The 115343-nt window shown below is 71.9% G+C and carries 89 protein-coding genes, 1 tRNA gene, 2 rRNA genes, 2 pseudogenes and 1 riboswitch (2 of these 95 cut by a window edge); of the genes and pseudogenes, 65 read left to right on the forward strand and 29 right to left on the reverse strand.

The genetic code is table 11. The annotated features are described in order from the left end of the window. From ACP7TJ_RS24460 to ACP7TJ_RS24475, 4 genes are all read left to right on the forward strand, one after another. Positions 1-975, forward strand: a 23S ribosomal RNA gene (locus ACP7TJ_RS24460); it begins 2149 nt to the left of the window's first position. Between the two features lie 90 nt (positions 976-1065). Next, positions 1066-1182, forward strand: a 5S ribosomal RNA gene (gene rrf / locus ACP7TJ_RS24465). Between the two features lie 99 nt (positions 1183-1281). After that, the gene (locus ACP7TJ_RS24470) at positions 1282-1959 is read left to right on the forward strand and encodes a DegT/DnrJ/EryC1/StrS family aminotransferase (RefSeq protein WP_093765171.1); all 678 of its coding nucleotides are present in this window, start codon (positions 1282-1284) and stop codon (positions 1957-1959) included. 74 nt (positions 1960-2033) lie between these two features. After that, a tRNA-Thr gene (locus ACP7TJ_RS24475) sits at positions 2034-2106 on the forward strand. Positions 2107-2167: 61 nt separating this feature from the next. On the opposite strand, the gene ACP7TJ_RS24480 is transcribed toward ACP7TJ_RS24475, so the two are convergent. After that, positions 2168-4921: a SpoIIE family protein phosphatase gene (locus ACP7TJ_RS24480; protein ID WP_093765172.1), complete on the reverse strand. Its 2754-nt coding sequence runs from the start codon at positions 4919-4921 to the stop codon at positions 2168-2170. Positions 4922-5336: 415 nt separating this feature from the next. Between ACP7TJ_RS24480 and ACP7TJ_RS24485 the strand changes: the two genes are divergently transcribed. From ACP7TJ_RS24485 to ACP7TJ_RS24530, 10 genes are all read left to right on the forward strand, one after another. Continuing rightward, on the forward strand, positions 5337-10814 hold the full coding sequence (locus ACP7TJ_RS24485; RefSeq protein ID WP_093765173.1) for a HAMP domain-containing protein: 5478 nt from the start codon (positions 5337-5339) through the stop codon (positions 10812-10814). Positions 10815-11121: 307 nt separating this feature from the next. Continuing rightward, complete coding sequence (locus ACP7TJ_RS24490; protein WP_167743596.1) at positions 11122-11799, forward strand: response regulator; 678 nt, start codon at positions 11122-11124, stop codon at positions 11797-11799. 173 nt (positions 11800-11972) lie between these two features. Then, a complete protein-coding gene (locus ACP7TJ_RS24495) occupies positions 11973-14741 on the forward strand; it encodes a DNA translocase FtsK (RefSeq protein ID WP_266549284.1) in 2769 nt (922 codons plus the stop codon). Positions 14742-14993: 252 nt separating this feature from the next. Next, on the forward strand, positions 14994-15836 hold the full coding sequence (locus ACP7TJ_RS24500) for a helix-turn-helix domain-containing protein (RefSeq protein ID WP_228917971.1): 843 nt from the start codon (positions 14994-14996) through the stop codon (positions 15834-15836). A gap of 93 nt (positions 15837-15929) precedes the next feature. Then, entirely contained in the window at positions 15930-17405 is a 1476-nt protein-coding gene (gene rimO, locus ACP7TJ_RS24505; protein WP_427765350.1) for a 30S ribosomal protein S12 methylthiotransferase RimO, read from the forward strand. Beyond that, the gene (pgsA, locus tag ACP7TJ_RS24510) at positions 17402-18301 is read left to right on the forward strand and encodes a CDP-diacylglycerol--glycerol-3-phosphate 3-phosphatidyltransferase (RefSeq protein ID WP_167743599.1); all 900 of its coding nucleotides are present in this window, start codon (positions 17402-17404) and stop codon (positions 18299-18301) included. The genes rimO and pgsA overlap by 4 nt, the downstream gene beginning before the upstream one ends. After that, the gene (locus tag ACP7TJ_RS24515) at positions 18298-18843 is read left to right on the forward strand and encodes a CinA family protein (protein ID WP_427765354.1); all 546 of its coding nucleotides are present in this window, start codon (positions 18298-18300) and stop codon (positions 18841-18843) included. Before pgsA ends, ACP7TJ_RS24515 begins: the two co-directional genes overlap by 4 nt. Positions 18844-18952: 109 nt before the next feature. Next, the gene (locus tag ACP7TJ_RS24520; protein WP_003993396.1) at positions 18953-19333 is read left to right on the forward strand and encodes a helix-turn-helix domain-containing protein; all 381 of its coding nucleotides are present in this window, start codon (positions 18953-18955) and stop codon (positions 19331-19333) included. Between the two features lie 200 nt (positions 19334-19533). Beyond that, on the forward strand, positions 19534-20004 hold the full coding sequence (locus ACP7TJ_RS24525) for a Dps family protein (RefSeq protein WP_093765178.1): 471 nt from the start codon (positions 19534-19536) through the stop codon (positions 20002-20004). A gap of 50 nt (positions 20005-20054) precedes the next feature. Beyond that, positions 20055-20285, forward strand: coding sequence for a hypothetical protein (locus ACP7TJ_RS24530; RefSeq protein ID WP_370165167.1), 231 nt, complete (start codon positions 20055-20057; stop codon positions 20283-20285). Between the two features lie 12 nt (positions 20286-20297). On the opposite strand, the gene ACP7TJ_RS24535 is transcribed toward ACP7TJ_RS24530, so the two are convergent. After that, a complete protein-coding gene (locus ACP7TJ_RS24535) occupies positions 20298-21125 on the reverse strand; it encodes an Fpg/Nei family DNA glycosylase (protein WP_367490983.1) in 828 nt (275 codons plus the stop codon). 33 nt (positions 21126-21158) lie between these two features. Next, a complete protein-coding gene (locus ACP7TJ_RS24540) occupies positions 21159-26012 on the reverse strand; it encodes an ATP-dependent helicase (RefSeq protein ID WP_427765359.1) in 4854 nt (1617 codons plus the stop codon). Positions 26013-26086: 74 nt separating this feature from the next. Here ACP7TJ_RS24540 and ACP7TJ_RS24545 point away from each other — a divergent pair, with 74 nt between their 5' ends. The 3 genes from ACP7TJ_RS24545 to ACP7TJ_RS24555 are packed head-to-tail and all read left to right on the forward strand — an operon-like array spanning position 26087 to position 28034. After that, positions 26087-27031, forward strand: coding sequence for an AraC family transcriptional regulator (locus ACP7TJ_RS24545; protein ID WP_167743604.1), 945 nt, complete (start codon positions 26087-26089; stop codon positions 27029-27031). Further along, a complete protein-coding gene (locus tag ACP7TJ_RS24550) occupies positions 26992-27729 on the forward strand; it encodes an AzlC family ABC transporter permease (RefSeq protein WP_427767458.1) in 738 nt (245 codons plus the stop codon). The genes ACP7TJ_RS24545 and ACP7TJ_RS24550 overlap by 40 nt, the downstream gene beginning before the upstream one ends. After that, positions 27726-28034, forward strand: a complete 309-nt coding sequence (locus ACP7TJ_RS24555) for an AzlD domain-containing protein (RefSeq protein WP_093765183.1) — start codon at positions 27726-27728, stop codon at positions 28032-28034. The genes ACP7TJ_RS24550 and ACP7TJ_RS24555 overlap by 4 nt, the downstream gene beginning before the upstream one ends. A gap of 132 nt (positions 28035-28166) precedes the next feature. Here ACP7TJ_RS24555 and ACP7TJ_RS24560 read toward each other — a convergent pair whose 3' ends face one another. After that, positions 28167-29156 carry a hypothetical protein gene (locus ACP7TJ_RS24560; protein ID WP_427765364.1) on the reverse strand — a complete coding sequence of 330 codons (990 nt, stop codon included), beginning with the start codon at positions 29154-29156 and terminating at the stop codon, positions 28167-28169. Between the two features lie 79 nt (positions 29157-29235). Here ACP7TJ_RS24560 and ACP7TJ_RS24565 point away from each other — a divergent pair, with 79 nt between their 5' ends. The 4 genes from ACP7TJ_RS24565 (at position 29236) to recX (ending at position 32958) form a co-directional block, all read left to right on the forward strand. After that, a complete protein-coding gene (locus ACP7TJ_RS24565) occupies positions 29236-29430 on the forward strand; it encodes a DUF3046 domain-containing protein (RefSeq protein ID WP_093765185.1) in 195 nt (64 codons plus the stop codon). 59 nt (positions 29431-29489) lie between these two features. Continuing rightward, positions 29490-30788 (forward strand): AI-2E family transporter, encoded by a 1299-nt coding sequence (locus ACP7TJ_RS24570; RefSeq protein WP_427765367.1) that lies wholly within the window; start codon positions 29490-29492, stop codon positions 30786-30788. Between the two features lie 241 nt (positions 30789-31029). After that, complete coding sequence (gene recA / locus ACP7TJ_RS24575; RefSeq protein ID WP_093765186.1) at positions 31030-32145, forward strand: recombinase RecA; 1116 nt, start codon at positions 31030-31032, stop codon at positions 32143-32145. Positions 32146-32148: 3 nt separating this feature from the next. Next, positions 32149-32958, forward strand: a complete 810-nt coding sequence (recX, locus tag ACP7TJ_RS24580; RefSeq protein ID WP_266401285.1) for a recombination regulator RecX — start codon at positions 32149-32151, stop codon at positions 32956-32958. Between the two features lie 41 nt (positions 32959-32999). On the opposite strand, the gene ACP7TJ_RS24585 is transcribed toward recX, so the two are convergent. From ACP7TJ_RS24585 to ACP7TJ_RS24595, 3 genes are all read right to left on the reverse strand, one after another. Beyond that, positions 33000-33680, reverse strand: a complete 681-nt coding sequence (locus ACP7TJ_RS24585) for a class F sortase (protein WP_266401288.1) — start codon at positions 33678-33680, stop codon at positions 33000-33002. A gap of 5 nt (positions 33681-33685) precedes the next feature. Beyond that, entirely contained in the window at positions 33686-34525 is an 840-nt protein-coding gene (locus ACP7TJ_RS24590; RefSeq protein ID WP_266401290.1) for a DUF4397 domain-containing protein, read from the reverse strand. A gap of 154 nt (positions 34526-34679) precedes the next feature. Then, positions 34680-35018, reverse strand: a complete 339-nt coding sequence (locus tag ACP7TJ_RS24595; protein ID WP_093765229.1) for a helix-turn-helix transcriptional regulator — start codon at positions 35016-35018, stop codon at positions 34680-34682. Between the two features lie 275 nt (positions 35019-35293). Here ACP7TJ_RS24595 and ACP7TJ_RS24600 point away from each other — a divergent pair. Next, a pseudogene (locus tag ACP7TJ_RS24600) lies at positions 35294-36359 on the forward strand (TerC family protein). 160 nt (positions 36360-36519) lie between these two features. Here ACP7TJ_RS24600 and ACP7TJ_RS24605 read toward each other — a convergent pair. The 5 genes from ACP7TJ_RS24605 to ACP7TJ_RS24625 all read right to left on the reverse strand — a co-directional run bounded on the left by ACP7TJ_RS24605 (position 36520) and on the right by ACP7TJ_RS24625 (position 41781). After that, a complete protein-coding gene (locus ACP7TJ_RS24605; protein WP_367450389.1) occupies positions 36520-38139 on the reverse strand; it encodes an FAD-dependent monooxygenase in 1620 nt (539 codons plus the stop codon). 291 nt (positions 38140-38430) lie between these two features. Then, positions 38431-39336: an amino acid ABC transporter permease gene (locus ACP7TJ_RS24610; protein WP_193459576.1), complete on the reverse strand. Its 906-nt coding sequence runs from the start codon at positions 39334-39336 to the stop codon at positions 38431-38433. Then, a complete protein-coding gene (locus tag ACP7TJ_RS24615; RefSeq protein ID WP_167743614.1) occupies positions 39333-39998 on the reverse strand; it encodes an amino acid ABC transporter permease in 666 nt (221 codons plus the stop codon). Before ACP7TJ_RS24615 ends, ACP7TJ_RS24610 begins: the two co-directional genes overlap by 4 nt. An 84-nt stretch (positions 39999-40082) precedes the next feature. Next, the gene (locus ACP7TJ_RS24620) at positions 40083-40922 is read right to left on the reverse strand and encodes a glutamate ABC transporter substrate-binding protein (protein ID WP_380800424.1); all 840 of its coding nucleotides are present in this window, start codon (positions 40920-40922) and stop codon (positions 40083-40085) included. Between the two features lie 82 nt (positions 40923-41004). Continuing rightward, entirely contained in the window at positions 41005-41781 is a 777-nt protein-coding gene (locus ACP7TJ_RS24625) for an amino acid ABC transporter ATP-binding protein (protein ID WP_093765195.1), read from the reverse strand. A gap of 285 nt (positions 41782-42066) precedes the next feature. Here ACP7TJ_RS24625 and ACP7TJ_RS24630 point away from each other — a divergent pair, with 285 nt between their 5' ends. Further along, a complete protein-coding gene (locus ACP7TJ_RS24630; RefSeq protein ID WP_093765196.1) occupies positions 42067-42753 on the forward strand; it encodes a response regulator transcription factor in 687 nt (228 codons plus the stop codon). A gap of 9 nt (positions 42754-42762) precedes the next feature. Then, complete coding sequence (locus ACP7TJ_RS24635; RefSeq protein ID WP_167743616.1) at positions 42763-44196, forward strand: sensor histidine kinase; 1434 nt, start codon at positions 42763-42765, stop codon at positions 44194-44196. Here the strand turns inward: ACP7TJ_RS24635 and ACP7TJ_RS24640 are convergent. Continuing rightward, entirely contained in the window at positions 44175-45170 is a 996-nt protein-coding gene (locus ACP7TJ_RS24640; RefSeq protein ID WP_367474058.1) for a TAXI family TRAP transporter solute-binding subunit, read from the reverse strand. The two genes, ACP7TJ_RS24635 and ACP7TJ_RS24640, sit on opposite strands and share 22 nt — an antisense overlap. Positions 45171-45262: 92 nt before the next feature. Between ACP7TJ_RS24640 and ACP7TJ_RS24645 the strand changes: the two genes are divergently transcribed. The 3 genes from ACP7TJ_RS24645 to ACP7TJ_RS24655 all read left to right on the forward strand — a co-directional run bounded on the left by ACP7TJ_RS24645 (position 45263) and on the right by ACP7TJ_RS24655 (position 48024). Next, positions 45263-45664 carry a MazG nucleotide pyrophosphohydrolase domain-containing protein gene (locus ACP7TJ_RS24645; protein ID WP_189910619.1) on the forward strand — a complete coding sequence of 134 codons (402 nt, stop codon included), beginning with the start codon at positions 45263-45265 and terminating at the stop codon, positions 45662-45664. 57 nt (positions 45665-45721) lie between these two features. Next, on the forward strand, positions 45722-47248 hold the full coding sequence (miaB, locus tag ACP7TJ_RS24650; RefSeq protein ID WP_189910620.1) for a tRNA (N6-isopentenyl adenosine(37)-C2)-methylthiotransferase MiaB: 1527 nt from the start codon (positions 45722-45724) through the stop codon (positions 47246-47248). A gap of 62 nt (positions 47249-47310) precedes the next feature. Beyond that, complete coding sequence (locus tag ACP7TJ_RS24655) at positions 47311-48024, forward strand: class III extradiol dioxygenase subunit B-like domain-containing protein (RefSeq protein ID WP_093765201.1); 714 nt, start codon at positions 47311-47313, stop codon at positions 48022-48024. Between the two features lie 68 nt (positions 48025-48092). Here ACP7TJ_RS24655 and ACP7TJ_RS24660 read toward each other — a convergent pair whose 3' ends face one another. Both ACP7TJ_RS24660 and ACP7TJ_RS24665 read right to left on the reverse strand, forming a co-directional pair. Then, positions 48093-48362, reverse strand: coding sequence for an antitoxin (locus ACP7TJ_RS24660; protein WP_367474054.1), 270 nt, complete (start codon positions 48360-48362; stop codon positions 48093-48095). 23 nt (positions 48363-48385) lie between these two features. Continuing rightward, positions 48386-48655, reverse strand: a complete 270-nt coding sequence (locus ACP7TJ_RS24665) for a hypothetical protein (RefSeq protein ID WP_367534332.1) — start codon at positions 48653-48655, stop codon at positions 48386-48388. A 181-nt stretch (positions 48656-48836) separates the two neighbouring features. Here ACP7TJ_RS24665 and miaA point away from each other — a divergent pair, with 181 nt between their 5' ends. From miaA to hflX, 6 genes are all read left to right on the forward strand, one after another. Continuing rightward, positions 48837-49775: a tRNA (adenosine(37)-N6)-dimethylallyltransferase MiaA gene (gene miaA / locus ACP7TJ_RS24670; protein WP_228917949.1), complete on the forward strand. Its 939-nt coding sequence runs from the start codon at positions 48837-48839 to the stop codon at positions 49773-49775. A 108-nt stretch (positions 49776-49883) separates the two neighbouring features. Further along, positions 49884-50387 carry a hypothetical protein gene (locus ACP7TJ_RS24675; RefSeq protein WP_093765205.1) on the forward strand — a complete coding sequence of 168 codons (504 nt, stop codon included), beginning with the start codon at positions 49884-49886 and terminating at the stop codon, positions 50385-50387. Positions 50388-50630: 243 nt separating this feature from the next. Then, on the forward strand, positions 50631-51500 hold the full coding sequence (dapF, locus tag ACP7TJ_RS24680) for a diaminopimelate epimerase (RefSeq protein ID WP_367461122.1): 870 nt from the start codon (positions 50631-50633) through the stop codon (positions 51498-51500). 296 nt (positions 51501-51796) lie between these two features. Next, complete coding sequence (locus ACP7TJ_RS24685; protein WP_367495833.1) at positions 51797-53971, forward strand: RelA/SpoT family protein; 2175 nt, start codon at positions 51797-51799, stop codon at positions 53969-53971. 125 nt (positions 53972-54096) lie between these two features. Continuing rightward, complete coding sequence (locus ACP7TJ_RS24690) at positions 54097-55704, forward strand: M1 family metallopeptidase (RefSeq protein ID WP_370165191.1); 1608 nt, start codon at positions 54097-54099, stop codon at positions 55702-55704. Between the two features lie 158 nt (positions 55705-55862). Next, positions 55863-57356 (forward strand): GTPase HflX, encoded by a 1494-nt coding sequence (gene hflX / locus ACP7TJ_RS24695; protein WP_093765209.1) that lies wholly within the window; start codon positions 55863-55865, stop codon positions 57354-57356. 72 nt (positions 57357-57428) lie between these two features. Here hflX and ACP7TJ_RS24700 read toward each other — a convergent pair whose 3' ends face one another. Continuing rightward, entirely contained in the window at positions 57429-58637 is a 1209-nt protein-coding gene (locus ACP7TJ_RS24700) for a trypsin-like serine peptidase (RefSeq protein ID WP_427765387.1), read from the reverse strand. A gap of 101 nt (positions 58638-58738) precedes the next feature. After that, complete coding sequence (locus ACP7TJ_RS24705) at positions 58739-59962, reverse strand: trypsin-like serine peptidase (protein ID WP_427765390.1); 1224 nt, start codon at positions 59960-59962, stop codon at positions 58739-58741. Positions 59963-60324: 362 nt separating this feature from the next. Here ACP7TJ_RS24705 and ACP7TJ_RS24710 point away from each other — a divergent pair, with 362 nt between their 5' ends. After that, positions 60325-62334 carry an ATP-dependent DNA helicase gene (locus ACP7TJ_RS24710; RefSeq protein ID WP_367461128.1) on the forward strand — a complete coding sequence of 670 codons (2010 nt, stop codon included), beginning with the start codon at positions 60325-60327 and terminating at the stop codon, positions 62332-62334. Positions 62335-62648: 314 nt separating this feature from the next. On the opposite strand, the gene lexA is transcribed toward ACP7TJ_RS24710, so the two are convergent. Further along, positions 62649-63428, reverse strand: a complete 780-nt coding sequence (lexA, locus tag ACP7TJ_RS24715) for a transcriptional repressor LexA (RefSeq protein ID WP_024885652.1) — start codon at positions 63426-63428, stop codon at positions 62649-62651. A gap of 584 nt (positions 63429-64012) precedes the next feature. Between lexA and nrdR the strand changes: the two genes are divergently transcribed. Continuing rightward, positions 64013-64570 carry a transcriptional regulator NrdR gene (nrdR, locus tag ACP7TJ_RS24720; RefSeq protein WP_093765213.1) on the forward strand — a complete coding sequence of 186 codons (558 nt, stop codon included), beginning with the start codon at positions 64013-64015 and terminating at the stop codon, positions 64568-64570. 165 nt (positions 64571-64735) lie between these two features. After that, complete coding sequence (locus ACP7TJ_RS24725; RefSeq protein ID WP_427765395.1) at positions 64736-67630, forward strand: vitamin B12-dependent ribonucleotide reductase; 2895 nt, start codon at positions 64736-64738, stop codon at positions 67628-67630. 114 nt (positions 67631-67744) lie between these two features. Here the strand turns inward: ACP7TJ_RS24725 and ACP7TJ_RS24730 are convergent, their stop codons facing one another. Then, positions 67745-68278, reverse strand: coding sequence for a TerD family protein (locus ACP7TJ_RS24730; protein ID WP_093765215.1), 534 nt, complete (start codon positions 68276-68278; stop codon positions 67745-67747). A gap of 157 nt (positions 68279-68435) precedes the next feature. Between ACP7TJ_RS24730 and ACP7TJ_RS24735 the strand changes: the two genes are divergently transcribed. The 3 genes from ACP7TJ_RS24735 to ACP7TJ_RS24745 all read left to right on the forward strand — a co-directional run bounded on the left by ACP7TJ_RS24735 (position 68436) and on the right by ACP7TJ_RS24745 (position 70798). After that, positions 68436-69041, forward strand: a complete 606-nt coding sequence (locus ACP7TJ_RS24735) for a YdbC family protein (protein WP_093765216.1) — start codon at positions 68436-68438, stop codon at positions 69039-69041. Between the two features lie 99 nt (positions 69042-69140). Next, on the forward strand, positions 69141-69800 hold the full coding sequence (locus ACP7TJ_RS24740) for a histidine phosphatase family protein (protein ID WP_093765217.1): 660 nt from the start codon (positions 69141-69143) through the stop codon (positions 69798-69800). Between the two features lie 83 nt (positions 69801-69883). Further along, entirely contained in the window at positions 69884-70798 is a 915-nt protein-coding gene (locus ACP7TJ_RS24745) for an ADP-ribosylglycohydrolase family protein (protein ID WP_427765400.1), read from the forward strand. Positions 70799-71123: 325 nt separating this feature from the next. Here ACP7TJ_RS24745 and ACP7TJ_RS24750 read toward each other — a convergent pair whose 3' ends face one another. Beyond that, positions 71124-72671 carry an MFS transporter gene (locus tag ACP7TJ_RS24750; RefSeq protein ID WP_093765219.1) on the reverse strand — a complete coding sequence of 516 codons (1548 nt, stop codon included), beginning with the start codon at positions 72669-72671 and terminating at the stop codon, positions 71124-71126. A 185-nt stretch (positions 72672-72856) separates the two neighbouring features. Here ACP7TJ_RS24750 and ACP7TJ_RS24755 point away from each other — a divergent pair, with 185 nt between their 5' ends. From ACP7TJ_RS24755 to ACP7TJ_RS24765, 3 genes are all read left to right on the forward strand, one after another. Beyond that, positions 72857-73480, forward strand: coding sequence for a TetR/AcrR family transcriptional regulator (locus ACP7TJ_RS24755; RefSeq protein ID WP_189910630.1), 624 nt, complete (start codon positions 72857-72859; stop codon positions 73478-73480). An 82-nt stretch (positions 73481-73562) separates the two neighbouring features. Continuing rightward, a complete protein-coding gene (locus ACP7TJ_RS24760; RefSeq protein ID WP_093765221.1) occupies positions 73563-74264 on the forward strand; it encodes a ribonuclease HII in 702 nt (233 codons plus the stop codon). Between the two features lie 67 nt (positions 74265-74331). Then, positions 74332-74958, forward strand: a complete 627-nt coding sequence (locus ACP7TJ_RS24765; protein WP_189910631.1) for a hypothetical protein — start codon at positions 74332-74334, stop codon at positions 74956-74958. A gap of 318 nt (positions 74959-75276) precedes the next feature. Here the strand turns inward: ACP7TJ_RS24765 and ACP7TJ_RS24770 are convergent, their stop codons facing one another. Together ACP7TJ_RS24770 and ACP7TJ_RS24775 are read right to left on the reverse strand one after the other, a co-directional pair. After that, complete coding sequence (locus ACP7TJ_RS24770) at positions 75277-75891, reverse strand: hypothetical protein (protein WP_093765223.1); 615 nt, start codon at positions 75889-75891, stop codon at positions 75277-75279. A 213-nt stretch (positions 75892-76104) separates the two neighbouring features. Beyond that, on the reverse strand, positions 76105-78270 hold the full coding sequence (locus ACP7TJ_RS24775; RefSeq protein WP_427765406.1) for a RecQ family ATP-dependent DNA helicase: 2166 nt from the start codon (positions 78268-78270) through the stop codon (positions 76105-76107). A gap of 141 nt (positions 78271-78411) precedes the next feature. Here ACP7TJ_RS24775 and ACP7TJ_RS24780 point away from each other — a divergent pair, with 141 nt between their 5' ends. From ACP7TJ_RS24780 to ACP7TJ_RS24805, 6 genes are all read left to right on the forward strand, one after another. Beyond that, the gene (locus ACP7TJ_RS24780; RefSeq protein ID WP_427765409.1) at positions 78412-80046 is read left to right on the forward strand and encodes a DUF4192 domain-containing protein; all 1635 of its coding nucleotides are present in this window, start codon (positions 78412-78414) and stop codon (positions 80044-80046) included. Between the two features lie 87 nt (positions 80047-80133). Further along, the gene (locus ACP7TJ_RS24785; RefSeq protein ID WP_167743633.1) at positions 80134-80892 is read left to right on the forward strand and encodes an NUDIX hydrolase; all 759 of its coding nucleotides are present in this window, start codon (positions 80134-80136) and stop codon (positions 80890-80892) included. Between the two features lie 106 nt (positions 80893-80998). Next, positions 80999-83065 carry an ATP-binding cassette domain-containing protein gene (locus ACP7TJ_RS24790; RefSeq protein ID WP_427765413.1) on the forward strand — a complete coding sequence of 689 codons (2067 nt, stop codon included), beginning with the start codon at positions 80999-81001 and terminating at the stop codon, positions 83063-83065. 163 nt (positions 83066-83228) lie between these two features. Continuing rightward, on the forward strand, positions 83229-84110 hold the full coding sequence (locus ACP7TJ_RS24795; protein WP_367542186.1) for a FadR/GntR family transcriptional regulator: 882 nt from the start codon (positions 83229-83231) through the stop codon (positions 84108-84110). 449 nt (positions 84111-84559) lie between these two features. Then, positions 84560-86083: an RNA polymerase sigma factor gene (locus ACP7TJ_RS24800; RefSeq protein WP_427765417.1), complete on the forward strand. Its 1524-nt coding sequence runs from the start codon at positions 84560-84562 to the stop codon at positions 86081-86083. Positions 86084-86240: 157 nt separating this feature from the next. Then, complete coding sequence (locus tag ACP7TJ_RS24805; protein WP_093766490.1) at positions 86241-87083, forward strand: S1 family peptidase; 843 nt, start codon at positions 86241-86243, stop codon at positions 87081-87083. 505 nt (positions 87084-87588) lie between these two features. Here the strand turns inward: ACP7TJ_RS24805 and ACP7TJ_RS24810 are convergent. Further along, positions 87589-87816, reverse strand: coding sequence for a DUF7455 domain-containing protein (locus ACP7TJ_RS24810; RefSeq protein WP_093766489.1), 228 nt, complete (start codon positions 87814-87816; stop codon positions 87589-87591). 438 nt (positions 87817-88254) lie between these two features. Between ACP7TJ_RS24810 and ACP7TJ_RS24815 the strand changes: the two genes are divergently transcribed. The 4 genes from ACP7TJ_RS24815 to ACP7TJ_RS24830 all read left to right on the forward strand — a co-directional run bounded on the left by ACP7TJ_RS24815 (position 88255) and on the right by ACP7TJ_RS24830 (position 93543). Beyond that, positions 88255-90381 carry a DNA gyrase/topoisomerase IV subunit B gene (locus ACP7TJ_RS24815; RefSeq protein WP_427765422.1) on the forward strand — a complete coding sequence of 709 codons (2127 nt, stop codon included), beginning with the start codon at positions 88255-88257 and terminating at the stop codon, positions 90379-90381. A 44-nt stretch (positions 90382-90425) separates the two neighbouring features. After that, positions 90426-91300, forward strand: a protein-coding gene (locus ACP7TJ_RS24820) for an IS5 family transposase (RefSeq protein ID WP_427762645.1) whose coding sequence is annotated in 2 segments (ribosomal slippage) — positions 90426-90819 and positions 90819-91300 — 876 coding nt in all. Because the reading frame shifts where the segments join, the coding sequence is not laid out codon by codon here. Between the two features lie 189 nt (positions 91301-91489). After that, positions 91490-91954, forward strand: a complete 465-nt coding sequence (locus ACP7TJ_RS24825; protein WP_427765424.1) for a DUF485 domain-containing protein — start codon at positions 91490-91492, stop codon at positions 91952-91954. Beyond that, positions 91951-93543, forward strand: coding sequence for a solute symporter family protein (locus ACP7TJ_RS24830; RefSeq protein WP_093766486.1), 1593 nt, complete (start codon positions 91951-91953; stop codon positions 93541-93543). The genes ACP7TJ_RS24825 and ACP7TJ_RS24830 overlap by 4 nt, the downstream gene beginning before the upstream one ends. 133 nt (positions 93544-93676) lie before the next feature. Here the strand turns inward: ACP7TJ_RS24830 and ACP7TJ_RS24835 are convergent, their stop codons facing one another. The 3 genes from ACP7TJ_RS24835 to ACP7TJ_RS24845 all read right to left on the reverse strand — a co-directional run bounded on the left by ACP7TJ_RS24835 (position 93677) and on the right by ACP7TJ_RS24845 (position 97036). After that, positions 93677-94357, reverse strand: a complete 681-nt coding sequence (locus ACP7TJ_RS24835) for a DUF7342 family protein (RefSeq protein ID WP_093766485.1) — start codon at positions 94355-94357, stop codon at positions 93677-93679. Then, positions 94354-96027: an ATP-binding protein gene (locus ACP7TJ_RS24840; RefSeq protein ID WP_401539784.1), complete on the reverse strand. Its 1674-nt coding sequence runs from the start codon at positions 96025-96027 to the stop codon at positions 94354-94356. Before ACP7TJ_RS24840 ends, ACP7TJ_RS24835 begins: the two co-directional genes overlap by 4 nt. 67 nt (positions 96028-96094) lie before the next feature. Next, the gene (locus ACP7TJ_RS24845; RefSeq protein ID WP_427765429.1) at positions 96095-97036 is read right to left on the reverse strand and encodes a sucrase ferredoxin; all 942 of its coding nucleotides are present in this window, start codon (positions 97034-97036) and stop codon (positions 96095-96097) included. Between the two features lie 343 nt (positions 97037-97379). On the opposite strand from ACP7TJ_RS24845, the gene ACP7TJ_RS24850 reads away from it, so the two are divergent. Continuing rightward, on the forward strand, positions 97380-97619 hold the full coding sequence (locus tag ACP7TJ_RS24850) for a hypothetical protein (RefSeq protein ID WP_367461146.1): 240 nt from the start codon (positions 97380-97382) through the stop codon (positions 97617-97619). Position 97620: 1 nt separating this feature from the next. On the opposite strand, the gene ACP7TJ_RS24855 is transcribed toward ACP7TJ_RS24850, so the two are convergent. Further along, positions 97621-98178 carry a DUF6082 family protein gene (locus tag ACP7TJ_RS24855; RefSeq protein ID WP_370165227.1) on the reverse strand — a complete coding sequence of 186 codons (558 nt, stop codon included), beginning with the start codon at positions 98176-98178 and terminating at the stop codon, positions 97621-97623. A 319-nt stretch (positions 98179-98497) separates the two neighbouring features. Here ACP7TJ_RS24855 and ACP7TJ_RS24860 point away from each other — a divergent pair, with 319 nt between their 5' ends. Further along, positions 98498-99553, forward strand: a complete 1056-nt coding sequence (locus ACP7TJ_RS24860) for a CobW family GTP-binding protein (protein WP_427765433.1) — start codon at positions 98498-98500, stop codon at positions 99551-99553. On the opposite strand, the gene ACP7TJ_RS24865 is transcribed toward ACP7TJ_RS24860, so the two are convergent. After that, positions 99550-102003 carry a DNA gyrase/topoisomerase IV subunit A gene (locus tag ACP7TJ_RS24865; RefSeq protein WP_427765436.1) on the reverse strand — a complete coding sequence of 818 codons (2454 nt, stop codon included), beginning with the start codon at positions 102001-102003 and terminating at the stop codon, positions 99550-99552. The two genes, ACP7TJ_RS24860 and ACP7TJ_RS24865, sit on opposite strands and share 4 nt — an antisense overlap. Before the next feature lie 528 nt (positions 102004-102531). Between ACP7TJ_RS24865 and ACP7TJ_RS24870 the strand changes: the two genes are divergently transcribed. From ACP7TJ_RS24870 to ACP7TJ_RS24885, 4 genes are all read left to right on the forward strand, one after another. Then, a complete protein-coding gene (locus ACP7TJ_RS24870; protein ID WP_093766478.1) occupies positions 102532-103914 on the forward strand; it encodes a M16 family metallopeptidase in 1383 nt (460 codons plus the stop codon). Continuing rightward, positions 103911-105299, forward strand: a complete 1389-nt coding sequence (locus ACP7TJ_RS24875; protein WP_093766477.1) for a M16 family metallopeptidase — start codon at positions 103911-103913, stop codon at positions 105297-105299. The genes ACP7TJ_RS24870 and ACP7TJ_RS24875 overlap by 4 nt, the downstream gene beginning before the upstream one ends. A gap of 199 nt (positions 105300-105498) precedes the next feature. Further along, positions 105499-105663, forward strand: a riboswitch (cyclic di-AMP (ydaO/yuaA leader). Positions 105664-105675: 12 nt separating this feature from the next. Beyond that, positions 105676-106449: a M23 family metallopeptidase gene (locus ACP7TJ_RS24880; protein ID WP_167743644.1), complete on the forward strand. Its 774-nt coding sequence runs from the start codon at positions 105676-105678 to the stop codon at positions 106447-106449. A 199-nt stretch (positions 106450-106648) separates the two neighbouring features. Beyond that, the gene (locus ACP7TJ_RS24885; RefSeq protein WP_093766475.1) at positions 106649-107353 is read left to right on the forward strand and encodes a GntR family transcriptional regulator; all 705 of its coding nucleotides are present in this window, start codon (positions 106649-106651) and stop codon (positions 107351-107353) included. A gap of 136 nt (positions 107354-107489) precedes the next feature. On the opposite strand, the gene ACP7TJ_RS24890 is transcribed toward ACP7TJ_RS24885, so the two are convergent. Further along, positions 107490-107771, reverse strand: a complete 282-nt coding sequence (locus ACP7TJ_RS24890) for an HPr family phosphocarrier protein (RefSeq protein WP_006136411.1) — start codon at positions 107769-107771, stop codon at positions 107490-107492. A 176-nt stretch (positions 107772-107947) separates the two neighbouring features. On the opposite strand from ACP7TJ_RS24890, the gene ACP7TJ_RS24895 reads away from it, so the two are divergent. The 7 genes and pseudogenes from ACP7TJ_RS24895 to ACP7TJ_RS24925 form a co-directional block, all read left to right on the forward strand. Continuing rightward, complete coding sequence (locus ACP7TJ_RS24895) at positions 107948-110827, forward strand: GNAT family N-acetyltransferase (protein ID WP_427765443.1); 2880 nt, start codon at positions 107948-107950, stop codon at positions 110825-110827. Between the two features lie 51 nt (positions 110828-110878). Beyond that, entirely contained in the window at positions 110879-111463 is a 585-nt protein-coding gene (locus ACP7TJ_RS24900) for a DUF5998 family protein (RefSeq protein WP_093766554.1), read from the forward strand. Beyond that, positions 111463-112692: an alkaline phosphatase family protein gene (locus ACP7TJ_RS24905; protein WP_093766473.1), complete on the forward strand. Its 1230-nt coding sequence runs from the start codon at positions 111463-111465 to the stop codon at positions 112690-112692. The genes ACP7TJ_RS24900 and ACP7TJ_RS24905 overlap by 1 nt, the downstream gene beginning before the upstream one ends. Before the next feature lie 46 nt (positions 112693-112738). Continuing rightward, a complete protein-coding gene (locus tag ACP7TJ_RS24910) occupies positions 112739-113389 on the forward strand; it encodes a thymidine kinase (RefSeq protein ID WP_093766472.1) in 651 nt (216 codons plus the stop codon). 87 nt (positions 113390-113476) lie between these two features. Then, a pseudogene (locus ACP7TJ_RS24915) lies at positions 113477-113549 on the forward strand. A 108-nt stretch (positions 113550-113657) separates the two neighbouring features. Next, positions 113658-114812: a gala protein gene (locus ACP7TJ_RS24920; protein WP_387581518.1), complete on the forward strand. Its 1155-nt coding sequence runs from the start codon at positions 113658-113660 to the stop codon at positions 114810-114812. Next, positions 114809-115343: the 5' end (the start) of an ankyrin repeat domain-containing protein gene (locus ACP7TJ_RS24925; protein WP_427765449.1), read on the forward strand. The gene runs 1223 nt beyond the window's last position; only the first 535 of its 1758 coding nucleotides appear in the window; its start codon is at positions 114809-114811; its stop codon lies beyond the right edge, outside the window. The genes ACP7TJ_RS24920 and ACP7TJ_RS24925 overlap by 4 nt, the downstream gene beginning before the upstream one ends.

Genomic DNA, 115343 nt, shown 5'->3' on the forward strand with positions numbered 1-115343 from the left:
CTAAGGTAGCGAAATTCCTTGTCGGGTAAGTTCCGACCTGCACGAATGGCGTAACGACTTCTCGACTGTCTCAACCATAGGCCCGGTGAAATTGCACTACGAGTAAAGATGCTCGTTTCGCGCAGCAGGACGGAAAGACCCCGGGACCTTTACTACAGTTTGATATTGGTGTTCGGTTCGGCTTGTGTAGGATAGCTGGGAGACTGTGAAGCTCGGACGCCAGTTCGGGTGGAGTCGTCGTTGAAATACCAGTCTGGTCGTGCTGGATGTCTAACCTGGGTCCGTGATCCGGATCAGGGACAGTGTCTGATGGGTAGTTTAACTGGGGCGGTTGCCTCCTAAAGGGTAACGGAGGCGCCCAAAGGTTCCCTCAGCCTGGTTGGCAATCAGGTGTTGAGTGTAAGTGCACAAGGGAGCTTGACTGTGAGACCGACGGGTCGAGCAGGGACGAAAGTCGGGACTAGTGATCCGGCGGTGGCTTGTGGAAGCGCCGTCGCTCAACGGATAAAAGGTACCCCGGGGATAACAGGCTGATCTTCCCCAAGAGTCCATATCGACGGGATGGTTTGGCACCTCGATGTCGGCTCGTCGCATCCTGGGGCTGGAGTCGGTCCCAAGGGTTGGGCTGTTCGCCCATTAAAGCGGTACGCGAGCTGGGTTTAGAACGTCGTGAGACAGTTCGGTCCCTATCCGCTGTGCGCGTAGGAGTCTTGAGAAGGGCTGTCCCTAGTACGAGAGGACCGGGACGGACGAACCTCTGGTGTGCCAGTTGTTCTGCCAAGGGCATGGCTGGTTGGCTACGTTCGGGAGGGATAACCGCTGAAAGCATCTAAGCGGGAAGCCTGCTTCGAGATGAGGACTCCCACCTCCTAGAGAGGGTAAGGCTCCCAGTAGACGACTGGGTTGATAGGCCGGATATGGAAGCACGGTAACGTGTGGAGTTGACCGGTACTAATAGGCCGAGGGCTTGTCCTCAGTTGCTCGCGTCCACTGTGTTGGTTCTGAAACCACGAACAACCCCATGCCATGGTCACGGCATGCCGGTGGTTGAGTGTTTCATAGTGTTTCGGTGGTCATAGCGTAGGGGAAACGCCCGGTTACATTCCGAACCCGGAAGCTAAGCCTTACAGCGCCGATGGTACTGCAGGGGGGACCCTGTGGGAGAGTAGGACGCCGCCGAACAATTCTTACAAGGGTTGGTCCCTGAACTTCGGTTCAGGGACCAACCCTTTTTTGTTGTCCGTCACTTGACGTTCACGTTGCCTGCCGAGCATCCCGAGTATGGGAACTGCTGCACTGCTCAGGGCGGCCGGCGTAGGAGCCGGTGACGAGGTCGTTGTGCCGGCCTTCGGCAACGTGGAGGTCGCGCGGGCCGTGACGCTCGCGGGCGCGCTGCCCGTGTTCGCCGACATAGACCCGGCGACGTACTGCCTGGACCCCGCCGCGGTCGGCGCGGCGCTGACTCCCCGCACCGCGGCGGTCGTTGCCGTTCACCGCTTCGGACACCCCGCCGACCTGGGACAGTTGCGCGCGCTCGGGCAGCGGCGCGGTCTTCTGGTGCTGGAGCACGCCGAGTTGGACGCCTCCCGTGAGGAGACGGCGCGGCGGCGGGAGCGGGCCGCCTATCTCGACGCCCGGCTGCGTGGGGTGCTGACGCCCGAGGGGGGCGCCGACCACAGCTATCAGCAGTACGTCGTGCGGGTGCCGGGGAACGGGCGGCCCGACCGGGACGCCTTCGCACGTGCCGTACGGGCCAAGGGAGTCGCGTGCCGGATACCCGTGCCGACGCCCGTGCACCGGCTGCCGGAGTTCCGGCGTTGCGTGTCGCTGCCGGAGACCGAGCGGGCCGCCGACGAGACGCTCGCTCTGCCCGTCGACGCCTCTCTGACGAAGCGGGACATGCAGCGGACGGCGTCCGTGTGCAATGCGCTGGGAGGACTGCTCGCACCGGCCCGCTGAGCGTGGTTGGGAGCACGGCTCCGTTCAGGGTATGATCTATTCCGTTGCCACGAGGGAAACCGAAGCGACGACAGGCCCCTATAGCTCAGTCGGCAGAGCGTCTCCATGGTAAGGAGAAGGTCAACGGTTCGATTCCGTTTGGGGGCTCAGCCAGAAAGGCCCCGCCCATTCGGGCGGGGCCTTTCTCATGCCCTGTGGCGGTGGGGGATCAGTCCTGCTGGAGACCCGGCACGCGCATCGCGAGAATCGCCATGTCGTCGGACGGCGCGTCCGAGGCGAAGCGTTCCACCGCGCGCATGATGCGGGCCGCGACCGCGCCGGCCGTCAGCCCCGTACACGTCGTCAGAACCTCGGCGAGGCCGTCGTCGCCCAGCATCCTGGAGCCCTCGCGGCGCTCGGTGACGCCGTCCGTGACGCAGAGCAGGACGTCGCCAGGGTCGAGGGTGACCGTCTCCTCGTACAACTCCAGATTCTCCAGGACGCCGAGCAGCGGCTGCGGTTCGGCGGCCGGTTCGACCGTGCCGTCCTGGCGGAGTCGGAGCGGCAGGGGATGGCCCGCGCAGACCACCTTGAGCTCGGCGCTGCCGTCCTCCTGCGGGCGCATCTCCCCGTACAGGAGGGTGAGGAAGCGGCTCCGCTCGCCCTCGTCGAGGATCGCGGAGTTCAGGCGCTCCAGGACCGACGGGCCGCTCAGGCCCTCCCGGGCCAGCAGGCGCAGCGCGTGCCGGGCGAGGCCGGTGACCGCTGCCGCGTTCGGGCCCGTGCCGCAGACGTCGCCGATGGCGAAGCCGTAGGCGCCGTCGCTGATCGGGAAGAGGTCGTAGAAGTCGCCGCCGACCTCGTTGCCCTCGCCGGCCGCGCGGTAGATGACCTCGACCTCGACGCCCTCGATCGTGGGCAGCTCCGGCGGCAGGAGGCTGCGCTGGAGGGACTGGCTGATGGCCGTGCGCTCCGAGTAGAGACGCGCGTTGTCCAGAGCCAGGGCGGCGCGGCGGGACAGGTCCTCGGCCAGCTCCAGGATCTCCTGGCGGAAGTGCTCGTCGGTCGGCTTGCCGAGCGTCAGCATGCCGATGACGCGGTTGCGGGCCACCAGGGGGAGGACCACCGTCTCGCCGCCGACCGCGGAGGCCGTCGCGAGGGTCGGGCCGATGCCGGTGGTGACGTGCCGGGTGGGGCCACCGCTCAGGCCGAGGCTGCGCATGGACGTGCGCAGGGCCGCCTGATGGGCGACCTCCGCGGGCGCCGACCAGACGCGGGCGCCGGGAGTGGGTACCGGGTCCGGCGGGGGGATCTTCGACAGCAGGGACTTGATGCCGTCGATGAGCTCCTCGTCCTCGTGCAGCACGTAGGACAGATCGGGATCGGAGGACTGGTCGGCGATCGTGTACACCGCGCACCAGGTGGCGAGGGTCGGGACGGTCATCTGCGCCATGAGGGCCAGGGTCTGGTCCCGGTCGAGGGTGCCGGCCAGCAGGTCGGACGCCTCGACGAGGAAGCTGAGGGAGCCGCGGCGCAGCCGCTCCAGCTCGCCCAGGCGGGCGGACTCGACGGCCAGGGCGATGCGGTCCGCGGCGAACTGGAGGCGCAGCGCCTCCTCGTTGGAGTAGCGGCCGGGCGCCTCGGCGGCGACGCCGAGGGAGCCGGTGAGGCGGCCCTCGACCTTCAGAGGCACGGTGACGACCGAGCGCATGCCGGTGCCGTTGAGGAGCGGGACAGCGCCCGGGACGGCCGTGAGGTCCTCATGGACGGCCGGCATGCGGGCGGAGCCGTAGCGGCCGGGGCCGCCCTCCACGGGGACGCGTGCGAAGCGCTGGCGGGCCGAGGGCAGGCCGGTGGAGGCGCGGACCTCCAGCTCGGTCTCGTCGTCGGTGGCGAGCAGCAGGAAGGCGGAGTCGCCGTCGAGCATGTCGCGGGCGCGCTCCACGGTGCGCTGCAGCAGGCCGTCGAGGTCGTCGGGGGCGGGGGAGCCGATGAAGACCTCGAACGGGTCGGCGCTCTGGCCGTCGGAGCCGCCCGAGGAGTCGGGGGCGGGGCCCCGGAGGGGGGTCTGCAGAACCGCCCGTTCGTGGTCGCGTACCAGGAGACACACGGTTGACGGCTCGCCGTCGGTGTCCCGGACGCGCAGGTGGGAGGCGTACACCGGGATGACGCGGCCGTGGGCGCCGCGGATGCCGTAGGAGCCCTCCCAGCGCGAGAGCTGGAGGGCGTCGGCGATGCCGGTGCCGGTGCCGGGGGTGTGCGGCCAGGCGGCGAGGTCGGTGAGGGGCTTGCCGGTGACCTGTTCCGCGCTGTAGCCGAACAGCTCCTCCGCGTCCTCGTTCCAGGCGGTGATGGAGCCGGAGCGGTCGATCTGGACGACGGCGACGCGGACCCGGGTGTCGGCCAGCGGCAGCAGATGGGCGGGTAGGGCGGGACCCGCGGTGCGGGTGCCGACCGGGCGCTCGGGGAGGTCGAGCCGGAACCAGACGGTCTTGTGGGTGGGCGTGTAGTCGACGCCCCAGTGGCCGGCCAGGGCGGCGCAGAGCTGGAGGCCGCGTCCGCCCTCGCGGTCGGGGCTGCCCATGTCGATGGGGGAGCCCTGGAGGGGGATCTCACGCTCGGGATACCGGTCGGCCACCTCGATCCGGACGCCGTCCTCGCTGCGCAGGCAGAGCAGGTCGGCGGAGGTGCCCGCGTGCACGACGGCGTTGGTCACCAGCTCGCTGGTCAGCACCACGGCGTCGTCCACGATGTCGGCGAAGCCCCAGCCCTGGAGGGTGTCACGGACGAAGGAACGGGCGCTCGCGACGGATCGTCCGACGGGCTCGAAGCTGGCGGCCGCGCGCGCGGTGATCACAGAACTCCTCGACCGGTTCTCGACGGGCATGGCTCCCTGGCCGGCCGGCTCGTGCCGCTGGTGCGGCAGACCTTCCGTCGGCCGTGGGTCCGGGGGCTGTTCCCCCGGGATCAGTCCGGTGGTCATGTTGTGCGGCCGCCCCTCCGATGCCCGCTCGTTCCCGTGCCACCGCCCAGGCCGGACGCGCCGGCGTGGCTGGACAGCCGCATGCAAGGTTACTTACCTTCGCGGTCCGAGAGGATGCCGGTCTGCAGTGTTTCCGTCCGAGGTGTTCGCCGTCCGGCGGGTGTGCGGACGATGTGCGAAGCTGCCGAACTGTTATGGCCTGGTTCCGCGGGGGTGAAACACTGGGCAGGCTTGTAGGGAAGGTCCGGGCAGGCAGTGTGGCGCCGGGGCCGGGTGGGCAGCAGCCCCCTGGCGGTGCCTCGGAACGTCGGGCAGGGCATCTCAGTCAAACAGGTAGAGCACGGCGGCAACGGGAGCACCCTGGAGGGTGTCACCGGGCACAGCGGTAATGGTCAACCCCTGCGGGAGGGACACAGTGGAGTCTGGCGCAGCGACGCGGAGCACGAAGACGACGCGCGCGAAAGGCGGACAGTCCCTGAGCAAGGCGGGGAAGGCGCGGGGCGGCACCGTGACGGTGGAGGCGGCGGCGATGAACCGCCTGCTGGGCGCCCTGGTGGCGATGCGGGACGGAAACTTCCGCAAGCGCCTCACGGTGACCGGCGACGGCGTGATGGCCGAGATCGCCGCCGTCTTCAACGAGGTCGCCGACCGCAACCTGCACCTCACGGGTGAGCTGGCGCGGGTGCGCCGCATGGTGGGGCGCGAGGGAAAGCTCACGGAGCGGCTGGAGACGGGGCCCTCGGAGGGCTCCTGGGCGGCCGCGATCGACCACTCCAACGCCCTGGTGGACGACCTCGTACGGCCGGTGTCCGAGGTGAGCCGGGTGCTGTCGGCGGTGGCGGAGGGTGATTTGTCGCCGCGGATGGAGCTGCGGACCCAGGCGCCGGACGGGACCGGGCATCCGCTGCGGGGCGAGTTCCTGAAGGTCGCGCGGACCGTGAACAACCTGGTCGACCAGCTGTCGACGTTCACCGACGAGGTCACGCGGGTGGCCAGCGAGGTGGGCACCGAGGGCAAGCTGGGCGGTCAGGCGCAGGTGCGGGGCATGTCCGGGTCCTGGAAGGACCTGACGGACTCCGTGAACACCATGGCGGAGCGGCTGACGGCACAGGTGCGCGACATCGCGCTGGTGACGACGGCGGTGGCGCGCGGCGACCTGTCCCGCAAGGTCACCGTGCACGTCGAGGGGGAGATGCTGGAGCTGAAGAACACCGTCAACACGATGGTGGACCAGCTCTCCGCGTTCTCCTCCGAGGTGACACGCGTCGCGCGTGAGGTGGGCACCGAGGGCGCCCTGGGCGGTCAGGCGCAGGTGCCGGGTGTGGACGGTGTGTGGAAGGAGCTCACCGACTCCGTCAACACCATGGCCGGGAATCTCACCGCGCAGGTGCGCGGGATCGCCGAGGTGACGACGGCGGTCGCCAACGGTGACCTGTCGCGCAAGGTGACGGTGCCGGCGCGCGGCGAGGTGGCGCAGCTCGCCGAGACGATCAACCAGATGACCGAGACGCTGCGGATCTTCGCGGACGAGGTCACGCGGGTCGCCAACGAGGTCGGCGCCGAGGGGCGTCTGGGCGGTCAGGCGAACGTGCCGGGCGCCGCGGGCACGTGGAAGGACCTCACGGACTCCGTCAACACGGTGTTCCGGAACCTCACCACCCAGGTGAGGGACATCGCGGCGGTCACCACGGCCGTGGCCAACGGTGACCTGTCGCAGAAGGTCACCGTGGACGTGGCCGGCGAGATGCTGGAGCTGAAGAACACCGTCAACACGATGGTCGACCAGCTCTCCGCGTTCGGCGCCGAGGTGACGCGGGTGGCGCGGGAGATCGGCGTCGAGGGCGAGCTGGGCGGCCAGGCGCAGGTGCCGGGCGCCGCGGGCACGTGGAAGGACCTGACGGACTCCGTCAACACCGCGTTCCGCAACCTCACCGGGCAGGTGCGGAACATCGCCCAGGTGACGACGGCGGTGGCCAACGGCGACCTGTCGCAGAAGGTCACCGTGGACGTGTCCGGCGAGATGCTCCAGCTGAAGAACACCGTGAACACGATGGTGGACCAGCTGTCGAGCTTCGCCGACCAGGTCACCCGGATGGCCCGGGACGTGGGCACCGAGGGCCGGCTGGGCGGTCAGGCGCAGGTGCCCGGGGTGTCCGGCACCTGGAAGGAGCTGACCGACTCCGTCAACTCGATGGCCGGCAACCTCACCTCCCAGGTGCGGAACATCGCCCAGGTGACCACGGCCGTGGCGCGCGGTGACCTGTCGCAGAAGATCGACGTGGACGCGCGCGGGGAGATCCTCGAGCTGAAGAACACCATCAACACGATGGTGGACCAGCTGTCGTCGTTCGCCGATCAGGTGACGCGGGTGGCCCGTGAGGTGGGTACCGAGGGCCGCCTCGGCGGTCAGGCGCAGGTGCCCGGTGTGGCCGGTGTGTGGCGGGACCTGACGGACTCCGTGAACGGCATGGCGTCCAACCTGACGGGCCAGGTGCGCAACATCGCGCAGGTGGCGACGGCGGTGGCGCGCGGTGACCTGTCGCAGAAGATCACCGTCGACGCGCGCGGGGAGATCCTCGAGCTGAAGAACACCCTGAACACGATGGTGGACCAGCTGTCGTCGTTCGCGGAGGAGGTCACCCGGGTGGCCCGCGAGGTGGGCACCGAGGGCATCCTGGGCGGTCAGGCGGAGGTGCAGGGGGTCTCCGGCACCTGGAAGGACCTCACGCAGTCCGTGAACGGCATGGCGAACAACCTGACCCTCCAGGTGCGCAACATCGCCGAGGTCACCACGGCGGTCGCCAAGGGCGACCTGTCGAAGAAGATCACCGTCGACGCCAAGGGCGAGATCCTGGAGCTGGTGACCACCGTCAACACGATGGTGGACCAGCTGTCGTCGTTCGCGGAGCAGGTGACCCGTGTGGCCCGCGAGGTGGGCACCGAGGGCATCCTGGGCGGTCAGGCGCACGTGCCGGGCGTCACGGGCATCTGGAAGGACCTGAGCGACAACGTCAACCTGATGGCGAAGAACCTCACCACCCAGGTGCGGAACATCTCCCAGGTGTCCGCCGCGGTCGCCAACGGCGACCTGACGCGGCAGGTCAGCATCGAGGCGCGCGGCGAGGTGGCGCAGCTCGCGGACACCATCAACACGATGGTGAAGACGCTGAGCGCGTTCGCCGAGCAGGTCACCAAGGTGGCCCGTGAGGTGGGCACGGACGGCATCCTGGGCGGTCAGGCGCACGTGCCGGGGGTGGCGGGCACGTGGAAGGACCTCACCGAGTCGGTGAACCAGATGGCGTCCAACCTGACCGGTCAGGTGCGGAACATCGCCATGGTGACCACCGCCATCGCCAAGGGCGACCTGACGAAGAAGATCGACATCGACGCGCGCGGGGAGATCCTCGAGCTGAAGACGACCATCAACACGATGGTCGACCAGCTGTCGTCGTTCGCCGAGGAGGTCACGCGAGTGGCCCGTGAGGTGGGCACCGAGGGCCAGCTGGGCGGCCAGGCGCGGGTGCGGGACGTGGACGGCACCTGGCGGGATCTGACCGAGTCGGTGAACGAGATGGCCGGGAACCTCACCCGGCAGGTGCGCGCCATCGCGCGCGTGGCGACCGCGGTGACCCGCGGCGACCTGAACTTGAAGATCGACGTGGACGCGTCCGGGGAGATCCAGGAGCTCCAGGACTACATCAACAAGATGATCGCCAACCTGCGCGACACCACGATCGCCAACAAGGAGCAGGACTGGCTGAAGGGCAACCTGGCCCGCATCTCCGCGCTGATGCAGGGCCGGCGCGACCTGGAGGACGTCGCCTCGCTGATCATGAGCGAGCTGACGCCGGTGGTGTCCGCGCAGCACGGCGCGTTCTTCCTCGCCATGCCGCTGGTCGACGGCGAGGACCTGAACGCGGCCGACGAGGAGCAGTTCGAGCTGCGGATGCTCGGCTCGTACGGCTACTCCATGGGGTCGATGCCGACGTCGTTCCAGCCCGGTGAGGGGCTGATCGGGACGGCCGCCATGGAGAAGCGCACGATCCTGGTGGACAACGCGCCCAGCGGCTATCTGAAGATCTCCTCGGGGCTCGGGGAGGCGCCGCCGGCCCAGGTGATCGTGCTGCCGGTGGTGTTCGAGGGGAAGGTGCTCGGCGTCATCGAGCTGGCGTCGTTCACGCCGTTCACGGCGATCCAGAAGGACTTCCTCAACCAGATCGCCGAGATGATCGCGACCAGCGTCAACACCATCTCGGTCAACACCAAGACCGAGCGGCTGCTGGCGCAGTCGCAGGAGCTGACGGAGCAACTGCGGGAGCGGTCGGCCGAGTTGGAGCAGCGGCAGAAGGCGCTCCAGGCGTCCAACGCCGAGCTGGAGGAGAAGGCCGAGCTGCTGGCCCGTCAGAACCGCGACATCGAGGTGAAGAACACCGAGATCGAGGAGGCCCGGCAGGTCCTGGAGGAGCGCGCCGAGCAGCTCGCGGTGTCCATGCGCTACAAGAGCGAGTTCCTCGCGAACATGTCGCACGAGCTGCGGACGCCGCTCAACTCGCTGCTGATCCTCGCCAAGCTGCTCGCCGACAACGCCGACGCGAACCTGTCCCCCAAGCAGGTCGAGTTCGCCGAGACCATCCACGGTGCGGGATCCGACCTGCTCCAGCTCATCAACGACATCCTCGACCTGTCGAAGGTCGAGGCGGGCAAGATGGACGTCTCCCCGACGCGCATCGCGCTGGTGCAGCTCGTGGACTACGTGGAGGCCACGTTCCGTCCGCTGACCGCGGAGAAGGGCCTGGACCTGTCGGTGCGGGTGTCGCCGGAGCTGCCGGCCACGCTGCACACCGACGAGCAGCGGCTGCTGCAGGTGCTGCGGAACCTGCTGTCCAACGCGGTGAAGTTCACCGACTCCGGTTCGGTGGAGCTGGTCATCCGGCCGGCCCGGGACGACGTGCCGCAGGCCATCCGGGAGCAGCTGCTGGAGGCCGGTTCGCTGACCGACCCGGACGCGGACCTGATCGCGTTCTCGGTGAGCGACACGGGCATCGGCATCGCGGCCAGCAAGATGCGGGTGATCTTCGAGGCGTTCAAGCAGGCCGACGGCACCACCAGCCGCAAGTACGGCGGCACGGGGCTCGGACTGTCCATCTCGCGGGAGATCGCGCAGCTCCTCGGCGGTGAGATCCACGCGCAGAGCGAGCCGGGCCGCGGCTCGACGTTCACCCTGTACCTGCCGCTGCACCCGAGCGAGCTGCCGCCCAACGGCTACCAGCAGCCGCCCATGCCGGCGCTGGAGGCCGGGGACCTGGTGGCGTCGGCCGAGCTGGCCGCGCCGGAGGCCGAGACCCCGGCGGAGGTGACCTCGTACCGGGAGGCGCGGAACGGTCCGGCGGCGCTGTTCCGGCGCCGGCGCCGGGTCTCCCTCCAGCAGGACCAGCGGCCCTCCGCGGAGCTGGAGGAGTGGCCGGCCGTGGAGCAGGAGCCGCAGACGGCGCGCACGCCGCGCAAGGGCATCCGCTTCGGCGGGCAGAAGGTGCTGATCGTCGACGACGACATCCGGAACGTCTTCGCGCTGACCAGCGTCCTGGAGCAGCACGGCCTGTCCGTGCTGTACGCGGAGAACGGCCGCGAGGGCATCGAGGTCCTGGAGCAGCACGACGACGTGGCGGTCGTGCTGATGGACATCATGATGCCCGAGATGGACGGGTACGCGACGACCACGGCGATCCGGCGGATGCCGCAGTTCGCCGGGCTCCCGATCATCGCGCTCACCGCGAAGGCGATGAAGGGCGACCGGGAGAAGGCCATCGAGTCGGGCGCCTCCGACTACGTGACCAAGCCGGTCGACCCGGATCACCTGCTGACGGTGATGGAGCAGTGGATGAGGGGGGAGTGAGACCGGCGGCGGCAGGGCGTGGGAAAGTGGCGGGAAGCGTCCGAGGACGCGCGGAGTGGTCCACGCGTCCTGCGCGATGTCGTGTAGAAGTGCGGTATACGGGGAACCTTCTGGTCTCCCGCAGCGTTTCCGCTACGTGCACAGTGACATCACGGTGACAGGGTGTGGCGACAGGCGGGGTGCGGCTACGATGACCGGCACAAGGACGGGCGGCGCAAGGGAGTCGTCCCCTGGGGCGGCACCCACCGGTGCTGTGTCAGGTCCTGCTGACAGGGAGGGCCCCAAGCCGGGGCGAGGAGGGCGGGCCATGGTGCAGAAGGCCAAGATCCTCCTGGTCGATGACCGGCCGGAGAATCTGCTGGCGCTGGAGGCGATCCTCTCGGCGCTCGATCAGACGCTGGTGCGGGCATCGTCCGGGGAGGAAGCGCTCAAAGCACTGCTCACGGACGATTTCGCGGTCATTCTGCTGGACGTCCAGATGCCGGGGATGGACGGTTTCGAGACCGCCGCCCACATCAAGCGGCGGGAGCGGACCCGGGACATCCCGATCATCTTCCTCACCGCGATCAACCACGGCCCGCACCACACCTTCCGGGGGTACGCGGCGGGCGCGGTGGACTACATCTCCAAGCCGTTCGACCCGTGGGTGCTGCGCGCGAAGGTCTCGGTCTTCGTCGAGCTGTACATGAAGAACTGCCAGCTGCGGGAGCAGGCGTCGCTGCTGCGGCTCCAGCTCGAGGGCAGCGAGAAGGACACGGGGGAGTCCAAGGAGTCCGCGGGGCTGCTCGCCGAGCTGTCGGCGCGGCTCGCCGCCGTCGAGGAGCAGGCCGAGGCGCTCACCAAGCAGCTGAACGACGAGTCGACCGACGCGGCCGCGGTCGCCACGGCGGCCCATCTGGAGCGCAAGCTCACGGGATTGCGGCGGGCGCTGGACGCCCTGGACCCCGGGACCGGGAGCGCGTCGTCGGTGTCCTCGCAGAACTGACCCCGCCCGCGCGGGCCTTGCCCGCCCCCGGAAGCGGCCCTCGCCCTGAGGGGGCGTCAACTCCGCGCGTTCGGAGCACCACGCGTCAGCTTCGCGCCTCGAAGCGGGCGACACGAACGGGTGAAGCATCCGCCACGCGTGTTATGTGCCGTCTCCCCCGGTAACCTCACACCATGGCCTCACGTCCCTCCGCTGCCAAGAAGCCGCCCGCGAAGAAGGCGGTCGCTTCCGCGAAGGCTCCGGCGAAGAAGGCCGCCGCCAGGAAAACCCCGGCGAAGAAGGCGCCCGCCAAGAAGGCTCCGGCGAAAAGGCCGGTCCCCGCGCCGGCCCCGAATCCGACCGGCGCCGTCTACCGGCTCGTCCGCGCCCTGTGGCTGGGCCTGGCGCACGCCGTCGGCGCCGTGTTCCGCGGTATAGGGCAGGGCGCCAAGAACCTCGACCCGGCCCACCGCAAGGACGGTCTGGCGCTGCTGCTGCTCGGCATCGCGCTGATCGTGGCCGCCGGCACCTGGGCCGACCTCGAGGGGCCCGTCGGCGACCTGGTGGAGATCCTGGTCACCGGCGCGTTCGGACGGCTCGACCTGCTGGTGCCGATCCTCGTCGCGGTCGTCGCCGTACGGTTCATCCGGCACCCGGAGAAGCCCGAGGCCAACGGGCGGATCGTCATCGGCCTGTCCGCTCTCGTCATCGGCGTCCTGGGCCAGATCCACATCGCCTGCGGCTCGCCCGCCCGTGCCGACGGCATGCAGGCCATAAGGGACGCCGGCGGCCTCATCGGCTGGGGCGCGGCCGCCCCGCTGTCGTCCACCATGACCGACGTCCTGGCCGTGCCCCTGCTGGTGCTGCTCACGGTCTTCGGCCTGCTGGTGGTCACGGCCACCCCGGTCAACGCCATCCCGCAGCGGCTGCGCCAGGTCGGCGTGCGGCTGGGGCTGGTGCACGAGCCGGAGCCGTACGAGTTCGGCGAGGACGACGAGCGCTACGAGGAGCAGTGGCGCGAGACGCTGCCCGAGAGCCGCCGCAGGCGCCGTCCGGCGCCCCAGGAGTACGACCCGGAGCGCGCGGAGGACGAGGCGCTGTCCCGGCGCCGGCGCCGCCCGCGCCGGTCCGCCGTGCCGCAGCCCGACGCCAACCGGCCGATGGACGCCGTGGACGTGGCCGCCGCCGCGGCCGCCGCGCTCGACGGCGCCGTGCTGCACGGCATGCCGCCCTCCCCGGTCGTCGCCGACCTCACCCAGGGCGTCAGCACCGGCGACCACGAGCCGACCACCCCGACGCCGGTCCCGGCCGCCCGCCCGCAGCAGGACACGCCCAAGCAGGGCAGGTCCAAGCGGGACGCGCCCGCGAAGGACGAGGGGACCGAGCAGCGGGAGCGGCCGCCCGCGGGTGTGCTCGACATGACCAAGGCACCGCCGCGCGAACCCCGCGATCTGCCGCCGCGCGCGGAGCAGTTGCAGCTCTCCGGCGACATCACGTACTCCCTGCCCTCGCTCGACCTGCTGCACCGCGGCGGACCGGGCAAGGCGCGCAGCGCCGCCAACGACGCCATAGTGGAGGCGCTGCGGAAGGTCTTCACCGAGTTCAAGGTGGACGCCGACGTCACCGGCTTCACCCGCGGCCCGACGGTCACCCGGTACGTCGTCGAACTCGGCCCGGCCGTGAAGGTCGAGCGGGTCACCGCGCTCACCAAGAACATCGCGTACGCCGTCGCCAGCCCGGACGTGCGGATCATCAGCCCGATCCCCGGCAAGTCCGCGGTCGGCATCGAGATCCCCAACACCGACCGGGAAATGGTGAACCTCGGCGACGTGCTGCGGCTCGCGGAGTCCGCCGAGGACGACGACCCGATGCTGGTCGCCTTCGGCAAGGACGTCGAGGGCGGCTACGTGATGGACTCGCTGGCGAAGATGCCGCACATGCTGGTCGCGGGCGCCACCGGCTCCGGCAAGTCGTCCTGCATCAACTGCCTGATCACCTCGGTCATGATGCGGGCGACCCCGGAGGACGTCCGGATGATCCTGGTCGACCCCAAGCGCGTCGAGCTGACCGCGTACGAGGGCATCCCGCACCTGATCACGCCGATCATCACCAACCCCAAGCGGGCCGCCGAGGCGCTCCAGTGGGTCGTGCGCGAGATGGACCTGCGCTACGACGACCTGGCCGCCTACGGCTACCGGCACATCGACGACTTCAACCGCGCGGTGCGCGAGGGCAAGGTCAAGCCGCCCGAGGGCAGCGAGCGCGAGCTCCAGCCGTACCCGTATCTGCTGGTGATCGTGGACGAGCTGGCCGACCTGATGATGGTCGCCCCGCGCGACGTCGAGGACGCCATCGTGCGCATCACCCAGCTCGCGCGCGCGGCCGGCATCCACCTGGTGCTGGCCACCCAGCGGCCCTCGGTCGACGTCGTCACCGGTCTGATCAAGGCGAACGTGCCGTCCCGGCTGGCGTTCGCCACGTCCTCGCTCGCCGACTCGCGGGTCATCCTCGACCAGCCCGGCGCCGAGAAGCTGATCGGCAAGGGCGACGGGCTGTTCCTGCCGATGGGCGCGAACAAACCCACGCGTATGCAGGGCGCGTTCGTGACCGAGGAGGAGGTCGCGGCGGTCGTCCAGCACTGCAAGGACCAGATGGCGCCGGTCTTCCGGGACGACGTGGTCGTCGGCACCAAGCAGAAGAAGGAGATCGACGAGGACATCGGCGACGACCTCGACCTGCTGTGCCAGGCGGCCGAGCTGGTCGTCTCCACCCAGTTCGGGTCCACGTCGATGCTCCAGCGCAAGCTGCGCGTCGGCTTCGCCAAGGCGGGCCGGCTGATGGACCTCATGGAGTCCCGTAACATCGTCGGACCGAGCGAAGGTTCGAAGGCTCGTGACGTTCTTGTGAAGCCTGATGAGCTGGACGGCGTGCTCGCGCTGATCCGCGGGGAGTCTGAAGGGTAGGCGGCGGGGACACGGTCGTCGCGCCGGGACGTCCGGCCGGGTGACCGTGACCCTTCCGTAAGCGATCGACGAGCAACCGTTCCCCGTCGGCATACGTCAAGTTGAACGAAGTGTCAGACAGCAGGACGACCATCGGAATGTCGGGCCATTCCGATGGCGTACAAAGGACGAACGCCCGGTTGCCCCACCCCTTCGTACCCCACCTAGACTGAACCTCCAGCACAGGCGGCTACACGCTCGAAAGGCGCCCCCGTGTCCATCGGCAACTCCCCTGAAGACGAGCGTCCGTTCGAAGACGTTTCCGAGGAAGACCGCCCTTCCGTCTCGGTCGGCCGTGCGCTGCAGCAGGCGCGCATCGCCGCCGGGCTCACCGTCGACGACATCAGTACCGCCACCCGCGTCCGTACCGCCATCGTCCACGCCATCGAGCGGGACGACTTCGCGCCCTGCGGCGGCGACGTGTACGCGCGCGGGCACATCCGCACGCTGGCCAAGGCCGTGAAGCTCGACCCTTCCCCGCTGCTCGCCCAGTACGAGGCCCAGAACGGCGGCGGCCGCCCGGCGCCCACCCCGGCCGCGCCCCTCTTCGAGGCGGAGCGGATCCGTCCGGAGCGGCGCGGACCCAACTGGACCGCCGCCATGGTCGCCGCGATCGTGGTCGTGATCGGCTTCGTCGGCTTCACGATGGTCAACGGCGGCGACGACGGCGAGGCGAACGTCGCCGGCGACACCGAGCCGACCGCGTCGCCCACGCCCAGCTCCGCCGGCAAGACCGCGAAGCCCGTCGTGCCCGCGCCGGAGCCGTCGGACAGCGCCATCGCCGCGGCCCCGCAGGACAAGGTGACCGTCAAGGTCGTCGCCGCCGACGGACCCAGCTGGATCTCCGCCAAGGACCACAACGGCAAGATGCTCTACGCCGGGCTGCTCAAGAAGGACGAGGACAAGACCTTCCAGGACAGCTCCAAGATCGATCTGGTCCTCGGCGACGCGGGCGCCCTCGACCTGTTCGTGAACGGCAAGAAGATCGAGGACGACTGGCAGCCGGGCGCCGTGGAGCGCCTCACCTACACCAAGGGCGACCCCCAGGCCGGGTGAGCGGCTCCCGGAAACGCGATCACCACGGGGTTGGCCGGGTCCGGCCAACCCCGTCGACGTGGGGCGTCGCCGGGACGAAGTAGTCTAGAGCCCATGCCTGAACGCCGTACCGTCGCACTGGTCACCCTTGGCTGCGCCCGTAACGAGGTGGACTCGGAGGAGCTCGCAGGCCGTTTGGAGGCGGACGGCTGGCAGCTCGTGGAGGACGCCGAGGACGCGGACGTCGCCGTCGTCAACACCTGTGGCTTCGTCGAGGCCGCCAAGAAGGACTCCGTCGACGCCCTCCTGGAGGCCAACGACCTCAAGGGACACGGGAGAACGCAGGCCGTCGTCGCCGTGGGCTGCATGGCCGAGCGGTACGGCAAGGAGCTCGCCGAAGCCCTTCCCGAGGCCGACGGCGTGCTCGGCTTCGACGACTACGCGAACATCTCCGACCGTCTGCAGACCATCCTGAACGGCGGGATCCACGCCGCCCACACCCCGCGCGACCGGCGCAAGCTGCTGCCCATCAGCCCGGCCGAGCGGCAGGAGTCCGCCGCCGCCGTCGCGCTGCCCGGGCACGGCCCGGCCGACCTGCCCGACGGCCTCGCCCCCGCCTCGGGCCCCCGCGCACCCCTGCGGCGCCGCCTGGACGGCTCCCCGGTCGCCTCGGTGAAGCTCGCCTCCGGCTGCGACCGGCGCTGCTCCTTCTGCGCCATCCCCTCCTTCCGCGGCTCCTTCATCTCCCGCCGCCCCAGCGACGTCCTCAACGAGACGCGGTGGCTGGCGGAGCAGGGCGTGAAGGAGGTCATGCTGGTCTCCGAGAACAACACCTCCTACGGCAAGGACCTCGGCGACATCCGCCTGCTGGAGTCCCTGCTGCCCGAACTCGCCGAGGTCGACGGCCTGGAGCGGGTGCGCGTCAGCTACCTCCAGCCGGCCGAGATGCGGCCCGGTCTGATCGACGTGCTGACCTCCACCCCCAAGGTCGCCCCCTACTTCGACCTGTCCTTCCAGCACTCCGCACCCGACGTGCTGCGCGCCATGCGCCGCTTCGGCGACACCGACCGCTTCCTGGAGCTGCTCGACACCATCCGGAGCAAGGCGCCCCAGGCCGGCGTGCGCTCCAACTTCATCGTCGGCTTCCCCGGCGAGTCCGCGTCCGACCTCGCCGAGCTGGAGCGGTTCCTGAGCCACGCCCGGCTCGACGCCATCGGCGTGTTCGGCTACTCCGACGAGGAGGGCACCGAGGCGGCCGGTTACGACGGCAAGCTGGACGAGGACGTGGTCGCCGAGCGGCTGGCCCGCGTCTCCCGGCTGGCCGAGGAACTCGTCTCGCAGCGCGCCGAGGAGCGGGTAGGCGAGACCGTGCACGTCCTGGTGGAGTCCGTCGACGAGGAGGAGGGTGTGTACGGCCGTGCCGCGCACCAGGCTCCCGAGACGGACGGGCAGGTGCTGCTCACGAGCGGCGAGGGACTGAGTGTCGGCCGTATGGTCGAGGCGAAGGTGGTCGCCACGGAAGGTGTCGACCTGGTGGCCGAGCCGCTCTTCGAGGGCTCGCCCGCGCGCATCGAGGAGGCGGGCAGATGACGGGTGTCCCGGCATCGGCGGCAGGTGGCCCCTCCGGCGCGAGGAGGGCGAAGGGTCCCGCGTCCGGGGGCCTGACACCGGCGTCGGGCCGCGCGCTCGCGCGGGAGGCCAGGGACACGGCTCCGGGCGAGTCCGGAGGCGGGCGGGCACGGCGTGACGCGTCGAGCCCCGAGGACGTCCGCGCGACGGCCCCTTCCTCTGCTTCCCCTTCGTCGTCCCCCGAGGGCACCGGGAACGCCGGGACCGCCGAGGCACAGGGCTCCACGCGGGCCCCGCGCGGCGGCAAGATCGCGGCGGCGGCCGTCGACCAGGCCAGCGTCTGGAACATCGCCAACCTGCTGACCATGCTCCGGCTGCTGCTGGTGCCGGCGTTCGTCATGCTGATGCTGGCCGACGGCGGCTACGACCCGGCCTGGCGCTCGCTGGCCTGGGCGGCCTTCGCCATCGCCATGATCACCGATCTGTTCGACGGTCATCTGGCGCGCACCTACAACCTGGTCACCGACTTCGGGAAGATCGCCGACCCCATCGCCGACAAGGCCATCATGGGCGCGGCGCTGATCTGCCTGTCCGCGCTGGGCGACCTGCCGTGGTGGGTCACGGGCGTGATCCTCGGCAGGGAACTCGGGATCACCCTGCTGCGCTTCCTGGTCATCCGTTACGGGGTGATCCCGGCCAGCCGCGGCGGCAAGCTCAAGACGCTCACCCAGGGCGTGGCCGTGGGCATGTACGTGCTCGCGCTGACCGGGTGGCTGGCGACGCTGCGGTGGTGGGTGATGGCCGCGGCGGTGGTGCTGACCGTGGTGACCGGACTCGACTATGTGAAACAGGCCATTGTGCTCCGCAGGCAGGGAATCGCCGAGCGCGAGGCGGCGTTGGAGGAGACGGAAGAGTGAGTTCTACGGCCACCGAGGTGGTGCGACTACTCACCGTGAAGGGCGGGACGCTCGCGGTCGCCGAGTCGCTGACCGGTGGCCTGGTGGCGGCGGAGATCACCTCCGTCCCCGGGGCGTCCAGGGTCTTCCGTGGCTCGGTGACGGCCTACGCCACCGAGCTCAAGCACCGGCTGCTGGGCGTGGACGCCACTCTGCTGGCCCAGCGCGGAGCGGTGGATCCGCAGGTGGCGGCCCAGATGGCGGCCGGGGTGCGCAAGGCGCTCGGCGCCGACTGGGGCATCGCCACCACGGGGGTGGCCGGCCCCGACCCTCAGGACGGACAGGCCGTCGGCACGGTGTACGTCGCCGTGGACGGCCCTTCCGCGGAGAGCGACGCTTCCGCCTCTGGCGGAAAAGTGCGCCATCTGCGGTTGAACGGCGACCGCGCGGAAATTCGTATGGAGAGTGTACGGAGCGTACTCGCCCTGCTCCTCGCGGAGCTGGCGGGCGAACAGACCGGGAATGAGCGGGCACAGGATACGGAACGGAACGGGGGGTTTTGATGTTTGCAGCCCAGAGTGAACACGACATCGCTCCCCGCACGGCCGCGGCGCGAGGCGGTACGGTGGGGCGAGAAGGATGCGGCTACGCGGTCCGAGGAGGGAGCCACCGATGATTCTGCTCCGTCGCCTGCTGGGTGACGTGCTGCGTCGGCAGCGCCAGCGCCAGGGCCGTACTCTGCGCGAAGTCTCCTCGTCCGCCCGAGTTTCGCTCGGCTATCTCTCCGAGGTGGAGCGGGGGCAGAAGGAGGCTTCCTCCGAACTGCTCTCCGCGATCTGCGACGCGTTGGACGTACGGATGTCCGAGCTCATGCGGGAGGTGAGCGACGAACTCGCTCTCGCCGAGCTGGCCCAGTCTGCTGCAGCGACCCCCAGCGAGCCCGTACCCACGCCGGTTCGACCGATGCTGGGTTCCGTGTCGGTGACCGGTGTGCCACCGGAACGGGTGACCATCAAGGCGCCCGCCGAGGCGGTGGACGTCGTCGCCGCCTGAGCCCGGTGTCCGGCGCCCGCGCGGTATGAGGATGTGAGATGCCCCGGTGAGGGCTCCTCCGGAGGATTCCGGAGGGGTGCCGCCGGGGTTTTCGCATGCCCGCGGAAGTCAGGGGGGAGCGGGGCGGGGCTGCGTTTGCCGGTGTGGCGGCGGGCCGTCATCGTGGAGACGGAGACGGGGGATCAGCCACGGAGGTGCGGATGTACGTCGTGAAGAGCCCGTTGTCCGACGAGAACCTGAAGACCGTTTCTGAGGCACTGCAGGGCGCCCTGGTCGATCTGATCGACCTTTCCCTGGTGGCCAAGCAGATCCACTGGAACGTGGTCGGACCGCGCTTCCGCTCCGTCCATCTCCAGCTCGACGAGGTCGTGACCACCGCGCGCGCTCACTCCGACACCGTGGCCGAACGCGCCGCGGCCCTCGGCGTCTCGCCCGACGGGCGGGCCGCGACCGTGGCCGTCGGCAGCGGCATCGGCGTCACGCCCGAGGGCTGGGTCGACGACGCGGCGGCGGTGAGCACGCTGGTGGACGCGCTGGGCGCGGTCATCACCCGCATGCGGGAGCGGATCGCGGCGACCGAGGAGCCCGACCCGGTGACCCAGGACATCTTCATCACCATCACCGCGGACCTCGAGAAGCACCACTGGATGTTCCAGGCCGCGAACGGGTGATACGGCCGCGGGGCGCCGGAGAAGTCCACGCTCGCAGGACCGCGGCGGGGGTGTACCGGTGTGCCGCCGCCGTGGCGTTCACGGTCCTGTGGTGGTGGGCGGCGGCCCGGCTGCTGCTCGCCCCCGACGCCGGCGCCCTGGAGGGCGCGGTCGCGGCCGGCGGATGGGGACTCAGCGTGCTCCCGGTGCACTGTCTGCCCAAAGCCCGTGCGGACGGGGCGCTCGCCGCCGGCCGGTGGCGGCGGGCCTGGCGTGCGGGGCGCTCCCGGGGTGCGGAGTGACGCCCTGGCCGGCTAGGGGCCCCGGCGGCTTCGCGGTGCGGGTTCAGGAGTCGGTCCCGGCTGGCAGGCGGGACACCAGTACGTGGGGCGTTCGCGTGAGCCGTCGCCCTGCTCGGCCACCCGGATCGGCGTGCCGCAGCGCAGACAGGGGCGGCGGGCGCGGCCGTACACATAGAGGTCCAGGCCGCGCCGTCCCGTGGTGTTGCGGATCGGGCGGTCGCGGTTGAACTCCAGCAGCTTCCTGGCCAGCTCCGGGAGGCTCGCCAGCCGGTCGGCGGACAGCTCGCCGACGGGGAGCCAGGGCGTGACGTTGAGCAGGAAGCACAGCTCGCTCTTGAACACGTTGCCGATGCCCGCGAGGTTCCGCTGGTCCAGCAGGGCCTCGCCGAGTTCGCGGTCGGGGTCCTTGGTGAGGTTGGCCAGAGCGATGTCGGCGTCCCAGTCGGGGCCGAGCAGGTCGGGGCCGAGGTGGCCGACCGCGCGGTCCTCCTCGTCCTCGGTGCGGATCAGCTCCAGCACCGGCAGCCGGTAGCCGACCGCCGTGCGCTCGGCGTTGGCGAGGACGGCGCGGATCTGGTGCGCCGGGCCGCCGTTCCAGCGCTGCCCGGGCGTGAAGATCCGCCAGGAGCCGTCCATCCGCAGATGCGAGTGCAGGGTCAGGCCGCCCTCGATCCGGGTCAGCAAGTGCTTTCCGCGCGCCGTGACGTCCAGCACCGAACGGCCGGTGAGGTCGGAGGTGGCCAAGCGGGGCACCCGCAGATCGCTGCGGACCAGCACTCTGCCCGCGAGGGCGTCGTGCAGCCGTCGCGCGGCCTGCCAGACCGTGTCTCCTTCGGGCATGCGTCAAGGGTGACACGGCCGGGCCGTACCCGGTCAGGCGCGCAGCCGCAGCCCCCTGGGCGTGGCCACGAAACCCGCGGCCTCCAGGAGGGCGCCCAGCGGGGACGTCAGGGCCGGGGTGGCGTTGACGCGCTCCACGGTCACCGTGCCGAGGGAGCCCGCGCGGGCGGCGTTCGCGAGCGCCTCGGCGGCCACCGGCAGCCTCGGGTCGTCGGCCGGGTCGGCGCCGGGGTCGGCGGGCCAGGCGAGTACGGTCTTGCCGCCGCGCTCCATGTAGAGCGTCAGCTCTCCGTCCACCAGCACCACCAGGGAGCCCGCCTTGCGGCCCGGCTTGTGGCTCGCGCCGTCCGGCGGCTCCGGCCACCCCAGGGCCGCCCCGTAGGCGTTGGCCGGGTCGGCGGCGGCCAGCACCACGGCCCGGGAGGTGCGGTCCGGCCCCGTACGGCGTCCGGCGAACGGGTCGTACGAGGGACCTTGGCCGTTCTGCCAGGGCTGCGAGCCCTGGGCGGCGAGGTCGCGCGGCGAGACGTACTCACCGGGCCGCGAGGGCAGGTACGACGCGTCGTCCCGGCCCGGCCCGAGTCCGTAGGGGTCGGACGGCGCGCCGAACGGAGCGGGCACGTCCGGGGGCGTGCGCCCCTCGCCGCGCTCCCGGGCGTTGGCGGCCGCACGCAGGCGGTCCACGGCGCCGTCCATCGCGAACTGGGCGGCGCCGAGGCCCTCCACCACGTAGCCACGCCGGGCCTGCCCGGTCTCCTCGAAGGCGGACAGCACGCGGTACACCGCCGAGAAGCCGCCTTCGACGCCCTCCGCCGCGACGGCGCCCCGGGTCACCACGCCGTGCCGGTCCAGCAGCGTGCGGGCCAGGGCGTGCGCGCGGACCGTGGTGTCGCCCTCCCGGCCGGGCAGCAGCGACCAGCGGCCGGCGACGGTGGGCGGGCCCGTGCGGGAGGCGCTGCGGGCCGCCGCCGTGAGGGAGCCGTAGCGTCCGCGCGGCACCGCGCGCTTGGCGCGGTGGGCCGTGGACCCGGCGGTGCGCCCGGAACCGAGCAGGGCGCGCAGCGGGTTGAGCGTGTCGTTGGTGAGCCGCCCGGACCAGGCGAGGTCCCACAGGGCGTCGGCCAGCTGCACATCGCTCGCCTCGGGGTGCGTGGTGGCGCGGACCTGGTCGGCGATCTGCCGGAAGAAGAGGCCGTAGCCGCCGGACAGGGCGGCCAGCACGGACTCGTGCAGCGCGGTCGTCTCCAGCGGGTGCGGGGGAGGCAGCAGCAGGGGGGCCGCGTCCGCCAGGTACAGCGACACCCAGCCGTCCTTGCCCGGCAGCGAACCCGCGCCCGCCCAGATCACCTCGCCGGACGCGGTCAGCTCGTCGAGCATGGCCGGGGCGTAGTTCGCCACCCGGGACGGCAGGACCAGCTTCTCCAGGGAGGAGGCGGGCACGGACGCGCCCTGCAACTGCTCGACGGCCCGTAGCAGTCCGTCGATGCCGCGCAGGGAGTGGCCCTTGCCCATGTGCTGCCACTGGGGGAGGAACTGGGCCAGCGCGGCGGGCGGCACCGGCTCCAGCTCGTGCCGCAGCGCGGCCAGGGAACGGCGGCGCAGCCGGCGCAGCACCGCCGCGTCGCACCACTCCTGTCCGATCCCGGCCGGGTGGAACTCGCCCTGCACGACCCGGCCGGCCGCCGCGAGGCGCTGCAGGGCGCCCTCGGTGACGGCCACGCCCAGCCCGAAGCGGGCCGCCGCCGTCGCCGACGTGAACGGGCCGTGCGTGCGCGCGTACCGCGCGAGGAGGTCGCCCAGGGGGTCCTTGACGGGTTCGGTGAACGCCTCGGGCACGCCGACCGGCAGCGCCGTGCCCAGCGCGTCCCGCAGCCGGCCCGCGTCCTCGACGGCCGCCCAGTGGTCCTCGCCCGCGATGCGCACCCGGATGGCGCGCCGCGCGGAGGCCAGCTCCTGCGCCCACAGCGGCTCGGCGCCCCGCTCGGCCAGCTCGGCCTCGGTGAGCGGACCGAGCATCCGCAGCAGGTCGGCGACGCTCTCGGTGTCCTTCGCGCGCCGGTCCTCGGTGAGCCACTGCAGCTCGCGCTCCAGCTCCGTGAGCACCTCGGCGTCCAGCAGCTCGCGCAGCTCCGCCTGGCCGAGCAGCTCCGCGAGCAGCCGCGAGTCCAGCGACAGGGCGGCCGCACGGCGCTCGGCGAGCGGGGAGTCGCCCTCGTACAGGAACTGGGCGACGTACCCGAACAGCAGGGAGCGCGCGAACGGGGACGGCTCCGGGGTGGTGACCTCGACCAGCCGCACCTTCCGGGACTCCAGGTCGCCCATCAGCTCGACCAGGCCGGGGACGTCGAACACGTCCTGGAGGCACTCGCGCACCGCCTCCAGGACGATCGGGAACGACCCGAACTCGCCGGCCACCTGAAGCAGCTGGGAGGCGCGCTGACGCTGCTGCCACAGCGGTGTGCGCCGGCCCGGGTTACGGCGCGGCAGCAGCAGCGCGCGGGCGGCGCACTCACGGAACCGGGAGGCGAACAGCGCCGAGCCGCCGACCTGGTCGGTGACGACCTGGTCGACCTCGCCCTTGTCGAAGACGACGTCGGCGGCGCCCACGGGGGCCTGGTCCGCGTCGTACTCCGTGCCGGCCTTCGCCGGTTCCTGGTCGAGCAGGTCCAGGCCCATCAGGTCGGCGTCCGGGAGGCGCAGCACGATGCCGTCGTCGGCATGCATCACCTGGGCGTCCATGCCGTACCGCTCGGACAGGCGGGCGCCCAGCGCGAGCGCCCACGGGGCGTGCACCTGGGCGCCGAACGGGGAGTGGACGACCACCCGCCAGTCGCCCAGCTCGTCGCGGAACCGCTCCACCACGATCGTGCGGTCGTCCGGGATGTGACCGCACGCCTCGCGCTGCTCCCTGAGGTACGACAGCACGTTGTCCGCGGCCCAGGCGTCCAGACCCGCCGCCAGCAGCCGCAGCCGGGCGTCCTCGTCGGACAGCGAGCCCACCTCGCGCAGGAACGCGCCCAGCGCGCGGCCCAGCTCCAGCGGACGGCCCAGCTGGTCGCCCTTCCAGAACGGCAGCCGGCCCGGCACACCCGGCGCGGGGGAGACCAGGACCCGGTCGCGCGTGATGTCCTCGATGCGCCACGAGCTGGTGCCGAGCGTGAAGACGTCGCCCACGCGCGACTCGTAGACCATCTCCTCGTCCAGCTCGCCGACCCGGCCTCCGCCCTTCTTGGGGTCGGCGCCCGCCAGGAACACGCCGAACAGGCCGCGGTCTGGGATCGTGCCGCCCGAGGTGACGGCCAGCCGCTGGGCTCCCGGGCGTCCGGTGATCTCACCCGTGACGCGGTCCCACACCACCCGCGGGCGCAGCTCCGCGAAGGCGTCCGACGGATAGCGGCCGGCGAGCATGTCCAGCACGGACGTGAACGCGGACTCGGGCAGCGAGGCGAAGGGGGCCGCCCGGCGGACCACCGCCAGCAGGTCGTCGAACTGCCAGGTGTCCATCGCCGTCATCGCCACGAGCTGCTGCGCCAGGACGTCCAGCGGGTTCGACGGGACGCGCAGGGACTCGATCGCGCCCGTGCGCATCCGCTCGGTGACGACGGCGGCCTGCATCAGGTCGCCCCGGTACTTCGGGAACACCACGCCCGTGGACACCGCGCCCACCTGGTGGCCCGCGCGGCCCACGCGCTGGAGGCCGGAGGCGACCGACGGCGGCGACTCGACCTGCACCACCAGATCGACGGCGCCCATGTCGATGCCCAGCTCCAGGCTGGACGTGGCGACCACCGCGGGCAGCCGGCCCGCCTTCAGGTCCTCCTCCACCTGGGCGCGCTGCTCCTTGGACACCGAGCCGTGGTGCGCCCGCGCGATGACCGCGGGCGCGCCCTGGGCGGCTCCGGAGCCGCCCATCAGCTCGGCGGGGGAGTGGTGCTCGTCCAGGGGCTCGCCGGTGGCGCGCTCGTAGGCGATCTCGTTGAGCCGGTTGCACAGCCGCTCGGCGAGGCGGCGGGAGTTGGCGAACACGATGGTCGAGCGGTGGCTCTGCACCAGGTCGGCGATCCGCTCCTCGACGTGCGGCCAGATGGAGGGCTTCTCCGCACCCTCCGAGCTCTCGGAGACGGGCGAGCCGCCCAGCTCGCCGAGGTCCTCGACCGGCACCACCACGGAGAGGTCGAACTCCTTGCCCGACTCCGGCTGCACGATCTCCGTCTTGCGGCGCGGGGACAGGAAGCGGGCGACCTCGTCCACGGGGCGCACGGTGGCCGACAGGCCGATGCGGCGGGCCGGCTTCGGCAGCAGCTCGTCCAGCCGCTCCAGGGACAGCGCCAGGTGCGCGCCGCGCTTGGTGCCCGCGACCGCGTGCACCTCGTCGAGGATCACCGTCTCCACGCCCGCGAGCGCGTCGCGCGTGGCGGACGTCAGCATCAGGAAAAGCGACTCGGGCGTGGTGATCAGGATGTCCGGCGGCCGGGTGGCGAGGGCACGGCGCTCGGCGGGCGGGGTGTCGCCGGAGCGGATGCCGACCTTCACCTCGGGCTCCGGCATTCCCAGGCGCACGGCCTCCTGGCGGATGCCGGTCAGCGGGCTGCGCAGATTGCGCTCGACGTCGACGGCGAGGGCCTTCAGCGGCGAGACGTACAGCACACGGCAGCGTTTCCTGGGGTCGGCCGGCGGGGGCGTCGAGGCCAGCTGGTCCAGGGCGGCGAGGAACGCGGCCAGCGTCTTCCCCGAACCGGTCGGCGCCACCACCAGCACGTCCGAGCCCGCCCCGATGGCCTGCCAGGCGCCGGCCTGGGCGGCCGTGGGCGCGGAGAAGGCCCCCGTGAACCAGCCACGGGTCGCGGGGGAGAAGCCGTCCAGGGCACGGCGCGGATCGCTGACCATGCGTCCATCGTGCACCCGGCCACTGACAACCGGGCCGGTCCGGGGCGCCGGCCGGACCGCGTGACAATGACGGTATGGCGGAAACGCGCGGGGAACGGGCACGGCACTGGCGGTACGAGGAACTGCCCGGTGTCGACCTGTTGCGCGCCCGCTACATCCGCAAGTCGTTCGTCCGGCACACCCACGAACACTTCGTGATCGCCGCCATCGCCGACGGCGTCGAGGTCTTCCAGCACGGGAGCGGCGACCAGTACGCGGGCGCCGGAGCCCTCGCCCTGGTGAACCCGGACACACCTCACACCGGCCGGGCGGGCGTCCCGGAGGGCTGGCAGTACGGGGCCGTCTACCCGTCGCCGGATGTCGTGGCCGCGATCGCCGCCGAGACCACCACCCTGCGCGGCACCCCGGGCTTCGTCACCCCCGTCCTCGACGACCCGTACACCGTCCAGCTGGTCCACCAGGTGCTGCGGGCCACCGACGAGGGCAACGCGCTCGCCGCCGACACCCTGCTGAGGGTCGCGGTGACCCGGCTGCTTCGGCTGAACGGCGGCACGCTGCCCCGGCGCGAGGTCCGCACGGCCGGCGCCCGGACCGCGGCACGCGCGCGTGCCGTGCTCGAGGAGCGCATGGCCGCCCCGCCCACCCTGGAGCAGCTCGCCGCCGACCTCGGCACCAGTCCGTTCGCCCTGCTGCGCGCCTTCCGCGACACCTACGGCATGCCCCCGCACACCTGGCTCACCGACGCGCGCGTACGGCGCGCCCGGCGGCTGCTGGACGCGGGGACGACGCCGTCCGAGGCGGCCGTCACCGTGGGGTTCACCGACCAGCCGCACCTCAACCGGCACTTCAGCCGCATCGTCGGCGTCCCGCCGGGCGCCTACCAGCGCGAGCGCAAGAACGTACAAGACGCGCGCGGCGGCCCTTCCGTAGCGTCCGGGGTGTGGCAGTGGAACGGACAGCAGAGCACGAGCACCCGGACATACGGTCCGACGGAGCACACACCCCGCCCGAGGGGGTAGGGAAGCCGGACGGCGCCGTGGTGCGGGACGCCCTAGGAGTCGGGGTCGCCGTCGGACTCTCCGGGTTCGCCTTCGGCGTGACCTCGGCGGGCAGCGGGCTCAGCCTTCTCCAGACCTGCGCGCTCAGCCTGTTGGTGTTCACCGGCGCCTCCCAGTTCGCCCTGGTGGGGGCGCTGGCGGCGGGCGGCGGCGCCGTCACGGCCGCCGCGGGCGCCTTCTTCCTCGGCGTGCGCAACGCCTTCTACGGGCTGCGGCTGTCGCAGCTGCTGGCACTGCCCCGCGCGGTGCGGCCGTTCGCCGCCCAGTGGGTGATCGACGAGACCACCGCCGTCTCGCTCGCGCAGCCCACCCGCCGCGCCGCCCGCATCGGCTTCGTGGTCACCGGGCTCAGCCTCTACGTCCTGTGGAACCTCACCACGCTGCTCGGCGCACTGGGCGCGGACGCCATCGGCGACACCAAGGCGTGGGGCCTGGACGCGGCCGGTCCCGCCGTGTTCCTGGCGCTGCTCGCCCCCATGCTGCGCACCGGTACCGAGCGGGCCGTCGCCGCCCTCGCCGTGCTGCTGGGGCTCGGCCTGCTGCCCGTGCTGCCCGCCGGCGTCCCGGTCCTGGTGGCCGCCCTGGCGGCACCCGTCGTCCTGTGGGCGCACGGCCGCAGGAACGCGTCCCGCGGTGATGTGAGGGGGGAGGAGCGGTGAACATCTGGCTCGCGATCGGCCTGACCGTCGTCGGCTGCTACGCCGTGAAGCTCGTCGGGCTGCTGGTGCCCGCAGGCGTCCTCGAGCGGCCCCTCGTCCGGCGGCTCGCCGCACTGCTGCCCGTGGCCCTGCTGGCCGCCCTCACGGCCCAGCAGGCCTTCGCGGACGGCCGCGCCCTGGTCCTGGACGCGCGGGCGGCCGGACTGGTGGCGGCCGCCGTGGCGCTCCTGCTGCGTGCGCCGTTCCTGCTCGTGGTGGCGGCGGCCGTGCTCGTGACGGCGGGAGTACGGGCACTGGGCGGGTGAGGCGGAGGGCCTGCCTTCTCCGGCCCTCCCGTGGCGCCCTCCTCAGGCGAGGGGGCGGCCGTAGGCGGGGGTGCGGCGGGGCAGATGGAAGTTGGCGGCTCGTCCGGCCTCCTGCTGTCGTCGAACGCCCCCTCAGGCGAGGGAGCGGCCGTACGCGGCCAGGGTGCGCAGCGCCTCGATCGTCGCGATGGGACGGGCCTCCAGGAGGGCGGCAGGGGCGGGCTCAGGGGCGCCCGGGAGCCGGCGGGCGGGCCAGCCACCGTCGGCCTGCTGCCCGGCCGCTAGGACGTCCAGGGAACGCTCGATCTCCGCGTCGGTGAACCACGCGCGCGCCAGTGAGTCCGGGGTGCGTGCGTAGTCGTGCGGGAAGCGGCGGTCACCGGGGGTGTGACCGGGGGCGGTCGAGGCGGCCGGCCGTGCGCCGGGGGCGTCCGGGTCGAGCACCACCAGCCGCTCCCGGCGTACCAGGTGGCCCAGCCGCTCGGCGGCGGCCTCCGCGCGGGCGCGGTCCGGGGCGTGGTCCAGGAAGAGCACGGCGGCCACCACGTCACCGGGGCGCGCCGCGTCCAGCGACTCGACGGCCTGCCAGCAGAAGTCGGTCGCGCGGAACAGCCACGGGTGCCACACCTCGTTGCGGTGCAGCAGCCCCACCACCGGCGCGGTGGCGGACAGCGCGCCGGGCAGGCGGACCGCTGCGTCGCCGCTCCCGGCCGGGCGCACGGCCGGAAGGGCCGCCTCCGGGCGGATGGCCGTGAGGGCGCCCTCCGTCGTCGAGACGGACGTCAGATAGCGGCACACGTCCTCCGCGCGGCACACGTCCTCCGCGCGGCGCGCGTCGCAGCGCGCCACGGAGTCCAGCACATGCAGTGCGCGGGCGGTGTGCGCGGGCAGGCTTGCCGGTCCGCGCAGGGCGGGCTCCAGGGCGTGACCGTAGCCGCCGTCGGCGTTCCGGTACGCCTCCAGGGCGGTCTCGACCGGGCCCGCGGCGCCGTCCCGGAAGTGATGGGCGAACAGGCGCTGCTCCAGTACGCGCGCGGTGAGCCACACGAAACGCTCCGCGCGCGCGAGCGTGCCGTGCGGAGGGGACGTCGGGGTGAGCGGTACGGCTGCGATGTCGGCCATGGCACCGACCGTAGGCGCACGGGGGAGCCCCGCAGGGCCCGTGGGACGGTGCCACCCCCGCAGGCGGGATACTGGGTGCATGCGGTTGACGGTTTTCTGGGAGCGCATGACGGAGTACTTCGGCGCGGGCTACGCCGACACCTTCGCGCGCGACCATGTCATGTCCGAACTCGGCGGACGGACCGTCCACGAGGCGCTGGCGGCCGGGTGGGACGCCAAGGACGTCTGGCAGGTGGTCTGCTCCGTCATGGGCGTCCCCCGGGAACTGCGCTGATCGTCACATAAGCCCCACGGGAGCGGACAGCCGTCGTGGCCGTGGGTGAGACTTGGGCCGTGGCAGCCACCGACGAGACCGGGCCCGCGGGCCAGAACACGACCGTGCCCGGCACGCCCCCGCCCGCCGGTCCGCCGGTGGACCCCACGCCCCGGGCAGGCGCCCGGATGCCGCGATGGCTGCCGCGCGCCATGCTGCTCGCGCTCGCGCTGATCGCCGTCTTCCAGCTCGGCAGCTGGGCCTTCCACCAGCTCACCGGGCTGCTGATCAACGTCCTGATCGCGTTCTTCCTGGCGCTCGCCGTGGAACCCGCGGTGAGCTGGATGGCCGCGCGCGGGGTGCGGCGGGGCCTCGGCACCTTCCTCGTCTTCGTGGGCGTCCTGGTCGTGGGAGCGGGCTTCGTCACGCTGCTCGGCTCGATGCTCGCGGAGCAGATCATCAAGATCGTCGAGGACTTCCCGCAGTACCTCGACTCGGTGATCAACTGGATCAACACCCACTTCCACACCGAACTGCGGCGCGTCGACATCCAGGAGAACCTGCTGCGGTCCGACTGGCTGCGCAACTACGTGCAGAACAGCGCCACCGGCGTGCTGGACGTGTCCGCCCAGGTGCTCGGGGGGCTCTTCCGGCTGCTGACCGTCGGCCTGTTCTCGTTCTACTTCGCCGCCGACGGGCCCCGGCTGCGCCGCACCATCTGCTCCGTCCTGCCGCCGGCCCGGCAGACCGAAGTGCTGCGCGCCTGGGAGATCGCCGTGAACAAGACCGGCGGCTACCTCTACTCCCGTGGACTGATGGCCCTCATCTCGGGCCTCTCGCACTACGTCCTGCTCGAGTTCCTCGACGTGCCCTACGCCCCCGTGCTGGCCGTGTGGGTCGGTCTGGTCTCGCAGTTCATCCCCACCATCGGCACGTATCTGGCGGGCGCGCTGCCCATGCTGATCGCCTTCACGGTCGCGCCCTGGTACGCGGTGTGGGTGCTGGTGTTCGTGGTGGTCTACCAGCAGTTCGAGAACTACGTGCTGCAGCCCAAGCTGACCTCCCGGACCGTCGACATCCACCCGGCGGTCGCCTTCGGGTCGGTCGTCGCGGGCACGGCTCTGCTCGGCGCGGTCGGCGCCCTGATCGCCATCCCGGCCGTCGCCACGCTCCAGGCGTTCCTCGGCGCGTACGTGAAGCGGTACGACGTCACCGACGACCCGCGGGTGCACGGGCACCGCGGGTCGGGCGGGTCGGGCGCCTTCGGCCGGCGGGTCCGGGGGCTGTGGGCCCAGCGGCGGCCGGAGAGTGGCGGTGCTGAGCCCGCGGCCGGTGCCGGGGCGGCCGGTGCCGGGGACGGCGGGACGGCCGGGGCGTGAGGGGCCGGGGCGTCTGAGCTGTGCGGGGTGCGGGTCCCCGGCGGTGCGGCTTGACATGAAAATCGAACATCTATTCTTATGGGGGAGCCGGTGAGGCTCAACGCCGGGCGTTCTGCCCCAGTTCGGCTGGGTAGGCGCCCGGGTTATCCACAGGCCGGACGTGCGTCGGGGCGCGTTGTCAGTGGCAGGCGTTAGCGTCTTTGACGTGAAGCGATCGACTCAAGCAAACCGGGTGGAACCCATGGCAGGAACCGACCGCGAGAAGGCGCTCGACGCCGCGCTCGCACAGATTGAACGGCAATTCGGCAAGGGCGCGGTCATGCGCATGGGCGAGCGGTCGAAGGAGCCCATCGAGGTCATCCCGACCGGGTCGACCGCGCTCGACGTGGCCCTCGGCGTCGGCGGCCTGCCGCGCGGCCGTGTGGTGGAGATCTACGGACCGGAGTCCTCCGGTAAGACGACCCTGACCCTGCACGCGGTGGCGAACGCGCAGAGGGCCGGCGGCCAGGTCGCGTTCGTGGACGCGGAGCACGCCCTCGACCCCGAGTACGCGAAGAAGCTCGGCGTCGACATCGACAACCTCATCCTGTCCCAGCCGGACAACGGCGAGCAGGCCCTGGAGATCGTGGACATGCTGGTCCGCTCCGGCGCCCTCGACCTCATCGTCATCGACTCCGTCGCGGCGCTCGTGCCCCGCGCCGAGATCGAGGGCGAGATGGGCGACAGCCACGTGGGTCTGCAGGCCCGTCTGATGAGCCAGGCCCTGCGGAAGATCACCAGCGCGCTCAACCAGTCCAAGACCACCGCGATCTTCATCAACCAGCTCCGCGAGAAGATCGGCGTGATGTTCGGCTCGCCGGAGACCACGACCGGTGGCCGCGCGCTGAAGTTCTACGCCTCCGTGCGTATCGACATCCGCCGCATCGAGACCCTCAAGGACGGCACCGAGGCGGTCGGCAACCGCACCCGCTGCAAGGTCGTCAAGAACAAGGTCGCGCCGCCCTTCAAGCAGGCCGAGTTCGACATCCTCTACGGCCAGGGCATCAGCCGCGAGGGCGGTCTGATCGACATGGGCGTGGAGCACGGCTTCGTCCGCAAGGCCGGCGCCTGGTACACGTACGAGGGCGACCAGCTCGGCCAGGGCAAGGAGAACGCCCGCAACTTCCTGAAGGACAACCCCGACCTCGCCAACGAGATCGAGAAGAAGATCCTCACGAAGCTGGGCGTGGGCGTCCGGCCCGAGGAGACCCCCGCCGAGGCGGGCGCGGACGCCGCCGCCGCTCCGGCCGAGCCCGCGGCGGTACCGGCCCCGGCGGCCAAGGGCACCAAGTCCAAGGCCGCGGCGGCCAAGAGCTGACCCGTGACCCGACGAACCGACTGGGCCGAGTACGAGTACGACGCTCCCGGTGTCCCACGGGGGAGGGACGCCGTGGGCGGCGAGGGCCCGGCCGTCGGCGGTGACACGGCGTACGACGACGCGGACCCCGGCCTCCCGGAAGCGGGCGGTGGCGGCGGCCGGCGACGCGGCGGTCGTACGGCACGGGCGGGTGGCTCGCGTGACGGCGGGCCGCACGGTGGACGCGGGCGCCGGCGCCGATCCTTCGGCGAGGCGGCCGCGGCGGACGGAGGCGCCTCCGACTCGGTGAGGGCAGAGCGGGAGGAACCTCCGGGGGACCCGGTGGAGCGGGCGCGGGCGATCTGTCTGCGGCTGCTCACCGGGACCCCGCGCACCCGGAAGCAGCTCGCCGACGCGCTCCGCAAGCGGGAGATCCCCGACGAGGCCGCCGAGGAGGTGCTGTCCCGGTTCGAGGAGGTCGGACTGATCAACGACAGCGCCTTCGCGGACGCCTGGGTGGAGTCCCGGCACCACGGCCGCGGGCTGGCCCGGCGCGCCCTCGCGCGGGAGCTGCGCACCAAGGGCGTCGACTCCGCGCTGATCGACGAGGCCGTCTCCCGGCTCGACTCCGAGCAGGAGGAGGAGACCGCCCGCGAACTGGTGGCCCGTAAGCTGCGCGCCACTCGCGGCCTCGACCGCGACAAGCGGATACGCCGCCTCGCCGGCATGCTCGCCCGCAAGGGCTACCCGGAGGGCCTCGCCCTGCGCGTGGTCCGCCAGGCCCTGGAGGAAGAGGGCGAGGACGCGGACCTCCTCGGCGACGAGCCGTTCTGAAGCGGCGGGACCGCACCGGTCGCCCGGTCCGGTCCGGCGGATCACCCGGCGGGGACCGCGTACACCAGCAGATTCCGCTGGTAACCGCCGCGCTCGCGGTCGTACGGGGGCGCGCAGGTGACCAGGGTCAGGACCGGCTGCCCGTGGCGCCGGAACACCTCGTCGGGGAGCCTGTCCTTGTCGACCACCTCGCGGGCCGTCACCTCGTACCGGACGGGAGGCGCGTCCTCGCGGGCGACGGTGATGGCGTCGCCCTTCCGGACCCCGTACAGCTTGGCGAAGGCGCCCAGGTCACCGGTGCGGTCGTCCACGTGGCCGATCAGGACGGCGGAGCCCTCGGGGGCGCCCGGTGCGGGCCCGAAGCGGTACCAGCCTGCCTGCTCCGCGTCGTCGGGGATCTCCACCGTGCCGTCGTCCTGGACGCCGACGTCCTGGACCCGGGCCTCCAGGGAGACCCGGGGGACGCGGAGCGCCGTCGGTTCGGACACGGGGCGGGATGTCTTCCGCTCGCCCGGTGCGTCGTCGACACCCCCGGACGACGCCCCGGTCGCGGTCTCCAGGGCACGCGGACGGGTGCCGAAGTCCGACGGCACCGAGACTCCGGACGGCCACAGCGACCAGACCAGCAGCGCCGCCAGGACGAGGGCGGCGACCGCGGCGGCCCCGACGGCCGCCGCGGTGGGCCGCCGCGGCGGCCGTCGGGGCCCTGTGCGGGAACGCACGGCCGTCAGTCGCCCCGGGCGCGCAGACGGCGGACGGCCAGCAGACCGGCGACCGCGACGGCACCCGCGGCGCTCCAGGCCAGCCAGGCGGTGGCGGACTCGTTGTCGGAGGCCATGGCTCCGCTCTCACCGGCGTCCACACCGTTCGGTGCGGAGTCCATGCCGCTGATCGTCTGACTCTTCAGCGCGAGGTTCTTGTCCTCGGCGCTGCCCCAGGCGTAGACGACCGTGCTGGTGCCCTCGGCCAGGTCGAGGTCGGCGGGGCCGATGGCCACGGTGTCGGTCCCGGCCAGGACGACGTCGGCGTTCACCGTGCCGGCGGGCACCTCGAGCGACTTCTCGTTCGGGTTGGTCAGGTCCCGGACGACCGGCTCGCCGCCCGCCCGGACGTCCACGGCGGGTGCCGCGGCCACATGACGGACGGTCAGCCGCGCCTGGCCCGCCGGAACCTCGGAGGTGTCGTTGACGAACGCGGTGAGCGTGGGGTCGCCCTGCGCGTCGAGGTGGGCGGCGAGCGTCGCGTTCGCCCCGGCCGGGACATCGACGCTCTTCTGGATGGCGGGAGTGCCGTCGGGGCCCTCGCCATCGGGGAAGATCTTGATGTCGTAGGTGCCCGGATCCAGGGGCTGGGGCTCGGTCAGGGTGCCGGGCTTGAAGTCGGGAAGCAGTTCGTTCCCGTTGGCGAACACGTCGACGGTGAGGCCGGGAACGCCGTGAAACACGGACACGGACGCCTTGCCGTCCTCCTGCGCCGTACTCTCCGCGGAGGCCGGAACGGCCACGGCGAGGGACAGGACGCAGGCACCGGCGGTGGCGGCGGCTGTCTTCCTGCTGCGCTTCGTCATCGGAACTCCCTTCGTGGGGGCCGGTCTGCGCTGCCGCGGTCGTCATCACGGACCGCGTGGCGGCGCCTGGTCCATAGTGAGAAGCGATGAGACTTTCCGCCACTTGAGTCACTTAAAGTTACTTTTGCCCCAAATGCCAGCGGACGCCGGGGGCTTAGGAGGCGGCGGGTCCGGAGTCGGCTGCCGGAGTGTCCTCGCGGTGGATGAAGGTCGTCAGCAGGTCGCCGACGGGATGGTCGGCCTCGGTGGGATGGCGCAGGGCGACGGTGAAGTCGATCGTGTAGCGGTTGCGGCGGCCGATGCGCGTGCGCGTGAGGTATCCGGCCGATTCGAGGTCGGCGACGATCAGTTGGACGGCGCGTTCGGTGATGCCGATGCGCTCGGCGACGTCCCGGAGCCGCGCGTCGGGGTCCTGGGCGAGGGCGATCAGGACGCGCGCGTGATTGGTCAGGAACGTCCACTGGTCGCCACGTGCGGAGGAAGGCCGGCTCATGGTCTTCATCATACGAAGCCGAGTTCACCTGACCAAGGTCGTTTCACGAAACTCGATTGACGAAAGAATTTTCGCGTAACTCTTGACGGGTTTTGATGTGTCGGGCGAGGATGGACACATCGCTCGATGTCCTTACTCATCCCCTTTGAGGGGGTTCTCGATGTCCGTCCGTACCCAGACCCGTCCCGCCGTGATGCGGACCGTGGGGATCCCGGCCCGGAGGCGCCCGCCCGCCGTCTCCGCGGTCCGACTCCGTCCGAGGAACTCGATGTGCCATGAATGATCTGTCGTTCGCCGTCCCGCTGTGGGTGTGGGCCGCGGTCTCGCTCGTCATCGCCGTCATGCTCGCCGTCGATCTGATCGCCCACCGGGACAACCACGTCATCGGGTTCAAGGAGGCGGCCGTCTGGTCCGGGGTGTGGATCGCGATCGGCCTGGCCTTCGGGCTGGTCCTGCTCGCGTGGCAGGGCGGAGACGTGTCCTCCACCTACTACGCCGGATACCTGATCGAGAAGGCACTCTCGATCGACAACGTCTTCGTCTTCGCCCTGGTCTTCTCGTTCTTCGCCGTGCCCGACGCGTACCAGCACAAGGTCCTGTTCTGGGGTGTCATCGGCGCTCTGGTGTTCCGGTTGGTGTTCATCTTCGTCGGCGCCGAACTGCTGCAGCTCTTCTTCTGGACCGCCTACCTGTTCGGTGCGTTCCTCATCTGGACCGGCTACAAGATGGCCGTCTCCAAGGACGAGGAAGTCCACCCGGACCGCAACATCGTCGTCCGTCTGGTGAAGAGGATCATCCCCACGGACCCGAGGTTTCACGGTGGCCGGTTCTTCACGAAGATCAACGGGCGGCGCGTGGCCACCCTGCTGTTCGTGGCCCTGGTCGCGATCGAGGCCACCGACCTGATCTTCGCCGTCGACTCCGTCGCCGCGATCCTCGCGATCACCACCAACACGTTCCTGGTGTGGACCGCCAACGCCTTCGCGGTGCTCGGCCTGCGCAGTCTGTACTTCTGCCTGGCGGGCCTGCTGCGCCGCTTCGCCTATCTCCACTACGGGCTCGCGGTGCTGCTCGCCTTCGCCGGTGTCAAAACTGATCCTCTCCGAGACCCCCGTGGGCAAGCTGCCCATTCCCCTGACTCTCGGCGTCATCGTCGTCACCATCACGGTGTCCATCGGGTGGTCCCTCGTCGCCACGCGCGACGACCACGGCGACGACGGCGACCACGCCGGCGCCACGCCGGGTACGGGCAGCGCGGACGCCGCCGACACCGGCCGGGCGACCGGCCAGGGCTCCGCGCCTGCCGGCCACTCGCACGGTACGGAGCCGCCCCGATTGTAGCGATCACTCCCGCTCCGCCGCCCTCGCCGTGGGCGTCGCACCCGCGGCGCCTACGGCCCGCTGACCGTACTGTGCCGAGGGCCAGAGGGCCAGAGGGCCGAGGGCCGTGGGCCGAGGGCAGGGCGCCGGACGCGGCGCGGCGGGGCGCAGGCCCTGAGCGTCAGCTCGACGCCGCCCCGGCGTCCGCCTTGGCGTCCCTCTTCGTCTCCGCCGTGCCGGGTTCGCCGAGCACGGCCTCGGCCGCCGTGTACAAGTCCGCGGGGCGGACCCCGCTCAGCGCGGTGACCAGGTGGCCGTCGGGCCGTACCAGCAGCACGGTGTGGGCCGCCGCGCCCGGGTAGCTCTCGGCGACCAGCAGTTCGGCCCGGTGCGGCAGCGCCGAGACGGCCGCCGCCAGCCGGGGCATGATCCCGGCGGACACCCAGTGGCGGCGTTCCCACACCCCCGTGCCCGGCGCGATCAGCACCACCAGCAGGGCGCCCCGCCCGAGCCGGTCCCGGAGCCGGACGAAGGTGCCGTCCTCGGCGGTGACGATCACGTCCGTGACGGCCGCCCCCGGTGCCGTCCCGACGGGCGTCTCGCCGTCCAGACGGCCGGGCGTGAGGGGCGAGTCGGCGTACGTGCCGGGTGCGCCCAGCGCTCCGCGCCCGAGGTGACCGTCCATCAGGAGCGTGTCGAGGCCGCGCGAGGAGCCGGGGACGTAGGTGCGCAGCCCTCCGCCGCCGCGCAGCAGCGGCAGTGCCTGGTCGGCGGCGCGCAGCCGGGAGGCGACGATCGCCCGGCGCTCGGTCTGATAGCTGTCGAGCAGCGCCTCGTGCGGACCGTGGTGCCAGGCCAGGGCCAGTTTCCAGGCGAGGTTGTCGGCGTCGCGCAGCCCTTCGTCCAGCCCGTGCGTGCCCAGCGCGCCGAGCAGGTGGGCCGCGTCCCCGGCGAGGAAGACGCGGTCGGCCCGCCAGCGCCGGGCCAGCCGGTGGTGGACGGTGTGCACGCCGGTGTCGAGGAGTTCGTACGGGGGCACCGTGCCGCCGTTCCAGCCGGCCAGGGTCTCCCGGATGCGGGTGAGCAGCATCTCGGGGGTGACCAGGTCCTTGCCCGGGGGCAGCAGCCAGTCCAGCCGCCACACGTCGTCCGGCAGTGGACGGGCGGTGATCTCACCGGCGGAGGGGCCGGAGGTGCGCCAGGGCGGGGAGCGGTGCAGCAGCGCCTCGTCCTGCCAGGGGAGTTCGGTGCGCAGGGCGGCGACGGCGTGACGTTCCACCGCGGTGCGGCCGGGGAAACGGATGTCCTGGAGCTTGCGCACGGTGGAGCGCGGGCCGTCGCAGCCGACCAGGTAACTGCCGCGCCACCAGGTGCCGGAGGCGCCCCGGGTGTGGGCGGTGACGCCGGACCGTTCCTGCTCCATGGTGTCCAGGCGGCTGTCCACAGCGATCTTGACGAGCCGTTCGTTCTCCAGGGCCGCGCGCAGCGCGCCGGTCAGGACGTGCTGGGCGATGTGCAGGGGAGCGGCCTCGGCGTCCTCGAAGGCGACCTCGTTCGTCACCTGCTTGCGCCGCATCGACCGCCATCCGGCCCAACGGAACCCCGCGTGGTCGAGGGACAGGCCGGTCAGCCGCTCCATCAGCGCGGCGGTGTCCTCGCGCAGCACGACAGTGCGGGCGGGACGGGGTTCGTCCTTGCCCGGCCCCTCGTCGAGGACCACGCACGGTACGTCCTGTCGCGCCAGCGCCAGTGCCAGCGTGAGCCCGACGGGCCCCGCTCCGACGACGATCACCGGGTCCACGGCGCGGCGCTCCCTGCTCGGCGTGACGTCGGGGAGGACGTGAGGGAACAGGAAGATGGAGCAGGGTGCACGATCACAGAACGTATGCAACCTATTGCCGGTGCTTGCGTCAAGTGACCGAAGGGCGGTGGCGATCATGAGCCGCCGCAGGAGCGGTCCCGGCAGGTGACAGTTCATCACATGAGTCAGGGGAGCATCGCTCATCCGTCACGGTGACGACGGCCGGCCACCGACATGACTGTGGCCCGCCGTTCCCGGCGGGCCACAGTCATGTCATGGAGGAGTCGCGCGTCAGACGCCGTCGTTCTTGTGCGGACCGCCGACCTCGGCCGCGTTGATGTCGTCGACGTCCTCGACACCGAGCACCGCACCCGTGCCGCGCTTGCTGCGGCGCAGGCGCGCCTCGAGCCAGGAGGCGAAAGAGGTGAGGGCGAAGTTGAGCGCGATGAAGAGCACGGCGACCACGGTGAAGCTGGCGATCACGTTGGCGCCGTAGTAGCCGCTCATGGTGTTGGCCGAGGCGAGCAGCTCGGGGAAGGTGAGGACGGCGCCGCCGAGGGCGGTGTCCTTCACGATGACGACGAGCTGGCTGACGATGGCCGGGAGCATCGCGGTGACCGCCTGCGGCAGCAGGACCAGCCGCATCAGCTGGTTCTTGCGCAGGCCGATCGCCATCGCGGCCTCGGACTGGCCCTTGGGCAGGGACAGGATGCCGGCGCGCACGATCTCCGCGAGGACGGAGGCGTTGTAGAGCACCAGACCCGTGACGACCGCGTACAGCGGACGGTCGTCGGAGCTGACGTCGGTGTACTCGGCGAACAGCGCCAGGCCGAAGATCATCAGGACCAGCACGGGGATGGCGCGGAAGAACTCCACCACGATGCCGGCCGGGACGCGGACCCAGGCGTGGTCCGAGAGACGGGCGATGCCGAGGACCGCGCCGAGCGGCAGCGCGATGATCACCGCGAGCACGGCGGCCTTCAGCGTGTTCTGCAAACCCGGCCAGATGTACGTGGTCCAGGCCTCGGTGCCGGTGAAGAACGGCTTCCACAGGGCCCACTCCAGCTGGCCCTTGTCGTTGAGGGTGCCGAACACCCACCACAGCAGGGCGGCGAGGGCGAGGAGGAAGACCACCGTGAAGACGGCGTTCCGCCGCTTGGCACGGGGCCCCTGGGCGTCGTACAGGACGGAACTCATCGCTTCACCGCCACCTTCTTGCCCACCCAGCCGAGGAACAGGCCGGTCGGCAGCGTCAGAACCACGAAACCGAACGCGATGACCGCGGAGATCAGCAGCAGCTGCGCCTCGTTCTCGATCATCTCCTTCATCAACAGCGCCGCCTCGGCCACACCGATGGCGGCGGCCACCGTGGTGTTCTTGATGAGCGCGATGAGGACGTTCGCCAGCGGACCGACGGACGAACGGAACGCCTGGGGCAGCACCACGAGGCCCAGCACCTGGTTGAAGCTGAGGCCGAGCGCGCGGGCCGCCTCGGCCTGGCCGACCGGCACGGTGTTGATGCCGGAGCGCAGCGCCTCGCACACGAAGGCCGACGTGTACAGGATCAGACCGAGGACGGCGAGGCGGAAGTTGATCGTTTCGAAGTCGTCCGCGCCGAGCGTGACGCCCAGGGTCTGGTTGAGGCCGAGCGACGTGAACAGGATGATGACCGTCAGCGGGATGTTCCGCACGATGTTCACGTACGCGGTCCCGAAGCCGCGCATCAGCGGCACCGGGCCGACGCGCATGGCGGCCAGCAGGGTGCCCCAGATCAGGGAGCCGACGGCGGAGAGCACAGCGAGCTGCACCGTCGTCCAGAAGGCCCCCAGCAGGTCGTAATCTTCAAGAAAATCGAACACGATCTCCCGCGCTTCCGCGTGTAGGGATGCATGCCCCGGTGCGCCGCCCCGCATCGGGGGCGGCGCACACGGTCAGGCGCTGCCTCAGCTCTTGATGTCGCCGATCTTCGGAGCGGGCTCGTTCTTGTAGTTGGCCGGGCCGAAGTTCTCCTTCACGGCCGTGTCCCAGCTGCCGTCGGCGACCATCTCCTCAAGGGCCTTGTTGATCTTGTCCTTGAGGTCGCTGCCCTTCTTGACGCCGATGCCGTAGTTCTCGTTCGTCAGCTTGAAGCCGCCGAGCTTGAACTTGCCCTTGAACTGGTCCTGGGCGGCGTAGCCGGCGAGGATCGAGTCGTCCGTGGTCAGCGCGTCGACGGCGCCGTTCTGCAGACCGGGCAGGCAGGCCGAGTACGTCGGGTACGGCTGCAGCTGGGCCTTGGGCGCCAGCTTCTCCTTGACGTTCTGCGCCGAGGTGGAGCCGGTGACGGAGCAGAGCTTCGCGTCGTTCAGATCCTCAGGCGACTTGATCTTGTCGTCGTCGGCGCGGAGCAGCACGTCCTGGTGGGCGAGCAGGTACGGGCCGGCGAAGTCGACCTTCTCCTGGCGCTCCGGGGTGATCGAGTAGGTGGCGGCGATGAAGTCGACGTCGCCGCGCTGCAGCATCGTCTCGCGGTCGGCGCTCTTCGACTCCTTCCACTCGATCTGGTTCTCCTCGTAACCGAGCTTCTTGGCGACGTAGGTGGCGACGTCCACGTCGAAGCCCTCGTAGCCCTGCGGGGTCTTCTGGCCGAGGCCCGGCTGGTCGAACTTGATGCCGATCGTGATCTTGTCCTTGCCGCCGCCCGAGGAGGACTCGTTGTCCGAGTCGCCACCCCCGCACGCGGTGGCGGTCAGGGCGAGGGCGAAGACGGTGGCCGAGGCGGCGGTGACCTTGCGGAGCTTCATGGTGCACATCCTTTGACTGGTGAACTGATGCGGTCCGGTCAATGTCCGGTGACGCAGGTCGGCAGGGGCGCGGCGCCGCGCCTCAGTGGTGAAGGATCTTCGACAGGAAGTCCTTGGCGCGGTCGCTGCGCGGGTTGCTGAAGAACTGGTCCGGCGTCGCCTGCTCGACGATGCGGCCGTCCGCCATGAACACCACGCGGTTCGCGGCCGAGCGCGCGAAGCCCATCTCGTGGGTGACGACGATCATGGTCATGCCGTCACGGGCGAGCTGCTGCATGACCTCGAGAACCTCGTTGATCATCTCGGGGTCGAGAGCCGACGTCGGCTCGTCGAAGAGCATGACCTTGGGCTCCATCGCCAGGGCCCGCGCGATGGCGACGCGCTGCTGCTGACCACCGGAGAGCTGTGCGGGGTACTTCTCGGCCTGTGCGGCCACACCGACCCGGTCGAGGAGGGCACGCGCCCGCTCCTCGGCCTCCTTCTTGTCCTTCTTCCGGACCTTGACCTGTCCGAGCGTCACGTTCTCGAGCACGGTCTTGTGCGCGAAGAGGTTGAAGGACTGGAAGACCATCCCCACGTCGGCACGGAGCCGTGCGAGCGCCTTGCCCTCGTCGGGCAGGGGCTTGCCGTCGATCGTGATCGAGCCGGAGTCGATCGTCTCCAGACGGTTGATGGTGCGGCACAGGGTGGACTTCCCGGACCCGGAGGGTCCGATGACCACGACGACTTCGCCACGGGCGATCGTGAGGTCGATGTCCTGGAGAACGTGCAACGCGCCGAAGTGCTTGTTGACGCTCTTCAGGACGACCAGATCGCCGGTCGCGGCCACATCTTCCTTGGCCACCGATACTTCGGTCATCGCTCTCAGGCTCCGTCCTCCTCGGTTTCGGAGGACAGTAGTAATCCTTCAGACCTGCGTCATTACATCTGAGGGGAATCTGAGCATCACGATCCGATAGCAATCGGACACCTGTCGTAGCACTTGAGAGCTGGAACGCGTCCGCGCGCGACAACGGTACCGAAGCGCAACCGGAACCCTCTTGACGTGGTCGTACCTCATCGGCGTGACTGCGAGGTGCACCCGCGTGTGCCCATGATGGATACACCCGAAGAACGTACGGCCGATGAACCGAAGGGGGCCCTGGTGAGACTGCTGCTCGTCGAGGACGACAACCACGTCGCCGCGGCCCTGTCGGCCGTCCTGGCCCGCCACGGCTTCGACGTCACCCACGCGCGCAGCGGCGAGGAGGCACTCCAGGCGCTCGTCCCCGAGAGCGACGGCTTCGGCGTCGTCCTGCTCGACCTCGGGCTGCCCGACCAGGACGGATACGAGGTCTGCGGCAAGATACGCAAGCGCACCAGCACCCCCGTGATCATGGTCACCGCGCGCTCCGACGTGCGCTCCCGCATTCACGGCCTCAACCTCGGCGCCGACGACTACGTGGTGAAGCCGTACGACACCGGGGAGCTGCTCGCCCGGATCCACGCCGTCAGCCGGCGCACCGTCCACGAGGAGGCCACCGGCGCCACCGAGACCCAGGTGCTCCTGGGCCCGGTGCGCATCGAGCTGCCCACCCGGCAGGTCAGCGTCAACGGCACGCCCGTCCAGCTCACCCGGAAAGAGTTCGATCTGCTCGCGCTGCTGGCGCAGCGTCCGGGGGTGGTCTTCCGCCGGGAGCAGATCATCAGCGAGGTGTGGCGCACCAGCTGGGAGGGGACCGGCCGCACTCTGGAGGTGCACGTGGCCTCCCTGCGCTCCAAGCTGCGCATGCCCGCCCTGATCGAGACCGTGCGCGGCGTCGGCTACCGGCTCGTCGCGCCCGCGGCGTAGCGGGGCCGGGTGCACACACGACTGCTGCCGCTGCTCATCGTCCTGATGGCGGCCGTCCTGCTCGCCCTCGGCGTGCCGCTCGCGGTGAGCCTCGCCGGCGCCCAGCAGCAGAAGGTCGTCGTCGACCGGATCGACGACACCGCCCGCTTCGCGGCCCTCGCCCAGTTCGTCACCGAGCCCGCCGACACCGTCGGCGGCGACATCAACGAGCGCCGCGAGACGCTCAGCAGCGAACTGCGCAGCTACTACGAGGTGTACGACATCCGCGCCGGAGTCTTCTACCGCAACGACGCCCCCATGGCGCACGCCCCGGCCGACTTCTTCCTGCCCCGCGCCGGCGAGGTCCGGGACGCGTTCGAGGAGGCGCTGCTCAGCCGCCGCAGCCACGACCCCGAGCAGGTGTGGCCCTGGCAGCGGCGCAGCCTGGTGGTCGCCTCACCGGTGATCCGGGACGGCGACGTCGTCGCGGTCGTGGTCACCGACTCGCCCACGGGGCAGATGCGCTCCCGCATCCTCCAGGGCTGGCTGGTCATCGCCGCGGGGGAGGCGACCGCGATGCTGCTGGCCGTCGGCGCGGCGCTCCGGCTCACCGGCTGGGTGCTGCGCCCGGTGCGCGTTCTCGACGCCACCACCCACGACATCGCCACCGGCCGGCTGAAGTCCCGCGTCGCGGTGGCCGGCGGACCGCCCGAGCTGCGCCGGCTCGCGCGCTCCTTCAACGAGATGGCGGACAACGTCGAGAGCGTGCTGGAGCAGCAGCGCGCCTTCGTCGCCGACGCCTCCCACCAGCTGCGCAACCCGCTGTCCGCGCTGCTGCTGCGGATCGAGCTGCTCGCCCTGGAGCTGCCCGAGGGCAACGAGGAGATCGCCTCCGTGCGTGCCGAGGGCAAACGGCTGGCGCAGGTGCTGGACGACCTGCTCGACCTGGCGCTCGCCGAGCACAGCGAGCCCGACCTGCAGATCGTCGACATCGGCGCCGTGGCCGCCGAGCGGGTCGCCGCCTGGGCGCCGTCCGCCGACGCCAAGGACGTCACGCTGACCGGTGTCTGCCCGCCGGCCACCGCGTGGGCGGACCCCGTGGCGCTGTCCAGCGCGCTGGACGCGGTCATCGACAACGCGGTGAAGTTCACGCCGTCCGGCGAGACGGTGGAGGTGACCGTCGCCACCAACGGCGACACGGCGACCGTCGTCGTCACCGACAACGGCCCCGGACTGACCGACGAGGAGCTGGCCCGCGTCGGCGACCGCTTCTGGCGCAGCGGGCGGCACCAGAACATCAAGGGGTCGGGCCTCGGCCTGTCCATCTCCCGGGCGCTGCTCACCGCGGGCGGCGGCTCGATCTCCTTCGAGCGGCACGAGCCGCACGGGCTGCGGGTGACCGTGACCGTGCCGCGCAACGCCCCCGCGGAGGAGGCGGACGGTCAGGGCTTGACGGACCGGTAGTACCGGCGGGCGCCCTTGTGCAGCCCCAGCGGATCGGTGTAGATGGCGGTGCGCACGTCGACGAGCTGCGCGGAGTGCACGTCGGCGCCGATGCGGTCACGGCTCTTCAGCACGATCCGGGTCAGCCACTCGGTGAGCCGGGGATCCACGTCCGCGCGGGTGATCAGCAGGTTGGACACCGCCATGGTCGGCACGGCCGAGCCCAGCTGACTGCCCGGGTAGGCCGACTCCGGGATGTTGGTCGCACGGTAGTAACGGGTGGCGCCGCCCTGCTCGTGCACCTTCGCGACGAGGGAGGCGTCGATCGGCACGAACCGCAGCGCGGAGTCCTCGGTGTACGTCTTCAGACCGTCCGTGGGCAGCCCGCCCGACCAGAAGAAGGCGTCCAGGCCGTGCCCCAGGCGCCCGGGCCCGGTGTCGATGCCGTCCGCGGACGGCACGATGTCGCGCTCCGGGTCGATCCCGGCCGCCCGCAGCAGCCGGTTGGCGATGAGCCGCACCCCGGACTTCGGCGGCCCTATGGCGACCCGCTTGCCCCGCAGATCGGCGACGGTACGGATGCCCGAGCCGGGCGCGACGGCGAGCTGCACGTAGTCGTCGTACAGGCGCGCCACACCACGCAGCCCGTCGGCTCCGGTGCGGCCCTCCTGCCGGTACGTCTCGACGGCGTCGGCCGCCGCGAGGGCGAAGTCGGCCTGCCCGGTGGCGACCCGGCGGACGTTCTCCCAGGAGCCGTCGCTGGTCCTCAGCCGCACCTCGAGATCGGGCATGTCCTTGCCGAGCGCGGTCCGCAGCAGCTCGCCGTACTTCTGGTAGACGCCGGCACGGGTGCCGGTGCTCATCGTGATCGTCCCGCCGGGCGGCTCCTCGCGCCACGGCGCCACCCACCACAGCAGCAGCCCGAGCACCACGAGACCGGCGGCCGCGCCCCGCAGGGCCCGCCGCCTGCCGATGCGGGACAGCACATGGGACATGGCCGCGATCCTGCCAGGCCTCCGCCGTGCTGACCAGGGCGGAACTCACAGCACGGCCGGCGATGTCCGAGCCGGCCGTTACAGTCCCCGCCATGAGTACGTCCCCCGCCGACCTGGTCCGAGAGTTCCACCGTGCCTTCGGGCTGGATGTCCGCGACACCCCGGCCGAGATTCCGCCGGACCTCGCCGCCCACCGCGGCGAGCTGCTCGCGGAGGAGGCGAGAGAGGCCGCCGAGGTGTCGGTCACCGGCCCGCTCGACCGGCTCGCCCACGAACTGGCCGACGTCGTCTACGTCGCCTACGGCACCGCCCTGGTCCACGGCATCGACCTCGACGCGGTCATCGCCGAGATCCACCGCTCCAACATGACCAAGCGGGGACCCGACGGCCAGGTGAGCCGCCGCGCCGACGGCAAGGTCCTCAAGGGCGGCCACTACGAGGCGCCGGACGTGGGGGCGGTGCTGCGGCGGCAGGGGTGGCCGGGCCGACCGTAGAGGGCGGAGGGGGAACACCGGGCGGAACCGCTCCGGGAAACGCCTACCCTTGTTGCCATGACCAGCAGCAGTGACCGGAGCCCCGCCGTGGACGTTCTCTCGACCAGGACCTACGAGATTCGCACCTACGGGTGTCAGATGAACGTCCACGACTCCGAGCGCCTCGCCGGGCTGCTGGAGGACGCCGGGTACGTCCGCGCCCCCGAGGGCTCCGACGGCGAGGCCGACGTCGTCGTGTTCAACACCTGCGCCGTGCGCGAGAACGCCGACAACAAGCTGTACGGCAACCTCGGCCACCTCGCCCCGAAGAAGGCGAGCCGCCCCGGCATGCAGATCGCGGTCGGCGGCTGCCTCGCGCAGAAGGACCGCGACACCATCGTCAAGCGCGCCCCCTGGGTGGACGTCGTCTTCGGCACGCACAACATCGGCAAGCTGCCGGTGCTGCTGGAGCGCGCCCGCGTCCAGGAGGAGGCACAGGTCGAGATCGCCGAGTCGCTGGAGGCGTTCCCCTCCACGCTGCCCACCCGCCGCGAGAGCGCCTACGCGGCCTGGGTGTCGATCTCCGTCGGCTGCAACAACACCTGCACCTTCTGCATCGTCCCCGCCCTGCGCGGCAAGGAGAAGGACCGCCGCCCCGGCGACATCCTCGCCGAGATCGAGGCGCTGGTCGCCGAGGGCGTCTCCGAGGTCACCCTGCTCGGCCAGAACGTCAACGCCTACGGCTCCGACATCGGCGACCGCGAGGCCTTCAGCAAGCTGCTGCGCGCCTGCGGGAAGATCGACGGCCTGGAGCGGGTCCGCTTCACCTCCCCGCACCCCCGCGACTTCACCGACGACGTCATCGCCGCCATGGCCGAGACGCCCAACGTGATGCCGCAGCTCCACATGCCGCTGCAGTCCGGCTCCGACCCGGTTCTCAAGGCGATGCGCCGCTCCTACCGGCAGGAGCGCTTCCTCGGGATCATCGAGAAGGTCCGCGCCGCCATCCCGCACGCGGCGATCAGCACCGACATCATCGTGGGCTTCCCCGGCGAGACCGAGGAGGACTTCCAGCAGACGCTGCACGTCGTCCGGGAGGCCCGCTTCGCCCAGGCGTTCACCTTCCAGTACTCCAAGCGGCCCGGCACCCCGGCCGCCGAGATGGACGGGCAGATCCCCAAGAAGGTCGTCCAGGAGCGCTACGAGCGTCTCGTCGCCCTCCAGGAGGAGATCTCCTGGGAGGAGAACAAGAAGCAGGTCGGCCGCACGCTGGAGCTGATGGTCGCCGAGGGCGAGGGCCGCAAGGACGAGACCACCCACCGCCTCTCCGGGCGCGCCCCCGACAGCCGCCTGGTGCACTTCACCAAGCCCGACCAGGAGGTCCGCCCCGGTGACGTGGTCACCGTCGAGGTGACCTACGCGGCCCCGCACCACCTCCTCGCCGAGGGCCCCGTCCTCGACGTGCGCCGCACCCGCGCGGGCGACGCCTGGGAGAAGCGCACCGCCGAGAAGGCGGCCAAGCCCGCGGGCGTGCTGCTCGGCCTGCCCAAGGTGGGCGTGCCCGAGCCGCTGCCGGCGGTCAGCGGCGGCTGCGCCGTCGACTGACGTCGCTCTCCGCGGACCCGCCCCGACGGGCGGGTCCGTACGGCCGCAGTAGGCTGCTGATCATGCTTGTCGCCGCCGCAGCCTGCCCCTGCCCGCCGCTGCTCGTGCCCGAGGTCGCCGCCGGCGCCGCCCCGGAGCTGGACGCCGCGCGCGCCGCCTGCACGGACGCGCTCGGCGTGCTCGCCGCCGCCCGGCCCGACCTGCTGGTGGTCGTGGGCCCGGACGACGGTGCCGGGACGTACGGCTACCCCGCCGGAACCCAGGGTTCCTTCCGCGGCTTCGGCGTCGACCTGGACGTACGGCTGGGGGAGGGCGACGGCGCGGCCGGCGGGGAACTGCCGTACGGGCTCGCCGTGGGCGCCTGGCTGCTGGGGCGGACCGGGTGGGCCGACGCCCCCGTCGAGGGGCGGGGTGTGGGGGAGCGCCTGGCGCCCGACGCGTGCCTCGCGGAGGGGCGGCGGCTGGCGGGCCGGGCGGACCGGGTGGCGCTGCTGGTGATGGGCGACGCGAGCGCCTGCCGCACCCAGAAGGCGCCCGGCTACCTGGACGGGCGAGCGGCGCCCTTCGACGCGGAGATCGCCCGCGCGCTCGGCTCGGCCGACACGGCGGCCCTGGGCGCGCTGGACGCCGGGCTGGCGCGCGAGCTGAAGGCGTCCGGCCGCGCGCCCTGGCAGGTGCTGGCCGGAGCGGCCGAGGGCGACGCCGGTCTGTCGGGCGCGCTGCTCCACGAGGACGCCCCCTACGGCGTGGGATACGTCGTGGCCACCTGGTCGTAGACGCGCACACGTGAACGCACGGCGGACGGCCGGGGCAGGTCGCCCCGGCCGTCCGCCGTGCGTGCCGCTCAGGAGGCGGGCGGCGGTCCGGCCGGCGGCGTGGTGCCGCCCGCGTCCGAACCGGGGTCGTTCTTGTGTGCGAAACGGTCCACGGCCTCCTTGGCCTTTCCCGTGCCCGACTGGATCCTGTCGCTGTACTTGCCCTTGGTCCCTCGGTCGACGGTGTGCGCCGCCTTCTCCAGGCCGTGCTGGATCTTGCCCTCGTGCTGCTGCGCGAGGCCGGAGACCTTGTCCTTGGCGGGGCCGAGCTTGGCCTTGAAATTGTCCAGGAGACCCATGATGTACCTTCCCTCGCGGCACGTTACGTGCGGGCGCCCTCGCCGGCCTCGGTGTCGGCGGCCTTGCCGGACTGCTGCTTCGGGATGTCGACGCTCTCCGTGACGGTGGCCTCGTCGGACTCCTTCACCGGGGCCTCGGAAGCCGCCTTCGGCTCGTCGGCCGCGGCCTCGGGCTCAGGCGTCGTCGTGTCGTCCGTACCGGTCCCGGTCTTCTCCCCGTCGGTCCGGGCCTCGGCCGCCGCTGTCTCTCCCGTGGTCCTCGACCTCCGAAAAAGTCGTGCAAAAACGCCCATATCAACTCCATACGTTACTCGTGCGGGCGAAATTCCGCGTAGCCCGGTGTGTCCATCCGTGTGAGCCGGGCGAGCGCCGCCGCGATCCGGCGGCAGGAACCTCGAACGGGCAACGACCAGGCCGACCCCGCGTCACGTAACCCGATCGAGAGCGGCCCCCGAGGTTTGGGAGACTGGATCGGTGAGCAGCGCACCCCACGCCCCCCGCGTCATCGCCGTCGTCGGTCCCACTGCGGCCGGAAAGTCCGATCTGGGTGTCTTTCTCGCCCAGCGGCTGGGTGGTGAGGTCGTCAACGCCGACTCCATGCAGCTCTACCGGGGGATGGACATCGGCACCGCCAAGCTGACGCCCGAGGAGCGCGGCGGCGTCCCGCACCACCTGCTCGACGTCTGGGACGTCACCGAGACCGCCTCCGTGGCCGAGTACCAGCGGATGGCCCGGGAGCGGATCGACGCCCTGCTCGCCGCCCGACGCTGGCCGATCCTGGTCGGCGGCTCCGGTCTGTACGTCCGCGGGGCCGTCGACAACCTGGAGTTCCCCGGCACCGACCCGGAGGTCCGGGCGCGCCTGGAGGAGGAGCTGGCCCTGCGCGGACCCGGCGCGCTGCACGCCCGGCTCGCCGCGGCCGACCCCGACGCCGCCCGCGCGATCCTGCCGAGCAACGGCCGCCGCATCGTCCGCGCGCTGGAGGTCATCGAGATCACCGGGCGGCCCTTCACCGCCAACCTCCCCGGCCACGACTCGGTCTACGACACGCTCCAGATCGGCGTCGACGTGGCCCGCCCCGAACTGGACGAGCGCATCGCCCGCCGGGTCGACCGGATGTGGGAGGCGGGTCTCGTCGAGGAAGTGCGCGCACTCGAGGCGCAGGGGTTGCGCGAGGGGCGTACGGCGTCGCGCGCCCTCGGCTACCAGCAGGTGCTCGCCGCCCTCGCCGGCGAGTGCACCCTGGAGGAGGCACGGGCCGAGACCGTCCGTGCCACCAAGCGCTTCGCGCGCCGTCAGGATGCATGGTTCAGGCGCGATCCGCGGGTGCACTGGTTGAGTGGGGCCGCGGCGGACCTCGGGGAACTTCCGCAGCTCGCGATGTCGTTGGTCGAACGACCGGTTACAGCCTGATCACGTCCTGGCATCGGGACGCCCAGGCCGTCATCCGGGCCTGTGACGCCGTGCCATCATCAAGCTTCGATCGACCAGTGGAGTCCTAAGTTGGGAGGGCGCGTGGCGATGGAGGCCGGCCCTCGCGACACCGCACACAGCACCGAGCACCTCACCACCGAGCGGGATGCCTCGGAGCCGGAGGCCGGGCGTCTCAGCCCTGACGGGCCCGAGGAGACGCAGGGCGGTGTGACCGACGACGGTCCCGAGCCGGAGGAGATGTTCGCCGGCGGGGACGAGGTCGAGGTCGAGCTGCGCCCGCAGCGCCGTCTGCGGGTCTGGCAGCTCGCCCCGATCGTCGGCCTCGGCGCGCTCGGCTCACTGATGTTCGCCTTCCCGCTCGCCTTCGACTTCGGCGACAGCGGTGCGGTGATCGCCATGCTGGGCCTGCTGATCTGCTCCTGCGCGGCGGGCTGGGGCATGATGGCCGCCCGCAAGGTCGGCTACACCTGGCCGGGCCTCTCCGCCCGCGGCTCGGACCGCACATCCGACTGGCGCGTGGTGGCCGCGTACGCGGTGATGGTCGCGGCGGTGGTGGCCCTCGCGGTCTGGCGCGTGGCGCGCCTGCGCTGAGTTCCCGCGGCGCGGCGGGCTCCCTTCACGCCCTCCGCGATCCCGCGACCCACGCCCCTTCCGGTCGCCTGTGCCGAACCGCCGCGGTCGTCCGCGCCGGCCCCGCGGCTCGGCTCGCGCCGACCCTCGCGAGGGCACGGCCGCCCGCGCCGGTCCCTGCGATCTCCGCGCTGCGCGCGCCCGTCCCCTGCCGCCGTCCACAGGCGGCGACGCCGGCCCGCGCCCACCCCGTAGGATCGAGGAATGAGCACGCGGATCGCCTTCCTCAAGGGGCACGGCACGGAGAACGACTTCGTGATCGTGCCGGACCCGGAGAACGCCGTCGAGCTGTCGGCGGCGGCCGTCGCCGCCCTGTGCGACCGGCGCGCGGGGATCGGGGGCGACGGGCTGCTGCACGTCGTGCGGTCCGCGGAGCATCCCCAGGCGCGGTCCATGGCGGACGAGGCCGAGTGGTTCATGGACTACCGCAACGGCGACGGATCCGTCGCCGAGATGTGCGGCAACGGCGTGCGCGTCTTCGCCCGCTACCTCCAGCACGCCGGGCACGTCGGCGAGGGCGACCTCGCGATCGCCACACGCGGCGGCGTGAAGACCGTGCACATCGCCAAGGACGGCGACATCACCGTCGGCATGGGCTGCGCGGTCCTCCCCGAGGGCGACGTCACCGTGGCCGTCGGCGAGCGCAGCTGGCCCGCGCGCAACGTCAACATGGGCAACCCGCACGCCGTGGCCTTCGTCGCCGATCTGGCCGACGCGGGCGGCCTGTTCACCGCGCCCTCCTTCGCCCCGGCCGCCGCCTACCCGGACGGCGTGAACGTGGAGTTCGTCGTCGACCGAGGCCCCCGGCACGTCGCGATGCGCGTGCACGAGCGCGGGGTCGGCGAGACCCGCTCTTGCGGCACCGGGGCATGCGCCGTCGCCGTGGCCGCCGCCCGCCGCGACGGCGTCGACCCGCGCGAGACCGGCCTGCCGGTGACGTACACCGTGGACCTCCCCGGCGGCACGCTCGTGATCACCGAACAGCCGGACGGCCGGATCGAGATGACCGGTCCCGCGGTCATCGTCGCCGAGGGCGCGATCGAGGCCGAGTGGCTGGAGAACGCCCTAGGCTGAACGGTGCGCTGTACGATCACTCGCCCTCCGGCCCTCCCCGCCGTCGATCCGCAGGCCGGGGCGGGTGGGGGGCTTCGAGGTCATGGCTCGCCATCCATCCGATGGCGTGAAAACGACCATGCACGGCCCGTCGCTCTTTGGAGTGATCCGTTTCACGGTCGGCCGGAGGCGGCCGGTTGGACCCCGTGCGGCTGGATAGCATCAAGCACCGGCCCGGACGGGGGATCCACGCCGTCCCCCAGGCCCGAGTCCGCCCTGGGGCGCCGTCCGCCGGATCCACGCAGCCGGAGGTGCTCATGAACGCGGAGGCCGCGAAACCTGCGACCCCGGGCCCGCTCGCACCGGGTCACGTCACACCGGCCGGGACGCGCCGCAAGTCCCGCCCCCGGCTCGACCTGCGCCGGCTGGGCCGCGCCGCCCTGCTGGGGTCGTCCTCCGCCCGCGACCGGCTGCCGGACGCCATCGGCCACGTCGTCGAGGCCCACCGCGCCCACCACCCCGACGCCGACCTCGAACCGCTGCGCCGCGCCTACCTCCTCGCGGAGTCCTCGCACCGCGGGCAGATGCGCAAGAGCGGCGAGCCGTACATCACCCACCCGCTCGCCGTCACCCTGATCCTGGCCGAACTCGGCGCCGAGACGACGACGTTGACCGCCTCGCTGCTGCACGACACCGTCGAGGACACCGATGTGACGCTCGACCAGGTGGGCGAGGAGTTCGGCGAGGAGGTGCGCTATCTCGTCGACGGCGTCACCAAGTTGGAGAAGGTCGACTACGGCGCCGCCGCCGAGCCCGAGACCTTCCGCAAGATGCTCGTCGCCACCGGCAACGACGTCCGCGTGATGTCGATCAAACTCGCCGACCGGCTGCACAACATGCGCACCCTCGGTGTGATGCGCCCCGCCAAGCAGGAACGCATCGCCAAGGTGACACGTGACGTGCTCATCCCCCTCGCCGAACGCCTCGGCGTCCAGGCGCTCAAGACGGAGCTGGAGGACCTGGTCTTCGCGATCCTCCACCCCGAGGAGTACGACAAGACCCGCGAGTTGATCCTCCGCAACGCCGCCCGCGAGGACGACCCGCTCGCCGACGTCGCCGACGACGTGCGCAAGGTGCTCCAGGAGGCCGACATCCCGGCCGAAGTCCTCATCCGGCCACGGCACTTCGTCTCCGTGCACCGCGTGTCCCGCAAGCGCGGCCCGCTGCGCGGCGCCGACTTCGGCCGGCTGCTGGTGCTGGTGAACGAGGACGCCGACTGCTACGCCGTGCTGGGCGAGCTGCACACCTGTATGACGCCGGTGGTCTCGGAGTTCAAGGACTTCATCGCCGTCCCCAAGTTCAACCTGTACCAGTCGCTGCACACCGCGGTGGCCGGCGACGACGGCCAGGTCGTCGAAGTCCTCATCCGCACCCACCAGATGCACAAGGTCGCCGAGGCCGGCGTCGTCGCCCTCGGCAACCCCTACGCCGCCCCGCCGGAGGAGCAGTCCGGGGGCGACGGCGAACGCGTCGACCCGACCCGCCCCGGCTGGCTGTCCCGGCTGCTCGCATGGCAGCAGGCCGCGCCCGACCCCGACACCTTCTGGTCCACGCTCCGCGAGGATCTCGCCCAGGACCGGGAGATCACCGTCTTCCGCCCCGACGGCGGCACCCTCGGCCTGCCCGAGGGGGCGACCTGCGTGGACGCCGCCTATGCCCAGTACGGCGAGGACGCCCACGCCTGCATCGGCGCCCGCGTCAACGGACGGCTGGCCACGCTCAGCACCGTGCTCAAGGACGGGGACACCGTCCAGCTCCTCATGGACCAGGACGCGGCCTCCGCGCCGTCCCGGGAGTGGCTGGACCACGCGACCACCCCGGCGGCCCGCATCGCCATCCAGCGGTGGCTCGCCGCCCACCCCAGCGCCGAGGAGAGCGACGCGCGCTCCCTCGCGGACGACGTCGAGCCCCCTCGGCCGCCCGGTACGGAGACCCCCCAGCCCTCCGGCGCCGACGACACCGCCCCCGGGCGTCCCGCCGCCGCCCAGGTGCTGGCCGACCGGGACGGCGCGACCGTACGGCTGGCCGGCTGCTGCACGCCCGTACCGCCCGACGAGGTCACCGGGTTCGCGGTGCGCGGGGGAGCGGTCACCGTGCACCGGACGGAGTGTCCGGCGGTGGTGCGGATGAAGAGCGCGGGGCGCACGGAGGTCGGCGTGCGCTGGGGCGAGGGCGCGGAGTGCCGGGTCACGCTGGTGGCGGAGTCGTTCGTCCGGCCGCATCTGCTCGCGGACCTCACCGAGGCGATGGCCACGGAGGGCGCCGAGATCGTCTCCGCGACCGTCGAACCGCCGGACCGGCAGCAGGTGCGCCACACCTACACCGTGCAGCTCCCGGACGCCGCCCAGCTGCCCGCCCTGATGCGCGCCATGCGCAACGTGGCGGGCGTGTACGACGTGAGCCGGGCGCAGCCGCAGGCGCCGGGCGTCTGAGAACGCCCCCGGGAGCGCCCGGTGACGGCACCCGGCGCACAGACCCCTGCGGTGTGATTACCCGATCGGGTGGGTCGGGAGCGCGCCGCCGCAGCGCCGCCCGCCCGCGCTGATAGCCGTGAGGCATGCCGCTCACCTCCCGCCACCCCGCTCCGCTCACCTCCCGCCACCCCGCCCCGCGGACCCCCCGACGCCCGGCGCCCCGCGCCCGCCGCCGCACCGCCCAGGCCCTGCTCGCCTCCGCCGTCGGCGTCTGCCTGGTCGCCGCGAGCGCCCCCGCCGAGCCGCTCGGCATCGGCGACCCGCTCTTCCCGCACCTCGGCAACCCCGGCTACGACGTGCAGGCGTACGACCTGGACCTCACCTATTCCGGCAGCAACGACCAGCCGCTCGACGCCGTCACCACCATCGACGCCCGGATCACCGCCGAGCTGGACCGGATCAACCTCGACTTCGCCCACGGCACGGTCCGCTCCGTCGAGGTCGACGGCGAACCGGCCGTCTTCACCGGCGCGGGCGAGGACCTGGTGATCACCCCCGACGACGACCTCGACCCGGGCGAGCCGGTGCGCATCACCGTCCGGCACACGAGCGACCCCCGGCCGGGGGACCGCGAGGGCGGCTGGGTGCGCACCGCCGACGGCCTCGCGCTCGCCAACCAGGCCGACGCCGCCCACCTGGTGTTCCCGTGCAACGACCACCCGTCCGACAAGGCGATGTTCACCTTCCGGATCACCGTCCCCGAGGGGTACACCGCCGTCGCCAACGGCCTGCCCACCGCCGTCGACCGCGCCCCCGCCACCACCACCTGGCGCTACCGGACCCGCAACCCCATGGCCACCGAACTCGCCCAGGTGTCCGTCGGCCGCTCCACCGTGCTGCACCGCACCGGACCGCACGGCCTTCCCCTGCGGGACGTCGTCCCCACCGAGCACCGCGCCGTCCTCGAACCCTGGCTGGCGAAGACCCCGGCGCAGATCGCCTGGATGGAGGACCGGGTCGGCCGCTACCCCTTCGCCACCTACGGCCTGCTGCTCGCCGAGGCCTCCACCGGCTTCGCGCTGGAGACCCAGACGCTCTCCCTCTTCGAACGCGACCTGTTCACCGACCCCGCCCTGCCCGCCTGGTACGTCGAGTCGATCATGGTGCACGAGCTGGCCCACCAGTGGTTCGGCGACAGCGTCAGCCCCCGCACCTGGGCCGACCTGTGGCTCAACGAGGGGCACGCCACCTGGTACGAGGCGCTGTACGCCGAGGAGCGCGGCGGCAGGTCCCTGGAGACCCGGATGCGGACCGCGTACGAGTCCTCCGACGGCTGGCGCGCCGCGGGAGGGCCGCCCGCCGCGCCGAAGCCGCCCGAGCCGGGCCGCAAGATCGGTATCTTCCGCCCGGGCGTCTACGGCGGCGCCGCGCTGGTGCTGTACGCCCTGCGCCAGGAGATCGGGCAGGAGGCGTTCGACCGGCTGGAGCGCGCCTGGGTCGTCCGGCACCGCGACGGCAACGCCTCGACCGCCGACTTCGTCCGGCTGGCCTCCGAGACCGCCGGCCGCGACCTCACCGGCTTCCTGCACCCCTGGCTGTACGACGACACCACCCCGCCGATGCCCGGCCACCCCGACTGGCGGTCCTCCGTGCGGGCCGTGCCGGAGGAGCCCGGCCCCCACACCCGCGAGCACCGGCACGGGCACCTGCCCGGCCCGCACGGGCACGGGCCGGACGCGGGCGGGGAATAACACGGTGACGAGACGGGCCGTACCGTGCGACCATCATCGGGTCCGCGCGGCAGGGGAAACGGGAATCTCCCGGGGTACCCGGACGTTGTGGACAGTGACGGACGGCCTCCCGGCCGGATCCGTCGCCGCAGACGGCAACCCAACGACGTAAGGACCCAATGACCTCCTCTTCTTCCCCTTCCCAGGACACCACGCGCTTCGCGCACAGCCACGCCGAGGGTCTTCGGGCCGATGCCCTGATGGAAGAGGACGTCGCCTGGAGCCTCGAGATCGACGGAGAGCGGGACGGCGACCAGTTCGACCGCTCCGAGCGTGCGGCCCTGCGCCGTGTCGCCGGCCTCTCCACCGAGCTCGAGGACGTCACCGAGGTCGAGTACCGGCAGCTCCGCCTGGAGCGCGTCGTGCTCGTCGGGGTGTGGACCTCGGGCACCGCGCAGGACGCCGAGAACTCCCTGGCGGAGCTCGCCGCCCTCGCCGAGACGGCGGGCGCCCTCGTCCTCGACGGCGTGATCCAGCGCCGGGACAAGCCGGACGCGGCCACCTACATCGGCTCCGGCAAGGCCGAGGAGCTGCGCGACATCGTGCTCGACTCGGGCGCGGACACCGTCATCTGCGACGGTGAGCTCAGCCCGGGCCAGCTCATCCACCTCGAGGACGTCGTCAAGGTCAAGGTCATCGACCGTACGGCCCTGATCCTCGACATCTTCGCCCAGCACGCCAAGTCCCGAGAGGGCAAGGCGCAGGTCGCGCTCGCGCAGATGCAGTACATGCTGCCGCGGCTGCGCGGCTGGGGTCAGTCGCTGTCCCGTCAGATGGGCGGCGGCAAGGGCGGCGGCCTCGCCACCCGTGGTCCCGGTGAGACCAAGATCGAGACGGACCGTCGCCGGATCCGCGAGAAGATGGCGAAGATGCGCCGGGAGATCGCGGAGATGAAGACCGGCCGCGAGATCAAGCGCCAGGAGCGCAAGCGCAACAAGGTGCCGTCCGTGGCCATCGCGGGCTACACCAACGCGGGCAAGTCCTCGCTGCTGAACCGCCTCACCGGCGCGGGCGTGCTGGTGGAGAACGCCCTGTTCGCCACCCTCGACCCGACCGTGCGCCGGGCCGAGACCCCCAGCGGACGGCTGTACACGCTGGCGGACACCGTCGGCTTCGTCCGGCACCTGCCGCACCACCTGGTCGAGGCGTTCCGCTCCACCATGGAGGAGGTCGGCGACTCCGACCTGATCCTCCACGTGGTGGACGGCTCGCACCCGAACCCGGAGGAGCAGCTCGCCGCCGTGCGCGAGGTGATCCGGGACGTCGGCGCCACCGACGTGCCCGAGATCGTCGTGATCAACAAGGCGGACGCGGCGGACCCGCTGACCCTGCAGCGGCTGCTGCGGGTGGAGCCCCGCTCCATCGCCGTCTCGGCCCGCACCGGCCGGGGCATCCCGGAGCTGCTCGCCCTGATCGACAGCGAGCTGCCCCACCCGTCGGTGGAGATCGAGGCCCTCGTGCCGTACACCCACGGCAAGCTGGTCGCCCGTGCGCACGACGAGGGCGAGGTGATCTCCGAGGAGCACACCCCGGAGGGCACGCTGCTCAAGGTGCGGGTGCACGAGGAGCTGGCGGCGGAGTTCGCGCCGTACGTTCCCACCCCGGCCGGCTGACCCGGACCGCGGACATGTGACGAGGGCCCGCCCCCTGCCGAGCGCAGGGGGCGGGCCCTCGTCGCGTCCGGCTCAGCGGCCGCCGTAGGTCCTGCTCATGTTCTGGTACAGCGCCTCGGCGTCCGCGCCGAGCCGCGGGCCGGCGAGCCAGGTGTGGTCCAGCGGGCCGATCGAGGTGTTGGACACCAGCATCGTCTCGCCGCCGGCCACCCGGAACCAGCCGCCGCCGGACGAGCCGCCGGTCATGGTGCAGCCGATGCGGTACATGTCCGGCAGGTTCGGGGCGAGCGAGAAGCGGCCCGGGGTGTCCAGGCACTTGAACATCCGCAGCCCGTTGTACGGCGGCGCGGCCGGGTAGCCCCAGGCGCCCGTCGTGCCCGCCTCCGCGGCGGTCGGGCCGGAGAAGTCCACGTCGAGCGCGGCGCCGACGGTCTCCTCCAGGGACTGCGAGCCCTGCTCCGGCCGCACGTGCAGCACGGCGTAGTCGTACGCCGCCCCGGCGCCGCCGCTCTCCGAGCCGCCCTGGATCCAGCCGTTCGAGGTCGACGCCCAGTCCGCCCACCAGTTGCCGTACGGGGCGATCTCGGAGGGGTCCGCGCCGCTCAGCTCCGCCTCGGACCGGCCGTGGTCGTTGTAGGCCGGGACGAAGACGATGTTGCGGTACCAGCCGCCGTTCGCGCCCGCGTGCACACAGTGCCCGGCGGTCCACACGAGGTTGGACCTGCCCGGGTGGTTGACGTCCTTGATCACCGTGCCGGAGCAGACGGCCGGGCCCTCGGGGGAGTCGAAGAACACCTTCCCGACCGGGGCGGCGTTCTCGTGGTACGGCGTCTTCTCCGCGACCGCGGTCACGGGCGCCGGCTCCGGATCGCTCAGCCCCTGGGCTACGGAGGCGTCCTTGGTGGTGACCGTCTTCTCGGCCTCCTCGGCGGAGTGCATCCGCTCCGGCTTCCAGAGGCCCTCGATGACCGGGTTGACGAAGTCCCGCGCCTCGCGCAGCCACTCGTCCTTGTCCCAGTCCTTCCAGCCGCCGTCCCGCCAGCGGTCCACGTCGATGCCGTGGTCCTTCAGACGGTCGGCGAGGTCGGCCGGGACGCGGACCTCGCCGCCCGCGTCGTCCCCGGCCCGGCTCGCCGTGGCGTCGGGCCGGTCGGTCGCCTTGTTCTCCGCCGACCCGCCGCAGGCGGTCGCGGTGAGCGCCAGCACGGCGAGCAGCGCGCTCGCGGCGAGGGCGGTCCGCCGCCCGCGCCGGCGCGGGACGGACGTGGAGGAAGTACGCATGCTGTGGTGACCCCCGTCACTACTCAGAGTTCGTGTGCCGCTGCTCCGGTGTTCCGTCGTCCGCCCCGGGTGCGCGACGCCACCCGGGACGGACGGTCCGGTCACCGGCCGGCGAACTTCTCACTGACCGCGTCGTAGACGCCCTTGGCCTCCTTGCCGAGCCGCGGCCCGGCCAGCCAGCCGGTCGTCACCGGGCCGATGGAGGTGTTGGAGACCAGCGCCGGCTTGCCGTCCTGGCCGGCCGCGATCCAGCCGCCGCCGGAGGAACCGGCGGTCATGCTGCACCCGATGCGGTACATCGTCGGGTCGTTCGCGGTCAGCGACAGCCGGCCCGGCTTGTCCTCGCAGGAGTACAGGGACTGCCCGTCGTACGGCGGGGCGGCCGGGTAGCCGATCGCCGTCATCTCCTCGATCTTCGGCACGGCGGGCGCGTCGAAGTCCACCGGCAGGGCCGAACCGACGGTCTCCTCCAGCGACTTGCCGTCGCCACCCTTCTCCGGCGTCACATGGATGACGGCGAAGTCGTACGAGGCGCCGTCACCGCCCGTCGCACCGCCCTGCTCGATCCACTGGTCCGAGGTCTGCGCCCAGTCACCCCACCAGACACCGTACGGAGCGACCTCCTCCTTGGGGGCGTCCGCGATCTCCTCCGCCGACATGCCCGAGTCGTTGTACGACGGCACGAAGGCGATGTTGCGGTACCAGCCGCCCTTCTTGCCCGCGTGCACGCAGTGGCCCGCCGTCCACACCATGTTGGACTTGCCGGGATTGGCCGGGTCCTCGACCACCGTCGCGGAGCAGACCATCGTGCCCTTGGGGGAGTCGAAGAAGACCTTCCCCGCGGTGGGCGCGTTCTCGTGGTACGACGGCGGCACGGCCTTCGCCTGCACCGGCTCCGGGGTCGGGTCGGTGACGCCCTGGTCGCCGGAGATGTCGTTCTCGTCCACCTCGGGCTGGTCGGGCTCGTCGGCGTCCCGCATGCGGTCCGGGTCCCACAGGTCCTCGATGATCGGGTTGACGAAGTCCTGCGCCTCACGCAGCCATGTGTCCTTGTCCCAGTTCTTCCAGGCGCCGTCCCGCCACTTGTCGAGGTCGATCCCGTGCTCCTTGAGCCGGTCGGCGATGTCGTCCGGGATCCTGAGCTTGCCGTCGTCGGCGGCGGCCGTCGCGGAGGCGTCCGCGCTCGCGTCGGTGTCGCCCGACTCGCACGCGGTGGTGGTCAGGGCGAGCGCGGAGGCGAGGGCAACTGCCGCCAGCACGGGGGAGGTTCTGCGCGACCGTCCCCTCTCGCGGCGGGCGGTGGACGACGGCCATATGGATCGCATGATCTGAACTCCCCCTGGAATGAACGATGGTGGTACGACGCCCGTCTTCACATCCGACCCGGACGAGTCGCTCTGCTGCTCCGACGGCTTGGGACAACGGCACCACACACTAGGCGTTCGCCGTGGGGGACGTCCGACGGAACGGCAACGGTTCGGCTACAAGGCGTCTGACCTGGCCGGTCGTGCGCGGACCGCTCGTCGAGCGGCGGCGCGCGGGCGCGGGGCGTGGGGCGTGGAGGCGGCGGCGGTCCTTTCGCGCGTCGCGCGCGGGGGCGGTGCTTCGGGCGCGGGGCGCCGGGCGCCGCGGTCGCGTCGGCGTGGTCGCACGTTTGTCGGTGGGGGGCCGTAGGGTTGGTCGCGCTATGACACAGCCCTCACTCCCCGAACTCCTCCATGCTGCCGTCACTGCCGTCGGCGGCACGGAGCGCCCCGGTCAGGTGGCCATGGCCGAAGCCGTCGCCGAAGCGATCGACGACGGCGCCCATCTGCTGGTCCAGGCCGGCACCGGCACCGGTAAGTCCCTGGGCTACCTGGTGCCCGCGCTCGCGCACGGAGAGAGGGTCGTCGTGGCGACGGCCACCCTGGCGCTCCAGCGCCAGCTGGTGGAGCGGGACCTTCCGCGCACGGTGGAGGCGCTGCATCCGCTGCTGCGCCGGCGCCCGGAGTTCGCCATGCTCAAGGGCCGGTCGAACTACCTGTGCCTGCACCGGCTGCACGAGGGCGTCCCGCAGGACGAGGAGGAGGGCCTCTTCGACCAGTTCGAGGCGGCCGCGCCCACCAGCAAGCTGGGCCAGGACCTGCTGCGGCTGCGCGACTGGTCCGACGAGACGGAGACCGGCGACCGGGACGACCTCACGCCGGGCGTGTCCGACCGGGCGTGGTCGCAGGTGTCGGTGTCCTCACGGGAGTGCCTGGGCGCCACGAAGTGCGCGTACGGCGCGGAGTGCTTCGCTGAGGCGGCCCGCGAGCGCGCCAAGCTGGCCGAGGTGATCGTCACCAATCACGCGCTGCTCGCCATCGACGCCATCGAGGGCGCGCCGGTGCTGCCGCAGCACGAGGTGCTGATCGTGGACGAGGCGCACGAGCTGGTCTCCCGGGTGACCGGGGTGGCCACCGGCGAGCTCACCCCGGGGCAGGTGAACCGCGCGGTGCGGCGCGCGGCGAAGCTGGTGAACGAGAAGGCGGCCGACCAGCTGCAGACGGCCGCCGAGGGCTTCGAGCGGCTGATGGAGCTCGCCCTGCCCGGCCGGCTGGAGGAGATCCCGGAGGACCTCGGCTACGCGCTGATGGCGCTGCGCGACGCGTGCCGCACGGTGATCTCCGCGATCGGCTCCACCCGCGACAAGTCGGTCCAGGACGAGGACGCGGTCCGCAAGCAGGCGCTGGCCTCGGTGGAGAGCGTCCACGACGTGGCGGAGCGGATCACCAACGGCAGCGAGTGGGACGTCGTCTGGTACGAGCGGCACGAGCCCCGCGGCGGAGCCGCATATCGGCACAGTGGGGCCTCGCTGCGGGTCGCGCCCATGTCGGTCTCGGGGCTGCTGCGCGAGAAGCTGTTCACCGACCGCTCGGTCGTGCTGACGTCCGCCACGCTGAAGCTGGGCGGCGACTTCAACGGCGTGGGGGCGTCCCTGGGACTCGGCCCCGAGGGCGCCGAGGGGGACGACCTCCCGCAGTGGAAGGGCGTGGACGTCGGCTCGCCCTTCGACTACCCCAGGCAGGGCATCCTGTACGTCGCCAAGCACCTGGCCCGCCCGGCCAGGGACGGCGACCGCAAGGACATGCTGGACGAGCTCACGGAGCTGATCCAGGCGGCCGGGGGCCGCACGCTGGGGCTGTTCTCGTCGATGCGGGGGGCCCAGCTCGCGGCGGAGGAGCTGCGGTCGCGGATCCCGGAGTACCCGATCCTCCTCCAGGGCGAGGAGACGCTCGGCGAGCTGATCAAGAACTTCGCGGCGGACCCGCGGACGTGCCTCTTCGGCACGCTGTCGCTGTGGCAGGGCGTGGACGTCCCCGGACCGAGCTGCCAGCTGGTGGTCATGGACAAGATTCCCTTCCCGCGTCCGGACGACCCTCTGATGAGCGCCCGCCAGAAGGCCGTGGAGGATGCGGGCGGCAACGGCTTCATGGCGGTCGCCGCGACGCACGCGGCGCTGCTGATGGCCCAGGGAGCGGGCCGCCTGGTCCGCGCCTCGGGCGACCGCGGCGTGGTCGCGGTCCTCGACCCCCGTCTGGCGACGGCCCGCTACGGCAGCTATCTGAAGGCCTCGATGCCGGACTTCTGGTACACGACGGACCGCAACCAGGTGCGCAAGTCCCTCGCGGCGATCGACGCGGCGGCGAAGCAGACGGAGGCCGCGGCGACGGAGTAGGAAGGGGGCCGCCGGGTTGCGGGCGGGGCCCTGGGTGCGTCGGCCGAGCCGCAGGACCCGCGTGCGGGCGCGACGCCCCGGCCCCGGCCCGGCGGCTGGAGTGTCTCGGCGCCGTCCCTGCGGGGCGGCGCACGGCGTCCGGGCAAGCGTCGTGAGCCGCGCCCAGGGGCGGCGCGGCAGATGCAGCCCGTTGCAGAGGCCCAGGGCGCCACTCAGGGCTCCCGGAGGCAGTACAGGACCCCGGAACCGGCGCAGGGGTTCCGGGGTCCGGTCGGGGGCGGGGCGGGCCTGGGGGGCCCGGCGTCCCGTCGGGGTCAGACGCGGCGGAGGACGGCCACCACCTTGCCGAGGATCGTCGCGTCGTCGCCGGGGATCGGCTCGTAGGCCGCGTTGTGCGGGAGCAGCCAGACATGGCCGTCCTCCCGCTTGAACCGCTTCACGGTCGCCTCGCCGTCGAGCATCGCCGCCACGATGTCGCCGTTCTCGGCGACCGGCTGGCGACGGACCGTGACCCAGTCGCCGTCGCAGATCGCGGCCTCGATCATGGAGTCACCCACGACCTTCAGTACGAACAGCTCACCGTCGCCGACGAGCTGCCGCGGCAGCGGGAAGACGTCCTCGACGGACTCCTCCGCGAGGATCGGGCCACCGGCGGCGATCCGGCCGACCAGCGGCACGTAGGACGCGGCGGGCTTGCCGGCGGTGTCCGTCGGCTGCACGGACGCGGCCTGGTCGGACCCCCGCACCTCGTACGCGCGCGGACGGTGGGGGTCACGGCGCAGGAATCCCTTGCGCTCCAGCGCCATGAGCTGGTGGGCGACGGAGGAGGTGCTGGACAGCCCGACCGCCTGGCCGATCTCCCGCATGGACGGCGGGTATCCGCGCCGCTGCACCGAGTCCCTGATGACCTCGATGACCCGGCGCTGGCGGTCGGTGAGTCCGGAGCTGTCGGCCCGGATGCCGGGAGGTCGGCCCGGCAGGGAGCGCTTGTGCGCCTCGGGATTCGTGGCTTCGTTCATCGCATGCACCGGCTCGATGCGGCCCTGGGAGCGGTCCTGGGCGGTGATGGCGGCACTGTCTGCGGTGGTGGTCACGTCGGCCCCTCTCGATGGTCTCCCTGCAGCACAACGGTAGATGCTTTCGAAAGGTTGCGCCAAACACACGTTCGAGTGAAAAATCGCGAATTGCGGCACGCGTTCTTTCGTCGAGGTGTATTGGTCGCCGCACTTCCTGCCGGACAAACGGGCCATTTGTTGTACTCTTCACCGCCGAGGTCTCCGCCGGAGCGGCGGCCTCGCGGCGTGCGGACTCAGTCTGCCATCGTGGGCCCCCGTGCGCGTGAAGCGGCCCCGTCCTTCGTCGGAGCGGCACGCCCCCTCCTCGCCTCCGGCACGTCTTCTCCTCGACGGGGACGGCGTCCGAGCCCGCGACGGGCAGGTCTCCGGGCGGCTCACGCGCAGACTTCCAGGCCCGTCTTCCCGTTCCGGCGCGCGACACGCGTGGCACTCTCGATGTATGAGCCAATCCCCACATCTAGTGGTTGGATTGCGACAGCAGCCCAGAAGTTGTGGTCCCCCCGGTCTCCGAGGGCTCCGCGATCGCCTATGCTGGTGCTGCTTCGTGAGGCCCCTGAGGCCTGGCGAGGCCATTGAGTCTGCTGTGAGGAGGGTTGGGATCCATGCACTGCCCCTTCTGCAGGCACCCCGACAGCCGTGTCGTCGACAGCCGTACGACCGACGACGGCACGTCGATCCGCAGGCGCCGCCAGTGCCCGGACTGCTCCCGTCGATTCACGACCGTGGAGACGTGTTCGCTCATGGTGGTCAAGCGGTCGGGAGTCACCGAGCCGTTCAGCCGCACCAAGATCATCAACGGTGTGCGCAAGGCGTGCCAGGGACGGCCCGTCACCGAGGACGCCCTCGCCCAACTCGGCCAGCGGGTCGAGGAAGCGGTGCGGGCCACCGGGAGCGCCGAGCTGACCACCCACGACGTGGGGCTGGCCATACTCGGCCCGTTGCAGGAACTCGACCTCGTGGCCTACCTGCGGTTCGCGTCCGTGTACCGGGCGTTCGACTCGCTGGAGGACTTCGAGGCCGCGATCGCGGAACTCAGGCGGGCGGAGCGGCCCGCCGAGGGCGACGGGGGCGGCGACGGGGCCGCCCCGGGGAGCCAGGAAGACGACAGCGGACAGGAGGGGACCGCGCAGGTCCCCGCGCCCGCTCCCGCCGCCGGCTGAGCGGCGGTCCGGCCCCGGAAGCGAGGGTCCGGGGACCGGTTCGGCCGGCGGCGAAGAAGACCTGCTGCGGGCAGGCGAGTGGGCGCCCGCAGCATCAGACAGAACACCATGCCACGGGAACATCGGGGCACTTCAGGGCGTTTTCGCCCGTATCAGGGAGGCGGCATGACAGAGACGGCGAGCGGTCCGGCACGTAGTTCCCGAGCCAAGGCGAGCAAGCCCGGCAAGGGACTGCGCGTCGAGCGCATTCACACCACCCCGGGGGTCCACCCGTACGACGAGGTGGCCTGGGAGCGCCGTGACGTCGTCATGACCAACTGGCGCGACGGCTCGGTCAACTTCGAGCAGCGCGGCGTGGAGTTCCCCGACTTCTGGTCGGTGAACGCGGTCAACATCGTCACCAGCAAGTACTTCCGGGGCGCCGTCGGCACCCCGCAGCGCGAGACCAGCCTCAGGCAGCTGATCGACCGCATCGTGAAGACGTACCGGAAGGCCGGCGAGGACAACAAGTACTTCGCCTCGCCCGCCGACGCCGAGATCTTCGAGCACGAGCTGGCCTACGCCCTCCTGCACCAGATCTTCAGCTTCAACAGCCCCGTGTGGTTCAACGTGGGCACGCCCCAGCCGCAGCAGGTCAGCGCCTGCTTCATCCTGTCCGTCGACGACTCCATGGAGTCGATCCTCGACTGGTACAAGGAAGAGGGCATGATCTTCAAGGGCGGCTCCGGCGCCGGCCTGAACCTCTCCCGCATCCGCTCCTCCAAGGAGCTGCTCTCCTCCGGCGGCAACGCCTCCGGCCCGGTCTCCTTCATGCGCGGCGCCGACGCCTCCGCCGGCACCATCAAGTCCGGTGGCGCCACCCGCCGCGCGGCGAAGATGGTCGTGCTCGACGTCGACCACCCCGACATCGAGGACTTCATCGAGACCAAGGTGAAGGAGGAGGAGAAGATCCGTGTCCTGCGCGACGCGGGCTTCGACATGGACCTGGGCGGCGACGACATCGCGTCCGTCCAGTACCAGAACGCCAACAACTCCGTGCGCGTCAACGACGAGTTCATGGAGGCCGTCGAGAAGGGCGGCAAGTTCGGCCTGCGTGCCCGCATGACCGGCGAGGTCATCGAGGAGGTCGACGCCAAGGCGCTCTTCCGCAAGATCGCCGAGGCCGCGTGGGCCTGCGCCGACCCGGGCATCCAGTACGACGGCGTCATCAACCACTGGCACACCTGCCCCGAGTCCGGCCGGATCACCGCGTCGAACCCGTGCAGCGAGTACATGCACCTGGACAACACGTCCTGCAACCTGGCCTCGCTGAACCTGATGAAGTTCCTCAAGGACGACGGCAAGGGCAACCAGTCGTTCGAGACCGAGCGCTTCCAGAAGGTCGTCGAGCTGGTCATCACCGCGATGGACATCTCGATCTGCTTCGCGGACTTCCCGACCCAGAAGATCGGCGAGAACACCCGCGCCTTCCGCCAGCTCGGCATCGGCTACGCCAACCTGGGCGCCCTGCTGATGGCCACGGGTCACGCCTACGACTCCGACGGCGGCCGCTCCCTCGCCGGGTCCATCACCTCCCTGATGACCGGCACCGCCTACCGCCGCTCCGCCGAACTCGCCGCGATCGTCGGCCCGTACGACGGCTACGCCCGCAACGCCGACGCCCACAAGCGCGTCATGAAGCAGCACTCCGACGCCAACGGCACCGCCGTGCGCATGGACGACCTGGACACCCCGGTGTGGGCCGCCGCCACCGAGGCCTGGCAGGACGTCCTGCGCCTCGGCGAGAAGAACGGCTTCCGCAACGCCCAGGCCTCCGTGCTCGCCCCGACCGGCACCATCGGCCTGGCGATGTCCTGCGACACCACCGGTGTCGAGCCCGACCTCGCCCTGGTCAAGTTCAAGAAGCTGGTCGGCGGCGGCTCGATGCAGATCGTCAACGGCACCGTCCCGCAGGCCCTGCGCCGCCTGGGCTACCAGGAGGAGCAGATCGAGGCGATCGTCGCCTACATCGCCGAGCACGGCAATGTGATCGACGCCCCCGGCCTCAAGCCCGAGCACTACGAGGTGTTCGACTGCGCCATGGGCGAGCGCGCCATCTCCCCGATGGGCCACGTCCGCATGATGGCCGCGATCCAGCCCTGGATCTCCGGCGCCATCTCCAAGACGGTCAACATGCCGGAGACGGCGACCGTCGAGGAGGTCGAGGAGATCTACTTCGAGGCCTGGAAGCTGGGCGTCAAGGCGCTCGCCATCTACCGCGACAACTGCAAGGTCGGCCAGCCCCTCTCCGCCAAGACCAAGGAGAAGGAGAAGGCCGAGGTCACGGAGAAGGCCGAGGAGACGATCCGCGCCGCGGTCGAGAAGGTCGTCGAGTACCGCCCGGTCCGCAAGCGCCTCCCGAAGGGCCGTCCCGGCATCACCACCTCCTTCACGGTGGGCGGCGCCGAGGGCTACATGACCGCCAACTCCTACCCGGACGACGGTCTCGGCGAGGTCTTCCTGAAGATGTCCAAGCAGGGCTCGACGCTCGCCGGCATGATGGACGCCTTCTCCATCGCCGTCTCGGTGGGCCTCCAGTACGGCGTGCCGCTGGAGACGTACGTCTCGAAGTTCACCAACATGCGCTTCGAGCCGGCCGGCATGACGGACGACCCGGACGTGCGGATGGCGCAGTCGATCGTCGACTACATCTTCCGCCGCCTGGCGCTGGACTTCCTGCCGTTCGAGACGCGCTCCGCGCTCGGCATCCACTCCGCCGAGGAGCGCCAGCGTCACCTGGAGACCGGCTCGTACGAGCCGGCCGACGACGAGGTCGACGTCGAGGGCCTGGCCCAGTCGGCCCCGCGCGCCCAGGAGCTGAAGGCGGTCGCCGCGCCGAAGGCCGAGACCGAGGCGGCCAAGCCCGCCCCGCAGCAGGCCCACACCAGCGCCGAGCTGGTGGAGATGCAGCTGGGCATCCAGGCCGACGCCCCGCTGTGCTTCTCCTGCGGCACGAAGATGCAGCGCGCCGGCTCCTGCTACATCTGCGAGGGCTGCGGCTCGACCAGCGGCTGCAGCTGACGCCGACCCGCCCGGGCGCTGCCCGGCGGTGAGACGGTGAGGGCGGTGGTACCGGGAAACCGGTGCCACCGCCCTCGGGCGTCTCCGCCCCTGTCCGCGGGCTGCCTCGCAGCGTCAGGCCCGGCGGGCCGCTCCCATCTCACGGGTGAAGTCCACCGGGTCGCCGTCGAAGCCCTGCACGCCCGCCCGGAACTCCCAGGGGCCCGAGCCCTCCCGGACGAACTCCGCGACCGTGGCCGCCCTCGCCCCCAGCACCCCGCCGAAGTCGTCCTCCGCCAGCACGTCGTAGCCCTCGCGGATACGCAGCCCCGGGTTGCGCACCCCGGAGAACGTCCGCGGCGCCTGCTGCTGCTGGATGACGACCCCGACCAGCACGCGCGCGTAGCGCGGGTCCAGGCGGTCCAGCTCCAGCGTCATGACCTCGTCGTACCCGAACCCTTTGCCGTCCTGGCTGTCCCGGTTGAGCGTGATGGTGCCGTCGGGGGAGCGGCTGTCGAAGTGCACCACGTAGCCGGGGTCCCCGTGCGGGGCGTCCGCCGGATAGGGCGCGGCGACCAGATCGAGGTCGGTGGAGGGCTCTCCCGACGGACTCGGATCCCACCGCAGCGCGATCTCGACCTTCCGGATCCCCTTGCTGACGCCGTTCACCCGTTGTCCCCTTCCTCGTGACCGTCCTACCGGCGCACCCCAACTACCGCGAAACCACGGCAGATTGTCCATCCTGCCACGCGCGCGTTCCCGGGCGCCGGTATGCAGTCGACGCGAGGGCGACCAGGGCCGTACTCCCTGGCCTTACGATGGCGCGGTGCTGGTCAAGTGGATTCGCTGCACCGTGGTGGACCGTCGGGGGTTCGAGCGGGGACAGCGGAAGTGGGCGGGGCTTCTGGGGGAGCCGGGGTTTCGCGCGCAGGGCGGAGGCTGGAGCCGGGGACGGCAGGACGTGGCGCACATCTTCTCCTTCTGGGAGAGCCGCGCCTTCTACGACTCCTTCATGGCCCGGTCCCACGACCGGCTCGCCGCCTCCCAGGCGGGCACCTTCAAGAACGCCCAGGTCAGACTGTTCGACCACCGCTTCGACGTGAAGACCGGGTTCGAACCGCGCTTCACCGACGCCGACCTGATCAGGGTCGCGCTGTGCCGCGTCCACGAGGAGCGCGCCGAACACTTCGTGCTGATGCAGGAGAAGGTGTGGAACCCGGCGATGGCCGGCTCACCCGGCATGGTGCGGGGGCTGTTCGGCGAGGCGCCGGGCAACGAGTACCTGATCCTGTCCATGTGGCGGTCCGCCGCCGAACACGGCAAGTACCGGACCGAGCGCGTGGAGCGACTGACACTGCGGGCGCAGACCGAGGCGGACGTCGCGGCCCTCGCCGGCGACATCGTCGACATGGAGCCCGCCTGGACGGTGTGAGCACGCTCCCGTGGCCCGGTGCGCGAAGATGTGTGACAAATGCCGTACGGAACCCGCACGAGTGCCCGAAGCGCCCTCACCCGATCTAGGGTTTTGGACATGGCACGACCGCGGCGCATCGTCCTTGTCCGGCACGGTGAATCAACGGGCAATGTTGACGACACCGTTTATGAGCGCGTACCCGACCACGCCCTCGGTCTCACCGAGCGGGGCAGGAAGCAGGCAGAGGCGACGGGCGAGCGGCTCCGCGGCCTCTTCGGTCAGGAGCGGGTCAGCGTCTACGTGTCCCCGTACCGACGGACGCTCGAGACCCTGAACGCCTTCCATCTCGACCCGGACCTGATACGCGTCCGCGAGGAACCCCGGCTGCGCGAACAGGACTGGGGCAACTGGCAGGACCGCGAGGACGTCCGGCTGCAGAAGGCCTACCGGGACGCCTATGGCCACTTCTTCTACCGATTCGCCCAGGGCGAGTCCGGCGCCGACGTCTACGACCGCGTCGGCGGCTTCCTGGAGAGCCTGTTCCGCAGCTTCGAGGACCCGGACCACCCGCCGAACGTCCTCATCGTCACCCACGGTCTGGCCATGCGGCTGTTCTGCATGCGGTGGTTCCACTGGACCGTGGCGGAGTTCGAGTCGCTGTCCAACCCGGGGAACGCCGAGGTGAGGATGCTCGTCCTGGGCGAGAACGGGAAGTACGCCCTTGACCGGCCCTTCGACCGCTGGCGGGACCCGGAGCCCTACCCGATCACGGGATAGGCGGACCCGCCCGGAGACGGCGGTCAAGGGAGGGACGAAATGTGCTGGAGTCGGCGAGTGCCGGATGGGAGAGTTGCGAGGCGATGACCACTGATCGTTCCCCGGAGGCGCGGCTCGAGCGCGCGCTCGCGAGCCTGCGCGGTCTGTCGGTGGGGGATGCGCTCGGCTCGCAGTTCTTCGTGCCGGTGAACTACCCGCTGCTCAAGCGCCGTGAGCTGCCCGAAGGCCTCTGGCAGTGGACCGACGACACCGAGATGGCGTGCTCCGTCGTCACCGTCCTGGCCACGCACCACCGCATCGACCAGGACGCCCTGGCCCACTCCTTCGCCCACCGTCACGACTTCGACCGGGGGTACGGCCCCGCCGTCAACCGGCTGCTGCGCCTGGTCCGCGAGGGCGGCGACTGGCGCGAACTGGCCGCCGCCCTCTTCAACGGGCAGGGCTCGTGGGGCAACGGCGCCGCGATGCGCATCCCGCCCCTGGGCGCCTGGTACGCCGACGACCCCGAGCAGGCCACCCACCAGGCGGAGATCTCCGCCTATCCCACGCACCAGCACCGCGAGGCCGTGGTCGGCGCCATGGCCGTCGCCGCTGCTGCCGCCCTCACCGCCGCGCCGGACGGCCCGCCCGGCGCCGAGGACCTCCTCGACGGGGTCATCGCGCTGATCCCCGCGCGCAGCGCGGTCGGCGCGGGGCTGCGCCGGGCGCGCGACATGCTCGACTACGGCGACGCGGCCACCGTCGCGGCGGTCCTGGGCTGCGGACGGCGTACGACCGCGCATGACACCGTGCCCTTCGCGCTCTGGTCCGCCGCCCGCTCGCTGGGCGACTACGAGAACGCCTTCTGGACGACCGCGCAGGTGGGCGGGGACGTCGACACCACCTGCTCCATCGTGGGCGGAGTGGTCGCGGCGGGGCCTGCGGGGGCGCCGCCCGGGGCGTGGGTGGAGCGGGTGGAGCCGTTGCCGGAGTGGGTGACGCGGGCGGTCGAGGTCTGAGGCGTCCTCGTCGATCCAGCTTTTCAAAACTCTCCGTGCATAGTGGGAACTCTGTGTGACCGGCCGATCGTTCTCGGTGTGCCGGCTGCGGGCGGTGTGAGGTGTGGTGGGCCTTGCGGTTTCCGCAGAGGCTGACACGTGTCGGTGTGCTGCGGGCGCGTGCGGGAGTGCGTCGGGGGAGGAGTGCTGGATGACCGTGTGGGCGGGGGTGATGCTCGTGCTGTGCGCCGTGCTGCTGCCGTACGCCCGCCGACCCGGCGTCGCCCCGCCGACCCCCGTGAAGTCGGCCGGTGCGTCGCCGGGCCGGGCGCGTGCGGTGCTCCCCTCAGCCGATGCCGGGTCCCGCCGTACCGGACAGTGCCTCCAGGTCGCTCTTGCGGACCCGGATGACGAGCCAGGCGACCGCCAGGGCCAGCACCGCCATCGCGGCGGCCGGGACGAACGCCGAGGAGATGCCCTGCGCGAGCACCTCGTGCCCCCAGGGCGCCGGGAGCTGCTGGGTCTGGGCGAACGCCGCCTTCTGCTCCGCCGTCCCCTCCGCGAGGAAGGCGGGTACCTGCTTCTCCGCCTCGTCCCGGCTGGCCGTGCCGAACACCGTCGTCAGCAGTGCCAGGCCCACCGATCCGCCCACCTGCTGGGTCGCGTTGAGCAGACCGGAGGCGGCGCCGGCCTCGTGCTGGGCCACCCCGGAGACCGCGGTGAGCGTCAGTGTCACGAAGTTCAGGCCCATGCCGAAGCCGAAGACCAGCATCGGCCCGAGGATGCCGCTGACGTAGGAGCTGTCGGAGTCGATCAGCGTCTGCCAGGCCAGCCCGAGCGCGGCCAGCGTCGAGCCGATGATCATGAAGGGCTTGGGTCCGAACACGGGCAGGAACCGCTGCGAGATTCCCGCCCCGGCGGCGATCACGACCGTCACGGGCAGGAAGGCGAGACCGGCCTCGATCGGGGTGTAGCCGAGGACGTTCTGCACGAAGAGAACGATGTAGAAGAACATGCCGAACATCGCCGCGGCGAGGCTGAGCATGATCACGTACGTGCCCGAGCGGTTGCGGTCGGCGAACATCCGCAGCGGGGTGATCGGTTCCTTGGCGCGGGACTCGATGAGCGCGAAGCCCGCGAGCAGGATCGCCGAGGCGACGAAGGAGCCGATGGTGACGCTGTCGCTCCAGCCCTCCTCGGCCGCGCGGATGAAGCCGTAGACGAGCGTGGCCATACCGGCCGTCGAGGTCGCCGCACCCGCGATGTCGAAGCGTCCGGTGTGCCGTTCGGACTCGTTGATGTACATCGGCGTGAGGACGGCGATCAGCAGGCCGATGGGCACGTTGACGAAGAGCACCCACCGCCAGTCGAGCCACTCGGTCAGCATGCCGCCCGCGAGCAGTCCGATCGCGCCGCCGCCCGCCGAGACCGCGGCGAAGACGCCGAAGGCGCGGTTGCGTTCGGGGCCCTCCGGGAACGTGGTGGTGATGAGCGCCAGCGAGGTCGGCGAGGCGATCGCGCCGCCCACGCCCTGCAGGACGCGCGCCGCGAGGAGCTGCCAGGGCTCCTGGGCGAGCCCGCCGAGCAGGGAGGCCGCGGTGAAGAGCAGGATGCCGCTCATGAAGACGCGGCGCCGGCCGAGTATGTCGCCGGCCCGTCCGCCGAGGAGCAGCAGCCCGCCGAAGGTCAGGGTGTAGGCGCTGACCACCCAGGTGAGATCGGTGGTGCTGAACTGCAGGGCATTCTGGATGTGCGGGAGCGCGATGTTCACAATCGTCGCGTCGAGGACGACCATGAGTTGACAGGCCGCGATGACGGCGAGCGCGATGCCGGGGCGCCCTGGCCGGCGAGCCGCGCCCGGTTTTGGATCCTGGAGCAAAGGAGAGGTGGTCACTATGGGTCCCCCACGGAAGAATTAGTGAACGAGCGCGTTCACTGTTGCGTCCACCGTAGGAGCCTCCGACAGTGAACGCAAGCGTTCACTGAATGGCCGTCGTGTCGGCGCGTCCCCCTTCGGCGCCGTACGGCGGGTGCTTCATCCCCGAATGCCCGCTTCCTCTGCTCGTTGGAGAGAGTCAGATGGTTACTTCGAGCTGGGCTGCCGCCCAGGCTCAGACGGCCGCCTCACGCCGCCGCGGCGCCGTACTGGAACGCGCGATCCTCGAGGCCGCGCTGGAGCAGCTCAGCACGGTCGGCTGGAACGGCCTGACGATGGAGGGCGTCGCCGCGGGCGCCCAGACGGGGAAGGCGGCCGTCTACCGGCGCTGGCCCTCCAAGGAGGACCTCGTCGCCGACGCCTTGCGTGCCGCGCTGCCCGAGTTCCATGAGGCGCCGGACCTGGGGAGCGTGCGCGAAGACCTGTTGGAGCTGTGCCGCAGGGCCCGGGACGCCATGTTCTCCAAGCCGGGATGCGCCCTGCGCGCGGTCATTCACGAGTGCGACAGCAGCGAGGCCGAACGCTTCCACGCGGTGATCTTCAACGGCGTCGTGGAGCCGACCCTCACGATGCTCCGCGAGGTGGTCGAGCGCGGTATCGAACGGGGAGAGGTCCGTCCCGACGCGGCCAACGGATATGTCTTCGACGCCATTCCGGCCATGATGATGTACCGCTCGAAGATGTGCGGCAGCGAATGGTCGGACGTCGATCTGGAGCAGATGATCGACCAGTTGATGGTCCCGCTGCTGCGTCCGCACGCCTCCTGATCACGAGGCGGTGACGGTGGTGACCACAGTCCGGGATCCGGGGTGTCGCACGCCGGACCGGGCGGCGTACGCTAAGGGCGCCATGCCGTACGAACCACCTACTCACACCGTCGAGCGCTCACTCCGCGCCACGACCGGAGCGAAGATCGTTGCAGGTGTCGACGAGGTGGGGCGTGGTGCGTGGGCCGGCCCGGTCACCGTCTGCGCGGCGATCACCGGACTGCGCCGGCCCCCCGAGGGACTCACCGACTCCAAGCTCCTCACCGTCAAGCGCCGCACCGAACTCGCCGAGACGCTGCGGAGCTGGGTGACGTCGTACGCCCTGGGCCACGCGTCGCCCGAGGAGATCGACGACTTGGGCATGACCGCCGCGCTCAGGCTGGCGGCCGTCCGCGCCCTGGAGGGCCTGCCCGTCCGGCCCGACGCGGTCATCCTCGACGGCAAGCACGACTACCTCGGCTCGCCCTGGCGGGTCCGGACGGTCATCAAGGGTGACCAGTCGTGTGTGGCCGTGGCGGCGGCGTCGGTCATCGCCAAGGTCCAGCGCGACAAAATGATGGCCGAACTGGGCGCCGACCATGCAGACTTCGGTTTCGCGGACAACGCCGGGTATCCGTCCCCCGTGCACCGGGCCGCGTTGGAGGTCCGGGGACCCACCCCGTACCACCGGCTGTCGTGGGCGTATCTTGATGCGCTGCCCCAGTGGCGGCACCTCAAGAGGGCCCGCACCTGGGCGGAGGCGCGCGTCCCGGAGATCGAGGGCCAACTCGGATTCGACTTCTGACCGGACGCTCGCACTGATGTGCCACCCGGCGACGCCGGCCGCGCCACCGTTTGATAAAAATCAGCTCATGCCTCTCATTCCCGAGGAGCCTCAGATTCACGAGAGTGCCCAGGGTCCCCGCGCCACGCCGGCCAGTGGCCGTACCGCGCCGACCCCCCGTCCCGTACCCGGTCCCCGCCCCGCGGCGCCGTCGCGTCCCGGTCGTCCCGGCCCGCCGCGGCCGGCCCCTCCGGTCCAGCGCACCTCGCGTGACGCGGCCCCCGCTGCCAAGCCCGGCCCTTCGGCTTCGCCCGCTGCCGCCGACGGTCCGCAGATCCAGCTGATCCCGGCCTCCGTCGAAGGGGCGCTCGACGCCGCCGAGGAAGCCGTCGACCTGCTTCTGGACTCGGGCCGCGCCCCCGGCGACGTGCTGGTGATCACCACCGGTGAACCGCACCCGTGGGCCACCCACGAACTGTCCTTCGGTGAGGCGTCCTACTGGGCGCAGCACGACGCCCGTGACGACGTCTTCTACACGGACGCCCAGGTGGCGGACCGTGCCACGACCCGTCCCGTCGTGGTGGTCGCCGTCAACGGCGGCCCCGAGTCCGTGACCGCCTCCGCCCTGAAGACGGCCCACGCCCGGGCCGGCGCGCTGCTGATCGTCTGCGGGGACCCGCAGCGCATCAACTCCGTGCTGGGCGCCGGGGTCTGAGCCGACGCCACGGCGTCGTCCGGCACCCGGGCAGGGGCATCGCACGTGCGGGAACGCCGGCGGTCGCGGGGCCTCCCGCACCGCTGGCCGGTCGGTGTGCCCGGGGACGGGTGAGGCGCACGGTACTCGGGTGGTGAGGGCGCTCGGCGTTCGGGCGCGGCTCGTGGGTCCTCGAATGCGGCTCCGTGGGGCCTCGGGTTCTTCGGGGCGGACGGCTGGCGAGGTCTGCGTCGTCCGTGGTCGCTCGGTGGTGCCGCACCGGGGCATGCCGGTGCCACGGGCACAGGCGACGGACCGGCGCGGGCGAACGGCCCGACGTCAGCGGGCCGCCGCGCGCCGCAGCACGTCCGACGCGGCCCCGCCGGTGCGTGGAATCCGCGGCGGCGCCTCGGACAGGGCGACCGGCTCCGGCTCCGAACCGGCGCTGGGATGGCGGCCGCCCCGGCCCTCACCCAGAACCTGCCAGCCGTCACGGGTCAGCGTGATGTACGCACCGCAGCGCAGCCCGTGCAGGGTGCAGGCGTCCCGCAGCCCCCACATCCAGGCTCCGTCCTCCTCCGTCCATCGGGCGTCGCCCTCACGGCAGTAGAGCAGGACGGCGGTGCGCACCGGGGTGCGGCGCCTCAGGTCGTGCGGTATGACCCGGCGCAGCTGGGCCAGCAGCGCGTTGCGGTACAACCAGCCGTCGGCGGAGGCGGAGCGCCGCGTGAACGACGCGCTCGCCCGCAGGCGTTCGTCCGGGTCGAGTACGGCGACGACCGCGGTCGCCGGACCCGGACGGTGCCGGGCGTGCAGTCCGCTGACGACCTCGCGCGGACTGCGCAGCAGCGGGATTCCCGCGGCCGCCCACTCCGCAGGCTCGAGCACACGGTTGGCGGATGCGGCGGACGTCGACAGCGAAGCCGCCGAGGACGGAGCGAATCCGAAGGTCACGGTCCTCCCTTCGGCTACGCCCACACTGCGGGCGGGTCGGATTCGGGGGAGCGCGCACGCAACAGAGCCCTACCTGGTCGGCGGGCGAGCCGTGCGGGTGCGTCCCTCAATTCTTCCTGTCGAACTTGGATGCGGCAACGAGCAATTGGGACAGGGGACCGTTATCGGTGGATCCGCGGTTAATATCCCCACCTGCCGAATGCGGGTTCTCGCTCAGCCCTGTACGGCCAGTACCAGCGGCAGTACTCCCTGCGCACCCGACCGCCGCAGCAGCCGTGCCGCGACGGCGAGTGTCCATCCCGTCTCGGTGTAATCGTCCACCAGAAGCACCGGACCTCCGGCGCGCGCCAGTGCCTCCGCGAGCTCGGGCGGCACGGTCAGCGCGCCGGAGAGCGCCTTGAGCCGCTGGGCGCTATTACTGCGGGGGAGTTGATGCTGCTCGCCCGTGCTCTCCACCGTGCCGAGCAGCGGCAGCCGCCCGGTCTCGGCGATGTGCGCCCCGAGCGACTGGACGAGCCGCGGCCGTGTGCGCGAGGCGATGGTCACCACCCCGACCGGCCGGGGCCGGGCGTCGTCCACCCCCGGCGCCCAACCACCCGGTCCCTTGGCCCAGTCGGCGAGCACGCCCACCGCGGCCCGGGCGACGTCTTCGGGCACGGGTCCGTCCGGCGCCTGCGGTGCGAGCAGCGGACGCAGCCGGTTGCCCCAGCCGATGTCCGAGAGCCGGCCCAGGGCCCGTCCCTGCGCCGCCTGCTCCCCGGCCGGGATGCGGCCTTTCAGATCCACGCCGATCGCGGGGAGTCCGGTGGGCCACATGCGCCGGGGCTCCACCTCGACGCCGGCCCGGCCGAGGTCGGCGCGGGCCGCGTCGAGTGCCACGGCGGATGCCTCGGCCGTGTAGCGGGCGCCCGCGCAGTTGTCGCAGCGGCCGCAGGGCTTGGCGCCCTCGTCGTCCAACTGCCGTTGCAGGAACTCCATCCGGCAGTCCGTCGCCGACACGTAGTCCCGCATCGCCTGCTGTTCGGCCGCGCGCTGACGCGCCACCCACGCGTACCGCTCGGCGTCGTACGTCCAGGGCTGACCGGTCGCGATCCAGCCGCCCTTGACCCGCTTCACCGCCCCGTCCACGTCGAGCACCTTCAGCATCGTCTCCAGACGGGAGCGGCGCAGCTCCACGAGCGGTTCGAGCGCGGGGAGGGACAGAGGCCGTTCGGCGCGCGCCAGCACGTCGAGCGTGCGCCGCACCGTCTCCTCCGGGGGGAAGGCGAGCGAGGCGAAGTACTCCCAGATCGCCTCGTCCTCCTTGCCCGGAAGGAGCAGCACCTCCGCGTGCCGCACACCGCGGCCCGCGCGGCCGACCTGCTGGTAGTAGGAGATGGGGGAGGACGGTGACCCGAGGTGCACCACGAAGCCCAGGTCGGGCTTGTCGAACCCCATGCCGAGGGCGGAGGTGGCGACGAGCGCCTTCACCTTGTTGGCCAGCAGGTCCTCCTCGGCCTGCTGCCGGTCGGCGTTCTCCGTCCGCCCGGTGTACGAGGCGACGACATGTCCGCGCCGGCGCAGGAACGCGGTGACCTCCTCGGCCACGGCCACGGTCAGCGTGTAGATGATCCCCGACCCGGGGAGCTGGTCCAGGTGGTCGGCGAGCCAGGCCATGCGGTGCGCCGCGTCCGGAAGGCGCAGCACGCTCAGGCTGAGGCTCTCCCGGTCCAGCGGACCCCGCAGCACGAGCGCGTCCGAGGAACCGCCCGTGCCGAGCTGCTCGGCGACGTCGGCGGTCACCCGGGCATTGGCCGTGGCGGTGGTGGCGAGGACGGGCACCCCCTCCGGCAGATCGCTCAGCATCGTGCGCAGCCGCCGGTAGTCCGGGCGGAAGTCGTGGCCCCAGTCGGAGATGCAGTGCGCCTCGTCGACCACGAGCAGCCCGGTCGCGGCGGCCAGCCGGGGCAGCACCTGGTCGCGGAAGTCCGGGTTGTTCAGCCGCTCGGGACTGACCAGCAGCACATCCACGTCCCCCGCGTCGATCTCCGCACGGATGGCGTCCCACTCCTCGCTGTTGGAGGAGTTGATGGTCCGGGCGTGGACCCCGGCCCGGGCCGCGGCCTCGACCTGGTTGCGCATGAGCGCCAGGAGCGGGGAGACGATCACGGTCGGTCCGCTGCCCTGGGCCCTCAGCAGCGCGGTGGCCACGAAGTACACCGCGGACTTGCCCCAGCCCGTGCGCTGGACGACCAGGGCCCGGCGCTTCTCGGCGACCAGCGCCTCGATCGCCCGCCACTGGTCGTCGCGCAGCCGTGCGGTGCCCGTGTCGTCGCCGACGAGACGGGCGAGCACCGCGTCGGCGGCCGTCCGGAGATCCGTGTTGCTCGTGTGCTCCATGGGTCCCATACAACAGGACGGCGCCGACATCGGCTCCGGGCTGTGGACAAAGGCCGGCCTGCGGCGACGGCCGTGACATGGGCCTGATCGGACTTATCCACAAGACAACCGGAATGTCGCAATCTGCGAGAGGGTCGCGGCATGACGAACCACAGCGGGACGACCGGTCCCTCCGAGAACAGTGACATCCCGATCCAGGGCGGGCGCGACGCGGCGGAGCCGCGGCGGAAAGCGGCCGCGGCTCGTACCGAAACCCCCGTGCCGGTGAGCCGGGAGGGCCGCCCTCCGCTCCCGCCGGACCTGTCCTGCACCGCGTACGAGAGCCACGGCGACCCGCAGCAGGTGACGCTGCGCACCCCGGCCGAGCTCGCCGACGCCGTGCCCTACCTCCTCGGGTACCGCCCGGAGGACAGCATGGTCCTCGTCTCCCTGCACGACACCGGAGGCCGGGGCAGGTTCGGCGGCCGGGCCCGGCTCGGCATCCCCGCCGACCCCGGCGACTGGCCCTCGGCCGCCCGGCAGCTGGCCCAGGGCCTGGTGGCCGGCTGTGAGCGCCGAGGCTCGCGGCCCGAGCAGATGGTCGTCTTCCTGTGCCAGGAGCCGGGACGGGGCGAGACCGGCTGGCAGGTCAAGGAGCGGCTGGGGCCGCTGGCCCACGCCCTGCGACTGGAGAGCGGAGCCCTGGACGTCCCGGTGGTCGAAGCCCTCTGCGTCTCCGACGGCCGCTTCTGGTCGTACTGCTGCGACGACCAGACCTGCTGCCCGGCCGAAGGGACGCCGATGGGTCTGCCCGGTACGTCCGTACTGGCCGCCGCGGCCGCCTACGCCGGGCTCCAGGTCCGCGGCTCCCTGCGTGAGCTGCATGCCCGGCTCCAGCCCTGGGAGACCTCCGCCGCCCACGACCAGCGCCGCGCACTGGACGAGGCCGGGCTGAAGCTGCTGCCCCGGATCGTCGACGCGGAGGCCCGGAAGATCGTCGCCGACGAGACGCTGGAACTGGCCGAGCGTCTCATGCGCCGCCTCGCCGACGCGCCACCCGTCTCCGGCACACTCCCGGCGGACCTGCGCGACGACGAACTGGTCGGGTACGACGAGGCGGCCATGGTGCTCCTCGGCCTCCAGGACCGCACCACCCGCGACCGCGCCGCCGCGTGGATGGAGGGCGACGAGGCGGCCCCGGCCCTCCGCCTGTGGCGCACCTTGGCACGCCGCTGCGTCGGCCCGTACGGGGAGTACGCCGCCGCGCCCCTCACCCTCGCCGGGTGGGTCGCCTGGTCCTCCGGTGACGAACTGGAGGCCCGGGAGGCACTGGCGATGGCGCTCGGGGCCGACCCGGACTATCTCTTCGCGCGTCTGCTGCACCAGGCGTGCAACGAGGGGCTCGACCCGGAGTCGATCCGCCGCTGCCTGCGAGGCGAGGGAGAGGGCGAGGGGAGCGAGACGGCCCGGCCCGCGGATGAGGGCGAGGACTTCCGCCCGGCCGAGGCGGGCGAGGCGCCCGGCCAGGACAGGGGCGAGGCACCCGGCCTCGACGGGAGCGAGACGCACGGTCATGACGCGGAGCCCGCGCCTCGAAGGCGCCGGATGCGGGCGGCCGTCCGCGAGGGGCGGTCCGCTCCCCGGGGAAGCGCCGCGACCGGACGGGTGCCACGCCCGCGCATGTCACCGGGCGGGGCCCGGCCCAAAGGCGCCACCCACCCCGGCGCCGCGAGCCGACGCGGGCAACGCCAGGAGAGCACGCGCCCCGCGTCACCCGGGAAGCAGGCTGACGAGTAGGGGAGATGCCTCCGCGGGAGGAGATCGGCCCGCGATCCGGCCGGTGAAGGGAGTGTTTATCGTCAGGCAGACGACTATGATCGCCGCATGCCCTACGACCCGTCAGCCTTTCCGCCTTTCGCCGTCACCGTGGACCTGGTCGTGCTCACCGTGCGACGTCACGCTCTGTGTGCACTGGCGGTGCGCAGGGGCGAGCCCCCGTTCCAGGGGCGCTGGGCACTCCCCGGAGGGTTCGTACGGGCCGACGAGGATCTGGCGCAGGCGGCGGCGCGGGAGCTGGTCGAGGAGACGGGGCTGCGGGTTCATGATCCGGCCATCCCCGCCCAGGATCACGGCGCCCATCTCGAGCAGCTGGCCACGTACGGGGACCCCAAGCGTGACCCGCGCATGCGGGTGGTCAGCGTCGCGCACCTCGCCCTCGCCCCGGACCTGCCGGCACCCAGGGCGGGCGGCGACGCCAGCAACGCGCGCTGGGCGCCCGTGGACGAGCTGCTGGAGCAGGGCGGTTACGGCAGGGACGGCGAGCCGGTGGCGCCGCTCGCCTTCGACCACGCGCAGATCCTCTCGGACGGGGTGGAGCGCGCCCGCTCCAAGATCGAGTACTCCTCGCTGGCGACGGCGTTCTGCCCGCCGGAGTTCACCGTCGGTGAACTGCGCCGGGTCTACGAGGCGGTCTGGGGCGTTGCGCTCGACCCGCGCAACTTCCACCGCAAGGTGACGGGCACCCCGGGCTTCCTGGTGCCCACCGGCGGCACCACCACCCGGCAGGGCGGCCGTCCCGCCCAGCTCTTCCGGGCCGGCGGCGCCACCCTGCTCAACCCGCCCATGCTGCGCCCCGAGGTCTGACAGGGGAGAGACCGGCCCCGGGGCGCGGTTCCCAGACCCTTCTCCCTCCGTGCAACGGGCCCTGTGGTGCCCGAAAAACCCGATATGGCGCGCTATCTTGCATCGGGTGATCCAGGCCATCGGACTGACCAGCATTCCCCGCAAAGAGCAGCCGTCCGCCGTCGACAACGTGTCCTTCGAGGCGCACGCGGGCCGCGTCACCGCGTTGCTCGGGGCGCCGGGCGCGGGCAAGACGACGGTGTTGAGACTCATGCTCGAGCTCCAACGCGGGCGTGGGATCACCTACTTCAGAGGCCGCCCCCTGCACCGCATCGCGCACCCCGCGCACGAGGTCGGTGTGCTGCTGGGCGACGTGCCGGGGCACCCTGCCCGCTCGGTCCGCGGACACCTCCGCATGCTGTGCGCGGCCTCGGGGCTCCCGGCCCGGCGCGCCGACGAAGTGCTCGAAGCGGTGGGCCTGGTGAGCCTGCGCGACGAACGCCTCGGCACCCTGTCGCGCGGCATGGACCGCCGGCTGGGCCTGGCCTGCGCCCTCCTGTCGGACCCGCACACGCTCGTGCTCGACGACCCGGCGCGAGGGCTCGCGGTGGCGGAGCGGCGCTGGCTGTACGACATGCTGCGGGAACACGCGGCGCAGGGCGGGACGGTGCTGTGCGGTACGGCCGATCCCAAGGAGGCGGCGCGGTTCGCCGATCACGTGATCACGTTGGACGGCGGACGGATCGTCGCCGACCAGCGGGCCGCCGACTTCGCCCGCACCCGGCTGCGCCCCCGCGTCGCCGTCCGCAGCCCGCACGCCGCCCGCCTCTCCGTGCTGCTCGCCCAGCAGGCCCGCTCCACGCAGCGGTCCGTGGAGGTCGTACGGGAGGGAGGCAACCGCCTCTGCGTCTACGGAAGTACCTGTGCCGAGGTGGGGGAGACGGCCTTCCGGCACGGGATCGTCGTCCACCAACTGGCCGATGAGATCGGGGACATGGGGCCGGGGGCTGGTGCGGACGCGCAACCTCAGCAGGCTCCCGAGTCGCGGCCCTCGGCCGAAACCGGCCCTCAGCCTGGTCCCAACCCCAACCCCGAGCCCGAACCCGATCCCGAGTCCGAGCCCAACCCCGAACCCGAGCCGAACTCGGACCCGAACCCGAACCCTTGCCCGGAGCCCGAAGCCGCAGCAACTCCCGACCCCGACCCCGACCCCGACCCCGAGCCGGAGACCGCAACCCCCGCGCCCGCGTCGCCCGAGGCCGACCCCGCCGCATCAACCCCGCCTGAGTCGTCCCCAGACGCCCCCGACGACGACGCTTCCCAGGCGGCACCGCCACAACAACAACCCACAACCCCCCGCACCACCCCCCCTGCCCCCCGCCCCGCCACCGTCACTCTCCCGCCCTCTATCCTCGTCCGCCCCGCGCCCACCCCCCTGCGGCCCGTCCGCTACGAGATCCGGCGGGCCGCGGGGGTGGCCACGGGGTACATCGTCGGGGCCTGCGTTCTCGCGGTGTCCGCCCTCACCGCCGTACTGCTGGCCCGCATCGGCCACACCCCCCAGCCGCGACTGCTGGCCGCCTGGCCCGTGGAATTGCCGCTACCGCCCGCCGCGCTCGGGGCGGGTCTGCTCGGCGCGCTGGCGTTCGGCGACGAGTTCCGGCATCCCGCGCTCGCCGCGGACCGGGGGACCGTCCCGCGTAGGCTCGGCCTGCTGACCGCGAAGCTCTTCGTCGCCTCGCTGACCGCCCTCGCCCTGGCCGTGCTGACCGTCGGCTGCACCGCCGAACTGCTGTATCTCGTCTACGGGAGCGAACTCGTGGCGCTCCCGGCGGACTGGCCCGCTCTGACCGCCGGATGGCTCGCGCTAGTCACGGGATGTGCCTGGGCGGGGGTGCTGGCCGCGGGGGTCTTCCGGTCCACCACCGCCGGGCTCGCCGCGGTCGTCGCCGTGCCGCTTCTCGTCGTACCCGCCGTGCACAAGATCACGGAGGGTCCGTCGCTGCGCGGTCCGCGGCCGTTCGCCGGGCGGCTCGCGGACGGGCTGCCGCTGCGCCGGCCCTTCGGGGGCGAGCAGCACCTGGAGGCGCTGCTGCGGCTGCTGGCTCAACCGGTGGGCGGGGCCATGGCGTTGTCGGTGCTGGCGCTGCTGTGCGCGTACGCGTTCACGGGACTGCGGAGCCGAGTTCGATGACGACCGAATTTGTGGTTCTCGAGCTTTGTCTGATCGCAACTCCCCGAGAAAAGCTCATTTCTTTCCGATAAGGCGTCAATTGCGACGAGGTGAGCGATCACCCTTTCGTGTGCTTTTCACCAAAGACCTCAAGGGAGTTGGAACCGACGCCGACAAAGGATGCGTGAGTACCCTTGCGCACACCATGATGACCGCCGCCCGCTCCGCCGACTCCGGCCTCGCGACCCCGGGCGAACTCGACCGCTACCCCTACGCGGAGACGCCCGGCACCGACCGGGCCCCGGTGTGGGACGGCGGGGATCCGGAGCTGGGCCGCGTGGGCCGGCGGACCGCGGGCAGCCGCGGACGCGGGCTGCACGGACAACTGGTCCAGCAGCTGGGACAGATGATCGTTTCCGGTGACCTGGGCGCCGACCGCCCGCTGGTCCCCGAGGAGATCGGCCAGCGTTTCGAGGTGTCCCGTACCGTCGTCCGCGAGTCGCTCCGCGTCCTGGAGGCAAAGGGCCTGGTCAGCGCCCGGCCGAACGTGGGCACGCGGGTGCGTCCGGTCAGTGACTGGAATCTTCTCGACCCGGACATCATTGAGTGGCGGGCCTACGGACCGCAGCGGGACGACCAGCGCCGGGAGCTGAGCGAGCTGCGCTGGACGATCGAGCCGCTCGCCGCGCGCCTGGCGGCCGGACACGGCCGGGAGGACGTCCAGCAGCGGCTGACCGACATGGTGGAGATCATGGGGCACGCCCTCGGACAGGGTGACGCGCTGACCTTCGCCCGGGCCGACAACGAGTTCCACTCCCTGCTCATCCAGGTCGCCGGCAACCGCATGCTGGAGCACCTGTCCGGGATCGTCTCCGCCGCGCTGCAGGTGTCGGGCGGTCCGGTCACGGGCTGTGAGCGGCCGACCGAGGCCTCGCTGGCCCACCACGCCCGGATCGCCGACGCCCTCGCCGGCGGCGACGGCGCCGCGGCCGAGGCGGCCATGCGGCAACTTCTCACGGTCCACCCCGAGGTGGAGCGCGTGGTGCCCGCGCCGCGCGAGCACTGACCACGTTTCCCCTGACGGCGCGGTCCGGCCCGCCATCCCCTCCTGTGGCGGTGTCGCGTCCGTGAGCCGTCCCCCGTCGGACCCTGCGCAACCGTCGACGGTTGCGCAGGGTCCGACGGTACGAAACGACGAGACGACGGTACGAAGGACCGGTCGAAGCCCCGGGGCGGCGACCTCCTCACCCCTGGTGCACGCTTCTGTCCTCATCTGACAGGTTTTGACTGGCTGCGGGGTGTGACTCGGGCCACGCGGAATGGGCGTAACGCTCCTGGGAGGAACGCGATGACCTAAGAGGTGACAGCCGCGGAGGGAATACGGACGCCGTTCATGGCGCTGTGCATCTTCCCGGCCCCCGCCCGCGCCGTCGGCCCATCCCCAAGCCGGCGGTCGGCCCCTGTCCACTGTGGACGGGGCCGGAAGCCGTTTTCCAACGTTCCGAGAGGTTGTTCGTGTCGGCCAGCACATCCCGTACGCTCCCGCCGGAGATCGCCGAGTCCGTCTCTGTCATGGCGCTCATCGAGCGGGGAAAGGCTGAGGGGCAGATCGCCGGCGATGACGTGCGTCGGGCCTTCGAAGCTGACCAGATTCCGGCCACTCAGTGGAAGAACGTACTGCGCAGCCTCAACCAGATCCTCGAGGAAGAGGGTGTGACGCTGATGGTCAGTGCCGCAGAGCCCAAGCGCACCCGCAAGAGCGTCGCAGCGAAGAGTCCCGCCAAGCGCACCGCCACCAAGACCGTAGCGGCCAAGGCGGCGACCCCGCGGAAGGCCACCGCCGCCGCGGCCCCGGCCGCCGACGCAGCCGCCGAGGAGGAGGCGGCGCCCGAGAAGAAGGCGGCCGCGAAGAAGACCACGGCCAAGAAGACCGCCGCGAAGAAGACCACGGCCAAGAAGACCGCCGCGAAGAAGACCACGGCCAAGAAGGACGACGCCGAGCTGGTCGACGAGGAGGCCCTCGAGGAGACCAAGGTCGCGGACGAGCCCGAGGGCGCCGAGAGCGCCGGTTTTGTGCTGTCCGACGAGGACGAGGACGACGCGCCGGCCCAGCAGGTCGCCGCCGCGGGCGCCACCGCCGACCCGGTCAAGGACTACCTCAAGCAGATCGGCAAGGTCCCCCTGCTCAACGCCGAGCAGGAGGTCGAGCTGGCCAAGCGCATCGAGGCTGGCCTGTTCGCCGAGGACAAGCTGGCGAACTCCGACAAGCTGGCGCCGAAGCTCAAGCGTGAGCTGGAGATCATCGCGGAGGACGGCCGCCGGGCCAAGAACCACCTGCTGGAGGCCAACCTCCGTCTGGTGGTCTCCCTGGCCAAGCGCTACACCGGCCGCGGCATGCTCTTCCTGGACCTCATCCAGGAGGGCAACCTCGGTCTGATCCGCGCGGTCGAGAAGTTCGACTACACCAAGGGCTACAAGTTCTCCACGTACGCCACCTGGTGGATCCGTCAGGCGATCACCCGCGCCATGGCCGACCAGGCCCGCACCATCCGTATCCCGGTGCACATGGTCGAGGTCATCAACAAGCTCGCGCGCGTGCAGCGCCAGATGCTCCAGGACCTGGGCCGCGAGCCCACCCCGGAGGAGCTGGCCAAGGAGCTCGACATGACCCCGGAGAAGGTCATCGAGGTCCAGAAGTACGGCCGCGAGCCCATCTCCCTGCACACCCCGCTGGGCGAGGACGGCGACAGCGAGTTCGGTGACCTCATCGAGGACTCCGAGGCCGTCGTCCCGGCCGACGCCGTCAGCTTCACGCTGCTGCAGGAGCAGCTGCACTCCGTGCTCGACACCCTGTCGGAGCGCGAGGCGGGCGTCGTCTCGATGCGGTTCGGTCTCACCGACGGTCAGCCGAAGACCCTCGACGAGATCGGCAAGGTGTACGGCGTCACGCGTGAGCGGATCCGCCAGATCGAGTCGAAGACCATGTCGAAGCTGCGTCACCCGTCGCGTTCGCAGGTGCTGCGCGACTACCTCGACTAGGACGTCGCTCCGGCCGCGACGACCTGTCGTGCGCTGCCGTTCACGAAGGCCCGGCCCCCTGCGAGGGGCCGGGCCTTCGTGCTGTCGCGCGGGTGCGGGCACGGACCACTTCCCTCACTGTGGGTGTCCAAGGTTCACCCCAGTGTGAGGAGCGTGCATGCGACGTCGACTTGCCAGGGCCCTGGCCCGGCCGCTGACCCTCGTGGCCGCGGGGACCGTCATACCACTGGCCTCGGCCGCTCCGGTGGCCGCCGACAGCATCGTCGTCGGCGGCTTCCCCGTCGATGTGTCACAGAGCCCGTACACCGTGGCGCTCTCCAGCCGTGACCGGTTCGGCGGTGCGCGGGCGGGGCAGTTCTGCGGGGGCGTGGCGGTCGGCCGGACCACCGTGCTCACCGCCGCCCACTGCATGGACCCGGAGGTGCTCGGCGCCTCCCCGGAGCGGGTGAGCGACCTCAGAGTCATAGCGGGGCGTACCGAGCTGCTCTCGGACAGCGGCCAGGAGGTCGCCGTACGGAAGGTCTGGGTGAACCCGCACTACGACGGCGTCACCAACTCCGGCGACTTCGCCGTGCTCAGCCTGGCCGAGCCGCTCCCCGCGACCTCGGTCATAGGCATGGCCGGGGCGGGCGACCCGGCGTACCGCGCGGGCACGCCCGCCACGGTCTACGGCTGGGGGGACACCACCGGCTCCGGCAGCTACGCCGGGAGCCTGCACGGGGCGCGGGTACGGGTGCAGCCCGACGCGCAGTGCGAGAAGGCGTACTCCGGGGGCTCCAACGGCACCTACCGCGCCGAGACGATGCTGTGCGCGGGTGAGGTGGCCGGCGGCCGGGACGCCTGCCAGGGCGACAGCGGGGGGCCGCTGGTCGCCCAGGGGAGGCTCATAGGCCTGGTCTCCTGGGGAGCGGGCTGCGGCTGGGCAGGCAGCCCGGGGGTCTACACCCGCATCTCCGACGTCCTCGACACGCTGGGGTGGCCTGCGGCCTCGCAGGGCTGAGAGGGGCGCGGGCGGCTGGTGCGGGGCCTTGGCGGGGCTGGGCCCTCCACAACCCCCAGCGGGCCCGGCGCGGGGTGCGTGAGCAGCGCCTACGGCACCCTGAGCGCCACCCCGCCGACCCCGGCCGCCCTGCGCGCCCTCCGCGGCGCGTGCCGCCGACGTTCCGTGAGCCTTCTGCGGCGCGAGCTGCTCGCCAGCCCGACGGGCAGCACCCCGCGCGCTCTGTGGCGCGAGTCGCTGGTCACGTCCCGAGGGTCAGCCGCTCCCCGGGCACATTCTGCAGCGCAGCCGGCAATACGGAGCCCGTGGGCTCAGGGACGCGCTCTCACCCGCGCCGCGGGCACGCCCGACCTTCCCACCGCCTCGCACGCCCCGGAGCAGGACGCACCCGTACCCCTCCCCAGCGGCAGCGTGAACGCAGACGGGCGGCGTCCTCCGCAAGGGGAGGACGCCGCCCGTTCGCCGGCCTGTGCCGGACTGGCTGCTCGTCGTCGGACGCGAAGTGTCAGCTCTCCTCGTCAGGAGCGCCCTTCGGAGCGGTCAGCCGCTCCGTCTCGTCCTGTATCTCAGCGGCGATCTTCTTGAGTTCCGGCTCGAACTTGCGACCGTGGTGGGCGCAGAAGAGCAGTTCTCCACCGCTCAGCAGGACGACGCGCAGGTAAGCCTGGGCGCCGCAGCGGTCGCAGCGATCGGCGGCCGTCAGCGGGCTCGCGGGGGTCAGAACAGTAGTCACGTCGCCTCTTCTCTAGCTCGACGAGCTGTCGTACCAGGGTCAACATCCAACCAGCCCCAAAACGTTCCCGCTCGAGGCTTTTCCTCGAAAAAAACTTCGGGGCGGCCGGCTGTTGCCGGTTGGCGGCGAATGTGCCGTAGTGCGTGTCTCTGTGTCGTACGGATTCGCGTGGTCTCGGTGGTCGGCCCTCCCGGCTGGGTTGCCGGTTGTTCATGAGGACGTGCCCGGAGCCTAAATGGTTCATGCCTCGATGGGAACGTGATGTGTGCTTCACTCCATCGAGGGATCGAACACCCATGCGACCCTCGACTAGGGTGGGACCGAGACGAGGGTGGCGTTACAACGGCTCTACCAGGCCTCGGTACCCTCTCACCGGTGAACCAAGCCGCGCCCTTACCCACGAGGGCCCCATCTGAAATTCAGCGAGGAGCGAACCGCGTGACCGCCGAGACGTCCGTGCCGTCGTCCACAGCGCTGCTGGCAGGAGCAGACCGGGACGGTTCCAACTACACCGCGCGGCACCTGCTCGTCCTCGAGGGGCTCGAGGCCGTGCGCAAGCGCCCCGGTATGTACATCGGGTCCACGGACAGCCGTGGCCTGATGCACTGCCTCTGGGAGATCATCGACAACGCCGTGGACGAGGCCCTCGGCGGCTACTGCGACCACATCGAGGTCGTCCTCCACGACGACGGCTCGGTGGAGGTCAAGGACAACGGCCGCGGCATCCCGGTCGACGTCGAGCCCAAGACCGGCCTCTCCGGTGTCGAGGTCGTCATGACCAAGCTGCACGCCGGCGGAAAGTTCGGCGGCGGCTCCTACGCCGCCTCCGGCGGTCTGCACGGCGTCGGCGCCTCCGTGGTGAACGCCCTCTCCGCGCGTCTCGACGTGGAGGTCGACCGCGGGGGCCACACCCACGCGATCAGCTTCCGCCGCGGCGTCCCCGGCGCCTTCTCCGCCGTGGGGCCGGACGCGAAGTTCGAGCCCAAGAGCGGCCTGCGCAAGACCAAGAAGATCCCGAAGACCCGCAGCGGCACCCGCGTGCGCTACTGGGCCGACCGCCAGATCTTCCTCAAGGACGCCAAGCTCGCTCTGGACACCCTGCACCAGCGCGCCCGGCAGACCGCGTTCCTGGTGCCCGGCCTGACCATCGTCGTCCGCGACGAGTACGGGCTCGGCGAGGGCGGCAGCAAGGGTGAGGAGTCCTTCCGCTTCGACGGCGGCATCTCCGAGTTCTGCGAGTTCCTGGCCTCCGACCGGCCGGTCTGCGACACGCTCCGCTTCACTGGGCAGGGCTCCTTCAAGGAGACGGTCCCGGTCCTCGACGAGCACGGCCAGATGACGCCCACCGAGGTCATCCGCGAGCTCGGCGTCGACGTGGCGCTGCGCTGGGGCACCGGCTACGAGACGACCGTCAGGTCGTTCGTCAACATCATCGCCACCCCCAAGGGCGGCACCCATGTCGCGGGCTTCGAGCAGGCCGTCGCCAAGACGATGAACGAGGTCCTGCGGGCCAAGAAGATGCTGCGGGTGGCCGAGGACGACGTCGTGAAGGACGACGCTCTCGAAGGCCTCACCGCGGTGGTCACGGTCCGCCTTGCCGAACCTCAGTTCGAGGGTCAGACCAAGGAGGTGCTCGGCACCTCCGCCGCCCGCCGCATCGTGAACAACGTGGTGTCCAAGGAGCTCAAGGCGTTCCTGACCTCCACCAAGCGGGACGGCGCCCAGCAGGCCCGCGTGGTCATGGAGAAGGTCGTCGCCGCGGCCCGTACGCGCATCGCGGCGCGTCAGCACAAGGACGCGCAGCGTCGCAAGACGGCCCTGGAGTCCTCCTCGCTGCCGGCCAAGCTCGCCGACTGCCGCAGCGACGACGTCGACCGCAGCGAGCTGTTCATCGTCGAGGGCGACTCCGCGCTCGGCACGGCGAAGCTCGCCCGGAACTCCGAGTTCCAGGCCTTGCTGCCGATCCGCGGCAAGATCCTCAACGTGCAGAAGTCGTCCGTCACGGACATGCTCAAGAACGCCGAGTGCGGCGCGATCATCCAGGTCATAGGGGCCGGGTCCGGCCGGACCTTCGACATCGACGCGGCGCGCTACGGCAAGATCATCATGATGACCGACGCCGATGTGGACGGCTCCCACATCCGCACGCTGCTCCTGACCCTGTTCCACCGCTACATGCGGCCCATGGTCGAGGCCGGCCGGGTCTTCGCCGCGGTGCCGCCGCTGCACCGGATCGAGATCGTCCAGCCCAAGAAGGGCCAGGACAAGTACGTGTACACGTACTCGGACCGGGAGCTGCGGGACAAGCTCATGGAGCTGCAGAGCAAGGGCATCCGGTACAAGGACTCGATCCAGCGCTACAAGGGTCTCGGCGAGATGGACGCCGACCAGCTGGCCGAGACCACGATGGACCCGCGCCACCGCACCCTGCGCCGGATCAACCTCACCGACCTCGAGGCCGCCGAGCAGGTCTTCGACCTTCTCATGGGCAACGACGTGGCCCCGCGCAAGGAGTTCATCTCCAGTTCGGCGGCCACGCTGGACCGCTCCCGCATCGACGCCTAGGGTCTGTTGCGAAAGTGGATCTTGTTCGTTGATGATCATGTCCTGTGGGACGTGGGGATCTGACGAATGGCCAGTGGGCCCGGCTTGAGCCTCTGCTGCCGACGGGCATCAAGCCGGGCCGGCCGCAGGTGTGGACGCGGCGGCAGTTGATAGACGGGATACGGTGGCGGACCCGGACCGGTGCTCCGTGGCGGGACGTGCCCGAACGTTATGGGCCGTGGGACCGGGTCTATGACCTGTTCCGGCGCTGGCAGCGGGACGGCACCTGGGCGAGGATCCTCACCCAGCTCCAGGCCGAGGCGGACGCCAAGGGCCTGATCACCTGGGATGTCAACGTCGACTCCACCGTCTGCCGGGCCCACCAGCACGCCGCCGGAGCGGCGAAAAAGGGGACCTCCAGAAGGAGCCGCCCGGCGGGATCTTCGTCGAGCCGGCCGACCACGGCCTCGGACGCTCCCGCGGCGGACTGACCAGCAAGATCCACCTCGCGGTCGAGCAGGGGCAGAAGCCCTTGTCCGTGGTGATCACGGCCGGGCAGCGGGGCGACTCCCCGCAGTTCGAGCCGGTCCTGGAAGCCATCCGGGTTCCGCGGCTGGGACTGGGCAGGCCGCGCAAGCGTCCGGACCGGGTGCGGGCCGACAAGGCGTACGACTCCCGTGGCAATCGCTCCTACCTGCGCAGACGCGGGATCAAGGCCACCATCCCGGTTCCGGCGGACCGGGTCCGCAACCGCCTCAAGCGCGGATCGCGTGGCGGGCGGCCGCCGATGTTCGACAAGGACGACTACAAGCAGCGGCACGCGGTCGAGTGCGGGATCAACCGGCTCAAACGCCACCGGGCTGTCGCCACGAGGTACGACAAACTCGCCGTCCGCTACGAAGCGACCGTGCTGGTCGCAGCCATCAATGAATGGCTATGACCAGCACTTTCGCAACAGGCCCTAGGCGTGCTCGGCCTCAGGAGGGGCGCCGTCCCGGAGCGGGACGGCGCCCCTCCGGCCGTTCTCCGTGGCCGTCCTCCCCGGCGCCCGCACGCCCCGGTCACCTGATGGGGTGAAGCAGTACGGGAAGAAGAGTCAGAGAACTTCCCGTTCTGTCCATCCTTGGGCATGCAGCGAAGCAATGCGGGGGACGTGACCTACGACGATCCCTGGTACGACGCCCTGGCCTCGGGCTGGGGCGAATCGGCCGCGTCCGCGGCACTGCCGCCGGACCGGCCCGAGCCGGACGCCGCACCCGCGGCGGCGGCCGACATCTACCTCGAGGTGCAGCGCAGCGCGGCCTTCCAGGAAGTACGCCGCCGCTACCGGCGCTTCGTGGTCCCCGGAGCCGTCGCCTTCCTCCTCTGGTACGTCGCGTACGTCGTCACCGCCACCACCGTCCCCGGACTGATGGCGCGCCCCGTCGCGGGCGCGGTGAACGTCGGGATGGTGGCCGGTCTCGGCCAGTTCCTCACCACCTTCCTGCTCACCTGGGCCTACGTCCGCCACGCCCGGCTGCGGCGCGACCGCGCGGCGCTCGAACTGCGCTGGGACACCCAGGAGCTGGCGCGAGGCAGAGGCGGCGCGTCATGACGACCGACCACCGGACCACCGCCCTGCTGCTGTTCAGCGCGTTCGTGGCCGTCACCCTGGTCATCACCACCTGGGTGAGCCGCCACCGCCAGGGCTCCGCCGAGGAGTTCTACGCGGGCAACCGTCTCTTCTCGCCGATGGAGAACGGTTTTGCCATCGCCGGCGACTACATGTCGGCCGCCTCCTTCCTCGGCATCTCCGGCCTCATCGCCCTCGTCGGCTACGACGGGATGCTCTACTCGGTGGGCTTCCTCGTGGCCTGGCTGGTCGTGCTGTTCCTGGTCGCCGAACTGGTCCGCAACTGCGGCCGGTTCACACTCGCCGACGTGGTCGCCGCCCGGATGCGGGAGCGGCCGGTGCGCATCGCCGCCGGCACCTCCTCCGTCGCCGTCTCCGTGCTGTACCTGGTGGCGCAGATGGTCGGCGCGGGCAGCCTCGTCGCGCTGCTCCTCGGCGGCACCGGCGAGGCCGTGCAGGCCTGGACCGTGGTCGGCGTCGGCGCGCTCATGGTGATCTACGTGTCGCTCGGCGGCATGCGCGCCACCACCTGGATCCAAATCGTCAAGGCGGTCCTGCTGCTCGGCGGCACCGTGACCCTCACCGTCCTCGTCCTGCTGCGCTTCCACGGGGACGTCAACCGGCTGCTGCACACCGCCGCCGAACGCAGCGGCCACGGCGACGCGTTCCTCGCCCCCGGCCTCGCCTACGGCGGCGACTGGACCGCCCGCTTCGACTTCATCAGCCTCGGACTCGCCCTGGTGCTCGGCACGGCGGGCCTGCCGCACATCCTGTCCCGCTTCTACACCGTCCCCACCGCGCGCGCCGCCCGGCGGTCCGTGGTCTGGGCGATCGGACTCATCGGCGGCTTCTACCTGATGACCATCGTGCTCGGCTTCGGCGCCGCCGCCCTCATCGGCCCGGACGCCGTGCGCGCCTCGCACGCGTCGGGCAACACGGCGGTCCCGCTGCTCGCGCTCGACCTCGGCGGCGGCGCCGGCACCACCGGCGGAACGGTCCTCTTCGCGGTCGTCGCCGCGGTCGCCTTCGCCACCATCCTCGCCGTGGTCGCCGGGATCACGCTCGCCTCCTCGGCCTCCGTCGCCCACGACCTGTACGCCTCCCTGCGCCGCCCCGGCGGCAAGCCCCGCAGCGAGGTCGCCGTCGCACGCGTCGCCGCGGTCGGCATCGGCGTCGTCGCGATCGCCCTCGGCCTGCTGGCCCGCGACCTCAACGTCGCGTTCCTCGTCGGCCTCGCCTTCGCCGTCGCCGCGTCCGCGAACCTGCCCGTGCTGCTCTACTCGCTGTTCTGGCGCGGCTTCACCACCCGCGGCGCCGTGTGGTCCGTCTACGGCGGCCTGATCCCGGCGGTGGTGCTGGTGCTGCTGTCCCCGGTCGTGTCCGGCAGCCCCGACTCCCTCTTCCCCGGCGTCGACGTCCAGCTCTTCCCGCTGCAGAACCCGGGACTGGTCTCCATCCCGCTGGGCTTCCTCGCCGGCTGGCTCGGCACGGTCACCTCCGCCGAGGTCCCCGACGAGGCCCGCCACGCCGAGACCGAGGTGCGCTCACTGACCGGCGCGGGCGCGGCCTGACGGACGGCGCCGGCCGTCAGGAGACGTACAGCCGCCAACAGGGGACGTACGGCCGCCGACCGGAGACGTACGACGTCGGTATCCGTACGGAAGGGGGGCACGGTTCCTTCCCCCCGCCCTCACGAGCCGTGCCTCAGGCGCGGGTCGCCCACACGTAACGGTGTTCCGGGCGGCCCGCGTCCCCGTACCGCAGGGTCAGCGTGGCCCGTCCCGTGCGCTCCAGCAGCTTCAGATAGCGCTGGGCGGTCTGCCGGCTCACACCGGTGCGCTCGGCGATCTCCTGGGCCGACAGCGGCCCTTCGGCGGCCGTCAGTGCCCGGCGCACGAGGTCCGCCGTGGTGGGGGAGTGCCCCTTGGGCAGCTGCGGCTCGGTCGACTCGGACAGCGCGCCGAAGATGCGGTCCACCTCCGCCTGTTCCGCCTCGCCGCCGCCGTCCAGGGTGCGGCGCAGCCGCGCGTACGCCTCCAGCTTGCCCCGCAGCCCGGCGAAGGCGAACGGCTTGACCAGGTACTGCAGCGCGCCGTGCCGCATCGCCGCCTGCACCGTCGCCACGTCCCGGGCCGCCGTCACCATGATCACGTCGGCCTGATGGCCGCGCCGCCGCATCTCCCTCACGACGTCCAGCCCCGTCTCGTCGGGCAGATAGTGGTCCATGAGGACGAGATCCACCCGGGGAAGCGTCTCCACCCGCTCCAGTGCCTCGGCCGCGCTGTGCGCCGGACGCACGGCGTGGAAGCCGGGCACCTTGTCGACGTAGGCCGCGTTGACCCGCGCCACCCGGACGTCGTCGTCCACCACCAGGACCTCGATCACCGCGCCTCCTCGGGTCCGGAGGGCCGGGCGGCGGCGCCCGTGAGGGCGGCCTGCGGCTCCGGCTCGGTCAGTGCCTCCGGCAGCACGACGGTGAACTCCGCGCCCCCGCCCGGCGCCTCGCCCACGCGCGCGTCGCCCCCGTGCCGGTGCGCGAGCCGGCGCACCAGGGGCAGTCCGATGCCCCGCTCACGGTGGCCGGGCGGCTCCTTGGTGGACCACCCCTCGGTGAAGATCAGCTCCCGCCGCTCGGGCGGCACACCGGGGCCGGTGTCCCGGACCACGAGCACCGCCGTACGGCCCTCGGCGCGCAACTCGACCTCCACGCGCGCGTCGGGCGTCCCGGCGACGGCGTCCAGGGCGTTGTCCACCAGGTTGCCCACGACGGTCACCAGCCCCCGCGGGTCGACCAGCCGGTCCGGCAGGCGGGACCGGTCCGACAGCCGCAGCGCCGCCCCGCGCTCGGCCGCCACCGTCGCCTTGCCCACCAGCAGCGCCGCCAGCAGCGGGTCCCGGATCCTCTCCGTGACCTGCTCCGACGTGGCCCGGTGGTCGCCCACCACCTCGCCGACGAACTCCACCGCGTCCTCGTACATCTCCAGCTCCAGCAGCCCCAGCAGGGTGTGCATACGGTTCGCGTGCTCGTGGTCCTGGGCACGCAGCGCGTCGATCAGCCCGCGCGTGGAGTCGAGCTCCCGGCCCAGCTGGTCCAGTTCGGTCCGGTCGCGCAGGGTGGCCACGGCGCCGCCGTCGTCGGTCGGCATGCGGTTCGCGACCAGCACCCGCTGCCCGCGGACGGTGAGCAGGTCGGTGCCGGTCACCCGCCCCGCCAGCACGTCGGCCGTGCGGCCCGCGCCCAGCGCCTCGTCCGGCGAGCTGCCGACGGCCTCCTCGCCGATGCCCAGCAGCCGCTGCGCCTCGTCGTTCAGCAGGCGGACGCGCCCGTCGCGGTCCAGGGCCACGACGCCCTCCCGGATGCCGTGCAGCATCGCCTCGCGCTCCGCGAGCAGCGCGGCGATGTCGGAGAAGGCCAGGTCGCGGGTCTGCCGCTGGACGCGCCGGGAGATCAGCCAGGCCGCGAGCGCGCCCACCGCGAGGGCGCCGCCCGCGTAGGCGAGCAGCCCCGGGATGGCGTGGATCAGCCGGGCGCGGACGCTGTCGTAGGCGATGCCGACCGAGACCGCGCCGATGACCTCACCGTCGGCGTTCCGCAGCGGGACCTTGCCGCGCGCGGTGCGGCCCAGGGTGCCCTCGTCGATCTCCATGACCTCGCGGCCGGCCAGCGCCTCACCGGGGTCGGTGGACACCAGTCCGCCGATCCGCTCCGGGTCGGTGTGCGACCAGCGCACGCCCCGCCGGTCCAGCACCACCACGTACTCCGCCCCGGTGGCCCGCCGGATCCGCTCCGCCTCCTGCTGCACCGGCCCGCCGGGTGTGGGCCCCGTGGCGCGCAGGTCCTCCGCGATCTGCGGCTGCTGGGCGGTGGTCTGCGCGATCGCCAGGGCCCGGCGCATCGCCTGGTCGTCGAGCTGCTCGCCGAGCGGCGCGAGGAACAGGCCGGTCGCCAGCACGGCGACGCCCGCGGCGATCGCCACCTGCATCAGCAGGACCTGGGAGAACACCCGCCGCGGCAGGCCGAGGCGCAGACGGCGAGCGGGGACTGTGCGGGTCATGCCCCGACGGTACGCGGGGGAGGCGGAGGTGCCGTAGGGGGTGTGACGTGCTTCTCCCGGCGGTCGGTCAGCCGGCCATGGCCGCGGGGGTGAGCGCACGGACGTCGACGACGTCCATCCGCGCGGGCGAGCCGAGAACCGAGCCGCAGCTCTCCGGCCGCGGCGGCAGGGACGCGCCCTGGGCGACCTCGACGCGCCAGCGTCGCCCGTCCACGTGGGCGACGGTCACCTCCCAGCGGGGCGCCGCGCCCTCCGTCCGGACGACGCTCAGCGCCTGCGCGGCGTCCTCGCGCACGGCGCGCCGCACTTCCAGCTCGGCCGCCTGGCCGGGCCGCTCCCACGCGGAGGCGCCCCGGCATCCTTCGGTGACGATCCGGCCCTCCCGCACGCCGCACAGCACCTCCTTGACGGCATGCGCCTCCGCCCGCCCGTACGCGTAGCCGTACGGCAGCACCAGCACGGTGGGGGAGAAGCGGTGGCCCCCGAGATGGGTGACCTCCCAGACGCCCTCGACGCCGGAGGAGGCCAGCTCGGCCGCGAGGGGCCTGCCCAGCAGGGCGCAGCAGCGGTCGCGCTTGCCGTTGGTGCAGACGAGGGCGAGGGGGGCGCCGTCATGGGGTGCGCCGCCCAGCGCCGCGTCAAAACTCGCGGCCTCGCCGCGGCCGAGGGCCGGGAAGTCGAGGTCGAGCAGGCGGGTGGGATCGGTGGCGGTCGCGGTGTGCAGCCAGACGTCGCCCGGGACGGTGTGGGCGACGTACACGCGGCGCGTGGAGGGCATACGGCTGTCCGCGTGGCGTCCGGGACGCCTGATGAGGGCGATGCGTACGCCCGTGCCCTTGGCGGCGGTCTCCAGGGCGCGGCCCAGGGCGGGATCGAGGTGGCTCGACGTGAGCGCCTTCGCCCCCCACGGGCCGGGCTGCTCCAGCAAGAGCCAGGTCCGCGCGGTCGCCGCGGTCCCCGCGACGGGCTCGTCGAGCTCGCGGGAGACGGTTGAGCACGTGCTACTCACAGAGGTGAGCCTAACCTGAGTTCCACTCCGGCGCCTTGTCGGGCACAGCGGTTCGCGAGGGTCCGCCGTGCGGATTCTGGCATAGGTGGCATATGTCAAGTACATGGGTGATCAGTAATTCTTCGGCCACATATCACTCTTCCGGAGGAATGTATGAAGCGTGTGAGTCTTCATGCGTCCGAGTGGTATGAATGCCGGACGTACTGCGTCCTTTTGAGGTGCGAGAGGGCTCTTTCATCTGCGAGTCTCCCTCGATGGGGATGCAGACCTGCGACGATGCCATCGCGCACCGCGTGGCAGCGGGCGCAGGCGCTTGCGCCTTGAGAAGCAGAGGAATTCAACAGTGAGTCAGATCGTCCGCCGCCTCGGTGTCGCTCCCCGCTTCCGAGGTAGCGCTACGGGTGGAACGTGTCCCGACATTTTTGAGCTTGCCGACGGCAGGTTTGCGGTTATTGGCACGGACGTGACTGATTCGCTGGACTCTCAGTTGCCTGACGATGCTGCGCGCGCCGATTATGAACGCATTGTTGTCATCACCCGCGACACCTTGATCAAGGCGAAGGCGGACATTCCCGACGTATAAGTCACTCATGGGTGGGTGGTTCTCCTACCACCCACCACTCGTCGGTGTCGGCTTCATCGAGCTGAAGCAGCAACTCGTCGATCATCTGGCCGATCTCCGCTTCCTCCGTACCCTTCAAGCTTGCGCGTAAGTGTCGCGTTGCGTACCAGTACTCCCTGACTATGGGGTTCTGGAACATGGCGCGGGCGTGCTTGTAGAACTCCTCCTTGGTTAGGTTTCCGACGCGGTGGTAGCTGAGCAAGTTCGTGTACAGGGCGTTCGCGAACAAGTACTGACGGCGCTTCTGAACGGTGACCGGCACCGCGAAGATGTCGAGCACTTCGGTCAATTCGGGGTTGTCCATCGCTTTGCTCAGCAACTCCCAGTGCTGCCGCTGCTGCATGGCCAGGTTGGCCCGCTGCTGATGGCCGGCCTGTTCTTCCAGGCGCTCAAGGCGCCGATTGATCGCGTCCAACGTGTTCCGCTGTGCTGCCACCGCAGCGAATACCCCTGCGACCATCCCCAGACCGACTGCGGTGACCGACTGGAACCTCCGCAGCCCCACGCTCTTTGTGCCCATGTCAAATACCCCCGATCAGGCCGCCGTCCGCCGGTCGTCGGGTGGTGGGTCGACTTCAGGGAACCGGCGAGCGGTGGGCGGCGCTTGCCGCCTTCCAGGGTGCCGAGCGGCTCTGATCGGCGGGAAGGCGGAGAGGAGGCGCACGGAGGGAAGCGAGGGTCGCACAATCCGGCGCCTTGCCAGACGTCTGCCCCGCGAATGCTGCTAACAATCGTTCACTTCGGGGTCGTTGCGGGTACTCGTATCCTGGACCGTCAGTCGTTCGTCCGTGCGCACGCCGTCAGCGAGCCGGTGTGCGCACAGGTGTGAGAGGGGTCGTGTGTCGGAGCGGAGCAGCGGGCGGCAGATTCCGGTGGTCGTGCTGGCCGGATTCCTCGGCTCGGGAAAGACCACCCTGCTCAACCACCTTCTCCACCGCAGCGGCGGCAGCCGTATCGGCGCGGTCGTGAACGACTTCGGGGCCGTCGAGATCGACGCGATGGCCGTCGCGGGCGCCCTCGGCGACTCCACCGTGTCCCTCGGCAACGGATGCCTCTGCTGCGCCGTCGACGCCAGTGAACTCGACGAGTACCTGGAGCGGCTCGCCCGCCCCTCCGCCGGCATCGACGTCATCGTCATCGAGGCGAGCGGCCTGGCCGAACCGCAGGAACTCGTCCGCATGGTGCTCGCCAGTGAGCTGCCGAACATCGTCTACGGCGGCCTCGTCGAGGTCGTGGACGCCGCCGAGTTCGACGAGACCAGGGCCGCGCACCCCGGCATCGACCGGCACCTGGCGCTCGCCGACCTCGTGGTCGTGAACAAGACCGACAGGGTGGACGACCCGGAGCCCGTGCTGAAGACGGTCAGGGACCTCGTCGACCGCGCGGCCGTGGTGCCCGCCACGCACGGCCGGGTCGACCCCGAGTTCCTCTTCGACTGCCGGCCCGGCGAGGAGCGCATCGGGCAGCTGTCCTTCGACGACCTTCACCGGGACGGCTGCGAGCACGACACCCACCCCCATCTGCACGCCGGCTACGACAGCCTCTCCTTCGTGTCCGAGCAGCCGCTCGACCCCCGGCGCCTCATCGCCTTCCTCGACAGCAGGCCCGCCGGGCTGTACCGCATCAAGGGGTACGTCGACTTCGGCCCGTACGACCTGCGCAACCGGTACGCCGTGCACGCCGTCGGCCGGTTCCTCCGCTTCTACCCGGAGCCGTGGCCGGCCGGCGCCTGGCGGGCGACGCAGCTCGTGCTGATCGGGACCGGCCTCGACACCGGCGCCCTGCGCGCCGAGCTGGACGGGTGTGTGAGCGACGGCGCCCCACACGCCGACGACGAGGCCGGCATGTGGGGCGTCCTGCGCTACGTCCAGGAGGCCGAGGACCCCGCGGCCTAGACCGGCCCTGCCACCACGGCCACCGTCTTGGCCAGGGACACGCCCGAGCCGTCCCGGCGCGGGTCCATCTGCGGGAGGTCCACCGCCGTGCCGTTCTTCTGCGCCGCGCGCGCCGGGATGGGGCCTGCCCAGGCCAGGGACAGGCAGTCCTCGCCCTTCAGGAACCGCTGGCAGCGCACCCCGCCGGTGGCCCGGCCCTTACGCGGGTACTGGTCGAACGGGGTCAGCTTGGCCGTCGTCTGCACCGAGTCGTCCAGCGTGCCGCGCGAGCCCGCGACCGTGAACACCACCGCGTCCGCCGCCGGGTCGACCGCCGTGAAGCTGATGACCTTCGCGCCCTCGCCGAGCTTGATGCCCGTCATACCGCCCGCCGGGCGTCCCTGCGGACGCACCACGGAGGCCGGGTAGCGCAGCAGCTGCGCGTCGTCGGTGATGAAGACCAGGTCCTCCTCGCCCGTGCGCAGTTCGGTCGCGCCGACGATCCGGTCGCCCTCCTTGAGGGTGATGACCTCGAGCTCCTCCTTGTTGGAGGGGTAGTCGGGCACCACGCGCTTGACCACGCCCTGCTGGGTGCCGAGCGCCAGGCCCGGCGAGGACTCGTCGAGCGTGGTCAGGCACACCACCTGCTCGTCGTCCTCCAGGGACACGAACTCCGCCAGCGGCGCACCGCCCGACAGGTTGGGCACCGGCATCGACTCGGGGAGCTGAGGCAGGTCGATCACGTTGACCCGGAGCAGCCGGCCCGCCGACGTGACCACGCCGATCTCGCCGCGCGCGGTCGCCGGGACCGCCGAGACGATCACGTCGTGCTTGACGCGCTTGCCGCCGGAGGTGTCGGCGAGCGGCCGGTCGTCGGCGGTGCGCGCCAGCAGTCCCGTGGACGACAGCAGCACCCGGCACGGGGTGTCCGCCACCTGCAGCGGCACCGTGGCCGGGGCGCCGGCCGACTCCAGCAGCAGGGTGCGCCGGTCGTCGCCGAACTTCTTCGCCACCGCGGCCAGTTCGGCCGAGACCAGCTTGCGCAGCTCCGCGTCCGACTCCAGGATCCGGGTCAGCTCCTCGATCTCCGCGTTCAGCCGGTCCTTCTCGGCCTCCAGCTCGATCCGGTCGTACTTGGTGAGGCGGCGCAGCGGGGTGTCCAGGATGTACTGGGTCTGGACGTCGCTCAGCGAGAAGTGCTCGATCAGCCGCTGCTTGGCCTGCGCCGAGTTCTCGCTGGAGCGGATGAGGCGGATCACCTCGTCGATGTCGAGCAGGGCCGTGAGCAGGCCCTCGACCAGGTGCAGCCGGTCGCGCTTCCTGCCGCGGCGGAACTCCGAGCGGCGGCGCACCACGGTGAAGCGGTGGTCGAGGTAGACCTCGAGCAGCTCCTTGAGGCCGAGGGTGAGGGGCTGGCCGTCCACCAGCGCCACGTTGTTGATGCCGAAGGACTCCTCCATCGGCGTCAGCTTGTACAGCTGCTCCAGCACGGCCTCCGGCACGAAGCCGTTCTTGACCTCGATGACCAGGCGCAGGCCGTGCGCGCGGTCGGTGAGGTCCTTGACGTCGGCGATGCCCTGGAGCTTCTTCGAGCCCACCAGGTCCTTGATCTTGGCGATCACCTTCTCCGGGCCGACCGTGAACGGCAGCTCGGTGACGACCAGGCCCTTGCGGCGCGCCGTCACGTCCTCCACGGTCACCGTCGCGCGGATCTTGAACGTGCCGCGCCCGGTCTCGTAGGCGTCCCGGATGCCGGAGAGGCCGACGATCCGGCCGCCGGTGGGCAGGTCGGGGCCCGGGACGTGCTTCATCAGGGCGTCGAGGTCGGCGTTGGGGTGCCGGATCAGGTGCCGCGCGGCGGCGACGACCTCACGCAGGTTGTGCGGCGGCATGTTGGTGGCCATGCCGACGGCGATGCCCGAGGCGCCGTTCACCAGGAGGTTGGGGAACGCGGCGGGAAGGGCGGCCGGTTCCTGCTCCTGGCCGTCGTAGTTGGGCGCGAAGTCGACCGTGTCCTCGTCGATGGACTCGGTCATCAGACTCGTGGCCGCGGCCATCCGGCACTCGGTGTACCGCATGGCGGCGGGCGGGTCGTCGTTGCCCAGCGAGCCGAAGTTGCCGTGGCCGTCTACCAGGGGCAGGCGCATGGAGAACGGCTGCGCCATGCGGACCAGGGCGTCGTAGATCGACGCGTCGCCGTGCGGGTGCAGCTTGCCCATCACCTCGCCGACCACGCGCGCGCACTTGACGTAGCCGCGCTCGGGGCGCAGGCCCATCTCGTTCATCTGGTAGACGATGCGGCGGTGCACCGGCTTCAGACCGTCACGCGCGTCGGGCAGGGCGCGGGAGTAGATGACCGAGTACGCGTACTCGAGGAAGGAGCCCTGCATCTCGTCGACGACGTCGATGTCGAGGATCTTCTCCTCGAACGAGTCGTCGGGCGGCGGGGTCTTGGTGCTGCGGCGGGCCATCGCTGCCGGCTCCTTGCTGAAGCGTGGGACGGGATCTGACGCGGACCATTGTGGACCTTCGCACTGACAGGGCGGGACCAGGACCCGGGTCCTGCCGCCCGGTTCGGCGCGGTACGGCGGCGCGAGCAGGCTACGCGGCTCCGTCGCCGCGCACTCCGCGGGGTCGTCCCGCGGGCCGCGTCCGCACTCCGCGGGGGCGCCCCGTGGCCGACACGACCCGCTCGTGCTCTCGGCACGCCCCTCGTGAGCGCGACAGGACCTCGCCCCGCGCACCCCGGCGCACACCCCGCCCGTCCGCATCGCGGAGGCGCACGACGGCGCACCCGAGAGGGCGACCCGGCGCACACCACTCGTCACGCGCCGTGCGCGTCCTTCACCCCCGCACCACCCGCCCCACCAGGTTCTCGCTCTCGGCGTAGCCGCCCGGTCCGGGAACTCCACCGGCCGTCCGCACGCTTGCATACAGTGGCAGGACCGGCAGAAACGGCGGTGTCGACGACGACCGCCTCCGCGATCGAAGGGACGTACATGCCCATGGGTCACACGGCCACAGCCCAGGCAGGCTCCGGGGGCCTGACAGCGACCGAACACCGCCTGGCCAACGGCCTGCGCGTGGTGCTCTCCGAGGACCACCTGACCCCGGTCGCGGCGGTGTGCCTCTGGTACGACGTGGGCTCACGGCACGAGGTCAAGGGCCGTACGGGCCTGGCGCACCTTTTCGAGCACCTCATGTTCCAGGGGTCCGCCCAGGTGAAGGGCAACGGCCACTTCGAACTGGTGCAGGGCGCCGGCGGCTCGCTCAACGGCACCACCAGCTTCGAGCGGACCAACTACTTCGAGACCATGCCCGCCCACCAGCTCGAGCTCGCTCTCTGGCTGGAGGCCGACCGCATGGGCTCCCTGCTGACCGCCCTGGACGAGGAGTCCATGGAGAACCAGCGGGACGTCGTGAAGAACGAGCGCCGTCAGCGCTACGACAACGTTCCCTACGGCACCGCCTTCGAGAAGCTGACCGCCCTCTCCTACCCGGAGGGCCACCCGTACCACCACACCCCGATCGGGTCGATGGCGGACCTGGACGCGGCGACCCTGGAGGACGCCCGCCAGTTCTTCCGCACGTACTACGCGCCGAACAACGCGGTGCTGTCCGTGGTCGGCGACATCGACCCCGAGCAGACGCTCGCCTGGATCGAGAAGTACTTCGGCTCCATCCCGTCGCACGACGGCAAGCCCGCCCCGCGCGACGGCTCGCTGCCCGACGTGATCGGCCGGGAGCTGCGCGAGGTCGTCGAGGAGGAGGTCCCCGCGCGGGCGCTGATGGCCGCCTACCGGCTTCCGGAGGACGGCACGCGCGCGTGCGACGCGGCCGACCTGGCGCTCACCGTCCTCGGCGGCGGCGAGTCCTCGCGGCTCTACAACCGCCTGGTGCGGCGCGACCGCACGGCCGTGGCGGCCGGGTTCGGCCTGCTGCGGCTGGCCGGGGCGCCGTCCCTGGGCTGGCTGGACGTCAAGACGTCCGGCGACGTGGAGGTGCCGGTGATCGAGGCCGCCATCGACGAGGAGCTCGCCCGGTTCGCCGAGGTGGGCCCCACCGCGGAGGAGATGGAGCGCGCCCAGGCCCAGCTGGAGCGCGAGTGGCTCGACCGGCTCGGCACGGTCGCCGGCCGCGCCGACGAACTGTGCCGCTACGCCGTGCTGTTCGGCGACCCGCAGCTCGCCCTGACCGCCGTGAGCCGGGTTCTGGAGGTGACGGCCGAGGAGGTCCAGGAGGTCGCCAAGGCGCGCCTGCGGCCCGACAACCGCGCGGTGCTCGTCTACGAGCCCGTCGCCCCCGCGGCCGGTGACGCCGCCGACGAGACCGAGGAAGCCGCCGCAGCCGGCGCCGACGAGAACGAGGAGACGGCGAAGTGACCGAGCTCGCCACGATGGAGTTCCACCCCCGGCCGCAGGGGGGCGAGGCCAAGCCCTGGGCCTTCCCGGCCCCCGAGCGCGGCACCCTCGACAACGGCCTGACCGTGCTGCGCTGCCACCGCCCCGGACAGCAGGTCGTCGCCGTCGAGGTGGTCCTCGACGCGCCCCTGGACGCGGAGCCCGAGGGGATCGACGGCGTCGCCACGATCATGGCGCGCGCCTTCTCCGAGGGCACCGACAAGCACTCCGCCGAGGAGTTCGCCGCCGAGCTGGAGCGCTGCGGCGCCACCCTCGACGCGCACGCCGACCATCCCGGCGTCCGCCTCAGCCTCGAGGTGCCGGCCTCCCGGCTCGCCAAGGCGCTCGGTCTGGTCGCCGACGCCCTGCGCGCGCCCGCCTTCGCCGACAGCGAGACCGAGCGGCTGGTCCGCAACCGCCTGGACGAGATCCCGCACGAGCTGGCGAACCCGTCCCGCCGCGCCGCGAAGGAGCTCGCCAAGGAGCTGTTCCCGGCGAGTGCGCGCATGTCGCGCCCGCGCCAGGGCACCGAGGAGACCGTCGCGCGCATCGACTCCGCCGCCGTGCGCGGCTTCTACGAGAAGCACGTCCGCCCGGCCACGGCGACCGCCGTGGTGGTCGGCGACCTCACCGGCGTCGACCTGGACGCGCTGCTCGCCGACACCCTGGGCGCCTGGACCGGCTCCCAGGCCCGGCCGCGGCCCGTCCCCGCGGTGGTGGCGGACGACACCGGCCGCGTGGTCGTCGTGGACCGGCCCGGCGCCGTGCAGACGCAGCTGCTGATCGGCCGGATCGGCCCGGACCGGCACGACCGTGTGTGGCCCGCACAGGTGCTCGGCACGTACTGCCTCGGCGGCACCCTCACCTCGCGCCTGGACCGCGTCCTGCGCGAGGAGAAGGGATACACCTACGGCGTACGGGCGTTCGGCCAGGTGCTGCGCTCGGCCCCCGACGGCTCGGGCGCGGCGATGCTGGCCATCAGCGGCTCGGTCGACACCCCCCACACCGGCCCGGCGCTGGACGACCTGTGGACCGTGCTGCGCACGCTGGCCGCCGAGGGCCTCACCGACGAGGAGCGCGACGTCGCCGTGCAGAACCTGGTGGGCGTGGCGCCGCTCAAGTACGAGACGGCGGCGGCCGTCGCGAGCACCCTGGCGGACCAGGTCGAGCAGCATCTGCCGGACCACTACCAGGCCGACCTGTACCGGCAGTTGGCCGCGACCGGCACCGTGGAGGCCACGGCGGCGGTGGTGAACGCCTTCCCGGTGGACCGTCTGGTGACCGTGCTCGTCGGCGACGCGGCGCAGATCAAGGCGCCCGTGGAGGCGCTCGGGATCGGCGAAGTCACCGTCGTGACGGCCGAGTAGAGCCGCAGCGGGACGCACGCGCGAGAGCCCCGGTGGCGGGAACGTCACCGGGGCTCCCTTATGCCCGGATTGGGGCGGAGGTTGCCTGTCTGCCCTGTGGGATGCGCTACAAAACCCGGGAATCGTTTGGGGATTGCGAGAGGTGCCGCTTAGTTTCGTGCGGGCTGTTCGTCGGGCAGTGCGCCGCATCCGCGGCAGCGGACAGTCATCGCCGAGTCCCCGTACGGCGCGAGCCAGGGGAGCCGGGGACCCAATGCAGTCCCTGGGGTGAATCGGACGCCCGCGCGTGTCGCGAGGGGGTCCGTAGGAGACCTTCCTGCTCCGAACCCGTCAGCTAACCCGGTAGGCGAGAGGGAAGGAAAGGACCAGCTTGTACATGGCGTTCACCCGCGCCACCGGGAAGCACCGTCGTCCCAGCCGCGTCCAGCGCGGCACCGCCCGCGCCGCGGGCGTCGCGGCCCTCGCGGGCACCGGCGTCGTCGGCTCCCTCGCGGCCCCCGCGCTCGCCGCCGAACCGGCCGCGGCCCAGACCGGCCTCACTCCCGTCGTCACCCTCGGCGACGTGGTCGCCGACCGCATCGACGCCCAGGCCGCGGCCCAGCACGAGGCCGCCCGCGTGGCGGCCGAGGAGGCCGCGCGCAAGGCGGCCGAGGAGGCGGCCCGCGAGCGGGCGGCCGAGGAGGCCGAGAAGGCCCGCGCCGAGCAGGAGCGCGCCGCGCGTGAGGCGGAGCGCAAGCGCCTCAACACCTTCGTCTCCCCGATCCCCGGCTCGTACGTGTCGACCTCCTACCAGAGCGGCGGCGCCATCTGGTCGTCCGGCAGCCACACCGGGATCGACTTCCACGCCGCCAGTGGCACGCCCGTCCAGTCCGTCGGCGTCGGCACGGTCGTCGAGGCCGGCTGGGGCGGCGCGTACGGCAACCAGGTCGTCATCAAGATGCACGACGGCACGTACACCCAGTACGCGCACCTGTCGTCGATCGCGGTGTCGGTGGGCCAGGAGGTCACCGCGGGCCAGCAGATCGGCCTGGCCGGCGCCACCGGCAACGTCACCGGCGCCCACCTGCACTTCGAGGCGCGCATGTCCGCCGAGTACGGCTCCGACCTCGACCCGGTGGCCTACCTCCGGTCCCACGGCGTGAACATCTGAGGCGCGCCCTCCCGCCTTCCGGGCCCCGGCTCTTCGTGAGCCGGGGCTTTCGGCGTTTTCGGGCGTCCGTCCGGACGCCGCCTGTCCAAAAATTATGTATGGATTCCGGTCCGCCGTCGGAAATTGTCGTCGGTTGCAATAGAGTCACGAACGGACGTCAAGCGTCGACGTTTCACGGGGATTAAGCCGGAGGTCGGTCATGCGTATTCCCGCGCACTCGGTGTGCACGGCGATCCGGGACGACATCGTCGCCGGTGTCCACGAGCGCGGGGGCCGGCTCACCGAGGAACTGCTCGCCCGCCGCTACGGGGTCTCCCGCGTCCCCGTCCGCGAGGCGCTGCGCACCCTGGAGGCGGAGGGGTTCGTGGTGACCCGGCGGCACGCGGGCGCGTGCGTGGCGGAGCCCACCGAGCAGGAGGCCGCCGACCTGCTGGAGATGCGCCGGCTGCTGGAGCCCCTCGGCGCCTCCCGGGCGGCCCAGCGGCGCACCGACGCCCATCTCAAGGTGCTGCGCGGCCTGGTCAGACTGGGGCAGGAACGCGCACGTCAGGGCAACAGCGAGGATCTGCGCTCGCTGGGCGGATGGTTCCACGAGACGCTCGCCCAGGCCTCCGGCAGCCCGGCGCTGACGTCGATGCTGACCCAGCTCAGGCACAAGATCGCCTGGATGTACGCGGCCGACGGCCCGCCCGACCCGGTCGCGTACTGGGCGGAGCACGGCGCGATCGTGGACGCCGTGGCGCGCGGCGACGGCGAGCGGGCGCGGACCCTCACGGCCCTGCACACCGAGCAGGCGGACGCCGGACGCCGGCTGCGGTTCGGCTCCGGCGCCGCACGCGCCGTCGGCACGGACCGTGTGAGGAACTCGCAACATCCCGTAAACATGACGAGCCTGCGCCATTAACACAGGTCCCGTATACAAAGAGGGCGCAAATGGCGGGGGCTTTTCCTGCTGCCCGGAAATGGGAATGGGAAAGGCCCGCCCGGTGGTCCGGACGGGCCTTTCCGCGTCACACGGCAGTCGCGTGCGTAATTCGGATTCAGACGGTCTCGGGAAGTTCCTCGAGACCCTCGGCGACCAGCTTCGCCAGCCGGTCCAGGGCGGCGTCCGCGCCCTCGGCGTCGGAGGCGAGGACGATCTCCTCACCGCCCTGGGCGCCCAGGCCCAGGACGGCCAGCATCGAGGCCGCGTTGACGGGGGTGCCCCCGGCCTTGGCGATCGTCACCGGGACGCCTGCGGCCGTGGCGGCTCGGACGAAGATGGAGGCGGGGCGGGCGTGGAGACCCTCGGCCCAGCCGACGTTGACGCGGCGCTCAGCCATGTGTTGCTGCCCTTCGCTGTTCAGGGTTGTCTAGACCAGTCTTCCATATCGTGGCGCGTGCCCGGAGCGGCGTCCGGGACGGCCCCCACGACCGCCGGGCCGCGGCCTCGGCCCGGCGGTCGTCCACCACAGACTGCCTCGCGCCGCTGTCGGACGCGAGCCGTACTCTGGGGCCCATGCAGACCTCGTCGGAGCGCCACGAGTACCCCGCCCACTGGGAGGCCGACGTGGTGCTGCGCGACGGCGGCACCGCACGCATCCGCCCCATCACCGTCGACGACGCCGAGCGCCTGGTCAGCTTCTACGAGCAGGTGTCCGACGAGTCGAAGTACTACCGCTTCTTCGCGCCCTACCCGCGGCTGTCCGCCAAGGACGTGCACCGCTTCACCCACCACGACTTCGTGGACCGGGTCGGGCTCGCGGCGGCCGTCGGCGACGACTTCATCGGCACCGTGCGCTACGACCGCATCGGCGCCGGCGGGCGGCCCGCGACCGGCGCGGAGGCCGACGAGGCCGAGGTCGCCTTCCTGGTGCAGGACGCCCACCAGGGCCGGGGCGTCGCCTCCGCCCTGCTGGAGCACATCGCCGCCGTCGCCAGGGAGCGCGGCATCCGCCGTTTCGCCGCCGAGGTGCTGCCCGCCAACACCAAGATGATCAAGGTGTTCACCGACGCCGGATACCGCCAGAAGCGCAGCTTCGAGGACGGCGTGGTGCGCCTGGAGTTCGACCTCGAACCCACCGACCGCTCCCTGGCCGTGCAGTACGCGCGCGAGCAGCGCGCGGAGGCCCGCTCGGTGCAGCGGCTCCTCGCGCCCGGCGCGGTCGCCGTCATCGGCACCGGCCGCGCTCCCGGCGGCGTCGGGCGCAGCATCCTCGACAACATCCGCGACGGGGGCTTCACCGGCCGCCTCTACGCCGTCAACGGGGCGCTGCCCGAGGGGCGGAAGGAGCTCGACGGCGTCCCCGCCTTCCGTTCCGTGCGCGACATCGACGGTCCCGTGGACCTCGCGGTCGTCGCGGTGCCCGCCGAACGGGTCCCCGAGGTGGTCGCCGAGTGCGGCGAGCACGACGTCCAGGGCCTCGTCGTGATCTCCGCCGGCTACGCCGAGTCCGGCCCCGAGGGCAGGGAGCGCCAGCGCGCCCTCGTCCGACAGGCCCGCAGCCACGGCATGCGGATCATCGGACCGAACTCCTTCGGCGTCATCAACACCTCGCCCGAGGTGCGGCTGAACGCCTCGCTCGCCCCCGACATGCCCCGCGCCGGCCGCATCGGCCTGTTCGCCCAGTCCGGCGCCATCGGCGTCGCGCTGCTGTCCCGCCTGCACCGGCGCGGCGGCGGCGTCACCGGAGTCACCGGCCTGTCCACGTTCGTCTCCTCCGGCAACCGCGCCGACGTCTCCGGCAACGACGTCCTGCAGTACTGGTACGAGGACGCCGACACCGACGTCGCCCTGATGTACCTGGAGTCCATCGGCAACCCCCGCAAGTTCACCCGCCTCGCCCGCCGCACCGCCGCCGCCAAGCCGCTGGTCGTGGTGCAGGGCGCGCGCCACGGGGCGGGACCGCGCGGGCACGCCGTCCGCGCGACCCAGCTGCCGCACGCCACGGTCTCCGCCCTGCTGCGCCAGGCCGGGGTGATCCGCGTGGACACCATCACCGAACTGGTCGACGCCGGTCTGCTGCTCGCCCGCCAGCCCCTCCCCGCAGGACCCCGGGTGGCGATCCTCGGCAACTCCGAGTCCCTGGGCCTGCTCACCTACGACGCCTGCCTCGCCGAGGGGCTGCGCCCGCACCCGCCGCAGGACCTCACCACCGCCGCCTCGGCGGCGGACTTCCACGCCGCGCTCTCCCGGGCGCTGGCCGACGACTCCTCCGACGCGGTCGTCGTGACCGCCATCCCCTCGGTGGGCGAGGGTTCGGACGGCGACGCGGCCCTGGCGGAGGCGCTGCGCTCGGCCGCCGCCGAGCAGCCGACCAAGCCGGTCCTGGTGGTCCACGTCGAGCTGGGCGGCCTCGCGGAGGCCCTGTCGGCCGCGACGAGCACGGCGCCCCAGCCGGGCGCCTCCGGCCCGGCCCCCAAGACCGGCGGCACACGGACAGGGGAGCGCGCGGATCCCCGGACGGGGGCGGACGAGGGCGCCGAGGTGGACGGCAAGGGCACACCCGGCCCCGTACCACCGCCCGAGGGCGCCCACCCCATCCCCGCCTACCCCGCCGCCGAGCGGGCCGTACGGGCGCTCGCGCAGGCCGTGGCGTACGGGCAGTGGCGGCGGGACGCCGCCGACCCGGGCAAGGTGCCCGAGTACGACGACATCGACGAGCGGGGCGCCGCCGCCCTCATCAAGGGGCTGCTCGCCCGCGGCCAGGGCCTCACCCTCACCACCGACGCCACCTGCGAACTGCTCGCCGCCTACGGCGTCCACGTCCACCGCGCCCTGCCCGCGCCCACCCCGGACGCCGCCGCAGCAGCCGCCCGCACCCTCGGCTACCCGGTCGCCCTCAAGGCGACCGCCCCGCACCTCAGGCACCGCGCCGACCTGGGCGGCGTCCGCCTCGACCTGGCGGACGAGGAGCAGCTGCGCCGGGCGTACGCCGAGCTGACCGAGCTGTTCGGCAGCCCGGAGGAACTGCGCCCGGTGGTGCAGCGGATGGCTCCGCGCGGGGTGGACACGGTGGTCCGCGCCGTCATCGACCCGGCGGCCGGCGCCGTGCTGTCCTTCGGGCTCGCCGGGGCAGCCTCCCAGCTGCTCGGCGACATGGCGCACCGCCTCATCCCGGTCACCGACCGGGACGCCACGTCGCTGGTCCGGTCGATCCGCACCGCCCCGCTGCTGTTCGGCTGGCGCGGCTCTGCGCCCGTCGACACCCCCGCCCTTGAGGAGCTGATGCTGCGGGTGTCGCGGCTGGTCCACGACCATCCCGAGGTGGTCGCGGTCACCCTGGAGCCGGTCGTCGTCGCCCCGCACGGCATCAGCGTCCTCGGCGCCTCCGTGCGCCTCGCGCCGCCGCCCGCCCGCGACGACCAAGGACCCCGGACCCTCCCCCCGACGTACTGACCCGGGGCGAGCGGTGCCTCGCAGTCAGTGGCCACCCGTAGGATGGGCGACATGGCCAAGACCAGTACGACGACCCAGGGGCTGCGGGCGGCGATCGAGCGCAGCGGCTACTACCCGGCCCTCGTGGCCGAGGCGGTGGAGGCCGCCGTGGGCGGCGAGCCCATGCGGTCGTACCTGGTCCATCAGGAGACGACGTTCGACCAGAACGAGGTGCGGCGGCATGTGACCGTGCTCGTCCTCACCGCCAACCGCTTCATCGTCAGCCACACCGACGAGCAGGCCGCGGACAGCACGTCCCCGACCCCCTACGCCACCACGTCCACCGAGTCGGTCAAGCTCGGCCGGATCTCGTCGATCGTGGTCAGCCGCGTGGTCGCCAACCCGGAGTCGTACACGCCGGGCACGCTGCCGCGCGAGATCGTGCTCACCATCGGCTGGGGCGCGGTCTCCCGCATCGACCTGGAGCCGGCCGCCTGCGGCGACCCCGACTGCGAGGCCGACCACGGCTACACGGGCAGTTCCACGGCCGACGACCTGAGCCTGCGCGTCAGCGAGGCCGGCGACGGCCCGGAGACGGTGCGCCAGGCGCTCGCCTTCGCCCAGGCCCTGTCCGAGGCGACCGCGGACCTGCACTGATGGCTCACCCCCCGCCCGCCGCCCACGACCGAGGACACCTGGCGCCCGGAGTCTGGGACGCCCACCCGGAGCCCCTCCCCGTCGGCTCCGCGCCCGTCCCGGCCTACGGCACCGGCTCCCTGGCCGACCTGCTGCCCACCCTCGCCGCCGGCCTCGGCGTCCCCGGCATGACCGCGGGCATCGGCGAACTGACCCCCGCCGACCGCAACTGCGTCTTCCTGATCGACGGCCTGGGCTGGGAGCAGCTCAAGGCCCATCCGGAGGAGGCGCCGTTCATGACGTCCCTGCTGGCCGCCTCGCGCGGCGGCACCGGACGTCCGATCACCGCCGGCTACCCGGCGACCACCGCGACCTCCCTCGCCTCCGTCGGCACCGGCCTGCCCCCGGGCGCCCACGGCCTGCCCGGTTACACCGTGCGCGACCCGGACACCGGCGAGCTGATGAACCAGCTCCGCTGGCAGCCCTGGACCCCGCCGGGCGCCTGGCAGCCGTACCCGACGGTGTTCGAACTGGCGCACCGCGCGGGCGTGCACGCCGCCCAGGTGTCCTCCCCGACCTTCGCCAACACCCCGCTGACGAAGGTCGCGCTCAGCGGCGGGACCTTCCAGGGGCGGCTGTCCGGCGAGGACCGCATGGACGCCGCAGCCGAGCAACTGGCCGCCGCCGACCGCGCGCTGGTCTACACGTACTACGCCGAGGTCGACGGCGCCGGCCACCGCTTCGGCCTCGACTCCGACACCTGGCGCGGCCAGCTCATGTACGTGGACCGCCTGGTGCAGCGCCTCGCCGAGCAACTCCCGCCCCGCAGCGCCCTCTACGTCACGGCCGACCACGGCATGGTGGACATCCCCTTCGACGAGACGCACCGCATCGACTTCGACGAGGACTGGGAGCTGAAGGCGGGCGTCGCCCTGCTCGGCGGCGAGGGTCGCGCGCGCCATGTGTACGCGGTGCCCGGCGCCGCAGGCGACGTGCTGGCCTGCTGGCGCGAGGTGCTCGGCGAGCAGTTCTGGGTGGCCTCGCGCGACGAGGCGATCGCCGCGGGCTGGTTCGGACCGGAGGTCGACGACCGGGTCTACCACCGGCTCGGCGACGTGATCGCCGCCGCGCGGGACGACGTCCTGCTGATCGCCTCCGAGCGGGAGCCCAGGGAGTCGGCGATGGTCGGCAACCACGGCTCCATGACCCCTGCCGAGCAGCTGGTGCCCCTGCTCGAAGTACGCTCCTGACGCGCTCCGCCGTCCCTGACCCCTGCCGAAAGGTTGCCGACCCCCCATGTCCGAGCTGGTGTTCTTCTGCGGAACGATGGACTGCGGGAAGTCGACCCTCGCTCTGCAGATCGAGCACAACCGGTCGGCACGCGGCCTGGTCGGCATGATCTTCACCCGCAACGACCGGGCCGGTGAGGGCAAGCTCTCCTCCCGTCTGGGCCTGGTCACCGACGCGGTGGAGGTGGGGGACGGCGCCGACCTGTACGCCCACCTCGTCGACCACCTCTCGCAGGGCCGGCGCGCGGACTACGTGATCGCCGACGAGGCGCAGTTCCTGGACCCCGGGCAGATCGACCAGCTCGCACGCGTGGTGGACGACCTGGACCTCGACGTCTACGCCTTCGGCATCACCACCGACTTCCGCTCCAAGCTGTTCCCCGGCTCGCAGCGCCTGGTCGAGCTCGCCGACCGTGTCGAGGTGCTCCAGGTCGAGGCCCTGTGCTGGTGCGGGGCCCGCGCCACGCACAACGCCCGCACGGTCGGCGGCGTCATGGTCGTCGAGGGCGCCCAGGTCGTCGTCGGCGACGTGACCGGCTCCAAGGACGAGATCGGCTACGAGGTGCTGTGCCGGCGGCATCACCGTCGCCGGATGACGGCGGCGACGGCGAGGGCGGCGGCGCTGGCGCCGGACGTGCTGCCGGTGTCGTCGGGCTGAGGGCGCCGCCCGGTCCCGCGGGGCAGCGAACGTTTCCAAACAAGTGATCGAATCCTGCGGCTGGTTCGACTATGATCGTCGACTGGCAAGGCCGTAGCGCAGAGGTCGTCGCGCCCACGCATCAAGCTGGAGGACGTCGGTTCGAATCCGACCGGTCTTGCCGCCCTAGTCGTGGAGAAACGTCGACAGACGTCGGTCCGTCCTGGGCGGGCGGGGGCCATTCCGCCCCCGGCGGACCGGGCACCGGCGACGGACCGGTGGAGTGGTGATGACGCAGCCGACACCCGTGCGCTGCCCGGCGATCGAGCACCCGGACGTCCCGGCCGCCGATCCCGCGGGCCTGGACCCGCTGCTGGCCAGGCTCGGGTCGGAGCGGGCGGTCGAGGACGACGAGACCTTCCCGCTCGGCACCCTGCGCGCGGACGGCCGGGTCGACCTGTGCAAGCAGGGACTCGGGGCGGCGGGCGCCGCCCGGCTGATGCCCGCCGCGGCAGCTTCCCCGCACGCCCGGCACGTCCTGCTCGGCACCAACGCCATCGGCGACGAAGGGGCGTCGACGGTCGCCCGCACCCTCGCCGCCGGCAACGGACCGCACGAGGGTCACGGACTCCACACCCTCTACCTCGGCTGCAACCGCATCGGCCCCGACGGCGTCACCGCCCTCGCCGACGCGCTCTCCGCCGACGACACCGTCCGCGCCCTCTGGCTCAAGCGCAACCCGGTCACCGACGACGGCGTCACGGCCCTCGCCGCGATGCTCCGCCGCAACACGGCCCTGCGCACCCTCGACCTCGTCAACACCGGTGTCACTGCGGCGAGTCTGCGTGTCCTGCTGGACGCCCTCACCAGCCGCCCGCACCCCGTGGAACGCCTCTTCCTCGGCGGGAACGGCCTGACCGCCGACTCGGCAGGTCTGCTCGCGGCGCTCGTCCGGGACGCGGGGGTGCGCGAGCTGTACCTGCCCGCCAACCACCTCGGCGACCAGGGCGCCGCCGTGCTCGCGGCAGCCGCCGCCGACTCCCGGCACCCCGTGCGGCTCGGCCTGGGCGGCAACGGCATCGGTCCCGCCGGAGCACGCGCCCTCGCCGACGCCCTGGGCGGCATCGAGGCGCTCGACCTCGGACGGCCCATGTCGGAACGGAGCCTCGGCGCACCCGCCAACGCCACCGGCGACGACGGCGCCCACGCCCTGGCCCGCGCGCTCCCCGGCAGCCCCCTGCGCCGGCTGGAGCTGCGCCACACCGGCCTCACCGGACGCGGAGCGAAGTCCCTCCTGGCGGCCGTCCCGGACGACTCCCCGCTGGAGTACGTCGGCCTCGGCCCCGGGCTGCCCCGCAAGATGAAGCGCTCCTTCACCCGGCGCCTGCGGCCCACGACGGCCGCCCACCCCGACCTGCGCGCGATAGGGAGCGTCTACCGGTGAGCCGCCGCACCGCACCCGAGTGCTTCTCGCCGGAGGAGGCGTCGAGCTGGCGCCGGATCCGCCGGTACGCCGTACCCCGCACCATGATCGAGCGCGCGACCGAACGCCGAACGGCGGGCGACTGGCGGGGCGCCTGCGCCGCGGCCCTGGTCGACGTCGACATCGACCTGGCGGAGATCGCCGAGCACTGCGGCCAGGACGTCGCCGCCGCGCTGGAGGACGACCTGCAACACCTGGTCCCCGACCTGGTGCGCTGGCACCTGCCCCGCATGCTCCACGGCTGGACCACCCTCGACACCGACCGCACCGTGGTCCTCGCCCGGTACCGGCCGGTGCGGGCGGACGAAGGCCCGCGCGCCACGCCGTACCTGCACCTCACCACGTCCGCGATGCGGCAGGGACCGCAGCGGGTCACCCTGAGCTTCGGCACGCTCCTCGACGAGGGGCCGGCCGGAGTCTTCGGCAGCACGACCGAGGACTGGCGGTACGCCCGGCACCTGTGGGACGCGCGGCACACCGCGGACCTCCGCG

Source organism: Streptomyces sp. DSM 41931 (assembly GCF_050271085.1).
GTDB lineage: Bacteria > Actinomycetota > Actinomycetes > Streptomycetales > Streptomycetaceae > Streptomyces > Streptomyces albogriseolus.

Excerpts from the sequence above, each read along its gene's own strand:
- ACP7TJ_RS24470 (WP_093765171.1), top strand. The coding sequence starts at position 1,282 with ATGGGAACTGCTGCACTGCTCAGGGCGGCCGGCGTAGGAGCCGGTGAC.
- ACP7TJ_RS24480 (WP_093765172.1), bottom strand. The coding sequence starts at position 4,921 with ATGACCACCGGACTGATCCCGGGGGAACAGCCCCCGGACCCACGGCCG.
- ACP7TJ_RS24490 (WP_167743596.1), top strand. The coding sequence starts at position 11,122 with ATGGTGCAGAAGGCCAAGATCCTCCTGGTCGATGACCGGCCGGAGAAT.
- ACP7TJ_RS24495 (WP_266549284.1), top strand. The coding sequence starts at position 11,973 with ATGGCCTCACGTCCCTCCGCTGCCAAGAAGCCGCCCGCGAAGAAGGCG.
- rimO (WP_427765350.1), top strand. The coding sequence starts at position 15,930 with ATGCCTGAACGCCGTACCGTCGCACTGGTCACCCTTGGCTGCGCCCGT.
- pgsA (WP_167743599.1), top strand. The coding sequence starts at position 17,402 with ATGACGGGTGTCCCGGCATCGGCGGCAGGTGGCCCCTCCGGCGCGAGG.
- ACP7TJ_RS24520 (WP_003993396.1), top strand. The coding sequence starts at position 18,953 with ATGATTCTGCTCCGTCGCCTGCTGGGTGACGTGCTGCGTCGGCAGCGC.
- ACP7TJ_RS24525 (WP_093765178.1), top strand. The coding sequence starts at position 19,534 with ATGTACGTCGTGAAGAGCCCGTTGTCCGACGAGAACCTGAAGACCGTT.
- ACP7TJ_RS24535 (WP_367490983.1), bottom strand. The coding sequence starts at position 21,125 with ATGCCCGAAGGAGACACGGTCTGGCAGGCCGCGCGACGGCTGCACGAC.
- ACP7TJ_RS24540 (WP_427765359.1), bottom strand. The coding sequence starts at position 26,012 with ATGGTCAGCGATCCGCGCCGTGCCCTGGACGGCTTCTCCCCCGCGACC.
- ACP7TJ_RS24545 (WP_167743604.1), top strand. The coding sequence starts at position 26,087 with ATGGCGGAAACGCGCGGGGAACGGGCACGGCACTGGCGGTACGAGGAA.
- ACP7TJ_RS24560 (WP_427765364.1), bottom strand. The coding sequence starts at position 29,156 with ATGGCCGACATCGCAGCCGTACCGCTCACCCCGACGTCCCCTCCGCAC.
- ACP7TJ_RS24565 (WP_093765185.1), top strand. The coding sequence starts at position 29,236 with ATGCGGTTGACGGTTTTCTGGGAGCGCATGACGGAGTACTTCGGCGCG.
- recA (WP_093765186.1), top strand. The coding sequence starts at position 31,030 with ATGGCAGGAACCGACCGCGAGAAGGCGCTCGACGCCGCGCTCGCACAG.
- ACP7TJ_RS24590 (WP_266401290.1), bottom strand. The coding sequence starts at position 34,525 with ATGACGAAGCGCAGCAGGAAGACAGCCGCCGCCACCGCCGGTGCCTGC.
- ACP7TJ_RS24595 (WP_093765229.1), bottom strand. The coding sequence starts at position 35,018 with ATGAGCCGGCCTTCCTCCGCACGTGGCGACCAGTGGACGTTCCTGACC.
- ACP7TJ_RS24610 (WP_193459576.1), bottom strand. The coding sequence starts at position 39,336 with ATGAGTTCCGTCCTGTACGACGCCCAGGGGCCCCGTGCCAAGCGGCGG.
- ACP7TJ_RS24620 (WP_380800424.1), bottom strand. The coding sequence starts at position 40,922 with ATGAAGCTCCGCAAGGTCACCGCCGCCTCGGCCACCGTCTTCGCCCTC.
- ACP7TJ_RS24625 (WP_093765195.1), bottom strand. The coding sequence starts at position 41,781 with ATGACCGAAGTATCGGTGGCCAAGGAAGATGTGGCCGCGACCGGCGAT.
- ACP7TJ_RS24640 (WP_367474058.1), bottom strand. The coding sequence starts at position 45,170 with ATGTCCCATGTGCTGTCCCGCATCGGCAGGCGGCGGGCCCTGCGGGGC.
- ACP7TJ_RS24645 (WP_189910619.1), top strand. The coding sequence starts at position 45,263 with ATGAGTACGTCCCCCGCCGACCTGGTCCGAGAGTTCCACCGTGCCTTC.
- miaB (WP_189910620.1), top strand. The coding sequence starts at position 45,722 with ATGACCAGCAGCAGTGACCGGAGCCCCGCCGTGGACGTTCTCTCGACC.
- ACP7TJ_RS24655 (WP_093765201.1), top strand. The coding sequence starts at position 47,311 with ATGCTTGTCGCCGCCGCAGCCTGCCCCTGCCCGCCGCTGCTCGTGCCC.
- ACP7TJ_RS24660 (WP_367474054.1), bottom strand. The coding sequence starts at position 48,362 with ATGGGTCTCCTGGACAATTTCAAGGCCAAGCTCGGCCCCGCCAAGGAC.
- ACP7TJ_RS24665 (WP_367534332.1), bottom strand. The coding sequence starts at position 48,655 with ATGGGCGTTTTTGCACGACTTTTTCGGAGGTCGAGGACCACGGGAGAG.
- ACP7TJ_RS24675 (WP_093765205.1), top strand. The coding sequence starts at position 49,884 with ATGGAGGCCGGCCCTCGCGACACCGCACACAGCACCGAGCACCTCACC.
- dapF (WP_367461122.1), top strand. The coding sequence starts at position 50,631 with ATGAGCACGCGGATCGCCTTCCTCAAGGGGCACGGCACGGAGAACGAC.
- ACP7TJ_RS24685 (WP_367495833.1), top strand. The coding sequence starts at position 51,797 with ATGAACGCGGAGGCCGCGAAACCTGCGACCCCGGGCCCGCTCGCACCG.
- ACP7TJ_RS24690 (WP_370165191.1), top strand. The coding sequence starts at position 54,097 with ATGCCGCTCACCTCCCGCCACCCCGCTCCGCTCACCTCCCGCCACCCC.
- hflX (WP_093765209.1), top strand. The coding sequence starts at position 55,863 with ATGACCTCCTCTTCTTCCCCTTCCCAGGACACCACGCGCTTCGCGCAC.
- ACP7TJ_RS24700 (WP_427765387.1), bottom strand. The coding sequence starts at position 58,637 with ATGCGTACTTCCTCCACGTCCGTCCCGCGCCGGCGCGGGCGGCGGACC.
- ACP7TJ_RS24705 (WP_427765390.1), bottom strand. The coding sequence starts at position 59,962 with ATGCGATCCATATGGCCGTCGTCCACCGCCCGCCGCGAGAGGGGACGG.
- ACP7TJ_RS24710 (WP_367461128.1), top strand. The coding sequence starts at position 60,325 with ATGACACAGCCCTCACTCCCCGAACTCCTCCATGCTGCCGTCACTGCC.
- nrdR (WP_093765213.1), top strand. The coding sequence starts at position 64,013 with ATGCACTGCCCCTTCTGCAGGCACCCCGACAGCCGTGTCGTCGACAGC.
- ACP7TJ_RS24725 (WP_427765395.1), top strand. The coding sequence starts at position 64,736 with ATGACAGAGACGGCGAGCGGTCCGGCACGTAGTTCCCGAGCCAAGGCG.
- ACP7TJ_RS24740 (WP_093765217.1), top strand. The coding sequence starts at position 69,141 with ATGGCACGACCGCGGCGCATCGTCCTTGTCCGGCACGGTGAATCAACG.
- ACP7TJ_RS24745 (WP_427765400.1), top strand. The coding sequence starts at position 69,884 with ATGACCACTGATCGTTCCCCGGAGGCGCGGCTCGAGCGCGCGCTCGCG.
- ACP7TJ_RS24755 (WP_189910630.1), top strand. The coding sequence starts at position 72,857 with ATGGTTACTTCGAGCTGGGCTGCCGCCCAGGCTCAGACGGCCGCCTCA.
- ACP7TJ_RS24760 (WP_093765221.1), top strand. The coding sequence starts at position 73,563 with ATGCCGTACGAACCACCTACTCACACCGTCGAGCGCTCACTCCGCGCC.
- ACP7TJ_RS24765 (WP_189910631.1), top strand. The coding sequence starts at position 74,332 with ATGCCTCTCATTCCCGAGGAGCCTCAGATTCACGAGAGTGCCCAGGGT.
- ACP7TJ_RS24775 (WP_427765406.1), bottom strand. The coding sequence starts at position 78,270 with ATGGAGCACACGAGCAACACGGATCTCCGGACGGCCGCCGACGCGGTG.
- ACP7TJ_RS24780 (WP_427765409.1), top strand. The coding sequence starts at position 78,412 with ATGACGAACCACAGCGGGACGACCGGTCCCTCCGAGAACAGTGACATC.
- ACP7TJ_RS24785 (WP_167743633.1), top strand. The coding sequence starts at position 80,134 with ATGCCCTACGACCCGTCAGCCTTTCCGCCTTTCGCCGTCACCGTGGAC.
- ACP7TJ_RS24805 (WP_093766490.1), top strand. The coding sequence starts at position 86,241 with ATGCGACGTCGACTTGCCAGGGCCCTGGCCCGGCCGCTGACCCTCGTG.
- ACP7TJ_RS24825 (WP_427765424.1), top strand. The coding sequence starts at position 91,490 with ATGCAGCGAAGCAATGCGGGGGACGTGACCTACGACGATCCCTGGTAC.
- ACP7TJ_RS24830 (WP_093766486.1), top strand. The coding sequence starts at position 91,951 with ATGACGACCGACCACCGGACCACCGCCCTGCTGCTGTTCAGCGCGTTC.
- ACP7TJ_RS24840 (WP_401539784.1), bottom strand. The coding sequence starts at position 96,027 with ATGACCCGCACAGTCCCCGCTCGCCGTCTGCGCCTCGGCCTGCCGCGG.
- ACP7TJ_RS24855 (WP_370165227.1), bottom strand. The coding sequence starts at position 98,178 with ATGGGCACAAAGAGCGTGGGGCTGCGGAGGTTCCAGTCGGTCACCGCA.
- ACP7TJ_RS24865 (WP_427765436.1), bottom strand. The coding sequence starts at position 102,003 with ATGGCCCGCCGCAGCACCAAGACCCCGCCGCCCGACGACTCGTTCGAG.
- ACP7TJ_RS24870 (WP_093766478.1), top strand. The coding sequence starts at position 102,532 with ATGCCCATGGGTCACACGGCCACAGCCCAGGCAGGCTCCGGGGGCCTG.
- ACP7TJ_RS24880 (WP_167743644.1), top strand. The coding sequence starts at position 105,676 with ATGGCGTTCACCCGCGCCACCGGGAAGCACCGTCGTCCCAGCCGCGTC.
- ACP7TJ_RS24885 (WP_093766475.1), top strand. The coding sequence starts at position 106,649 with ATGCGTATTCCCGCGCACTCGGTGTGCACGGCGATCCGGGACGACATC.
- ACP7TJ_RS24890 (WP_006136411.1), bottom strand. The coding sequence starts at position 107,771 with ATGGCTGAGCGCCGCGTCAACGTCGGCTGGGCCGAGGGTCTCCACGCC.
- ACP7TJ_RS24895 (WP_427765443.1), top strand. The coding sequence starts at position 107,948 with ATGCAGACCTCGTCGGAGCGCCACGAGTACCCCGCCCACTGGGAGGCC.
- ACP7TJ_RS24900 (WP_093766554.1), top strand. The coding sequence starts at position 110,879 with ATGGCCAAGACCAGTACGACGACCCAGGGGCTGCGGGCGGCGATCGAG.
- ACP7TJ_RS24905 (WP_093766473.1), top strand. The coding sequence starts at position 111,463 with ATGGCTCACCCCCCGCCCGCCGCCCACGACCGAGGACACCTGGCGCCC.
- ACP7TJ_RS24910 (WP_093766472.1), top strand. The coding sequence starts at position 112,739 with ATGTCCGAGCTGGTGTTCTTCTGCGGAACGATGGACTGCGGGAAGTCG.
- ACP7TJ_RS24920 (WP_387581518.1), top strand. The coding sequence starts at position 113,658 with ATGACGCAGCCGACACCCGTGCGCTGCCCGGCGATCGAGCACCCGGAC.